The organism is Pseudomonas fluvialis, from assembly GCF_014207935.1.
Classification (GTDB): domain Bacteria; phylum Pseudomonadota; class Gammaproteobacteria; order Pseudomonadales; family Pseudomonadaceae; genus Aquipseudomonas; species Aquipseudomonas fluvialis_A.
Map to the genome: position 1 here is coordinate 1 of NZ_JACHLL010000006.1, position 111,870 is coordinate 111,870.

The following is a 111,870-nucleotide window of genomic DNA, read 5'->3' on the forward strand; positions in this document are numbered from 1 at the left end:
GACACACTAGGAGCCCCTAGGGCCTCTGGGCGCAGCTAAAACACCCCAATATCCAGCTATCCATCACCCGCTGCGTTTTTACACGGTCTGGGCCAAGAACGGACTAATTAGCATCATGTTCAACGAGCGTAACTCGCAAAATGCGCCCCTATTGATCATTCCCACAAATTTGCAGGATCAAATCTCTTAGCCACCGATGAGCAGGGTCCGCACTGAATCGTGGATGCCAAAGCAAAGAAACGGTGAACTCTGGCATATCGAAAGGAAGCGGAAAGCTATACATGCCCTCGCGCAAACTAGTGGTATGTCGCTCTGGTACGGTTGCGATGAGGTCTGATCGCTGGGCCAATCCTAACGCGGTAGAAAAGCCACCGACTATCGTGACTATTCTTCGCTGGAGCCCGAGTAAAAGTAGTGCGTCGTCCAATGGGCCCTTTTCTAATCCTTCTCGTGAAACGGAGATATGCATGCCAGCCGCATACTCTTCTGAAGTGACTGGATTGAGGCTGATTGGATGATTGGCTCTTACTACGCCAACGTAATTATCCCTGAACAAAGCCTTGCCTCTTAGCTCAGGGGCAGAGGCTAGGTCTATGACGCCAGTCTCTAGATCGACGACTCCATCGCGTAACGGCTTACTGTTTTTGTCAGGCTTCTGCATAAAGAACAGCTTTACCCCAGGAGCCATTTGCGCAAGATGAGCGATAAGTGCCGGGCCAAAATTCTCAGCAAAGCCCTCACTGGTCCTGATCGCGAAGGTCCGCTCAAGTTTTTCGAGATCAAGAAGGTCAGCTGGACGCAAAACTTCCTGCGCATCACGTACAAGCTGAGCAACGTGCTCACGCAGTTCGATCGCCCTGGGTGTTGGCACGAGCTCTCGCCCCGCCCGGACTAGAAGAGGATCTCCAGTGGTTTCTCTAAGCCGAGCAAGTGCCCGGCTCATTGCTGAGGGGCTGAGTCGTAGGCGTTTGGCTGCGCGCGTGACACTGCCCTCAGCAAGAACTGCGTCGAGGGTCATGAGCAGATTAAGGTCTGGATTGGACATGGCTTAATTTTAGCCCAATCCGCCCTTCATATAGCGTCTAACGCAAATATAAAGTGCAATCCTTGCGTCTTCCGCCATATGTGTGTGCTGCATACAGTTCTCTCCATCGGCACAACCGTTCCGAACTGAATGAGGAGAGATTCTATGAACTCGTTGAACAGATTTGTTGAGCGTGTCCAATCAATCTGGGGGCCGCTTAGCTCTGAAGTGGTTGCAGGCTGTAAGCAGCAGTTGGATGAGCTCATGGCGACGCCTGCAGCCGAGCCTTGGCTGTCTGAGTTGCACCAGAGCGCGCCGACTCAACAAGAGATGCACCGCGATCCGCATAACGGATTTGTACTGCTTGCACACACCGAGCCAGAAGGCCTCTTCCGGCCGCCTCATGATCACGGCCGTAGCTGGGTCATTTACGCAGTGCAGCAGGGTGAAATTGAGATGGGCACCTATGCCAGGGTTCAGGACTCGGATGGCAAGGTGAAACTGGTGAAGCGCGGATCCACTACGGTGAGCGCCGGTCAAACGCTGGCTTTCCTGCCAGGTGACATCCACGACACTAAGTGCATTAGCGGGCCTGCATTGCTCTTTCGCTTCACCGAGCGAGACCTCAAGAAGGAAGACCAAGAGGCACGCAAGCTCACCCGGTACGTCGAGCAAGATGGTGATTGGGTTCCGAAAATGCATTGTTCCATTGAGCGGTTGGAATCATGAACCATCCAGCTCCCGAAACCGGCTTCCAAAGCGCTCAAACGGAGCATGCTGGCGTAGCGGAGAATGCTTTGGATGCCTCCTTACAGCCTTCTACGCGTCGGCTAGCTGCCATTGCCTCAGTGCTGGCAGCTTTGGCACTAGTGGTACTAAACACCTCAATTACTAATACGGCTCTGCCAACAATTGCCCAATCGTTGGAAGTGACTCCAGCATTATCAATCTGGGTCCTCACAGCAAACCAAGCGGCCCTTTTGATCGCGCTGCTACCTTGTGCTGCGCTGGGGGAAAGCTTTGGTTTTCGCAAGGTTTTTCGATGGGGCGTTGGTGCTTTCCTGGCCGGCACTCTGATGTGCGTGTTGGCCCCAACGCTGAACTGGTTGATTGCTGCGCGGTTGCTTCAGGGGCTGGGCGGTGCAGTAGTTATGGCGCTTGCCGTTGCGCTGCTACGACAAGTTGTGCCGAGTCACCAGCTGGGTGCGGCGATAGGTTGGAATGCACTTGTTGTTGCTCTGGCATCAGCAGCAGGGCCCGCTTTGGGGGCAGCCATTCTTGCCGTAGCAGAATGGCCATGGTTGTTTTCTGTTTTGCTCCCTTTCGGGCTATTGGTGATCCTTGCGTCTGGCGCGATTCCTGTTGTAGAGGGCACAAATCGAAAAGCTGACCTGTTGAGCATGGCATTGAATGCAGGGGTATTGGGATCGCTGGTCATAGCCGCTGGTGTCATCACTGATCGTCCAGCACTCACTGCAGCATTACTGACCATTTCCGCTATCCAACTGGTGCTATTGGTTAAGCGTGAAAGGCAGAAGGAAGCGCCACTGATTCCGTTGGATTTACTTAGATCCAATTCATTCAGGATCTCGGTGATTGCATCGGTGCTCTCGTTTACCGGACAGACTGCAGGTTTAGTTGCGCTACCGTTCTACCTTCATCACAACCTCGGGCAAGGGATCCTGGAAACAGGCCTCTTAATGCTTCCCTGGCCCTTGACTGTTGCTCTGTTCGCTCGGGTGATGGGCCATCTATCAGGCCGGTGCTCGACTGCTTTGCTCTGTTGTGTGGGGGGAGTTTGTCTTGCCACAGGATTAACGGGGGCTGCGCTTTGGCCTCTGCAAGCAAACCTATTGATGCTCGTGCCGCTGACCATGCTTTGTGGTCTCGGGTTCAGCCTCTTTAACGTAGCCAATAACCGCAACATGTTCCTTGCCGCACCGATTAGCCGCAGCGGTGCAGCTGGTGGCATGCAGGGTACCGCTCGTCTGCTCGGGCAAACAGCCGGTGCAGTGATTATGACGTTGCTTTTCAAAGTACTCCCAGCCGGATCGGCTCCCCAGTTTGCACTCTGCGTTGGCGCATCATTGAATTTGTTCGCTGCCTTAGTAAGCGCTCAGCAACCTATGACTAAAGCAATCAGTTGAAAGCTAAATAGGGCGACGTCTCCTCAGGTAAAAAAATCCCCACGGTCAGGAGCTGAGCCGTGGGGATAGCAATGGTCGACAAGGAGGGGATCGACCGAGGAGTAATTGGTTCAGTGCAGGTTGGTGTAGCCCGTTGTTATAAAAACATGGGTTACACCTACCCTGTGCCTCAGGCTTGTGGTTGCCACCCGCCGCCCAAGGCCTTGTAGATGGCGACAATGCCGCGGTACAGCTCGACTTCGGCCTGGGCCTGGGCATCTTCGGCGGCCAGGCGCTCGCGTTCGGCATCCAGCAGCACGAGGAAGTCCACGGTGCCTTCGCGGTAGCGCACCCCGGCTTGTTCGGCGGCAGCGCGACTGGCTTCCGACTGGCGCACCAGGGAAACCAGGCGTTGCTGACGCTTGGCGTAGTCGCTGAAGGCGTTTTCCGACTCTTCCAGGGCCAGCAGCACCTGCTGCTCGTAGCTGGCCAGGGCGCCGTCGGCCTCTGCTTCGGCGCCGCGCAGGCGAGCGCGCACGCTGCCGAGGTCGAAGGCCGCCCAACTGATGGTCGGCGCCACACCCCAGGCCCGCGCGTCGGCGGCGCCGAGCTGCGAGCCACGCCCGGCGGTGAAGCCGAGGAAGCCGGAAAGACTGACCCGCGGGAACAGATCGGCGGTGGCCACCCCGACATTGGCCGTGGCGGCCGCCAGCTGACGTTCGGCGGCGCGGATATCCGGGCGGCGGCGCAGCAGCTCGGCCGGATCGCCGATCGGCAGGGCCTTGGCGATCACCGGCAGCGGCTTGGCCGACAGGTCGACAGTCAGCTGTTCCGGCCGCTGGCCGAGCAGGGTGGCGATGCGATTGCGTGCGCGTACTTCCTCGGCCTGCTGTTGCGGCAGGCTGGCTTCGGTGGCGGCCAGGCGGGCGTCGCTGCGCAGCACGTCCAGCTCGCTGCCGACGCCGGCATCGCGCAGTTGTTCGGTCAGGCCACGAGACTCCTGCTGGTTCTTCAGGTTGTCGCGGGCGATACGTTCACGCAGCTGGGCGCCGCGCATATTGCCGTAGGCATCCACCAGTTCGGCGATCAGGCTGACCTGCAGCTGGTACAGCTCGGCCTCGGCAACATCCTGCTGGGCCTCGCTGGCCTCGATGCTGCGCTGGATACGGCCGAACAGGTCGAGTTCCCAGGCCATGTCCAGGCCGAGGTCGTAGCGTTCCTGGCGGATGCGCTGCTCGCTGCTTGGCGGTTGCTGGGCCTTGCCGAACTCGCCGCTGGCGCGGCTGGTGACCACCGGCAACTGGTCGTTGCCGACGTCATCACGGATGGCTCGGGCCGCGCGCAGGCGGGCGAAGGCCACGCGCAGCTCGCGGTTTTCCTGTAGCGACTGTTGTACCAGCTGGTTCAGGGTCGGGTCGTCGAATTGCTGCCACCAGACCGACTCGAACCGGGTGCGGTCATAGTCGCCGGCTTCCAGGCTGCTCAGCCTGGCCGGTTCGGTGGCCGGCGCCTGGTAGTCGGGGCCGACGGCGCAGGCGGCCAACATAAAAGCGGGCGCCAGGGCGAGCAGGGTAGGCATCAACCGTTTCATGCGTGCACCTCCAGCAGGCGGGCGGCTTTCTTCGCTTCGCCGCGCTCCACGAAACCACGGATCAGCACATAGAACACCGGGGTCAGCAGCAGGCCGAAGAAGGTCACCCCGAGCATGCCGCTGAACACAGCCACGCCCATGGCATGGCGCATTTCCGCGCCGGCCCCGGTGGATGTCACCAGCGGTACCACGCCCATGATGAAGGCGATGGAGGTCATCAGGATCGGGCGCAGACGCAGGCGGCAGGCTTCCAGCACGGCGCTGACGCGATCCAGGCCTTCTTCCTGCTTTTCCTTGGCAAACTCGACGATGAGGATGGCGTTCTTGCACGCCAGGCCCACCAGCACGATCAGGCCGATCTGGGTGAAGATGTTGTTGTCGCCGCCGGACAGGATCACCCCGACGATGGCCGAGAACAGCACGGTCGGCACGATCAGGATCACCGCCAGCGGCAGGCTCCAGCTCTCGTACTGGGCGGCCAGTACCAGGAAGGCCAGCAGCACGCAGAGCGGGAAGACGAAGATCGCGCTGTTGCCGGCGAGGATCTGCTGGTAGGTCAGGTCGGTCCACTCGAAGGTCATGCCGTTGGGCAGTTCCTCCTCAAGCAGCTTGCTGATCGCCGCCTCGGCCTGGCCGGAGCTGTAGCCGGGCGCCGCCGCACCGTTGATCTCGGCGGTGATGAAGCCGTTGTAGTGCATCACCCGATCCGGGCCGGAACTGTCCTCGACCTTGACGAAGGTCGACAGTGGCACCATCTCGCCACGGTTGTTGCGCACCTTGAGCTGGCCGATCTGCTCCGGTTCCAGGCGGAATTGCTGCTCGGCCTGCACGTTGACCTGGTAGGTGCGGCCGAAACGGTTGAAGTCGTTGGCGTACAGCGAGCCCAGGTACACCTGCATGGTGTCGAAGATGTCGCTGATGGCCACGCCGTGGGTCTTGGCCTTCTCGCGGTCGATGGCGGCCTCCACCTGTGGCACGTTGACCTGGTAGCTGGTGAACAGCGACATCGGGTTCAACTCAGGCAGCGTGCGCGCCTTGGCCAGGACGTTCTGGGTCTGCTTGTACAGCTCGTCATAGCCCAGGTTGCCACGATCCTCGACCTGCAGGCGGAAGCCACCGATGGTGCCCAGGCCGCGTACCGGTGGCGGCGGGAAGATGGCGATATAGGCATCCTGGATATCGGCGAACTGCGCGTTCAGCTCGGCGGCGATGGCGGCGGCGCTCATGCTCGGGTCGCGGCGTTCCTCGAAGGGACGCAACGGGGTGAACACGATGCCGCTGTTCGGGCTGTTGGTGAAGCCGTTGATCGACAGGCCGGGGAAGGCCACGGTGTTTTCCACTCCAGGGTGCTTGCTGGCGATCTCCGACATGCGCTTGATCACTGCCTCGGTGCGGTCGAGGGTGGCGGCATCCGGTAGCTGAGCGAAGGCCACCAGGTATTGCTTGTCCTGCGGCGGCACAAAACCGGTGGGGGTGTTGGCAAAGCCCAGGTAACCGCCGAACAACAGGCCGGCATAGACGAATAAGGCGATGCCGCTGCCGCGCAGTACGCGTTTGACGGTGCCGACATAGCCGTGCCCGGCGCGGTCGAACAGACGGTTGAATGGCTTGAACAGCCAGCCGCCGAACAGCAGGTCGAGCAGGCGCGAGAAGCGATCCTTGGGCGCGTGGTGATCCTTGAGCAGCACGGCGGCCAGGGCTGGCGACAGGGTCAGCGAGTTGAACGCGGAGATCACCGTGGAGATGGCAATGGTCAGCGCGAACTGCTGGTAGAACTGCCCGGACAGGCCGGAGATGAAGGCGGTCGGCACGAACACGGCGCACAGCACCAAGGCCGTGGCGACGATCGGCCCGGTCACTTCCTTCATCGCCTGCTTGGTGGCTTCGACCGGCGACTTGCCCAGGCCGATGTTGCGTTCGACGTTTTCCACCACGACGATGGCGTCGTCCACCACGATGCCGATCGCCAGCACTAGGCCGAACAGCGACAGGGCGTTGAGCGAGAAGCCCAATAGGTGCATCACCGCGAAGGTGCCGATCAGCGATACCGGCACGGCGGCCAGCGGGATGATCGAGGCGCGCCAGGTCTGCAGGAACAGGATCACCACCAGTACCACCAGCACGATGGCTTCGAGCAGGGTGTGCACCACCGCCTCGATGGAACCACGCACGAAGATGGTCGGGTCGTAGACGATCTCGTAGTCCATGCCCTGGGGGAAGTTCTTCTTCAGTTCGGCCATGCGCGCACGCACCGCATCGGAGATGTCGATGGCGTTGGAGCCGGGGCGCTGGAACACCGGAATGGCCACCGCCGGCTTGTTATTGAGCAGCGAGCGCAGGGCATACTGGCTGGAGCCCAGCTCGACGCGGGCGATGTCCTTGAGGCGGGTGATTTCGCCATCGTCACCGGCACGGATGATGATGTTCTCGAACTCTTCCTCGCTGACCAGGCGGCCCTGGGTGTTGATCGACAGCTGGAAGCTGTTGCCGGCGTTCGAGGGCGGCGCACCGAGTGAGCCAGCGGCCACCTGGCGGTTCTGCTCGCGAATGGCCGCGACCACATCGCTGGCGGTGAGGTTGCGGGAGGCCACCTTGTTCGGGTCGAGCCAGACGCGCAGCGAGTAGTTACCCATGCCGAACAGCTGCACATCACCCACGCCGTCCAGCCGCGCCAGCTCGTCCTTGATGTTGAGCGAGGCATAGTTGGACAGGTAGAGCATGTCGTAGCGGTTATCCGGCGAGGTCAGGTGCACCACCATGGTCAGGTCGGGCGACGACTTGTCGACGGTCACGCCGAGCCGCTGCACTTCGGTGGGCAGGGTTGGCATGGTGCGGGTCACGCGGTTCTGCACCTGTACCTGGGCTGTATCGAGGTCGGTGCCCAGGGCGAAGGTGATGGTCAGGCTGAGCTTGCCGTCGTTGGTCGACTGCGAAGACATATAGAGCATGCCTTCCACGCCGACGATGGCCTGCTCCAGGGGCGAGGCCACGGTTTCACCGATCACCTTGGGGTTGGCGCCGGGGAAGTTGGCACGTACGACCACAGTGGGCGGAACCACTTCCGGGTATTCGCTGATGGGCAGCTGGAACAGCGAGATGGCGCCGCCGATCAGGACCAGCAAGGAGAGCACGGCGGCAAAGATCGGCCGCTGGATGAAAAACTGGGAAAAATTCATGTCCTGCTACCTCAACCGCGCGGTGCGTTGCTGGGCTGTAGGGTTTTGCCGGCGACACGTGGTGCATCGTGGCCATCCACGGACTCACGCAGACGGGCGAGGGCAGCCAGGGTCTTGTCGTCGGCCATCGGCACCGGTTGCGGGTCGACGGCGGCGCCCGGCATGGCGCGCTGCAGGCCGTTCACCACGATCTGTTCGCCCTTGGCCAGGCCGTTGCGCACGATGCGCAGGCCCTCGACCTTCGGTCCCAGCTCGATGGCGCGGTATTGCACGGTGTTGTCCTTGGCCAGGACCAGAACGAACTTCTTGCCCAGGTCGGTGCCGACCGCTTCGTCCTTGATCAGCGCCGCCGGGTAGGTGCTGCTGCCGACCAGTTTCAAGCGGGCGTAGAGACCGGGGGTGAACTGGCCATCACGGTTGTCGAACACCGCGCGGCCACGGATGGTGCCGGTCTTCGGGTTGACCTGGTTGTCGAGAAAATCCAGCTGGCCGAGGTGCGGGTTGCCGTCCTCGCTGGATAGGCCCAGGTACACGGGGCTGGCGTCACGGGTCTGCACGCCGGCCTGGCGGGCCAGCTCGACGTACTTGAGGAACACGCGCTCGTCGGCGTCGAAGTAGGCGTAGACCTTGTCGGTGGACACCAGGGTGGTCAGCAGCGACTGGCCGGCGCCGACCAGGTTGCCTTCGGTGATCTCGGCACGACTGACGCGGCCATCGATGGGCGCGGTGATGCGGGTAAAACTGAGGTTGAGGCGGGCGTTATCCAGTTCGGCCTGGGCGGCAGCAACGGCGGCCTGGGCTTCCAGTGCGGTGCTGGCGCGGGCATCAGCCAGCTCGGCGGAGATCGCATTGCTCTGGCGCAGGCGCTCACCGCGGCGTGCTTCGTTGGTGGCGCGGGTCTGGCTGGCGCGGGCTTGCTGTACTTGCGCCTGCAGGCGCTTGACCTCGGCCTCGAACGGGCGCGGGTCGATCTGGAACAGCAGATCGCCTTTCTTCACCAGACTGCCTTCGTGGAAGGCCACACGGTCGATGTAGCCGGATACGCGTGGGCGCACTTGCACGGACTCAGGAGCCTCCAGGCGACCGGTGAACTCGTCCCACTCGTTGATCGGCTGCTCAATCACTTCAGCCACGCTGACCTTGGCGGCGGGGTGTTGGGCGGCGCTGTCCGGGGCCTTGCCGCAGGCACTGAGTACCAGGGCTGCAGCGAGGGCCAGGGGATAGCGCAAGAGGGGGGTAGGAAAGCGTTCCATGTGAGAACTCCGCCAGGTTGGATTTACGAATGGGCGAAGTCTGCGACGCTGGGTTGCACTCGACGAATCAATCGATTCGAAGGTGAGTATCAGCAGAAATGATGATTGACTGACATGTATTGATAAACCGGTATATGCGAGCAGCGAGGCGGGATAGATGGGCTGGCGTCAGACCAGGCTATCCGGGTCGCCGCAGAACATCTGGATGCGTGAGCGTAGCCAGCGCTCGGCCGGGTCGTTGTCCTGGGCACCGCGCCAGACCATGTGCAGCTCGAAGCTGGGAGAGTCCAGCGGCAGATCCTCGGCACGCACTCCACCGGCGGCGGCAAGCACCGCAGCGGTGTAGTCCGGCACAGTGGCGAGGATGTCGGTGCCGCTGAGCAGGGTGCCAAGGCCATTGAACTGCGGCACGGCCAGCACCACTCGGCGCTGGCGGCCGAGCTTGTGCAGTTCCTCGTCGATGAAGCCGCTGAGGTCGCCGGCGAATGACACCAGCGCGTGCGGGCGGGCACAGAACTCGTCCAGGCCGAGCTTGCCCGGGGCGGTGTCGGCGCGCAGCAGCTTTGGTTTGCTGAGCCGCAGCACCTTGCGCTTGGCATTGGCCGGCAGCTCCTCGGTGTAGCCGACGCCCACGGAGATTTCGCCGGAGGCCAGCAACCCTGGCATCAGCAGATAGTTGGTGCGCCGAATCACCAGCGCCACGCCCGGCGCCTCGGCGCGTAGGCGCTTGATCAGCGGCGGCAGCAGGCCGAACTCGACATCGTCGGACAAGCCGATGCGAAACACCGCGTTACTGGTGGCCGGGTTGAATTCGGCAGCACGGCTGACCGCCGTGGAAATTGAATCAAGGGCCGGCGCGAGCAGGGCGAAGATCTCCAAGGCCCGCGCCGAGGGCTCCATGCTGCGACCGGTGCGCACGAACAGCGGGTCGTCGAACAGGGTGCGCAGGCGGGCGAGGGCGGCACTGATCGCCGGCTGGCCTAAGAACATTTTTTCCGCCGCGCGGGTGACGCTGCGCTCGTGCATTAGCGTCTCGAACACGATCAACAGGTTGAGGTCGACTCGGCGAAGATCGTTGCGGTTCATCCGGGGTCCATGCTGGCGTGGCTGCGTATTTGGCTACGCCACGCAGGCTAATGCCGTTGGTGACCGACAGGCAATACACTATACGAACTGGATGATGCAGTAGCAGCTCATCATCATCGGCAGCGATGGTCACTATTAGCCACCGCAGGTGGCGTTGCCGACTACGCCCGGATAAAGTCCATGGCCATAGGGGTTAACCGGCGAGGTTCGCGATGTCCCGCATCATTCGTTTCCACCAGTTCGGCGAGGCCGACGTCCTCAAGATCGAAGAACGCCAGAGCCCAGTACCTGCCGCCGGCGAAGTGTTGATTGGTGTCGAGGCGATCGGCGTCAGCTGGTACGACGTGCTCTGGCGGCAAAATCTAGCGCCCACACCGGCCCATTTACCGGCCACCCCAGGCCATGAAGTGGCCGGCGTGGTGCTGGCCCTGGGCGAGGGCGTGGATGACCTGGCTGTGGGCGACAAGGTGGCCAGCTTCCCCGGCCATAGCCTCAACCGTTACCCGGGCTATGCCGAGCAAGTGGTACTGCCGCGCTCTTCGCTGACCCTCTATCCGGAAACTCTTACGGCCCAGCAGGCTAGCGGGCATTACCAGCCATCGCTGGTTGGCTGGTTCGGTTTTGTCGAGCTGGCCAAGCTCAAGTCCGGAGAAACCGTGCTGGTCACAGCCGCCAGCCAGTGCTGGGGGCCGTATATTGTGCAAATCGGCAAGGCCCTGGGGGCCAGGGTGATCGCCGCCACCGAATATGCCGACGACGCTGACTACCTGCGCGAACTGGGCGCGGACGCGGTGATTCTCACCGAGGAGCAGGATCTAGTCAGCCGCGTGGTCAAGCTGACCGATGGGCGCGGTGTCGATATCGTCATGGACGCCCTGGGTGGCCCGCAGATGTGCCTGCTCGGTGACGTGCTGGCACCACGTGGACGCTTGATCCTGTTTGGCCTGCAGGGTGGTAACGAAACGCCGTTCCCGGCCTGCGCCGCGTTCCAGAAGAACATCCAGTTCTTCGTCCATTGCCTCGGCAACTTCACCGGCAAGGAAGAGCTTGGCATCCCGCAAGACAAGGACGCCGTGGCCAAGGCCCTGCAAGGGGTAAACCAGCTGACCCGCGATGGTCTACTGCGCACCCAGATCGAGCGGGTCTTCGCCTTCGATCAGGTGGTGGCCGCTCACCGCCTAATGGAAACCTGCCCGCGTCGCGGCCGGGTGATCCTGCAGGTCTGATCCGGCGCGGCCAAACCGGTAGCGGCGTTCTTGTCCCCGTGCGGCCTGACCAAACTGGGCTAGTGCGCGGCCTTCACCTGAGTTGAGTCCCGCGTCAGATAACGCTCGATCGCTGTATTGACGTCAATCTGCATGCGCTCCTGGCCAAGTGTCTGGTCGAGCCCGGCGCGTCGCACCATCTCGAGTACGCTGGGATTCAACCCCGCCAACCAGAGACTGACGCCCAATTCGCCCAGGTGCTTCTCGCCTTCGATCAGCGCCTGTAATGCCGAGTATTCGATATCGTTCACTGCGCTCATGTCCCAGACAACCACATGTGGCCGGTACTGCGTCTCCAGTGCAATAACTTGTTCCTTTATATAGTCCGCGTTGAGGAAATAGATGCGTCCTGCTGGCCGTACGATCAGTAGCCCCTCGAACGTTTCATCATTCGGGTGTTCCTCCGACAAGGGGCGCAGCACCTTGGTACCCGGCTTGCGACCCAGGACGTACACGTGTGGACGGGCAGTCTGGTAGGCCAGGCTGATCAACGACACGATGATCGCTATGGCGATGCCTTGTAACGTGCCAAACAGCAGCACGCCGAGAGCGGCCACGAGCGCCCAGTGAAACTCCATTGGGCGTACCTTGCGGATAGCCAGAAACTCTCGTGGCTGGATTAGCCCGACAGAGTAGAAAATGACGATCGCGGCCAGTGTGGCATGGGGCAGAAAGCCGAGTAACTCCGCGAGCAGCAGCATAGTGGCGAGAGCCACAGCAGCGGTGACCAGCGAAGCGACCTGCGACTTCCCGCCAGTGGCGCGTACCACTGCTGTTTGCGAGGTGCCACCGCCAGCAGGCATTGAACCGAGCAGAGCGCCACCGAGGTTGCCCAGTCCGGTGGCGATCAACTCGCGGTTCGCGTCGATAGCGGGATCGTCTTGGCGGACAAATGCTCGCCCCGCCGCAATCGTTTCGGTAAAGCTCATCAGCGCAATACCGAGCGCGCCCGGCAACAACTGCTTGGCCAGGTCCATGTCAGGCAGTGTGAGTGTTGGTAATCCCTGCGGAATAACGCCCACCGTCGATGCGCCGAGTGCTTGTAAACCTACGTACCACGACACAGCGATGCTGCCACCAACGACCAGCAACGGTGCTGGTGAGTGTGCCCACAGTCGCCCCATGCCGATGAGTATCAGAAATGCAGCGGCGGCTACTGCGAGCGTGATCAGAGAGCTTTCCGGCACGTGACTGACAATGCTGAGAAGATCGCTAAAGAAATCCTGCTTGGTGATGTGGATACCAAGAAGTTTCGGCACTTGGTCCAGCACAATCACCAGGCCGACCCCGGCTTTGAAACCCGTCAACACTGGGGAAGAAATGAAATTTGCGAGAAAGCCCAGACGCAGCACTCGCGCCAGGAGCAGCAGCGCGCCAACCAAAGCAGTCAGCGTTGCGGTTGCCGTAATCAATCGTCCAGGGTCGTCATCCGGTACAGCCAACGCGATTTGCGTACCCGCCAGTATCGCCAGCGTGGCGGAGGTGCTGACACTCAGGACTCGCGAGGTTCCCAGGAGTGCGTAGACCAACATCGGGATGAAGGCGGTATACAGGCCCACAGCCACTGGGAGGCCAGCCACAGTGGCGTAGGCCATGGCTTTTGGCAGTACCACTGCGGCGGCGGTTAGGCCTGAGACAAGGTCTGGGCGCAGAGATACAAGGGTAGAATGAGAAACCTGCGGGTTGCTCTGATGTGGTTTCACACTGCAGCTCCTGGTTGATTCCTGCATTTAACACGCCGTGTGAGGCCATGTCAGCTAAACGCTTGAGCGCATTCTTCGCGTTCGACTATTCACTGCTTTCGATTTGGCTCTGGCGGAGTTTCCCCAATCTTATGCCGAGCAGACCGCGCGGGATTATGCGATCCCTGGCTGAGGCTGTGGACTCTGGCCGGATACACGTGCGGATTGAGGAGTAGCTGCTGGAATAACAGCGCGGAACAAGTGCTGCTGCGATATCGTATGTCTGCCTACTAGAACTTCAGGAATACCAATGCATTTAATCATCTTGGCGTGGGGCTTGGTCGCCAGTACCGTGATAGTGCATGCAATTGGGATAGCCATGTTGCTGAAAGCCCTTATCCGATGGGCAGGTACGCCTCCGCAGCGCCTATGGCCAATCACCGGCAGGTTGGTATGGGTGGCCTGCTGGCTGATCATGCTGCATGTAATAGAGATTGCGATCTGGGGTGCTTTCTATCTCTGGCAGGGATTTCTAGCCGATGCCGAATCAGCCTTCTACTTTTCCGGGGCTACCTACACGACGATTGGCTACGGTGACCTGGTCCTGGCGAAGCCGTGGCGAATTTTCGGCCCCATCGAAGGCTTGATCGGTATTCTGATGTGCGGTTTGTCAGCAGGTTTCTTCTTCGCTGAAGTCAGTCATATCCACCAAGCGTTTCGTACGAATGCCGAAAAAGGCCTCGGTAAATAGGCTCTAGTTTTTCGATTGCCCGCTTATGGCCGCTTTCTGCCCGCGCCTGCCGAGCTAAAAACGCAATGTGCTACCCGTGCAGATCGGAAAAGTAGTCTTCAGCACTTCGCGCCTTCTTGAGCAAGCAGTTCACTGATCCAGCTGACCTGTTGTGTGAGCGCTTGCACCTTCTCTTCGGGCACAGTCTGCCGTGCCTGGGTGAGGTGGCTCAGGGTTCGCTGCTTGAGGCGCAACCGGCGCTGCCACTTGGCCAGAAAGGCTGAGCTGCGCGCCTGCAATAGCAGGGGGCCGAAGTACAGCTCCTGATCGGTATAGGGCACCGGCTCGCGGCGTTCGGCGACGATGATTTCGTAGTCGAAGCGGTTTTCCCGCAGTACCTCTTCGGCAAGGATGCGGTAGCCGTTGTCCATTAGCCACTGGCGCAGTGGTTGCTCGCCGCCGTTGGGCTGCAGGATCAGGCGTTCGCTGCCGCTGAGGCGTGCCTTGTCGCGGGCGAGGATGTCGCGGATCGTCTCGCCGCCCATGCCGCAGAGGCTGATTGCGGTGATGCCGTCCTCCTGCTCGATCGCGGCCAGCCCATTGGCCAGGCGTACGCTGATGCGCTCGCTCAGGCCATTCTCGCGCACGGTGCGTTGCGCCGCGTGAAACGGCGTCACAGCCACTTCGCCGGCTACGCCCGCCGTGATGAGGCCGCGTGTCATCAAGGCGACGAGCAGGTAGCCGTGATCCGAGCCGATATCGGCCAGCCGCGCAGCGGCCGGCACATGCGCGGCCACGCGCTTCAGGCGCTCGGACAATCGCTGTTCGTTCAATGGCTGCCCCTTTCCAGCATGGCCATCCGGCTCTCAGAGCCGAATTGGCGCGCGATTGTGTCGGGCCGCGGCGTGCATGGCAAATCCCGTTGACCAGTGTGGTGGACAGGCTTTCGCCTATGGCTCAGGCGGGAAGCTCCAGAATGAAGCGTGTCCAGCCATTGGCTGACTCACAGCGGATCTCTCCGCCATGGGCTCGGACGATGGAGCGGGTGATGGCCAGGCCGAGGCCGGCGTGCTCGGCATTGCCTTCGCGGCGGGCCGGGTCGGCGCGATAGAAGCGGTCGAACAGGCGTTGGCACTGCTCAGCGGCAATAGTCGCCCCCTGATTGGCCACTTCCAAGTGGCACAGTCCCTCCCGGCTCGATGCCGTCAGGCGCAGCTCACCACCGGGCGGGGTGAAGCGCAGGGCGTTGTCGATCAGGTTGCTCAGGGCCCGCCGCAGCAGCCCCCGGTCGGCGCTGGCTGTTGCTTCACCCAGTACGCTCAGGTGTACCTGACGATCTTCGGCCAGCGGCGTGTAGTACTCGGCCAGCAGGTTCAGCTCCTGGCCCAGTTGCAGGGGCTCGCAGCGTGTCGGCAGCAGACCGTGCTCGGCCTTGGCCAGAAACAGCATGTCGTTGACCATCTGGCTGAGCTGTTGCAGCTCTTCCAGGTTGTCGTGCAGTGCCTCGAAATACACCTCGCTGCTACGTGGCTGACTGAGGGTGACCTGAGTCTGGGTGATCAGGTTGGACAGCGGCGTGCGCAGCTCGTGGGCAATGTCGGCGGAAAAGCCCGAGAGTCTGGCAAAGGCATCTTCCAGGCGCGCCAGCATGGCGTTGAAGGCCTCCAGCATCGGGCGCATCTCACTGGGCACGCTTGCACTGTCCAGGCGCTGGTCGAGCGAACCGGCGGAAATCCGCTGGCTTAGCTGGGTCAGCTGTTGCAGAGGCTGCAGGCCCTGACGGGCCAGCCAGCCACCGAGCAGGGCGGTGGCCAGTGCGGCCAGCCCCATGGTCAGCCAGATCAGACGCTGCATCTGAGCCAGGAAGTGCTGGTGGTGGCGGATATCCAGGCTCAGGCGCAGTTGCGGTCCGTTTGGCCGGTCAGGGTCAAGGGGAGCCTGCAGGGTGCGCAGCTGCGCCATCTCATGTTCATGGCCGGCAGGCTGCGCCTGGCTGTTGAACCACGGCAGACCCTCGGCGCCGAGGATCTGCAGCTGCAGCTCCGGGTGGCGGCGCAGTTCTTCTTGCAAAGCCGGCAGGCGGCTATTGAGGTTTTCTGCGCTGAGTTCAGGGCCAAGCAACTGGCGATGCACCTCCAGTTTGCTGGCCAGCAGTTGTTCATCCAGCTCGCGGAAGTGCCGCTCACTGGCCTGGTTGAACAACAGGCCGGCGACCAGCGAGACCAGCGCGGTGCTGGCGGCGAACAGCAGAGCCAGGCGCCGCGTGAGCGAAATACGCTCCAGTGACAGGACCAGCATCAGTGGCGCAGCTCCAGGACGTAGCCCATGCCGCGCACGGTATGGATCAGCGGCACGGCGAAGGCGTCATCGACCTTGCTGCGCAGGCGGCGGATGGCCACCTCGATAACATTGGTGTCGCTGTCGAAATTCATGTCCCACACCTGCGAGGCAATCAGCGACTTGGGCAGCACCTCGCCCTGGCGCCGCAGCAGCAGTTCAAGCAGGGCGAATTCCTTGGCGGTCAGTTCGATGCGCTGGCCGCCACGTTCGGCACGGCGGCGCAGTAGGTCCAGGCGCAGGTCAGCCAGGCTCAGTTCGGTGTCCAGCGCCAGACCTTGACCACGTCGCAGCAGGGTGCGGATACGCGCCAGCAGCTCGGCAAAGGCAAAGGGCTTGATCAGGTAATCGTCGGCGCCCAGCTCAAGACCATGCACGCGGTCTTCAACACTGTCTCGGGCGGTGAGAAACAGCACCGGCATGCGCAGGCCGGCCTGGCGCAAATGGGCCAGTAGCTGCCAGCCGTTCTGCCCAGGCAGCATCACATCGAGCACCAGCAGGTCATAGTCGTTTTGCAGCGCCAACTGTTCGCCGCTCAGGCCGTCGCTGGCCAGATCGACGACAAAACCGGCTTCACTGAGGCCCTGTTGCAGGTACTGGCCGGTTTTTGGCTCGTCTTCGACGATCAGCAGTTTCATTGCAGCTCCGTAGCGCAGCAGGCTCAAGTCTGCGCCGTTATACCAGTTGCGCCGGCGGGCGCCGCCAAGCTGACAACTTTGTAATCTTTCTGACAGCTTGCCGCCAGAGGAGAACCAGCATGATCAATCCATCAATCGTGATGCCAATCGTTATGGAGAACCAATCATGCGCCGTCATCTCTTTGCCCTGTCCCTGGTGTGCAGTTTGCCGTTTGCCGCCCAGGCGGCCAGTCCTTCCTATGATTTCGGCCAGCCCGGAGAGGCGGCCAAGGCTGACCGCACCGTCGAGATCAAGTTGGGCGACATGTTCTTCGAACCTGAGTCGCTGGAGGTCAAGGCCGGTGAGACCGTGCGTTTCGTGGTGAAGAACGAGGGCAGCCTGCTGCACGAGTTCAACCTGGGTCGCGCCGCGATGCACGCGGAGCATCAGAAACACATGCAGCAGATGATGGACAGCGGTGCTATGAGCAGCACTGGCATGAGTCATGACATGCAGGGCATGGACCACAGCAAGATGGGGCATGCCGGTATGAATCATGGCGACATGATGAAGATGCATCACGATGGCAACAGCGTGCTGGTCGAACCGGGCAAGACGGCCGAGCTGACCTGGACCTTCGGCGCCGCCACCGAGCTGGAGTTTGCCTGCAACATGCCGGGGCACTATCAGTCCGGCATGGTCGGCAAGATGAAGGTGGCGCCCTGATGCGGGCGCTAATCGCGATTGCGCTGCTGGGCCTGAGCCTGGCGGCGCACGCCGGTCGTTACGAGCTGGTGATCGACGAGGGGCAGGTGAACTTCAGTGATGGTTCGCGCGCGGCGCTGACCATCAATGGCCAGAGTCCGGCGCCCGAGCTGCGCTTCAAGGAAGGCGAAACCGTCGAGATCGCCGTGACCAACAGGCTCGAGCGCATGACGGCTCTGCACTGGCACGGCATCATCCTGCCCTACACGCAGGATGGTGTGCCGGGCGTCAGCTTTCCCGGCATCAAGCCGGGCGAAACCTTCACCTACCGCTTTACCCTGAACCAGTCCGGCACCTACTGGTATCACGCCCATGCCGACTTTCAGGAGCAGGAAGGCCTGTACGGGCCGCTGATCATCGAGCCCAAGAACCGCGAGCCGTACCGCTACGACCGCGAGTACACGGTGCTGCTGTTCGACTGGCAGGATGAGAAGCCCGAGCGCACCCTGGCCAATCTGAAGAAGCAGGCCGACTACTACAACGACCAGCAACAGACCCTCGGCGACTTTTTCTCCGAGGTTGGCCGCAATGGTCTGGCGGCGACCGTCAAGGATCGCTGGGACTGGGGCAGCATGCGCATGATGAAAACGGATATCGCCGATGTCAGCGGCTTCCGTTTTCTGGTCAACGGCCGCGATACCGAACAGAACTGGACCGCGTTGTTCAAGCCGGGCGAGCGAGTACGCCTGCGCATCATCAATGGCTCGGGCATGAGCTACTTCGACCTGCGCATTCCGGGACTGCCGATGACGGTGGTGCAGGCCGACGGCAATGATGTGCAGCCGGTGGTGGTTGATCAGGTGCGCCTGGCTGTGGCGGAAAGCTACGACGTGATCGTCCAGCCCAAGGAAGATAAGGCCTACACCCTGTTTGCAGAATCCATGGACCGGCGCGGCTATGCACGGGGCACCCTGGCGCCGAGAGTCGGCATGCAGGCAGAGGTGCCGGCGCTTCGCGCGCCGCGTCTGCTGAGTATGTCTGATATGGGCATGGCCCACGCCGGGCATGATATGGCCGGCATGGATCACTCAGAAATGGCGGGCATGGATCAGTCGGCCATGAGCGGCATGGATCATTCGCAAATGGCTGGTATGGATCATGGCGCGATGAATCACGCGGCCATGAGTCCCAAGGGCAATCCGGACTATGCGCCGGGCAGCGGCATTGCCCCTGAGCCGGTAGACGGCGGGCGGGTGCTGGTCTATGGCGATCTCAAGGCCATGCGCCCGGCCGTCGGTTACCGGCCACCGGACCGCACCATCGAGCTGAAGCTGACCGGCAACATGGAGCGCTACTTCTGGTCCTTCGACGGGGTGAAGTACTCCGAGGCCGAGCCGATCCGCCTGAAATACGGCGAGCGGGTGCGCTTTCGCTTCGTCAACCAGACCATGATGAACCACCCCATGCACCTGCACGGTATGTGGATGCAGCTGGACAAGGGCAATGGCCGCTTCAATCCACTCAAACACGTGGTCAACGTGGCGCCGGGCCAGACTCTGGAGGTGGATGTGCCGGTCGATGCCCGGGGCGAGTGGGTGTTCCACTGCCACCTGATCTACCACATGGCCAGCGGCATGTTCCGCAAGATCGTGATCGAGGACGAGACGGGCAATACCCAGCCCTTCTACCGCGAAGAGAAGGCCAAGGAGAGTGAACATGCGCAGCATCACTAAGCTGGCACTTGGCCTGGTAGTCGTCACACCAGTGCAGGCGATGGAGCAGCATATGGATGCCATGCCGGTGGCCAAACTGGCCGTCGACCATCTGGAACAGCGCTTCGATGGCGACGATCAGGTGCTGAGCTGGGAGCTGGAAGGCACCTATGGCAACGATCTGCACAAGGCGGTTCTGAAGAGCAGCGGTGAGCGCGCCGATGGCGGGCCGACCGAGTCCAGCGAGACCCAGTTGCTGTACCGGCGCATGGTCAGCGAGTTCTTCGACTGGCAGGCGGGCGTTCGTCACGACGACCAGCCGGGACCGTCGCGCAGCTATGCCGTGCTCGGTCTCAAGGGGTTGGCGCCGCAGTGGATCGAGCTTGATACGAATCTGTTCGTCAGCGAGCGCGGTGATGCCTCGCTGCGCGTTGAGGCCGAGTACGAGCTGCTGCTGACCCGGCGCTGGGTGCTGGAGCCCAAGCTGGAGTACGACCTGGCGCTGGACGATGACCGTGACCTGGGTGTCGGCGCTGGTGGCAGTACGCTGGAAGCCGGGCTGCGCCTGAATTACCGGGTCAACCCGCAGTTCTCGCCCTATGTCGGCTACGTCTGGGAGAAGACCTACGGACGTTCGGCTGACTGGTTGCGTGCCGACGGCGAACATGACGAGGAGGGCGCCTGGGTGCTGGGACTGCGCTTCTGGCTCTGAGGCCATGTAAGCCCGGATTGCATCCGGGCCAGGGTTGACGAGAGGGCGGCGGGCATGGGGTACAATGCCCGCCGTTTCTCGATTTTCAGGCCCGTTGCCATGCATCATCCCGCCGAACATTCGCCGCTGGGCAAGTCCAGCCAGTACGTCAGTCAGTACGCGCCCGAGCTGCTGTTCCCCATTCCCCGTGCCGCCAAGTGGGCGGAGCTGGGGCTGGTGGCCGGTCAGCTGCCTTATCAGGGCGTGGATATCTGGACCTGCTTCGAACTTTCCTGGCTGCTGCCCTCGGGCAAGCCAGTGGTCGCCATTGGCGAGTTCCGTATTCCTGCCGACTCGCCGAACATCATCGAGTCGAAGTCGTTCAAGCTGTACCTCAACTCGCTGAACCAAACGGTGTTTGCCGATCGTGCGGCGCTGCAGGCGGTGCTGGTCAGGGACCTGTCGGCCTGTGCTGGGGCGCCGGTGGTGGTGCAGGTGCACAGCCTAGCCGAGATGACCGTACAAGGCCTGGCGCCGGCCCCCGGCGCTTGCATCGATGAGCTGGAAATCAGTGTTTCCAGCTATGACCACCCCCAGCCCGAGCTGCTGCGCTGCGACCCGGCGCAGGTGGTCAGCGAGACGCTGCACAGTCACCTGCTCAAGTCCAACTGCCCGGTCACCCATCAGCCGGACTGGGGCACGGTGGTGGTCGAGTATCAGGGCGCCAGGCTCGATCACGCCAGCTTTCTGGCTTACCTGGTGAGTTTCCGACAGCACGCGGATTTTCATGAGCAGTGTGTCGAGCGTATCTTCCTCGACCTGCAGCGCCTGCTGAAACCACAGTCTCTGACGGTGTATGCGCGCTATGTGCGGCGTGGAGGTTTGGATATCAATCCGTATCGCAGCACCGGGGCGCTGGCGTCTGATAGCCGGAGACTGGTGCGCCAGTAAGCAAAAAGCCCGCTTCGGCGGGCTTTTTTGTTCTCTGATGGTGGCGGGCGATCAGATGCCCATATTGGCCAGGCTCTGCAGCACGCTGCGCAGGGTGCCGGCGAGGGTCGGATGGCTTACCTCGAAGCGCTCGATGGCCAGGTTGACGTCATCGACCAGGCTGTCCTGATCGATGGCCTGATCAAGCAGTTGCTGTTCGATGTCCTGCAGTAGGGCAAACAGTTCGGCGCGTTCCTCGGCGTCCACCGGCGGAGCCGTGTTCAGTTCGTCACGCAGGGCCTGCAGTTGTTGGTGCAAGGCGGAATTGGGCATGGTCGGCTCCCTTAACAGACAAATGGCTTGCTAGACAGATTACTGCAGCTGCGCGTGATGCGCCTGATTTGTATCAAGCCGCGCCCATGTGCGCCCGCAGTGCATCCGGAACCGGTACCGAGCGATCAGTGGCGTGATCGATCCACACCAGCTTGCAGTAGCCTTCGCCGCAGCAGATCTGCGGTTGGTCTTCCGTACTCAGACGGTGCTCGACGACCAGGCTGCTGCGCCCGACGGGGCCGGCGTACAGGTCGATGATCAGGGTGGCCGGGTACACCACAGGCTTGAGGTAGGTGTGCAGGGTCTGCAGTACCACCGGACCTTCGGGTACATGGTCCATGGCGATGCCAAGGCTGGCGAACCAGGCGACGCGGGCCTCCTGGATGTATTCCAGGTAGGTGGTGTTGTTCACGTGGCTGTAGCTGTCCATGTCGCCCCAGCGCACGGCCAGGCGGTGGCGAAACAGCAAGATCTTGTCGTTCATCTGCACTCCCTGGCAGCTGTCAAAGCGGCGAGCGGGCTTTATACTGCCGCGCAGTGCTCGCGGCTAGTGTCCGCTGATCGAAGAGGAGTGTTGCAATGCCCATGGAGCAAACCAGGAAGGTTCTGCCGTCTCGTCTGCTGGCCTGCGCCGTGCTGGCGGCTCTGCCGATGCTGACCCATGCTGCCGAGGACGATCCCTGGGAGGGTGTCAACCGCAGCATCTTCACTTTCAACGATACTCTGGACACCTATGCGCTGAAGCCGGCCGCGCAAGGCTACCAGTACGTCACGCCTCAGTTTCTTGAAGACGGCATCCACAATGTGTTCAACAACATTGGCGATGTCAGCAACCTGACCAACAACCTGCTGCAGGCCAAGTTCGAGGATGCCGGCGTCGACACCAGTCGGCTGATCTTCAATACCAGTTTCGGCCTGCTCGGTTTCTTCGACGTGGCCACGCGCATGGGCCTGCAGCGCAATGACGAGGATTTCGGTCAGACCCTCGGCGCCTGGGGCGTCAACAGTGGGCCTTATGTGGTGCTGCCGCTGCTCGGTCCGAGCACCGTGCGTGATACCGCGGCGATTCTGCCGCAGAGTTACCTGCAGCCCTACGGCTACATGGATCACGTACCGACCCGTAATGTCACCCGTGGCGTCGATGTCATCGATACCCGGGCCAGCCTGCTGTCTGCCGAGAAGCTGATCAGTGGTGACAAGTACAGCTTCATCCGCAACGCCTATCTGCAGAACCGCGAGTTCAAGGTCAAGGATGGCGAGGTCGAAGACGACTTCTGATGCTTGCTGGAATATGAAAAGGCGGCCAGTGGCCGCCTTTTTGGTATTTGCGCTGCGCGTCAGCGCATAGACAGGATGGCCAGGCCAAGCATCTGTCGGCCGTCGCCCAGATCGCTGACCCTGACCACCTCGGCTTCGGCATCAAGGCCTCGCAGCTCGTTGTGGTCGGAGGGGATATGCACTGTCACCCGGGCGCCGTGCGCCAGCTGTGCCTGAATTTCTACCTGCATGCCGGTGCTAGACAGGTCCAGGCAGGTAGCGGGTGTTTGCTGGCCATCATGGTGCACCACCACCGACGTTTCCACGCGCATGCGGATGAAGTCACGCTTCTCGCTGTAGGCTCGATCGCTCAGGCTCATAGACGAATTCTCTCTTGTAGTGATGGAGGCTCCCCGCGTTCTTATACCCCTGCCTGTTTTGGGGTGTAAAGCGGCCCGGCGACGACCGGTTACTCGCTTGAATCGAGTCGCGGATGGGAGTACCGTCTGCGCCGTGTCGACACCTGAAACCGCGCCCCGGAAGGCTCGGGGCTCAGCCAGCATGGACCCTTGCGCGGACTGCCAATGCAATCAAACAGCGCCACTTTGCTGATCATCGATGACGACGATGTCGTCCGAGCCAGTATTGCAGCCTATCTGGAAGACAGTGGTTTCAAGGTTCTGCAGGCCAACAATGGGGTGCAGGGGCTGGAGTTGTTCGACCGTGAGCAGCCTGACCTGCTCGTCTGCGATCTGCGCATGCCGCAGATCGACGGCCTTGAGCTGATCCGCCGGATCAATGGCAAGGCCAGCGAGATCCCTGTCATCGTTCTTTCCGGTGCTGGCGTCATGAGCGATGCCGTCGAGGCCTTGCGCCTGGGCGCCGCGGATTATCTGATCAAGCCGCTGGAAGATCTGGCCGTTCTGGAACACTCGGTGCGCCGTGCTCTGGATCGCGCCAACCTGCGCTTCGAGAATCGCCGTTACCGCGAGAAGCTGGAAACTGCCAACCGCGAGCTAAAGGCCTCTCTCAGCCTGCTGCAGGAAGACCAGAACGCCGGGCGCCAGGTGCAGATGAACATGCTGCCGGATACGCCCTGGCAGGAAGGCGATTTCTCCTTTGCGCACCTGATCATCCCGTCGCTGTTTCTCTCCGGCGACTTTGTTGATTACTTCCGTGTCGATGAGCGGCGAATTGCCTTTTACCTGGCCGATGTCTCCGGGCATGGCGCTTCGTCTGCATTCGTCACCGTGCTGCTCAAGTTCATGACCACCCGGCTGCTGTTCGAAGCCAAGCGCAACGATGCCTTGCCCGAGTTCAAACCGTCCGACGTGCTCTCGCACATCAATCGCGGCCTGATCAACTGCAAGCTGGGCAAGCATGTGACCATGCTCGGTGGTGTGATTGATGAACAGACCAGTGAGCTGACCTACTGTGTCGGCGGACATCTGCCGCTGCCCGTGCTGTACAGCGAAGGTCAGGCGCAGTATCTGGGCGGGCGCGGGCTGCCGGTCGGCCTGTTTGCCGAGGCGACCTACACCGATCATCAGCTCAAACTACCGCAGCGTTTCAGCCTGTCATTGTTCTCTGACGGCATCCTTGAGGTGCTGCCGGGCGACAGTCTCAAGCAGCGCGAGGCTGTGCTGCCTCAACTGATCGAACAGGCCAATGGCAACCTGGGCGAGTTGCGACAGATTCTCGGGCTGGCCAAGAAGGGCGATATGCCGGATGATATTGCAATGCTGGTGTTAAGCAGGAACCTTGCATGAATCCTGGGAATAGTCCCGGTAAGATCCAGTTCGCCGAGCAGTCGGGCACTTTCGTTCTCAAGTTTGTTGGCGAGGTGCGCCTGACTCTGTGTTCGGCGCTGGATGCCACCATCGAGAAAATCTTTGCCGCGCTGAACTTTACGGCGATCATCATTGATCTGACGGAAGCTCACAGCGTCGATAGCACCACGCTGGGCCTGATGGCCAAACTGTCCATTCTGTCGCGGCAGAAGGTTGGCCTGTTGCCCACCGTGGTCACCACCAACCCGGATATTACCCGGGTGCTGCAGTCCATGGGTTTCGATCAGGTGTTCAATATCGTTGATACTCCGGTGCCGTGTCCGGACTGTCTGGCCGATTTGCCGTCACAGGATCAGACCGAGGAAGTGGTTAAGGCCAAGGTGCTGGAGGCACACCGCATTCTCATGGGGCTGAACGACTCCAATCGCGAGGCCTTCCACGATCTGGTCAGCGCTCTTGAGCGCGGCTAGGGTAATTTTCTGAATTAACTGCTGGCTGGTATTTGCTGTTGCGGCGCCTGATGGGCGCCGCAGTTGTTTTCAGCCCAAGTCGGCGAGCAGGCGCTCAAGCTTTTCCTGATCGCGGGCGAACAGGCGAATACCCTCGGCCAGTTTCTCGGTGGCCATGGCGTCCTCGTTATGCTTCCAGCGGAACTGCGCTTCGCTCAGCGTCTCGCGGGCATCGTCGCAGTTGCTGCCGCTCAGCCTGCTCGCCAGGTTGCCTTGATCCTGCCCCAGTTGATCCAGCAGGTCGGGGCTGATGGTCAGGCGGTCGCAACCGGCCAGGGCTTCGATCTGGCCAACATTGCGGAAACTTGCTCCCATCACCACGGTGTTGAAGGCATGGCTCTTGTAGTAGCGGTAGATGCGCGCCACCGACTGCACGCCGGGGTCGTCGCTGCCGGTGAAGTCGCGCCCTTCGGCCTTCTTGTACCAGTCATAGATGCGGCCAACGAACGGCGAAATCAGGAACACCCCGGCGTCGGCGCAGGCCTGGGCCTGGGCGAAGGAAAACAGCAGGGTCAGGTTGGTCTGAATGCCTTGGCGCTCCAGCTCGCGGGCGGCGCTGATGCCTTCCCAGGTCGCGGCAATCTTGATCAGTACGCGTTCGCGGCCGACGCCGGCTTCTTCGTACAGCCCGATCAGGCGCTGAGCGCGCTGCAGGGTAGCGTTGCGATCGAAGGACTGGCGCGCATCAACTTCGGTGGAGATGCGCCCGGGAATCACCCCGAGGATTTCCTTGCCGACACTCACGGCAAAACGGTCACAGGCCAGATTGAGATCACCAGCGCCGATCATGGCCTGGCGCAGCAGGGCCTGATAACGGGGCAGGCCGGCGGCCTTGAGCAGCAGCGAGGGGTTGGTGGTGGCATCCACCGGCTGCAGGCGGGCAATGGCATCCAGGTCGCCGGTGTCGGCGACCACGGTGGTGAGTTTTTTTAGTTGGTCCAGTTTGGAAGTCATGACGAAACCCTGTCTATTCAATGACTTCGACCATACCCGAGGTGCTGGCGCGGCTCAATGCCCTACCAGCATGGCAATCGCCTGATCGAGTAGGGCCAGTGGATCATCGGTCTTGTGCACATCCACCGAGAGCAGTTGGCGGAAGCGGCGCGCACCTGGGAAGCCCTGGGCTAGGCCGAGTACATGGCGAGTGATGTGATGCATCACTCCGCCTTCGGTCAGGTGCTGCTCGATATAGGGGCGCATTCGGCTCAGGGCTTCGGCGCGGCTGATCACAGGATCGGTGCTGTTGAACAGACGCTGATCGACCTGAGCGAGCAGATAGGGGTTGTGGTAAGCCTCGCGGCCAAGCATCACGCCGTCAAAGGTCTGCAGATGCTGCTGGCACTCATCGAGTGTCTTGATGCCGCCGTTGAGGATGAATTCCAGGTCGGGAAAGTCCTGCTTCAGTTGCGCGGCCACCTCGTAGCGCAGCGGCGGCACTTCGCGGTTTTCCTTGGGCGACAGGCCTTCGAGAATGGCGATGCGCGCATGCACGGTGAAGCTCTGGCAACCTGCCGCAGCGACAGTGCCGATGAAGTCACATAGCTCGGAGTAGCTGTCGCGGCCATTGATGCCGATGCGGTGTTTGACCGTCACTGGAATGCTCACTGCATCCTGCATGGCCTTGACGCAGTCGGCCACCAGCTGGGGGTGGCCCATCAGGCAGGCGCCGATCATGTTGTTCTGCACCCGGTCGCTGGGGCAGCCGACGTTGAGGTTCACCTCGTCGTAAGCGGCTTCCTCGGCCATCCGGGCACAGGAAGCCAGCTCCGCTGGATTGCTGCCGCCCAGTTGCAGTGCCAGAGGGTGCTCGCAGTCGCTGTAGCGCAGAAAACGCTGGCGATCGCCGTGCAGCAACGCACCAGTGGTGACCATTTCGGTGTAGAGCAGGGCATGCTGGGAAAGCTGGCGCAGGAAAAAGCGGCAGTGCCGGTCAGTCCAGTCCATCATCGGGGCGACGGAGAAACGGCGGGAGAGCGAAGGCGTCATGTCTTGTTTTGATACTGGTTTTGAACGAGGTGCAAAGAAACTTTAGTCTATCAGGATGTTCAGCCTTTTGGCTCTTGGCTTTGCATGGCGTCTACAAGAGACTGGGTGGGGTTTTTAATATTCTGAAATGGTTTTTTGAGTATGCTATTTGGACTTGGTGGGTTCTTGTTAAATTTAATACAGAACACCAGCTTCTGGTTGGGTGGGTGATAACATGATTTCTAGGGATGATGTATTTTCTGGATATAGACTTATTCTCGGGCGAGAACCGGAAAATGAAGGGGTTGTTGATTATCACTGTCTTAGTGAGGATGTCTTGACCTTTCGCAAGGTATTGATTGAGTCCGAGGAGTTTTCAGAGTTGTACGCAATGATGGCGAAGCAGTCATTGGATATCCCATTTTACGAGTGGGGTAGTCACGATGCTGTTCGTGTTGTATTTATGCATGGGCCCAAAACAGGTGGCACTACCTTGCATAATCTTCTAATTCAATTATTTCCAAAAGAGTTGATTTTCTCGGAGCGGTTCAATGGGATAAAAAATCATGTAGTTGGAACGCTTGCTAGATTTAGTTATTTCTCTGGTCACTTTGATTTGATTTCATGTCAGCTTATCCCTGGGGAGAAGAAGATTGTAACCTTTCTGAGGGAGCCAGTATCCCGGCTTATATCGTTGTATAATTTTTTGAAAGCGCATCGTCATGATGTGGTTGCGCGTAATAACTGGGGGCTTGCTCGTCTGGCATCCAGTCTTAGTGTCGAGGATTTTTTTCGGTCTCCAGTGGTAAGAAGTCATCCTTATATTGAAAATGGTATGACTCGAGCTTTGGTTGATTTCTTTCCAATTGAAATATGGCCGGTCATTGATGAAAAGGCTTGTAGGCCAAGTTTGTCTGGGGCGGGGGAAGAGGCGCTTGAGCGATTGTCATCATTGACCGCATTTGGTGTGCTGGAGCATTATGAGGCATCCGTTAATCTGATATTTGATAGCCTTTCATTTCCTAGGCCCGCATCAATCGATAGAAAAATGGTGTTGTCCGATTTGATGGCGGATGCTGGAAATTATCGGAAAGTCGAGGTTGCTAAGGAAAATCCTAGGCTGAGATCAATTATTAAGGATTTGGTTTCGGCAGACCTCGTGTTGTACGAAGGTGCCATGGACTTGTTCCGGCAACGTGTGTCGCTTTCTTGAGTTTTAGGTCGCGAACGTGGCATCTAAACCATATGATTATATTGGTTGAGTGTAGTTGTGTGCTGGATTAGTTGTCGTTTTTGAGTGTAGCTACTGATCGTAACCAAAAATTTTCAATTCGTTGGAGAGCTTTTCATTGCAGTAGTCAATAAGCTCTTTTGGCATTTCGCTCTTCCATCGAGCAATAGATTTTTCGGGGCTTTCCGAAGTCTTGTGCTTGGACTCACCGGGAGATTTTAATATTTTCTCTATGATCGAATTGATCAGCGCTGTGGAGCTGTCAATCTCTAGGTATTCAAAAATTCTCTTGATCTGGGTTTTTGGTGTTAGTATCAAGTCTTCGTAGCGTACATGAATTGCAGAGTCTTTTCGGTCACTCCATGCTTCAGCGACTCTTTTTGCCCCTGTGCTAAAAACTCTATGTATCCAGTCAAAGTCGTCTGATGCTCGCTCTCTTCCGAAGGCTTGGTTGTTTCTCTTTTCATTGAACGACTGTGCTGAACAGATCATGTCACGGAAATCGCGAGTAAGGATTATTTCCTTTGGATTCGTGAATGTGTCGTTGAACATTGACTGTAGGTGCGTTGGCAAGAACTTCTCTGCGAAATAAATTGCACCTTGCTTCTGTTCACCCTCGGCGATTATTTCATAGAACTCATTTATGCGAGCTATGGCGAAATTGGCTAGCTCACGAGGTAGCTTTTTATTGTAGTAATCGTAGAGGCGGCTGGGCTCTTTGAATTGACGCATTGACTCTAGATGGGTGTAGGGATTATGGCCAATAAAGCCAAGATCCCTCTCAAATTTGTCGGGGTGTGATGAGTTTTCGAAGTCAGCTGGATCATTGAGAATTTTGAAAAGATGCATCCAGTATGCAGATTGCTTGACTTCGTAGGGGTAAAAGTTTGATGTGAGTATTTTGTGATGCTCACCAAATATTTGCATGGCAAGCGTCGTGCCGCTTCTTCCTATCGCTGTGAGCATAAGCGGCTGATACTTGCTTTGAGTCAGAAAATTATTTTTTTTTGCTCCATGAATTGATGCGATTCTCTTTTTTACTCGACTCTGATTTCGCGGGTCATAGATATTTAAGATGATGTCAATTCTAGTGCTTTTATGTAGGCCTAGTGTGCCAATGAAGCCATGGAAGCCGAACTTGTTGTCAGTCGCTGACGTTTTCTTAAGATGCACTGCGACGTCTGGTCGTGGCACCTGAACGGGTATGCGCTTCAGAAGCGTCTCACCGTTCATTATGTCTATAGATGGCACCAAATAGGGCGAGAGTCCAGATACCCAGCCTGCAATCGGCAGGCTGGAACCGTGATGCTGAATGTTGGCACTTGGTGCGTCAAGACTGAATCCTTCAACTTCCTCAGGGGCGCTAAGCAGTTCAATACTTACAATATCAAAGGATAGGGGGCTATTAATCATTATTTTCTTGTTTTTCAGTAAGATTGATTTTTGCTATTCGATCTCTGATCAATTCAGCAGTATTGCTCGGGCTAAATTTATCGCGAATTGTTTCGCTTGCCGACTTCCCAAGCTTGTCCGTAAGCTCTTTGTTCGCGATGATGTGGAGCATTTTTTTGGCTGCATCGTGAATGTCTGGCTCAGCCCAAAATTGTCCTTTTTTATAGGGGCCAATATCCCTTTCGATTTCTACTACTGTGTAGTGAACAGGCAGCGAATTTTCTTCATTCATGAGGTCAACGTTGCCAGACCAGTATGTTGCAATCACTGGCTTTCCCAGATACATGGCTTCTGCAATCGGTAGTCCGAAGCCCTCTGCGCGGTGAAGACTTACGTAGCTGTCGCAGGCATTTATCAGGTTGTTGAGAGTGTTCCGATCAAGATAGCCATCAATTAGCTGTATCCGTGGATCCTGCTCCATTGCTCCATAGACTTTTTCTGCCAGTTCTGGGTGACACTCAAGGTTGGATAATTTGATGACCAGCTTTACGTTCAGTTCAGGCCTGTCGCTGAAAGCCTTCTGGAAGGCCTGGATCACTCCGAGGGGATTTTTGCGTTCAGGCATGCTAAGCGTGTCGGACATGTGCAGGAATATGAAGGCCTTATCGTCGAGGTGTAGCTCGCTGCGCGTGAGAGGCTTCTCTATGTTAACTTCGATAGCCGGCGGAATGAGTATCACCGGCTTGTGAGTGAACTGAGCAATCGCGGCGCGGTTGTATTCGGTTGAGACCCAGATTTCATCCACCTGGTCATAGGCGAAGTGCAGAAAGTCAGGAAAAACTGGCATCTCCCAGTACCAGTAGCCAATGGTGTAGCGATCCCGAAACAACTCGTCGCCAAGATGGTCGCGAGCGATTTTGCTCTGGTCCGCATTTACATGAACGAGATTGATTGGATAGCGGGCTTGATCCCCATTGCCATGGACCGTTTCGTCCATTCTGGAAATATTTCCTAGACGATAATCGACCAATGAAAATGGTAGTTCGGACTTGCGGAGGGCACGTAAAGATGCGCGTGCAGCTTCGCCTACGCCACTTTCTGCATGGAGATACCCTATGAGATTAATCCCCAACTCCCCACTACGTTCAGGGATAGGAAGCAATTCCGGGCGAGGGTACGCGCGCCGAAGTGCCCAGCCTGCATAGGGGGCCAGGGCAATTCGCATTTTCAATGGGACACGGCGGCGCTGCTGCCAGACGAGGCGGAATAACTTACTCATCACTGTACTGCTGATGGCTTGAGGCTGGGGAGCAATGGCGGTTCGTGCACGTTCTAGCTGCTCGCGAATTGGTTTTAGGTAGAGTTCGCAGAATGCGGCTTCACGAGGCGCTGTATCGAGGAGCCATTCGGCAAACCTGATGCTGTCAACGCTTTCGACGGCAGGAAATGCTTCTCGCAGGTCGGAACGAGACTCCCATAGTGCAAGTGCCAGAGCAGTCAGGCTGATACCGCCCTTTTTGGAGTGGACTAGACGGTTAAGCACCTCATGAATATGTGGGCATTGCTGCTTGTCGAAAAAATCGACCCCGCCTAGGACGTCACTTGTGCGAATCAGGCGGCGAGCGCTGTCGGGTACTTTCGTGCCATCTGCGAAGTTGCCGAAAGCATATGGAAGGCTCTTGAAACGCTCAATCCCATTGCGAGTCAATGCTTCTTCATAGCGGGTGCATAGTGCCCTTAAGGGGGTGTTACGCGGCCCCTTGTCGAAGCGGTTCTGGTGCTTGCTGAGGGTGCTGGCCTCAATGGAAAACCCCGAAAAGTGAAAAAAGGTCAGCGGTTTGCCATCGACATTGAAATTATCGCCCCTTCGTTGTTCTAGCTTGCGATGATTAAGATTCCAGTACGCAACGTTCCAGCCGGGATCGCGATTGATGTATACGCCATCGAACATGGAAGGCACGAGATCCATCCATTTCTGGTCGACGAATAGATTGCGTGGAAGATCAACAATGCACTCCTTGTACAACTTTTCTTGCCACCACTTCACCAGTTTGCGAGTTTCCTCGCAGCTTCGCAGAGCGATGTAGCCGAGGTTGTAGGAGCCTGCCTGAAGAATGCTTAGCTCAGTTGGCCACTTGCCATCGTCCAGCAGGTCGGTCAGATGTGGAGTCAGTAGTACATTATGCACGTCCAGCAGCCCGAGCATCGGGTCGAGAGAATCGAAAATTCGTATATCGGGATCGAAGTATATAACCTTCTTGTATCCACGATTCATCAGCAGCTCGGCTATGTAGGGCTTAATGGCTGTGTTCAGCTCAAGAATCGAGTACTGGTAGATAAATGTGCCGAGCTGCGGAATGCTCAATTCGGTAATTTCGATAATTCCTGCTGCCGGGCAGTCGGTTTCAGGAATTCTTTTGTCGCAGAGTCCCAAGACGAGATCAGCTTGTGGGCAATGCTCACGCAAACTCTCGAAAAGCGTGTTTGCATAGTGTAGATAGTTGTTCGAAACGATTGTGAAAATACAGACATCGTTATTGATGGGCTGGTTCATATGGCGCTCGTTCAAAACGGTGGCAGGTGCTTATTGATTATGTGGTTGCTCAGGTTTGGTGATGCTCTCATGGAGTTCTCTCAGCTCTCTGACTTTCCTATCGAACTCTTCCTTGAGGATCAGATAAGCCTCCGCGGCATCTGCTAGTGCATGGTCCTTTTGCTGGATCTGATTGATCAGGGACTCACAATAAGACATGACCTTGCCCAGCTCATCTTGGGTTTCTTTCTGGGTTATCCGAGCCTTTAGCGCGTCTATCTGTAGGTTCAACTCTTTCTGGAGTGATTGGTAGGCGGCTGTTGCATCTTGTAGCGCAGCATCTTTCGTACCAAGAGTGTCAAGAGCTTTGAGGAGATCCTCCTCTTTCTTGGCATAGGCTTTTTGTAGTAACTCGTATGCATGCTGTGAGTCTGCGAATTCTGCTTGGCTGTGGAGAATAGACGTGCTCGCCAGTTCAAGCTGTTGATGCAGGTTGCGATTTTCTGTTTGCAGGTCAGCATATGCATTGCTGGCATCGTTTAGTGCTTCATCCTTGTTTGCCAGTTGCTCAAGGCCCGCTTGAACCTGCTTCTTCATTTCTTGGTTCTCGCTATCCAGGCTCTCATTGGCCTGTTCCAGCATTACCTGCGAATAGGTCTTGAAACGATCAAAAAGATTTGGTGGCGCCAGCAGGGTGCCATCCCCAGCTGGGGCACCTTTTCGTGAATAGAATCGATTCAGTCCGTCAAAGTAAATAAATTCATAGTATTCAAGAATCAGGTATTCCCACTGTTCGTGACAGGGATGCTGGGAGTTCGGGAGGGTGGCTTCTATAACCAGAATAGAGGGGGCTACGACGGAAAAGTCTGCACCGGAGAGCACCTCCTTCTCAAACCCCTCCACATCGATCTTCATGAAGTCGACCCGCCGATGCCCTATATGCTCAGACCAGATCTGATTCAATGTGATGAGCTCTACCGTAATCTCCTGAGCAATATTTTGCTGCTTGCGATAGTTCTCGGCGATTGTCTGGTTTAGCGTTGAAGTCCCTACGTCGTGAGTTATGTAGAGCGTCTGACTTCCTATGGCTGCGCCTACACAAGCTTGGAGGTTTGTGTCCCGTTTGCGGATTTCCTTGAGTTTGGAATATAGCTTTGGTTGAGGCTCAACATTAATGCCATTCCAGCCTTTCAGATAAAAATGGTACGTCACAGAGTCATAGATTGGATGGCATGCCCCCACATCTACGTAAAATCCAGAATCTATGTTCTTGAATATGCGTTCAAGAATTACGTCTTCGAAGTTCTGTGCGTAACTAATCATCATGCGCTAGATACAGCCCATTTCCAATGTCGCAGGAGAGATAATGCCCTCCTCGAAGGTCATAACGGAGTCAGTCCATTTCTTAAGTTTTATCGGAGAGTGAGAAACCAGAACCATGGCGCATCCTTGATTGACGGCATGCATTACCGCTTTCTCCGACTTCTCTTGGAAGTCCTGATCGCCAACCGATAGCACCTCATCAATCAGCAGTAGGTCTGCCTCCATTGCCAAGGCCACGGCAAAGCCGAGTCGTGCTCGCATCCCCGACGAATAGGTGCCAAGAACGTCATTCATCTGGTCACCCAACTCACAAAACTCATGTATGCCTTTGAGGCGTTGTCTCGCTTCCTTGGTGCTCATGCCCATTAGCACGCCACTCAACAGGGCGTTGTCCCAGCCATTCAGGCGGGGATCGAAACCTGCTTGCAGTGACAGAAGTGAGACGCGGGCTCCGTGGTTGATCACACTACCTCTGTCGGGTGCATAGATCCCAGCCATGAGTCTTAGTAGCGTTGATTTTCCTGCACCATTGTGGCCCATGATGCCCAGACGCTGGCCTTGATGAACGTTCAGACTTACTCCGTTGATAACAGGGTGGTAAACGCTGCGGAGAAGCGACTTGCGTAGACGATAGGTTAGATGCACATCGTGCATTTCGAGTAACAGGCGACTCATGCTTACTCCTGGATGATCCGAGCGTATTGCCTATTGCAACGGCTATACAGCGCGATTACGAGAATGTTGAACGCTAGGAGTGCAGCTAGGAGGCTTGCCAGCATGTGCCAGTCGGGTTGCTCGTGCCTGATAAGGATATCCCTGTATGCCTCCAGCAAGAGAAATACGGGGTTCAGGTTCAGTAGCCAGTGGAAGCTTTCAGGCACGAGGTCGCTTGAGAAGAAAACACCAGAGAGGAACATCGCCAGTTGCAGGCAGGCTGGAACTATCACTCGAAGGTCCGGTATGAACGGCATGAGCGCAGCAACCAGACCGCCGCAAGGAAGTGTCAGGAGAATTTGTAGCAGAAAAATGACGGGGTAGATGAGCCAGTACGTCGTTGGAAGATACCCCATGCTACTGAGTATCAGCATCAGGATTGCCACGACAATGACCTGCTTTATTAGATCTCGAAGTATCTCCGATAGTGGGAATATTCCGGTATGCAGCGGAAGCTGAAGTATCAAACCTCTCCCCACTAGGATTGCTTGGCTGGCGTTCATGATGCTTTTGGAAAACCAGAGCCAGTGCACGATGCCGATCAGGAGAAACGCTACATAGTCGTCACCACCGTGTTTCAACAATACGCCAAAGGCCAAGTAATAGACTGCTAGATGCATGGCTGGCTCAACTATCCACCAGAGGTAGCCAAGGCGGGTGCCTCGAGATTCTGACTTCAGCCCCATTATTGCTCGTAACCAGGCAACCTGGATTAGTCGGGAAATGGCTCCTGAATCAGTCATTTTCGTATGCATGAACGCTCAAATTATGGATGGCTAGGTGTGGTCGTAATGGTCTTTGGGGTGAATCATGTCATGTTTAGAGTTTAACCAGCGTAGTTTGCGCGCGGTGCAGGGCGTTTTTCTGAGGAAGGTTTCCTGCCTGCTCCGCGCGTGCTGGCGGTATTTCAAGTACTACTAGGTGGTGAATCCGGGAGCGCTGGCGGGTATGCTGGCTTGCCGTTTCGCAATGCTAAGGTGCCCGAATGCAAAACCAGCTCGTTGAACTGCTCAGCATGGTCAGCTCTGGCTGCATGACTGACGAGGATGTCCAGCGAGTTGCTGCCGAGGCTACCGCAGCCTATGCCGATCCGCAGGCTTTCTTGCAGACTAACCCGGATATCAATTACGACGATACCTACCCGATTCCGCTTGGGGAGTGGGTTGTGGTCGGCAGCCTACCTGATACCGTGCTGTTTCAAGCCGACAGCTACCAGGAGCTGTTTCAGCAGATCGTCGATTCCTTTGGCCCCAGCGTCAGCTTCGTGCTCAAGCCTAAACAGTTGGCCAAGACCGAACCTCTGAGTGCGCTCAAGCGTATTCAGACGCAGCTCTCGGCCTTGTATCCGGAGAAGAAAGGCTATGTGCTGGTGGAGTTCAGCGAGCCGCTCGACGATGAGTTGCAGGCGGTGCTGGTCTACAGCTGCGACGTCCCGCGAGTGATGGCGCTGGCGGTGGAGGTCGGTATCTATGCCGCGCCGGCTTACGAGAGTCTGCTGGCGGCTCGCGAGGCGGCAGGGGACTGAGGGTTGCGCAGGGGATCAAGCAGCGGCTTGAGGCCGTTGTGATCGATTTCCTGCATCAGCATCAGCAGACGCCCAATTTCTCCCTTGGGGAAACCTGTGCGGGCAAACCAGTTGAGGTAGTGGCCCGGCAGGTCGGCAATCAGGCGGCCTTCGTATTTGCCAAAGGGCATGCGCCGGCTTACCAGCAGGAGAAGATCTTCGGGATTCATCAGCAGGAAAACTGTCCGGGCGGTGGGCTGCCAGTCTGGCACGCCCGGACAGTTTTTTGAATGCAGCCTGCGCGAGCGGCAGGCTGGCGATTTCAGACTCAGATGCCCAGTTTGTCACACAGGCTGTAGTACCAGGCACCCATGGCGGTGAAGGGTACGCGGAACAGGCGGCCGCCCGGGAAGGGGTAGTGCGGCAGGCTGCCGAAGGCGTCGAAACGCTCTGCCTGACCACGCAGTGCTTCAGCAAGGATTTTGCCGGCCAGGTGGGTGTAGGTGACGCCGTGGCCGCTGCAGCCCTGGGAGTAGTAGATGTTGTCGCCGATGCGGCCGACCTGAGGCAGGCGCGACAGCGTCAGCAGGAAGTTGCCGGTCCAGGCAAAATCAATCTTCACATCTTTGAGCTGTGGGAAGGTCTTGAGCATCATCGGGCGAATCATGGCCTCGATGTTGGCCGGGTCCTTGGCGCCGTAGACCACGCCACCACCGTAGATCAGGCGACGGTCACCGGTCAGGCGGAAGTAGTCCAGCAGATAATTGCAGTCTTCCACGCAGTAGTCATTGGGCAGCAGGCTCTTGGCGACTTCTTCGCTCAGCGGCTCGGTGGCCACTACCTGGCTGCCGCAAGGCATGGTCTTGGCCGCCAGTTCCGGCACCAAGTTACCCAGGTAGGCGTTGCCGGCGACCACGATGAACTTGGCCTTCACGCGACCCTGTGGGGTGTGCACAACCGGATTCGCGCCGCGGTCGATGCGTATCGCCGGGCTCTGTTCGTAAATGATGCCGCCCAGGCTCTCCACGGCCGCAGCCTCGCCGAGGGCCAGGTTCAGGGGATGGATGTGACCGCCGCTCATGTCGAGCATGCCGCCGATGTAGTTCTCGGTCTTGACCACCTCACGGATTCGCTTGGCGTCCATGATTTCCAGCTGGGTGTGGCCGTAGCGCTCCCACAGTCGCTTCTGCGCTTCGAGGTGTTTCATCTGCTTGGAGGTAAAGGCGGCGAAGACGCCGCCATCCTTCAGGTCGCACTTGATGTCGTACTTGGCGATACGCTCGCGGATGATGCGGCCGCCTTCGAAGGCCATCTGACCCATCAGTTGGGCTTGTTTCGGGCCGACAGTGCGCTCGATCACGTCGATGTCGCGGCTATAACTGTTGACGATCTGGCCGCCGTTGCGGCCCGATGCGCCGAAACCGACTTTGGCGGCTTCGACGATGGAAACCTTGAAGCCGTTCTCCAGCAGGAAGAGTGCGGTGGAGAGTCCGGTATAACCGGCGCCAATCACGCAGACATCGGTTTCGACTTCACCGGCCAAAGCCGGGCGCTCTGGCACCGGATTAGCGGAGAAAGCGTAATAAGAGCTGGGATAAGGAGTGTGCGCCATTTTGCAACCTCTGTTTGTTATTCTGAACGAATGTCGCCATGCTACTTCACGGCAAGGCGACTAGCTAGCCCCTGTGCAAAATTATTAACGCCTGGATATGCGGCAAAATCTCACGTTATTCAGAAACTTATGAGTTTCAGGTGTTGACAGGCGGTCGTTAATCCGTAGAATGCGCCTCCATTGCAGGCACGTAGCTCAGTTGGTTAGAGCACCACCTTGACATGGTGGGGGTCGTTGGTTCGAGTCCAATCGTGCCTACCAAATATGGTAGAAAAGGGTCGCTCATGCGGCCCTTTTTTATTGGGGCGCTTGTTTGGCCTTTGGCTTTCTGAAAGCATCCCTGCTTATTCCCAGTGATCCTGGTTCGTGTCGGTTGGCCTTGTGCTCCTGCCATTGTTGGGTGGGTGTGCCCGCGGATCGTGCTCCTGGCTCATCCCAACCCATGTGGCCTTTGGTAGGGGTCACCACTAGGAGAGGAGGCGCCATGCCCATCATTACTCTTCCCGACGGCAGTCAGCGTTCGTTCGATCATCCCGTATCCGTGCTTGAGGTCGCCCAGTCCATTGGTGCTGGCCTGGCCAAGGCAACCCTGGCTGGCAAGGTCAATGGCAAGCAAGTAGATGCCTGTGATGTGATCGACAGCGATGCCACCCTGCAGATCATTACGCCGAAAGACGAAGAGGGGTTGGAGATCATTCGCCACTCTTGTGCACACCTGGTGGGGCATGCGGTCAAGCAGCTATACCCGGACGCCAAGATGGTGATCGGGCCGGTCATTGAGGAGGGCTTCTATTACGACATCGCCATCGGTCGGCCTTTCACGCCGGAAGACATGGCGGCCATCGAGAAGCGCATGGCTGAGCTGATCGACAAAGACTACGACGTCATCAAGAGGATGACGCCGCGTGCCGAAGTCATTGAGCTGTTCCGTGCGCGTGGCGAAGACTACAAGCTGCGCCTGATCGACGACATGCCGAATGAGCAGGCCATGGGTCTGTACTTTCATGAGGAATACGTCGACATGTGCCGTGGTCCGCATGTGCCGAATACCCGTTTCCTCAAGTCCTTCAAGTTGACCAAGATCTCTGGTGCCTACTGGCGCGGCGACTCGAAGAACGAGCAGCTGCAGCGTGTCTATGGCACGGCTTGGGCAGATAAGAAGCAGCTGGCGGCCTACATCCAGCGTATCGAGGAGGCCGAGAAGCGCGACCATCGCCGTATTGGCAAGCAGCTGGATCTGTTCCATCTGCAGGAAGAAGCGCCGGGCATGGTGTTCTGGCATCCCAATGGTTGGACTGTTTACCAGGTGCTAGAGCAGTACATGCGCCAGGTGCAGCGCGAGCATGGCTATGTTGAGGTGCGCACGCCGCAGGTGGTTGATCGCATTCTCTGGGAGCGTTCGGGGCACTGGTCCAACTATGCCGAGAACATGTTCACCACCAATTCGGAAAACCGCGACTATGCGGTCAAGCCGATGAACTGTCCGTGCCATGTGCAGATTTTCAATCAGGGTCTGAAGTCTTACCGTGATCTGCCGCTGCGTTTGGCTGAGTTTGGTGCCTGCCACCGCAACGAGCCGTCCGGTGCGCTGCACGGCATCATGCGTGTGCGCGGCTTTACCCAGGACGACGCCCATATCTTCTGTACCGAAGATCAGGTGAAAAAAGAGGCGGCTGACTTCATTAAGTTGACCCTGCAGGTCTACTCGGATTTCGGCTTCTCCGATATCTCGATGAAGCTCTCGACCCGTCCAGTCAAGCGCGTGGGTTCCGAAGAGCTTTGGGATCGCGCCGAAACGGCGCTGGCCGAAGCACTGAATGAGTCCGGGCTTGAATGGGAATACCAGCCGGGCGAGGGTGCCTTCTACGGTCCGAAGATCGAGTTCACTCTCAAGGATTGCCTGGGTCGTAACTGGCAGTGCGGCACCCTGCAGTATGATCCGAACCTGCCCGAGCGCCTGGATGCCAGCTATATCGCGGAAGATAACAACCGTAAGCGCCCAGTGATGTTGCATCGTGCGATCCTGGGTTCCTTCGAGCGCTTCATTGGCATGCTGATCGAGCACTATGCGGGCGTCTTCCCAGCTTGGCTCTCGCCAACCCAGGCTGTGGTGATGAATATCACCGACAAGCAGGCCGATTTTGCCCTGGAAGTCGAGAAAACCCTCAATCAAAGCGGTTTTCGTGCCAAGTCCGACTTGAGAAACGAGAAGATCGGCTTTAAAATCCGCGAGCATACTTTGCTCAAGGTTCCCTATCTTCTGGTTATTGGGGATCGTGAGGTAGAAACACAGACCGTTGCGGTCCGTACTCGTGAAGGTGTCGATCTTGGCTCCATGCCGGTCACCCAGTTTACCGAGTACCTGGTCCAGGCGGTGTCCCGGCGTGGTCGCCAAGATTCGGAGTAAAGATTATTAAGCGTGAAATGAGACAGGATAAGCGGGCTGCTCCCAAGCCACCGATCAACGAGAACATCAGCGCTCGTGAGGTCCGTTTGATCGGTGCCGATGGCGAGCAGGTTGGTATCGTTTCGATTGAAGAAGCGCTGCGTGTGGCCGAAGAGGCCAAGCTGGATCTGGTAGAGATCTCGGCTGATGCCGTGCCGCCAGTTTGCCGTATCATGGATTACGGCAAACACCTGTTCGAAAAGAAAAAGCAGGCTGCGATTGCCAAGAAGAATCAGCACCAGCAGCAGATTAAAGAGATCAAGTTTCGTCCAGGGACGGAAGAAGGGGATTACCAGGTAAAACTACGCAACCTGGTACGTTTCCTACAAGATGGGGACAAGGCCAAGGTATCCTTGCGATTCCGTGGTCGTGAGATGGCCCACCAGGAGCTGGGGATGGAACTGTTGAAGCGGGTCGAAGCTGACCTCGCCGAACTCGGTACCGTCGAACAGCATCCTAAGCTGGAAGGACGCCAGCTGATGATGGTCATCGCTCCCAAGAAGCGTAAATAACCTCCCGGGCACTGGCAGGCCTGATGGTTATCAGTTGTTAATGAATGCGGAGTACTAAACATGCCAAAAATGAAAACCAAAAGCGGTGCGGCCAAGCGTTTTCTGAAAACTGCTTCCGGCTACAAGCACAAACACGCTTTCAAGAGCCACATCCTGACCAAGATGTCTACCAAGCGTAAGCGTCAACTGCGCGGAAGCGAGCTGATGCATCCGTCGGACAAGGCAAAAGTCGAGCGCATGCTGCGCGTTCGTTAATCGGTCAAGATTTTAGAGGAAGTTACTCATGGCTCGTGTTAAGCGTGGCGTTATCGCTCGTGCTCGTCACAAAAAAATTCTGAAACTCGCTAAAGGCTACTACGGCGCTCGTTCGCGCGTGTTCCGTGTTGCCAAGCAGGCGGTGATCAAGGCCGGCCAATATGCCTACCGTGACCGTCGTCAGCGCAAGCGTCAGTTCCGCGCTCTGTGGATCGCCCGTATCAACGCCGGTGCTCGTATCAACGGTCTGTCCTACAGCCGCCTGATCGCTGGTCTGAAGAAAGCGACCATCGAGATCGATCGCAAGGTTCTGGCCGATCTGGCAGTGAACGAAAAAGCGGCGTTTGCTGCGATTGTCGAAAAGGCTAAAGCCGCTCTGGCTTGATCCCCCGACAATCACCGGGCTAGCCCGGTGCAAAACGTCACCGATAGGGGAAGAGCCTTGTGCTCTTCCCCTATTTCGTATCTGGAGTCCGTAGATGGAAAACCTGGATGCGCTGGTCTCGCAAGCGCTTGAGGCCGTGCAAAATACCGCAGACGTAAATGCCCTGGAGCAGCTTCGGGTTAACTACCTGGGCAAGAAGGGTGAGCTGACCGTTCTTATGCAGACGCTGGGCAAGCTGTCGGCTGAAGAGCGACCAAAAGCGGGCGCCCTGATCAATGCTGCCAAGAACCAGGTTCAGGACGCATTGAATACCCGCAAGGATTCCCTCGAACAGGCTGCGCTGAGTGCCAAGCTGGCCGCCGAGAAGATCGACGTCACCCTGTCGGGTCGCGGTCAGGCCTCAGGTGGCCTGCATCCGGTGACCCGGACGCTGGAGCGCGTCGAGCAGTTCTTTACCCATATCGGCTACAGCGTGGCCGAGGGTCCGGAAGTCGAAGACGACTACCACAACTTCGAGGCGCTCAACATTCCCGGCCACCACCCGGCGCGTGCGATGCATGACACCTTCTATTTCAATGCGAACATGTTGCTGCGTACCCATACCTCGCCGGTCCAGGTGCGCACCATGGAATCGCAGCAGCCACCGATCCGCATCGTCTGCCCAGGCCGTGTGTATCGTTGCGACTCCGATATCACCCACTCGCCGATGTTCCATCAGGTTGAAGGCTTGCTGATCGACGAGGGCATCAGCTTCGCTGACCTCAAGGGCACCATTGAGGAGTTTCTCCGGGTGTTCTTCGAGAAGCCGCTGGGCGTGCGTTTCCGTCCTTCTTTCTTCCCCTTCACCGAGCCGTCGGCCGAGGTCGACATGCAGTGCGTGATGTGCAGCGGCAATGGCTGTCGCGTGTGCAAGCAGACTGGCTGGCTGGAGGTAATGGGATGCGGCATGGTTCATCCGAACGTGCTGCGCATGTCCGGCATCGATCCGGAGAAGTACCAGGGCTTTGCTTTCGGTATGGGGGTGGAGCGTCTGGCGATGTTGCGCTACGGCGTAAATGACCTGCGCCTGTTCTTCGACAACGACCTGCGGTTCCTGGCGCAATTTCGCTAGTGCCGCCCGCTCGTTACCGAACAGTTCAGGAGAACAGACCAAATGAAATTCAGTGAACAATGGCTGCGTAGCTGGGTAAATCCGCCTGTCTCCAGCGACGATCTTGTGGCTCGCCTGTCCATGGCCGGCCTCGAGGTTGACAGTGTGACGCCGGCCGCCGGCCAGTTCAGCGGCGTGGTGGTGGGTGAGATTCTCACGGCCGAGCAGCATCCGGATGCCGACAAGCTGCGGGTTTGTCAGGTCAGTAATGGCAGCGAGAGCTTTCAGGTCGTCTGCGGCGCGCCGAATGCACGTCCAGGGATCAAGATTCCCTTTGCCATGATCGGCGCCGAGCTGCCAGGCGACTTCAATATCAAGAAGGCCAAACTGCGGGGTGTCGAGTCCAACGGCATGCTTTGCTCGGCCTCGGAGCTGCAGATCAGTGATGACAACAGTGGTCTGATGGAGCTGGCTGCCGATGCACCGGTTGGCCAGAGCATTCGTGACTATCTGAGCCTGGATGATGTGAGCATTGAGGTCGATCTGACCCCTAACCGTGGCGACTGCCTGTCGCTGGCCGGTCTGGCCCGTGAAGTGGGCGCCCTGTATGCGGCGCCGGTGCAGCGTCCACAGGTGCCTGCCGTGGCGGCCGCGCATGATGAAGTGCGCCCGGTTGAAGTGCTGGCGCCCAAGGCCTGTCCGCGCTATCTGGGGCGTGTGATCCGTGGTGGCGACCTGAGTCGTGCGACCCCGCTGTGGATGGTCGAGCGCCTGCGTCGTGCCGATGTGCGCAGCATTGATGCCGCGGTCGACGTCACCAATTACGTGATGCTTGAACTCGGTCAGCCAATGCACGCTTTCGATCTCGCCGAAATCAACGGCGGCATTCGTGTGCGCATGGCCGAGGAGGGTGAGAAGCTGGTCCTGCTGGATGGCCAGGAAGTCACCTTGCGTGCAGATACCTTGGTCATTGCCGATTATGCCCGTCCGCTGGCCATCGCCGGTGTGATGGGCGGCGAGCACAGCGGCGTGAGCAGCAAGACTCGTGATCTGTTCCTGGAAAGTGCCTTCTTCGACACAATCGCGCTGGCCGGTAAGGCTCGTTCCTATGGTCTGCACACGGATTCCTCGCACCGTTTCGAGCGCGGTGTGGATTCGCAACTGGCTCGTGAAGCGATGGAGCGCGCTACTGCGCTGCTGCTGGAAATCGTCGGCGGCGACGCCGGGCCGATCATCGAGGTGGCCAGCGCCGCCGACCTGCCGAATGTGGCGCCTATCACCCTGCGTGCTGAGCGTGTCAGCCAGATGCTTGGCATGGACATGGACGGCGCTGAGATCGAGCGCCTGCTCACCGCGCTGGGTCTGACCGTCACGGCGCAGGGTGATGGCGTCTGGCAGATTGCTGTGCCGAGCCATCGCTTCGACATCAGTCTGGAAGTGGATCTGATCGAAGAGCTGGGTCGTCTGTATGGCTATAACCGCTTGCCGGTTCGCTACCCGCAGGCGCGTCTGGCACCACAGGCTCGCGCCGAGGCTCGCTCCGAGCTGCCTGCACTGCGCCGTCTGCTGGTAGCGCGTGGTTATCAGGAAGCCATTACCTACAGCTTCATCGATCCGAAAATGTTCGAGCTGTTCAGTCCGGGTGTGCAGCCGCTGCAGTTGGCTAATCCGATCTCCGCGGATATGGCTGCCATGCGTGTTTCGCTGTGGCCGGGCCTGATCAAGGTGGTGCAGCACAACCTCAACCGCCAGCAGAATCGTGTCCGCCTGTTTGAAAGCGGTTTGCGTTTTGTCGGTCAGCTTGAGGGCCTCAAGCAAGAGATGATGCTGGCAGGTGTCATCACTGGAAGCCGCCTGCCGGAAGGCTGGGCACATGGCAAGGAGTCGGTGGACTTCTACGACGCCAAGGCTGATGTCGAGGCGCTGCTGGCCAGCGCCGGTGCCGCCGATGCCTTCCGCTTCGTGCCGGGTGAGCACACTGCGCTGCATCCGGGCCAGACCGCACGCATTGAGCGTGAAGGTTGCCTGGTGGGTTATCTGGGCGCCCTGCATCCTGAGCTGGCCAAGGCGCTGGACATCACTCAGCCAACCTTCCTCTTCGAGCTGGTGCTGAGCGAAGTAGCTGCCGGGCGCATGCCCAAGTTCAGTGAGCTGTCGCGCTTCCCCGAGGTACGCCGCGATCTCGCGCTCTTGGTCGATAAGGACACGCCAGCAGAGAGCGTGTTGGGCTGTATCCGTGAAGCATCAGGCGAATACCTGACAGACCTCAGACTGTTTGACGTCTATCACGGTAAAGGTATTGATCCGCTTAAGAAAAGCCTGGCAGTCGGCTTGACCTGGCAGCATCCATCGCGCACTCTTAATGACGATGAGGTGAACACCACAACGCAGAATATCGTCACCTCGCTGGAGCAAAGGTTCAACGCCACGTTAAGGAAGTAGCGTATGGGGGCTCTGACGAAAGCTGAGATGGCCGAGCGACTCTTTGAGGAGCTTGGTTTGAATAAACGGGAAGCCAAGGAACTGGTAGAGCTGTTTTTCGAGGAAATTCGTCAAGCGCTTGAGCACAATGAGCAGGTGAAGTTGTCGGGCTTCGGCAACTTCGATCTGCGTGACAAGCGTCAGCGTCCGGGGCGAAACCCGAAGACCGGCGAGGAAATCCCGATTACAGCCCGACGCGTTGTCACCTTTCGTCCAGGGCAGAAACTGAAAGCCAGGGTTGAGGCTTATGCTGGAACCAAGTCATAACGACGAGCTGCCCCCCATCCCGGGCAAACGCTATTTCACCATTGGTGAAGTCAGCGAGCTGTGCGCAGTAAAACCGCACGTGCTTCGGTACTGGGAGCAGGAGTTTCCGCAACTCAATCCGGTCAAGCGGCGCGGCAATCGCCGTTATTATCAGCGCCAGGATGTGCTGATGATCCGGCAGATCCGCTCGCTGCTCTACGATCAGGGTTTCACCATTGGCGGCGCGCGCCAGCGCATGTCGGGTGACGAAGCCAAAGAAGATACCACCCAGTATCGTCAGCTGATTCGTCAGATGATTGCCGAACTGGAAGAAGTTCTGCTTGTACTGCGCAAATGAATCTGGAAAACCTTCCATAATTCAGGTGGTTAGTATATAGTTCGAGCCGCTTCGGGAAACCGGGGCATGTGTCGGGGCGTAGCGCAGCCCGGTAGCGCACTTGCATGGGGTGCAAGGGGTCGAGTGTTCGAATCACTCCGTCCCGACCAAATAATCCCAACATCAAAGCCTGGTCAGAAATGACCGGGCTTTTTTGTGGGCGAAAATCAGCAGCGGGCACTTATTCCGCGAGAGCTTGCCGAATGGCTGTTGCCAGCCTGATCCAGGTCAGTTCCTTGGTAGAAGACCGAGCGGGCATGATTTTGATCATTTCCGGTGGGTGATCAGCCCTCACAATTCAATCTCATTTCGCGCTTGGAGCAGGCTGTGCATCCTGTAGCCGCATTGGGAGATTGTTCGGCACTGATACTCTGCGGAGGGCAGGGCAGTCGTATGGGCGGGCGTGACAAGGGGCTGATCGAATGGCAGGGGCGGCCGATGGTGGGCTGGCTGAATCGACTGCTGCGGCCATTGACTGACGAGCTGCTGATTTCCTGCAATCGCAACACTGAGCGTTATGCGCCCTTTGCCGATCGTCTGTTGCGCGATGAGCATGCCGGTTTTTCCGGGCCGCTGGCCGGAATCCGCGAAGGCCTCAGGGCCATGCGCCATGACTGGTTGCTGGTGGTGCCCTGCGATCTGCCGAATCTGGACCGCGCGCTGCTTGAGGTGCTCTGGCAGAAGGCGCAGGTCAGTTCGGGCCGGCCGGTTATGCTGCGCCAGGGTCGGCACTGGCAACCGCTGGTGAGTCTGTTGCCGCGCACGGCCTTGCCACTGCTTGAGCAGGCCTGGAGCGATGGCGAGCGCAGCCCGCGCAAGCTGCTGTTAAGGTTGCACGCGGTGGCGCTGGACTGTGCGGACGATGACACGCGTCTGCTGAATATCAATACCCCGCACTTGCTGCATCAATCGCCGGTTGCGCTGCCCAGCCCGGGTAGGCGGCTGCCGGTCAGGGAGCTGACATGCTGATCGTCGACAAGCGCACTGCGCTGGCCATTCCCCCCTTGCTGCGCCTGGGCTTTCGCCCGTTCTTCCTGCTCGGCAGCCTGCTCGCGGTGCTGGCGATTCCCCTGTGGATTGTTGCCTGGCTGGGTGGCTGGCACAGCCTGCAGCCCGAGGGCGGCTGGCTGGCCTGGCACCGTCACGAGATGGCGTTCGGCTTTGCCGGCGCGATCATCGCCGGTTTCCTGCTTACGGCCGTGCAGAACTGGACCGGTCGCCCCGGCCTCAGCGGCAGGCCGCTGGGTGCTCTGGTCGCGCTTTGGCTGCTGGCACGGGCCGCCTGGTGGCAACCCTGGACACCGCTGTTGCTATTCAGCAACCTGGCGTTCTTTGCTGCGGTGGCGGCGGTCATGGCCCGTCAGCTGTGGGCGGTGAAGCAGACGCGGAATTACCCGATCGTTGGCGTGCTGTTGCTGCTGGGCTTGGTCGATGGCCTGAGCCTGGTCGGCGTGCAGATGCAGGATGATGGCCTGCAGCGCCAGGGCGTGCTGGCGGCGGTGTGGCTGGTGGCGGCGATGATGGGGCTGATCGGCGGGCGGGTGATTCCGTTCTTCACCCAGCGCGGCCTTGGCCGGGTACAGCAGGTGCCGGCCTGGGAGTGGCTGGATCAGAGCCTGTTGCTCGGCAGTGTGCTGATTGCCCTGCTGCATGCGGCAGGCCTGGCGCTGCGCCCCGGCCTGCTGCTGGCAGCACTGTTTGCCCTGCTGGCGCTGGGCCACGGCATTCGTCTTGCGCGCTGGTTCGACAAAGACCTGCTGCGCGTGCCGCTGCTGTGGTCGCTGCACCTGGCCTATGCCTGGCTGGTGCTGGCCTGTGCCGGCATGGCGCTGTGGCACCTGGGCCTGCTCGACACGCCGAGCCCGGCACTGCATGGGCTGACCATCGGCGCCATGGGCGGGTTGATTCTCGGCATGCTGGCGCGGGTGTCGCTTGGCCATACCGGGCGGCCGCTGGAGCTGCCGCAAGGCTTTGCCCTGGCTTTCGTCCTGCTCAACCTGGGCGCGATGCTGCGCGTGTTCGGCATTGGCATTCACTACTCGTTGGCCCTGGGGCTGGCTGCGGCTCTGTGGACGGGCGCCTTCGCCCTCTATCTGTACCGCTACGGACCGATGCTGTGCCGCACCCGTGCCGACGGCCATCCAGGTTGATGGCACGGACGGCGGGGTGTGTAGCCCTGCCTTGATGGCGGTCAAGTTGCGCGGCGGTTGATGGGCGCGCATCAGCGCCGCGCAACATGCTTCTAGCCCCGGCTTTGGGGGCATAGCCTGATCCCATCCCAACCGAGAGGAGCCGATCATGGACTTTGCCTACAGCCCGCGCGTGGAAGCCTTGCGTCAACAGCTCAACGATTTCATGGAACGCTACATCGTGCCGCGCATCGGCCAGTGGCACCGGGAGGTGCAGGCCGGCCAATATCCGGTGTCGTTCATGGACGACCTCAAGGCACTGGCGCGCAGCGAGGGGCTATGGAACCTGTTCCTCCCGGCACTGGGCGAGGATGAGCCGGGCACGCGCCTGAGCAACCTGGAATACGCCCCGCTGGCGGAGATCATGGGCCGCGTGGGGTGGGCTTCCGAGGTGTTCAACTGCAACGCGCCGGACACCGGCAACATGGAGCTGCTGCACCTGTTCGCCACCGAACAGCAGCGCGAGCAATGGCTGGTGCCGCTGCTGGCTGGGGAGATCCGTTCGGCCTTTGCCATGACCGAACCGGATGTGCCGTCCTCCGATGCCAGCAATATCCAGACGCTGATTCAGCACGACGGCGATCACTATGTGCTGAACGGGCGCAAGTGGTTCATCACCAATGCCTCGCACCCCAACTGCAAGCTGTTGATCGTCATGGGCAAGAGCGACCCGCAGGGCGAGGCGCACCGTCAGCAGAGCATGATCCTGGTGCCGTTCGACACGCCGGGCGTAGAGCTGCTGCGCAATATCCCGGTGCTCAACCATGTCTCGCCCGAGGGTCACAGCGAGTTGCTGCTGTGCAATGTGCGGGTGCCGGTAAGCAACCTGCTGGGGCGCGAAGGCGATGGTTTCATGATGGCCCAGGCGCGTCTGGGGCCGGGACGCATCCATCACTGCATGCGCGCCATCGGCATGGCCGAACTGGCGCTGCAGCTGATGCTGGAGCGTTGCCAGGAGCGCAAGGTGTTCGGCCGTTACCTCAGCCAGTACGCCAACCTCGGCGACCGCATAGCCGAGTCGCGGATTGCCATCGAGCAGGCGCGCCTGCTGGTACTCAAGACGGCCTGGATGATCGATACGGTGGGAGCCAAGGCCGCCGCGCGGGAAATCGCCATGATCAAGGCGCTGGTACCGCGCATGCAGGCCGAGGTGGTCGACCGGGCCATGCAGGCCTTTGGCGCCATGGGCCTGACCCCGGACACGCCGCTGGCCGACCTGTATACCGTGGCGCGTGCACTGCGCTTTGCCGATGGCCCGGACGAGGTGCATCTGCGTAGCGTGGCGCGTCTGGAGCTGGCGGCAAGCCAGGAGCGTCGTGGGGCGACGGCGGCCTGGCTGACTCCGCCGCACTGAGAACTTGTTCACCGTCTGCTGCGCGTCGGAAAAACCGCGTTGCAACGACGCGCAGCGGAGTAACAGCCGAAGGCTGGCCCGCAGGGCGAGCGGAGCGAGTCAAGTGGTTTCGGAAGCCGCTTGCGGCTAACGCCCCTTGGGGCGGCCCCGAAGGGGCGAGCGGAGCGAGTCATGCTCATTTACCACTCGTAAACTCGGCTCGGGCTCCTGCTTCGCTCTAACGCCTGCATCCCTGCAGGCGTCCGCTTCCTCAGCCACTTTCGCCTTGTTTTTCTCTAGCTCGCGAGACTTTGAACAGGTTCTGAAGCGATTGCCGCGCGGGATGGCCTGGCAACATTGGCCACCCCATTGTCGCGGCGGCGGGATTACTGGCGTAGGAAGAGGATGTTGTTTTCCAGGTGAATGTGCTGCATGAGGTCGTCATGCAGTTCCTCCAGCCCCCGGTACAGTGCACGCCAGGTGTTGCAGGCATGCTCCGGCAGCTGCAGGCCGTGGCTTAGTTCCAGCAGGCGCTCCAGGGCATCGCCATGCTGATCGTGCTCGTAGCGCATCACCGAGATCGGCCCGTCGGCCATGGCGCCGTAGCCCTGTTCGAGCATGGGGAACAGCACCTGTTCCTCCTTCTGCATATGGTTGTCCAGCTCCTCGCCGAGCACCGCGAGAAAATCACCCAGGCCTCGCGGGCAGGCCGGGTTGGCGCCATGCACCTGTTCCACGCGGTCGGCCAGACGTGTCAGTTCTTCCAGCTGCTGGCGGTGACGGGCGTGATAGCGGGTGAGGATATGGGCGATCAGCGCAGCAGTCGGTTGCTGGTTCCAGTCGGTGTCCTGGCTTGGCTGCTGGCTGATTTCGGCCAGGCGCTCGGCCAGTTGCTCGGCATCCAGGCCGCGCACATTGGCGGCGTGGCGCAGGCTCTGATCGCCGCCGCAGCAGAAATCCAGACGATGATCGCGGAACAGGCGCGTGGCGCCGGGAATCTGGCTGGCCAGTTGGCCCAGGGTTTGTTCGACAAGTGGCGTGGTCATGCGGCAGTCCTCGGTAGTAAAGGCTTGCCCACCATCCTAGGCAGCGCTGCCCGGCGCTCCTTGATGGCAATCAAGGGCGTGGGGGCGGGCTGCGTTTAATCTGCCGGACAACGAGCGTCACGAAGGCGCCGCTTCTTTTAACCCGGAGCAGAGCATGCTGACTCATCTGGACAGCCAGGGCCGCGCGGCCATGGTCGATGTCACCGACAAACCGCTGACCAGTCGCGAGGCCGTGGCCGAGGCGCGCGTGCGCATGTTGCCGGCGACCCTGCGCCTGATCGTCGAGGGCGGCCACGCCAAGGGCGATGTGTTCGCCGTGGCGCGCATTGCCGGCATTCAGGCAGCCAAACAGACCCACACGCTGATCCCCCTGTGCCATCCGCTGCTGCTCAGCCGAGTGGCGGTGGAACTCGTGGCCGAAGGCGAGGACAGCGTGCGCATCCGCGCCACCTGCCGGGTCAGCGGCCCGACGGGGGTTGAGATGGAGGCACTGACGGCCGCCAGCGTCGCGGCCCTGACCATTTATGACATGTGCAAGGCGGTCGATCGCGGCATGTGCATCGAGAGTGTGCGCCTGCTGGAAAAGTCGGGCGGCGCCTCCGGGCACTATGTGGCCCCGTAGCGAGTGCTGAGCCATGAGAAGAGGAATGAGCCGATGATCCGTATCAGTTATTTCGCCCGCTACCGCGAGCACCTGGGCCAGAGTGGCGAGCAGCTGGAGTGGCAGCCGTCCCTGATCAGCATCGAGACGCTGCGCCAGCAGTTGCTGCAACGGGGCGGCGCCTGGCAGGTGCTGGCCGAGAGCAACCTGATGTGCGCGCGTAATCAGGAGCTGGTCAGCCCGGCCGAGCCGCTGGCCGACGGCGACGAGATCGCCTTCTTCCCGCCCGTGACCGGAGGCTGAGATGGCGGTGCAGGTGCAAACCGCAGGCTTCGATCCGGGGCAGTGTCTCAACGCGCTGCATCAGGCCGACGCGAGTGTCGGCGCGGTGGTCAGCTTCGTCGGCTACATGCGCGACTTCAACGACGGCCAGGCGGTGGCGCGGATGTTCCTCGAACACTATCCGGGCATGACCGAGAAAGCCCTGCTGGCCATCGAGGCGCAGGCGCGCGAGCGCTGGCCGCTGCTGCACGTGCACATCCTGCACCGGGTCGGTGACCTGGCGCCGGGCGAGCCAATCGTCTTCGTCGGGGTCAGCAGCGCCCATCGCCAGGCGGCGTTCAGCGCCTGCGACTTCATCATGGACTACCTCAAGACCCGCGCGCCGCTGTGGAAGAAAGAGCAGGGCGCCGGCGGTGCGCACTGGGTCGATGGGCGCGACAGCGACCAGCAGGCGGCGGCGCGCTGGTAGCCGCCGCCGGCGGAGATACCTCCAACGGGGAATGGGCGCCGGCGCCGCCTGGGTGCAGGCTGCAGGCAATTATTCTGTGGAGATTGCCGTCATGGCCCACCTTGCTTCCAGCCAGTTCCAGGCACTGCGCATCGCCGTGCTGACCATCAGCGATACCCGCACGCTGGAAACCGACACCTCCGGCCAGGTGCTGATCGATGGCCTCACCGCCGCCGGCCACCAGCTGCATGAGCGGGCCATCGTCATCGACGACATCTGGCAGATCCGTGCCCGCGTCTGCCAGTGGATCGCCGATTCGAACGTTCAAGTGGTGCTGCTCACCGGCGGCACCGGCTTCACCGCGCGGGACAACACGCCGCAGGCGGTCGCGCCGCTACTGGACAAGCAGGTCGATGGCTTTGGCGAGCTGTTCCGCCAGGTTTCGGTGGCCGAGATCGGCACCTCCAGTCTGCAGTCGCGGGCGCTGGCCGGCATCAGCAACGGCACCCTGGTGTGTTGCATGCCCGGCTCGCCAAATGCCTGCCGCACGGCCTGGAGCAAGATCCTCCTGGAGCAGCTCGACAGCCGCACCAAACCCTGCAACTTCGTGCCGCACCTCAAGCGCCTCGATGCCGAGGCCGCCGTCTGCTGCGGTAGCCGCTCATGAGTGCCGCCTGCGGGTGTGACAGCCACGGCCTGCGCCCGGTCGACGAGGCTATCGGCGAGCTGCTCAGCCAGCTGCCGCCGACTCTACCGGTCGAGGCCGTGCTGCTGGCCGAGGCCCTCGGGCGGGTACTGGCCGAGCCGATCAGCAGCCCCTTTGCTGTGCCGCAGTGGGACAACAGTGCGATGGATGGCTACACCCTACGCGCTGCCGACCTGCCGGCGGAGGGCGGCTGGTTGCCGCTGGGCGGGCGGATTGCTGCTGGCGATGCGGCGCAGGAAAGGCTCGCCGCCGGCCAGGCACTGCGCATTTTTACCGGCGCGCCACTGCCGCCAGGCGCCGACACGGTGGTGGCCCAGGAGGATTGCCGGGTGGCTGACGGCCAGGTGTGGCTGCCACCGGTGCGGGGCGGTGAGCACGTGCGCCGCCAGGGCGAGGAACTGGCCGCCGGCACCGAGGTGCTGGCCGCCGGCAAGCGCCTGCGTGCCCAGGAACTGGGGCTGCTGGCCAGCCTCGGCGTGGCCAGTGTGGTCGTCTACCGGTGTCTGCGCGTCGGCCTGCTGAGCAGCGGCGACGAGCTGCGCGAGCCAGGCGAGGCGCTGCAGCCGGGGCAGATCTACAACGCCAACCGCTACAGCCTGCTCGGCGTGCTGCACGGCCTGGGCCTGGAGGTACATGACTACGCCACGGTGGCCGATGACCTGGCCGCCACGCGCGACCTGCTCAGCCAGGCGGCGAGTGAGTGCGACGTGCTGCTGAGTTCCGGCGGCGTATCGGTGGGCGAGGAAGATCACCTCAAGCAGGCGATCAGCGAACTCGGCGCGCTGCAGCTCTGGCGCCTGGCCATCCAGCCGGGCAAGCCGCTGGCCTTTGGCCGGGTGGGCGACACGCCCTGGCTCGGCCTGCCGGGCAATCCGGCGGCGGCGCTGATCACCGCCCTGGTGGTGGCGCGACCCTACCTGCTGCGGGCCCAGGGCTGCGTCGATGTGCTGCCGCAGGCCCTGCGTTTGCCGGCCGGGTTCAGCTGGAGCAAGGCCAACGGCCGTCGCCAGTACCTGCGTGCGCGCCTGCAGTACCAGGGCGGCGAGCTGCGCGTCTGCCTGCATCCACGGCAGGGTTCGGCCATGCTCACCTCGGCCTGCTGGGCCGATGGCCTGGCGCTGGTCGAGTGCGGGCAGACCCTGGCCGAAGGCGCGGCGGTCGATTATCTGCCGTTCAGTCAGTTGCTCTGTTGAGAACCTGTTCAAAGTCTGCTGCGCGTCGGAAAAACTGCGTTGCAACGACGCGCAGCGGAGTAACAGCCGAAGGCTGGCCCGCAGGGCGAGCGGAGCGAGTCATGCTCATTTACCACTCGTAAACTCGGCTCGGGCTCCTGCTTCGCTCTAACGCCTGCATCCCTGCAGGCGTCCGCTTCCTCAGTCACTTTCGCCTTGTTTTTCTCAAGCTCGCGAGACTTTGAACAGGTTCTGAGGCGCGAGGGCGGGCAACCTTGATTGCCATCATGGCCGTCGCCGGGCCAGTGCCTAAAGTGGCCGACACCGATCAGCGGGGGAGCAAAACCCATGCAACTGGTATGTCCGGCAGGCAGCCTGCCTGCGCTCAAGGCCGCCGTACGCGAGGGTGCCGACGCCATCTACGTCGGCTTTCGCGATGACACCAATGCCCGGCATTTCGCCGGCCTCAACCTCGACGAGCAGCAGCTCGACAGCGGCCTGCAGCTGATCCGTCAGCACGGGCGCAAGCTCTATGTGGCGGTCAATACCTACGCCCAGCCGGGTGGCTGGCAGCGCTGGCAGCGGGCGGTGGACCGCGCCGCCGACCTCGGCGTGGATGCGCTGATCGCCGCCGACCCCGGCGTGCTGGCTTACGCCAGCCAGCGCCATCCGGACCTCAACCTGCACCTCTCGGTACAGGGCTCGGCGACCAACGCCGCGGCGCTGAGCTTCTACCAGCAGCGCTACAACATCCGCCGCGCGGTGCTGCCGCGGGTGCTGTCGCTGGCCCAGGTGCGCGTGCTGGCGGAAAAGACCACGGTGGCGCTGGAGGTCTTCGCCTTCGGCAGCCTGTGTATCATGGCCGAAGGCCGCTGCCACCTGTCGTCCTACCTCACCGGCGAGTCGCCCAATCTCTGCGGCGTGTGCTCGCCGGCCAAGGCGGTGCGCTGGCAGGAAGAGGCCGATGGCCTGAGCGCGCGCCTCAACGGTGTGCTGATCGACCGTTACGGCCTGACGGAATCGGCCGGTTATCCGACCCTGTGCAAGGGCCGCTTCCTGGTCAATGGCCAGCGCTTCCATGCCCTGGAGGAGCCGACCAGCCTGAACACCCTCGACCTGATCCCGCAGCTGGCCGAAATCGGCATCCGCGCGGTGAAGATCGAGGGTCGCCAGCGCAGCCCGGCCTATGTCGAACAGGTCACCCGTGTCTGGCGCGCCGCCCTCGACAGCCATGCCCGCGCGCCGCAGCAGTTTGTCGTGCGGCCGGACTGGAATGCCGCGCTGCAGAGCGTGTCTGAAGGCAGCCAGACCACCCTGGGCGCCTATCACCGGGCCTGGCAATGAACGCGAGGAAAAACCAATGAAACTGTCCCTGGGGCCTGTGCTGTTCTACTGGCCGCGTGACCAACTGCTGGACTTCTACGCCGAGATGGCCGCCCAGCCACTGGATGTCATTTACTTGGGCGAAACCGTGTGCTCCAAGCGCCGCGGCATGCGCCTTACCGACTGGCTGGGGCTGGCCCGCGAGCTGCGTGAGTGCACCCGCGCCGAGCTGGTGCTGTCGAGCCTGGCGCTGGTGGAGGCGAGCAGTGAGCTGTCCAGCCTCACGCGCCTGTGCGACAACGGCGAGCTGCTGGTCGAGGCCAGCGACATGGGCGCGGTGCAATTGTTGAGCGAGCGCGGTTTGCCCTTTGTCGCCGGGCCGGCGCTGAACCTGTACAACGGCCACGCCCTGGCCGAGCTGCAGCGCTGTGGTCTGCAGCGCTGGGTGCCGCCGGTGGAATGTTCCGGCGCGCTGCTGCGCGACTGCCTGGCGCAGCTCGACAGCCTCGGCCAGACACGCCCCGAAATCGAGCTGTTCGCCTACGGCCACCTGCCGCTGGCCTATTCGGCGCGCTGCTTCACTGCGCGGGCGGAAAACCGGCCGAAGGACGATTGCCAGTTCTGCTGCATCAATTACCCCGAGGGCATTGCCCTGCACAGCCAGGAGGGCGAGGCGCTGTTCACCCTCAACGGCATCCAGACCCTCTCGGCCAAGGTCAGCAACCTGCTGGGTGATTACCCCGAGCTGCAACGCAGTGGCATCGACCTGCTGCGCCTGAGCCCGCGCGCGCAGGGCATGAGCGAGGTGATCGCGGCCTATCGCGCGGTCATCGATGGCGCGTTGCCGCCGCTTGCCGTGGATGGCTGCAACGGCTACTGGCACGGTCGCCCAGGCATGCTCAGCGCAGAGGAGGCGGGACTATGCTGACCTTGAGCCAGGCGCTGCTGCGCCTCAGTGAACCTTTGCTGCCACGCGCCCGGCATGTGCCGTTCGCCGTGCAGCAGCAGTTGTTGCAGTACCTGACCGCGCGTCTGTTTGCGGCGCCCTTGGCCAATGGATCTTTCGACCTGTTGTGCGGACGTTGGCTACGCTTGCAGATCAGCGACCTGGACCTGAGCTGGTGCCTGACCCGATCCGGCAGCGGCCTCAAGGTGGCGCGCGAGGCGCCGATAGACGTGACTATCCGTGGCAACTGGCGCGAGTTCCTGTTGCTGGCCAGTCGCCTGGAAGACCCGGACACCTTGTTCTTTCGCCGCCGACTGGTGATCGAGGGGGATACCGAGCTGGGGCTGGCGCTGAAGAACCTGATCGACAGCCTCGATCCGGACGATCTGCCGCCACGTCTGTGGCAGCTGCTCGGCGGGCTGGGGGCGCAGGTCAAGGCCGAGCAGGCGGGGGCCTGCTGAGTCGTTGGGCTGCTAGCAGTGACAGAAAAGACGAAGCGCTGGCAAAGACCGGCGACCAGGGTGATGACCGTGAGTGGGCTGGGGCTACACAACAAATGGAGACTTGACCATGTTCGACGCCATCACCGACCTGATTCAGCGCAGCCTGCGCCTGCTCGGTTTGCGCAGCATCAATTCGCAGTTCTTCTTTTCCTACCTGTTGATCTTCTGCTGCGCGGCGCTGACCGCGGCGGTGCTGTTCCTCTCGGTGCGTGATGCCACCCAGCTGGACATGGCCGGGGCGCAGCGCATGCTCAGCCAGAAGATGGCCAAGGAGAGCATCCTGGTGGCGCAGAAGGTGCTGCCCATGAGCCAGCTGGAGCAGACCATGCAGCGCTTCGAGAGCAGCCATCGTCTGCTGCTCAAGGGCGATACCGCGCAGAACATCAAGCCGCTGAAACTGGCCAGCGCGCGTCAGCAGCTGGAAGTCGTCGACCGCGAGTGGGTGCAGTACCGTCAGCGGGTCATGGCGGTGGCCGCCGGTGGGACCACGGAGGCGGAGCTGCGTGGCCTGGCTGCGGACTCCGAGCAGATTCTCAAGGACATGAACGAGGTGGTCGGCCTGATGTCGGCCGATGCCAACAGCACCGCCGCCAGCCAGCGCTGGCTGGCCATGACGTCGACACTGATCATCCTGCTGCTGGTGGTGCTTGGCCGCCTGGCCGGGATGAACTGGCTGATGCACCGCATCGGCGCGCTGCGCCACCGCCTGGAGCTGGTTGGCGCGGGGGATTTCTCCCAGCCGCTGGAGGCGCGCTTTGCCGATGACGAGATCGGCCGCATTACCCATGCCTACAACCAGTTGCTGATCCAAGTCGGTCAGATGATCCGTGCCGTGCGCGAGTCGGCCCAGGCGGCGGATGAAAGCTGCGCGCGCATGGCCAGCATGGCCTCGGTCAACTCCAGCAATGTGCGCGAACAACAGGCCGAGATCGATCAGGTGGCCACGGCCATGAACCAGATGCTGGCGACTTCCCAGGAAGTGGCGCGCAGCACGGTGGAGGCGGCCAGTGCCGCCGACACCGCCGAGCGCGAAACCAGCAGCGGCCATGCGGTGATGCAGGTGTCGGTGGATGCCATCCGCGACCTCTCTCGGCATGTCGAAGGCCTGTCCGAGGTGATGCAGCAACTGCTGGCCGACAGCGAGGAAATCGGCCGGGTGCTGGAGGTGATCAGCAGCATCGCCGCACAGACCAACCTGCTGGCGCTGAACGCCGCCATCGAGGCGGCGCGGGCCGGCGAGCAAGGCCGTGGCTTTGCCGTTGTGGCCGACGAGGTGCGCAACCTGGCGGCGCGTACGCAGACCTCGGCCGGCGAAATCAGCGGCCTGATCTCCCGTTTGCAGGCCCAGGCCGGACGCGCCAGCGCCGCCATGGGTGAGTCGCGTCAGGGCAGTGAGCTGACCCTGCAGCAGATCGAGGCGGCGCAGCATGCCTTCGAGCATATCGTCGGGGCGGTTCAGACCATCCGCGGCATGGCCAACCAGATCGCCACGGCGGCGGAGGAACAGTCGCATGTGGCCGAGGAAATGAACCGCTCGCTCAATCGCATCGGTGAGGTGGCCGAGCAGTCGGCGCATTCCAGCATCGAGACCGAGAGCACCAGCCAGAGCATCAACCGCAGCATGGATGGCCTGCGCGACCTGACCCTGCGTTTCCGCCTGTGATGGCAACCTGGAGACGGTAGGCCGGGTCGAGTCGCCGGGCGACGAAGCCCAGCGTCATACGGTCCAGGCTTACTTAACCGCCTGCAGCGGCACGCGTCGTTGCAGGCGGTCGCTGGCAATCAGCTGGCTGACCTCGGCAAACAGCTGCTCGGCATCCTCGCTGGAACAGTCCTCGCCGTAGCGTTTCTTCAAACCGTATTGGCTGAGGATCAGGTGCAGGTCAGCCTTCACGTCGTGCTGCGCCAGGCAGCCCTTCACGCACTGCAGGTTGCAGCCGTCGATGGCGAGGATGGGGCGCCCGGAGTTGGCCTTGTTGACCAGCGAGGCGACGCGCCCGCCGACGCCGGCAATGCACGACATCTCGGCCAGGCCTGCGCGGTCCAGGCGCACCGCCAGGGTGTTGGCCAGTTGCGCCACGTTGGAGCAACCGGAGCAGGAGTAGACCAGGGGCAGGGTGCTGTCGGACATGGCGTCGGCTCCGTAGGGGCCGGCCCGGACGCCGGCCGGGAATGATTCAGTCGCAGTAGTTGACCAGGCTCGGGGTATCGAGGATGCGGATATTGCGCCGCTCCATGGCGATCACCCCGGCGTCGATCATGCGGTGCAGGATGCGCGAGAAGGTTTCCGGCTGGATGCCCAGCTGCGAGGCGATCAGGCGCTTGGGCACATTGAGCTGGATCGGCCCGTTGCACGCCTCCTGTTCCTGGCAGAGAAAGCGCACCACGCGGCGACTGGCGTTGGCCAGGGTCAGGGTATCGATCTCGTTGAGGCGCTGGTGCAGGCGGATGCTGAAGGTGGCCAGCAGGTCCAGGCAGATCTTCGGTTGTTCTTCGAGGATGCGCCGGTAGTGCGAGCCGTCGATGCTGACCAGGCTGCTGCCCTTGAGCGCGCTGGCCGATACCGGGTAGTTGGGCGCTCCGCTGAACAGCAGGGCTTCGGCGAAGCTCTGGCCGGCGTGGATCACCTCGACCAGCTTTTCGTGGCCCTCTGGCAGTACGCGGGTCAGCTTCATCTGGCCGTCGAGCAGCAGGTAGAAACGATCGGCGACATCACCTTGGTGGAACAGGATGTCGCCGCCATCCAGACGGCGGAAGATGGCCAGGCCACAAACCTCGTGGAAGGCCGCTGCCGGCAGTTTGCCAAACAGGTGGTGTTGGCGAAGCGCGGTGAGCGTGTTGCTATCAGTCAGCATGGTGCACCTCCATTTGCGGCCATCTTAGGCGCGCAATCCGGGTGCTCCCATTCCTCTGCGGCACTACCTCCAAAGAGGCATGGGGCCGAGCGTCGCGGGTCTACCCCTGGGCCAGGCGCTCGGCATAGTGGCGGGTCAACTGGTCGAGCAGATTCAGCAAGCTGTCGCAGGTGGTGCTGATGACGGTGGGCACGTAGCGGGCATCAGCGGACAGGCGAAAGCCGCTTTGCGAGTAACGCCACTGGGCATCGACCTTGGCCAGCAGGGCACGGCTCTGGGCGTCGTTGTGGGGACTGGCGTTGAGTGTGCGCAGTGCACTGTCGAATTCTTCGACGCTGTGCGCCAGGCGGCTGTGCAGGGTCGCGGCATCGACTTTCCAGCTGCTGGCCAGGTAGAGCAGGGCGATGCGCTGGCTGAGCATGCGCTGGCGTCCGCTGAGATTGACCAGGCCGACACTGCTCTGGCCGCTGTGTTGCTCGATGGCCTGCACCAGCGCTTCGCTGGCTGCCAGCAGGCGCTCGCTCTGCTCCAGCACCTGCAGGGCGGTTTGTCGTTGCGGTGCCTGCAGTACCAGCAGGCGGTAGTCCTGCCAGAGCTGCTGCACCTGGCCCAGCGGTTGTTGCAGGGCTGGTGCGCCGGCATAGCCGTCGAGTGCCTGCAGGTTGCTGTCGAACTGCGCCAGGCTGTCATCCAGCTGGCGGTTGGCCTGCTCGACACGCACCTCGCTGGCGATCATCAGGTAGTCCTTGGCGATGCGCTGACTGAGCATGCGCTGCATGCCGGCGATGTTCACCGCCGTGGCGGCATCGATGGGCGCCACGTTGGTGGCAAACAGTGGGCCGCTCCAGCCCAGGCAGGCGAGCAGGCAGACAAGCAGACGGAGCCGCATGGCAACATCCTTGTGCAGAGGGAAGGGGGAGGGCAGGCCCCGGTTTGGTAACCGGGGCCTGTGGCTGACTCAGTAGGTGTACTGCAGCTGCAGCCAGAACTTGTCGGTATCGACGGTCAGGGCATCGTCATCCGAGCTGTAGGTGGCGTACTTGGCCAGGGCGCCCAGGCCTTTCACCCCGGGGATGGGATGACCATAGGAAAGGTCGATCTCGTCACCGTAGCTGTCGCTGCCCTGTTCGGCGTCGAAGTCGTGGTACCAGGCCTGCAGTTGACCGCCCCACAGCGGCGCGGTAACGCCGACATAAGCATCCTCGATGCCATCCTTGGGCGTGGTCAGGAACACATCGGCCCAGCCCTGGAAGGCATGCTTGGTCGCCAGCGGGGTCTGGAAGGCGCGGTTGCCGGCGCCGTCATCTCCGCCGAGCACTTCATAACCGCCCTTGAACAGCACACCCTGCCAGGTATATCCGATCTCCGCGAGGCGGTAGTCGCTGTCCAGCTCCAGCGGGTTGTCGGCGTAGTCCTTCTGCTGGGCGTATTCGGCGGCGTAGCTGAAGGCGCCGAGAGTGCCGTTGGCGCGCAGGCCGTTGGTCTGGCTGGCCAGACTGCCGAGCGGCGAGGCGGCGCTGGCGGCGATGTTGTCCAGGCCCAGCAGGTAGCTGTAGGCGGTGAGGGTCAGCTCGGGCATGACCACGTACTGGGCGTTGATCAGGTGGCTGTGACCTTCGATGTTGGCCGGGTTGGTCTTGTTGTCGAAGCGGTTGTCGTCCGGACCGAAGATGGTGTTGATGTTGTCGATGTAGGCGTAGGTCAGGGTCATGCCGGCCAACGGTTTGATCTGGGCCAGGGCGCCGTCATAGGTCTGCTCGTTCTGGCGCCAGGCCACGCCGCCGACGAAGCGCTGGTTGTCCAAATTGATGCGCTGGCGGCCGAACACGACGTTGCCGTACTGGTGGTCGTAGCGCAGCAGGGCCTGGTTGATCTCGCTACCGTCGGGGTCGGCGACCACCGAATAGTCGCCCTGACCGTTGCGGGTGCTGTTGTAGGAGGCATCGCCGATGCGGCTGACGTTATCGGCTTCGACCAGACCGGAAAGGCCGTACCACTTGCCGCTCTGCAGGCCGATGCGCGTACGCAGGGTCTGGGCGTCGGCATTGTTGAGGGCGTTGTCCTGATCGACGTTCTCGTAGCGGTAGCGCGCATCGACGCTGACCTTGCCCTGGTTGACCAGATTGGCCAGGTCCTCGGCGGCGAACGCGGGAGCGCTGAGGCTCAGCAGCGCCAGGGCGATGGGTGTGAGTGTGGCTCTAGGCATGGCAACTCATCCTTTTAGTGTTTGGCTGAGGCCGACAATAGAGCGCAGGCGGAATCCGCCCTTGATGGTTATCAAGAATGACCGGGCGATGGCAGATTTATGACGTGTGCGAGGCGGACACCATCTCTGTAAGACGCGCGGCGAACGGACGTTCTTGATTGCCGACAATTTCACGGGAGCGCTGGCGTGTTTAGGTGACAGTGACCAAACGAGTGCCACAGAGGAGGCCGCATGGACGTCCAGCAACTGCTGAGCAACAACCGCTTCTGGGCCGAGTCACTGCGCGCCCGTGATCCGGACTTCTTCGCCCGCCTGGCCCGCCAGCAGCGCCCGGAATTCCTCTGGATCGGCTGTTCAGACAGCCGCGTGCCAGCCAACGAAGTGGTCGGGCTGATGCCCGGCGAGCTGTTCGTGCACCGCAACGTGGCCAACATGGTGGTGGCCACCGACATGAACTTTCTCTCGGTACTGCAGTTCGCTGTGGATGTGTTGCAGGTCAAGCAGGTCATCGTCTGCGGGCACTACGGCTGCGGCGGCGTGCGCGCGGCTCTGGGGCACGAGGAACTGGGCCTGATCGACAACTGGCTGCGGGCCCTCAAGGCGCTGTACCACCAGCATCGCGAACAGTTTGTCGGGCTGGACGATGAGGCGCGGGTCAACCTGCTCTGCGAACTCAACGTGCAGCGTCAGGTGCGCAATGTCTGCCACACCACCATCGTGCAGAACGCCTGGAAGCGCCAGCAGCCTCTGGAAGTACACGGCTGGATCTATGGCCTCAGCGACGGCCTACTCAAGGACCTGGGCGTGACCATCAACTCCGCCGACCTGCTAGACGACACCTTCCTCTACCAGCTCTGACTGGCCTGCCGAAGCACCGGCCGTTGTGCCCAAACGCCGCCTCGCGCTAGTCTCGCCCAAACGCCGGCAGCGCCGGCAAAAGGACTTGCCCGGCTGTTGCAGCGTTTCCCGCCTCAGCGTATCCGCCGCACGATATTCATAGCCAGTTAGTGGGCAAGAGATTGTTATCCACCAAATGGTGCGTTTAAACACACCATTTGGTGTCTACTTATAGTTAGCCAACACGCACCGAGACCCAGTGCAGAAATGAGGAAATGGACTACCTCATGTGTCCGTCAAAGCGCTCACAAAAGTCGGAAATTGCAGAATTTTCTGTTGCGTTTTCGCATGCTACCGTGAGGCCGCTTCGCGCACGCACAAGCCGGCTTGGTGCGGACACGAAGCGGCCTCACGGCAAAGCGGCAACCGCCAATTCGCGTCCACCTTCTGGTGACCGTCTGCACCTCTGCTCGGGCCTGTCAGATCACGCTAAATCATCAGCTGCGCTAGCGCGTCGGCTAACTAGTCATTCAAGCGGACGCGGCAAACGCTTCGCGTCTGCCGTTCCCTTCGCTGGCGCTCAGGCGCCGCTTAATTTCAATAGTTAGGCACACCATGAATCCAACCAAAATAACGCCAGAAGAATATCTCTCTGCAGTCAAGCTAGGGCAGAACCTAACCAACAAGCAACGCCTAAAATTTGCAGCTCTTTTTGTAGTTACCGCCATAGCAAGCATTACATCCTGGAAGCTAGGGAACATCACGGTAGCTGGCGGGCTTTTCGGTGGCGCGGTAGGTTGCTTTATCGGCCACTGGATACAACGACTGTACATACTCAAATTCAAAGCAAAGAAAATTTACAAGCAACAGAAATTTTTACATGAATCATTTTCCTACGACTGGAGTCCCGACGGTCTGCTAGTTACATCTGATACCTCATCTTGCCTCACTCCGTGGTCACACTTTGTACGGTGGCGCGAAAACAAAGATGTCGTACTCCTTTATCATTCAGACTGCTTGTTCCAAATTTTGCCAAAAAGTATTTTTACCTCACAAGAATCCGAGCAAAAGCTGAGGAGCTACATTGAGCCAGTGCAAAACGCCTAACAAACGGTTCAAGGTCGTTCGCTTCGCTCACTCCGGACGTCCGCAAGCTACGCTTGCGTCCGCCCCTTAACCTGTCCGTTAGGCGTCAGTAACTTTTGGACTTGGTGCAAAACATGGAAGTTGGGTTAGTCACCGCACATTCTGTATTTATTCCGCAACCGTCGTGCGGCATACAAACTCGCCGTGTCGCGCGTGCTGGCTCTCGCCCGGTTGCCGCCCAGGCTAGCGCACATGCGCCGTGCACAAGTGCTTACCTGCCACTTAGTACGCGCTTGCAGGTTCGCGGCGGCTCAGCCATCGTGCCGCAATCGGCCATGTGTTGGCCCGAACATCTCCGCCTAACAACTGGTTCAAGTCGTTCGCTTCGCTCACTTCGGACGTCCAAAAGCTACGCTTTTGGCCGCCCCTTAACCAAACGTTATGTGATTTGTGGGTATTCGAGTGGCGATTGAAAGATTAGAAGACTTTTTCGAAATGTTTGACACTACCGATGATCAAGGTTGGTGTGATATTGGTTATGAAATATCTGAAAAAATAGTTAAATTGTATAATGATGAAGATTGGCGTGTATTTATTCGTTCGATTGAACGTTTAAATCGAGATGTTTACCTTGGCGTTCTGCAAATATTTCCTCTAATTCCCTCTCGGTTTCATTTGGAGATCCTTGAGATTCTTTTGCATCACGCAAGGGGAGAGGCATGGTTAGATGCATTTACAGAGCTTTCAAAGGTTTACGAAGTTGAGCCAACTCCTGTTATGGGCATCCTGCATCGCACAAACGCCTTAGAAAAATTTGAGCAAGAATTTTCAAATTGGGTAAATTTCGAATTTAACGAACATGACAATTTTGATTGTTATTATCGTCGGTACAGACACTTAATACGTTCTGAAACTCAAAAATTCTACGAGACATTGCAAAAAATCACATAACAAGTCGTTCAAGCCGACGGCGCTACGCGCCGCGGCTTAACTCCAGCGTTATAAGCCAATCATGACCAAAACTATCGCCGCCACTTTACTCATTTTAATCAGCGCCACTGCAAATGCATTTCAGTGCCCCAAAGATCACGAGCCAGAATTGGAATACGCAGAGGCCGAATCTGTCTATGTCGCCCGAATAAATAGCGTTGAGTTCTATCAGGACATTAATGACGGAAAGGACGCCAAACTATTGCTTGCAAAATTCAGCATTCAAGAGACCCTAAAGGGCGAGTCCAAAGAGCACGGCGAAGTAACAGATCTCGTTGGAATTGGTACTGGTTTTGTAAATTTCATCCCCGGATTGACGTATATTCTCGCAATCCGTAAAAAACCAGCAGATTATGAGAAAGATCACATTGATCTCTGCAACATCCTCGGCATGGCATTTGACGTTAATGATAAAGAACTTCAAGAAACAATTAAAAAACTAAAATCCAGTGGAAGTGGCTTATAACAATGCGCTCAACTGCCGCTCACTTCGTTCGCTGGACAGTCAAAAGCTTCGCTTTTGCCTGCCCGTTAGCTTAATCGTTATGTGTCAGAGGCTGCAAAGTGAATATTGATACCTGGAAATCTCTCTCTGAAGAAGATCAAAAATTCAAGGCTAAGCATTTGAATCCATATGAAGAATGGGACTTATTCAAATCCGTTGAAAATGAATTCATACAATTCATTGGTAACGAGTTAGGCATATCGAAAGTATTTTGCGGGATTGGCGGCACTGTAGGTGGTGTAAACTCTATATCAGTTCACATAAAGCGTGGCGGCACCAAAAAGAGACTACCAAAATACTTCCTTGGTTTTCCAGTAATTAAAGCATATGAGTCACAATCATAAAATGCCACATAACAAGTTGCTCAACCGGACTGCCTTGCAGCAGCACATTGCTTCGCAATTTTATGTGCTGCTTCCAGGTTCACTCAACTTCGCTGCGCTGCGTTTCGTCAGCCGGTTAGCAAGGCGTTAGAGTAAATCATGGCAGCCACTGCATCGTTTCTCACAACCTCAGTAACTAAGCTAGAGCTGCTGTGCAATGGTAACTCTCTAGGCACTGCGACTGGATTCTTTTATAAGCACCAATCAAATTGGTACTTAGTTACAAATTGGCATGTTCTTTCTGGAAGATACCCAAAAAATGGCCAGCCGAGACACGAAAGCGGAGCAGTTCCAGATGAATGTCGATTCTTTTATTGTCATTTAAAATCTGAGCAACTGGCTTGGGCAGAGGCCACCTATAAACTTGAACATCCCGACCAGGGCAACACTCTCTGGCTTCAGCATCCGAGTGAAGGCCAGCAAGTAGATATTGCAGTATTACCAATCGAAGCCTCTCATATAGGTCTAGCCAAAGATTTTTTTGATCCGAGTGGATGCGATCCCGACATGCTTGTGGACCTTGGGGGCGAAGTTTTCTTACCCGGATATCCTCTTGGGCTATCAGCCAGCGGCCTGATGCCAATATGGAAGCGAGCCAGCCTGGCATCTTCATTAGAGTTTGGAGAGGGTATTAATAAATTTTTCTATGTCGATACTGCTACACGAGAGGGCATGTCTGGAGCTCCCTGCATAGCGATTTCTAACTGGAAGCACTATGCCCTTGATCGCGCAACGAATAAAGTTAGGGTTGTCGAACGCCCTCTCTCTTGGAGGCTGCTCGGCGTCTATTCGGGCCGCTTGAATCCAAGCGACAATTTCGAGGCCCAGATCGGGTTAGTTTGGAGAGAAACACTCATCGAAGAGATTATTGGTGGTGGAGTTAATGGAGATTTTCATCTTGAGAGCCATCTGTAATGTTGTTTACTCTAACTAATAGCTCAACCACGCTCGCTCCGCTCACTGGACTCGCAAAAGCTGCGCTTTTGCTCGCCGGTTAGCAAAACGTTAGGCCTTCTATCGAAAGTCTTCAACACTTGCTATGGACAAAGCACTACATGAAAAAAATACTATTCACCATTGCATTATTGACTCAAGTCGGATGCACATCCATTAGTCACTACCCTCCCGAAGGAAATGTAAGCGCAGAAAGCTATCAGCACGTTAGTGGTGTATATAATCGTAGAAATGCATCTACTGAAACAGCTATATTAGTAGGCTCGGCGACTGTGTCAGCTGCAACAGGCGGCACCCAAGCTCCTGGTAACCCGGCTATGCGCACCTATACCGTATTAGTACCAAACCCTGCTTATAAATTACCAGAAGGGTGCGAAATACTAGATGGGAGCAACCCATGAAACCATCACTCAAACAAATTTGGCCGCTCGTCGCTACTGTCTTATTATTGTTACTTCAAGGCTGCACCATTGCATCACATGAAGCAAAAAATAAATTTTGGTCAATGCAGTCTGACATACAAAGACTCCCATCGATTAGCGTAGTTGCTGAGCCGGGATATATCTCATACCCTTTATTGTTTGCGAGAAAACAATTATTCGAAAACGTGGCCACATGCACCGGTACGTACCCTGTAGAAATCGAAGTTAAAGTAACAGTAAAACCCGCTGAAAATATCTTCGCCGCATTATCTTGGCTGGTTGTCTCCGGTTCTTCTGGCTTTCTCATTCCATACAGAGCGGCTAACCCGAGACAAGCTGAATTCACTGTAAAAGTGCACGGCGAGGAAATTAAAAAATTCAAGTACGATGATAATAAATACGTCTGGATCGCCTCCTTGGGGGTATTTTCTGGCGCGCTATCCCAAAAGAACGACGAGTATTACGTAGAAGAGCTAATAGCTGATCAGTTCGTGAACTCTTTCATCATTGATCTTCATAAAGATAAAAGCTTGCACGACAAGCTATTAAGCGCCAAATAAAACAATGAAACATCCAAGTAATTACTTGAATTTGTAGATTTCTGCACCTTAGTCATATTTTCGCTGACTTCATTTACAAGCAAAAAATTGTGTAAACCTAACAATCGGTTCAAGCCGTTCGCTTTGCTCACTCGGGACCGGCTAAAGCCGGCCCCTTAACCAAACGTTATCTAGCCCCCCATGCTTATCACCCTTGAATCCCCGAACCAGCCAGGTGTGATCGCGCTGATTGCCGAGCTGGATATCTATCGGGACAGCCTGTATCCGCCCTATGCACCGATGGCCAGCGGTAAATCCCTTTGTTGAGCGAGTCATTGAATCCATGAGCAATCCCTATCAATCGCCCCAGTCCGCAGTGGTGTCTTCCGTTCAATCCGGCAGTGGCGCGGGTGCTGTCATTCAACTGGTGGTGGGGCTGCTGTGCGCGATCATCGCGGCGCTATTGCCGATGCTGGCGATCCCGGCCTTCCATGAGGTGTTCATCAGCTTCGGTGCACAGCTGCCGCTGCTCACAAAGGTGGCGGTGTCGTATCACCTGTGGCTCTGGCTGATGCCGCTGCTGGTGGTCGCGGCGCGGCTGTTTTGGCCTGCGAAGCGTCGCCGCGCGAAGGCTTCGTGCTGGATTGGCGTGGCGGGATTGATCATCACGGTTGTTGTCACGACCCTGGCGATGTACATGCCGATCCTCCGATTGGACGCGCTGATCTGATCGGGAGGCGGGCGCATGAAGTTGCTGAAACTGTTCTGCCGCAAAGACAGGCCCGAGCCTGTGACGGAATCCTCTGCTGCCGAGCCGTTACTGGCGGCTGCGCTGGCCGTACTGGAGGCTGGCGCTATCGCGCCTCAGGCCGTACGCCGTTATGCCTGTTCGGCCGATGGGCGTTTTTGTGCGCTGACGCTGGATGATTACCGCTCCTATGGAGTTGATCTGCAGCGCCAGCGTTATGTGTCTTTCCCCGCTGCCGGTGTCTGCGGTTTCAGCGATGAGGGCCTGCTGCTTTCGCCGGATGAGGAACGCTTTTCCCTGGAGCCTTCCGGGTTCGATTCCTTCACTGTCGATCTTGCGCGTGATGAGCTGGACTGGTGCTATCCGCAGCCGCACACCCATGACTGAGGATGTCACTCCGGGGTGTGTCGAGTTGTTCCGAAGGGCGCGGCCTTCGGAACAACTGCTTAAGTGGGGAACTCGGGGTGCTGCTTTAATGCCGCCGACTGTTCCCGACGCTAACGCATATGCTCCATGGCCCACACGGCGGCCTCGACCCGTGAGCGCAGGCCGAGCTTGTGCAGCAGGTTCTTTACATGGACCTTCACCGTGCCTTCGGTGATGCCGAGCTTGTTGCCGATGACCTTGTTGCTGCTGCCGGCAGCGATCATCTTGAGCACCTGACGCTCGCGGTCGGTGAGGTCCAGCTGGCTGGCGCTCGGCGGGTTGCGCAGGGCCTGGGCCAGCACGCGGGTAAGGGCCAGGCTGATCACCAGGGCGCCGCCCAGCGCGGCGCGGATCTGCTGGATCAGCTGCTCGGGCTCCATGTCCTTGAGCAGGTAGCCATCGGCGCCCAGGCGCATGGCATCGCGCACGTCGTCCTCGTCGTCGGAGACGGTGAACAGCAGCACCTTGCCGGGGAAGTTCTGTTCACGTAGGCGCTTGAGGGTTTCCACGCCATTCATCTCGGGCATGTTGTTGTCCAGCAGGACCAGCTCGGGCTGCAGGCTGGCGACCATCTGCAGGGCCTCGACGCCGTTGTTGGCTTCGCCGATCACCACCAGGTCGTCTTCCAGTTCGAGCAGCTGGCGCATGCCGCGGCGCATCATCGGGTGGTCGTCGACCAGCAGCAGGGTGTGGGCTACAGGGCTGTTCATGAAATTTCCTTGTGGCTGTGTTGGCCGAGAAACTCGGGGCGGAACCTGAGCAGCAGGCGCGTGCCCTGGGGCGAACGCGGGCTGAGCTGGAGGCTGCCGTGCAGGCTGCGGGCGCGCTCCTGCATGATGGTCAGACCATGGTGCTGGCGTTGGTCGAAGCCGGGCGTGACGCCGCAGCCGTCGTCCTCGATCAGCAGTTCGACTTCCTCGCCGATCTGCTTGAGGTGAACCCAGGCCTGGCTGGCCTGGGCATGGCGGGCGCAGTTGGAGAGGGCCTCACGGGCGATCTGCAGCAGGTGGATCTGTTCAGTGGCGCTGAGGGTGTAGGCCAGCGGCTCGCTGTGCAGCAGCACGCGGAAGTTACCGCGCGCGGCGAACTCGCGGGCGGTATCGTCCAGGGCCTGGTCGAGGCCGCCGTCCTGGATCTGCAGGCGGAAGGTGGTGAGCAGTTCGCGCAGCTGGCGATAAGCGTTGTTGAGGCCCTCGCGCAGCTCCTCGCTGACCTGTTCCAGCTGCTCGGGGCGCTCGCCGCGGCGGATCAGGGTCTGCAGGCGGCTGACCTGCAGCTTCATGTACGACAGCGCCTGGGCCAGCGAGTCGTGCAGCTCGCGGGCGATGGTGGTGCGCTCGTCGAGCAGCAGCAGGCGGTTGTCCTGTTCGCGCTGGCGTTCCAGCGACAGCGAGGTACCGATCAGGTTGGTCAGCGCCTCGATCAGTTCGCCTTCCCAGGCTTTCGGGCTATGGCCGTCGAGGTAGCGCGCGCGTAGCTCGCCCAGGCTGTTGCCCTGGCTGGTGATCTGGTAGGTCTGCTGGCTGGGCAGGTGGTGACGCTCGCAGGTGGCACAGTCGTTGCGCGAGCAGATCTCGCGGGATTCGCTGCCGTGCAGGGCGATCAGGTGTTCGGCCGGCTCGCTGGGGTTGCCGTGCAGGCACAGGGTCAGGCGCAGGCCGGGCAGTCGCTGCTGGAAGCTGTCGATCAGCTCGTCGAGCTGTTCGGCGTTGGCCGGGCTGCTGGCGATGTGGCGGCTGCTCTGGTAGAGCAGTTCCAGCGCGGCGTTACTCTGCGCCAGGCTCAGGGTCTTCTCGGCGACCCGGCTTTCCAGGGTGCGGTGGGATTCCTCGATGGCATCGGCCATGGCGTTGAAGCTTTCCGCCATCTGCCCCAGTTCGTCATCTGAGCGGTATTCGATGCGCGCATCCAGGTCGCCGTTGCGGAAGCGTTCGGTGGTGCTGACCAGTTCCTGCAGCGGATTGATCACGCTGTTCTGCAGCTCGAACATGCCTACCAGCAGGATGATCACGGTGATGATCAGCGCTGCGCCCTGGATGCTCTGCTGCAGACCCTGGCGCTTCTCGCTCTGCTTCTGCAGCAGCAGGACGAAGGTCTCCAGCTGGCCGACGAAGACCTCGGCCTGTTGCTCGAAGGCCTCTTTGTCACCGCGCGTCAGGGCCGGGCCGAGCTGTGCCTGCCAGAGGTTGTGCAGGCGGTCGTAGGTCAGGCGTAGCGGGTCGCTGGCGTCGTCGCCGAGCAGGTGGGTGAGGGCGGGGCTGTTCAGGCGCCGTTCCAGATCGTTCTGCAGATCGGCGATATGCGCCGGGCTGGCCTTGGCCTCCAGTTGCCAGCTCAGGCGGTAAGTGGCCATGCGTAGCGAACCGGCGGTATTGATCGCCGCGGCATCGTCCTCGCTGATCCAGGCCAGCAGGCCGGCGCTGATGGCGCTGGACAGCGCCAGCACCGCAATCAGGATCACCGCCAGGCCGGCGCGGGCGGGTAACGAGCTCTTCAGCCATTGCAGCATGGCGTTCTACCCCCAAAGAGTTCCGGCCTTTGCCAAGGCTTCGGCGGCACTCTGCTTTGTGTATATAAGTGGCTGAAAATAATGGGTTTATCGGCCCGTTTTGGAACTACCTCTTTGGAGGTAGAGGGGGCTCGCGGTACCCCTGTGGCGCACTGGAGGTCTTGATATGGATCAAGTTTGAGCGCCGCTTAAGCCCTAGCCTGCAGCCATGACAACCGCATAAGGAGTCTGTCATGGCAGGCCACAAACTACAGCAAGGCCTCGTTTTGGGCATGAGCACCTTCGCTTTCACCATGTGTTTCATGGTGTGGATGATGTTCGCCGTGCTCGGGGTGCCGATCAAGGAACTGCTGCAACTTAACGAAACCCAGTTCGGTCTGTTGGCGGCCACGCCCGTGCTGACCGGTTCGCTGATCCGTCTGCCGCTGGGCATGCTGACCGACCGTTTCGGCGGCCGCATCGTCTTCTTCATCCTGATGCTGGTGTGCGTGCTGCCGATCTACATGATCAGCATGGCCACCGAGTTCTGGCACTTCCTGGTGCTGGGCCTGTTCGTCGGCCTGGCCGGCGGTTCCTTCTCGGTGGGTATCGCCTACGTCGCCAAATGGTTCGACAAGAGTAACCAGGGCACGGCGATGGGCATCTTCGGTGCCGGCAACGCCGGTGCCGCGGTGACCAAGTTTGTCGCCCCGGCGATCATCGCCGCCGCCAGCTGGCAGATGGTGCCCAAGGTCTACTCGGCGGTGATGTTCATCACCGCGCTGTTGTTCTGGTTTCTCACCTACGAGAAGAAGGAGCACCGGGTGCCGAGCAGCATCTCGCTGGGCGAGCAGCTCAAGACCCTGAAAGACCCGCGCGTGTGGCGCTACTGCCAGTACTACTCGATCGTCTTCGGCGGTTATGTGGCCCTGGCCCTGTGGATGACCAAGTACTACGTGCAGGAATACGAGTTGACCCTGCAGAGCGCCGCCTTGCTGGCCGCCTGCTTCTCCCTGCCGGGCGGCGTGCTGCGCGCCATCGGTGGCTGGATGTCGGACAAGTGGGGCGCCCATAGCGTGACCTGGTGGGTGATGTGGGTGAGCTGGATCTGCCTGTTCATCCTGTCCTACCCGCAGACCGACTTCACCGTGCACACCGTCAACGGCCCGCAGACGTTCCACATCGGCCTCAATGTGTACGTCTTCACCGCTCTGATGTTCGCCATGGGCATGGCCTGGGCGTTCGGCAAGGCCTCGGTGTTCAAGTACATCTCCGACGAGTTCCCCACCAACATGGGTGCGGTGTCCGGCATCGTCGGCCTGGCCGGCGGCCTGGGAGGCTTCGTCCTGCCGATCATGTTCGGCGCCCTGGTGGACCTCACCGGCGTGCGCTCCTCCTGTTTCATGCTGATGTACGGCGTGGTCTGGGTCTCCCTGATCTGGATGTATGTCAGTGAAGTTCGCAAAACCCCGGTCATGGGCCATGGCTCTGCCAGCCCGATGAACGCCAGTTCCGATGCCTGAAGGAGTCTGACCATGTCTGCAACCAAGAATGCCCAGGCAGCCCCGCTGCCCAACAGTGGGCCAGTGATCCACGACTGGCGTCCGGAGGACCCGCATTTCTGGGGTTCCACCGGCAAGGCGATTGCCACCCGCAACCTGTGGATCTCGATCCCGGCGCTGCTCCTGGCGTTTGCCGTATGGATGGTGTGGAGCGCGGTGACCGTGCGCCTGCCGGCCATCGGCTTTGCCTTCACCACCGACCAGCTGTTCTGGCTGGCGGCGCTGCCGGGGCTGTCCGGTGCCACCTTCCGCATCTTCTACTCGTTCATGGTGCCGATCTTCGGTGGCCGGCGCTGGACCGCGCTGAGCACCGCCTCCCTGCTGGCGCCGGCGATCTGGATTGGCTTTGCCGTGCAGGACCCGACCACGCCCTACAGCGTGTTCGTGATCATCGCGCTGCTGTGCGGCTTCGGTGGCGGCAACTTCGCCTCCAGCATGTCCAACATCAGCTTCTTCTTTCCCAAGGCCCAGCAGGGCACCGCACTGGGTCTGAACGCCGGTCTGGGTAACCTCGGCGTATCGGTGATGCAGTTCGGTGTACCCCTGGTGATCGGTGCCGGTCTGTTCGGTGCGGTAGGTGGCAGTGCGCAGAACCTGGCCGACGGTGGCCAGCTGTGGCTGCAGAACGCCGGTTTCATCTGGGTGCCGTTCATCATCGTGGTGACCCTGGCCGCCTGGTTCGGCATGAATGACCTGAGCTCGGCCAAGGCCTCGTTCCGCGAGCAGGCGGTGATCTTCAGCCGCAAGCACAACTGGCTGATGTGCTGGCTGTACCTGGCCACCTTCGGCTCCTTCATCGGCTTTGCCGCCGGCTTCCCGATGCTGATCAAGACCCAGTTTCCGGGTGTCGATCCGCTCAAGTTCGCCTTCCTCGGCCCGCTGGTCGGTGCGCTGATCCGTCCGGTCGGCGGCTGGCTGGCCGACAAGCTCGGCGGCGCGCGCGTCACCCTGTGGAACTTCGTGGTGATGATCGCGGCGGTGTTCGGTGTGCTGCAGTTCCTCCCGCAGAACGGTAGCGAAGGCAACTTCTACGGCTTCCTGGCCATGTTCATGCTGCTGTTCGTCACCACCGGTGTGGGCAACGGCTCCACCTTCCGCATGATCCCGGTGATCTTCCGCACCCTGCACGAGCGCTGGAGCGCCGGCAAAGGCGCGGCGGCACAGGAGCAGGCCGTCAAAGACGCCGGCAAGGAAGCGGCCGCGGTGCTGGGTTTCAGCTCCGCCATTGCTGCCTACGGTGCCTTCTTCATCCCCAAATCCTTCGGCACCTCGATGGCGCTGACCGGCGGCCCGCAAACCGCGCTGTATGTGTTTGTCGGCTACTACGTCAGCTGCATCCTGGTGACCTGGTGGTGGTACTCGCGCAAGGGCGCAGAGACTCCCTGCTAAGACCGGCGCACGCCTAATCGAATGATGACGAGCGCCGGGTTAACCGCCGGCGCTCAGCCTGAGAGGAAAAGAAAATGAGCCACATACTCGACCAGCTGCGTTTCTTCAACCGCAAGCAGGGGGAGTTCGCCGACGGTCATGGCGAGACCCGCAAGGAATCTCGTGACTGGGAGAACGTCTACCGCTCGCGCTGGCAGTACGACAAGATCGTACGCTCCACCCACGGGGTGAACTGCACTGGATCGTGCTCCTGGAAGATCTACGTGAAGAACGGCCTGATCACCTGGGAAACCCAGCAGACCGACTACCCGCGTACCCGCAACGACCTGCCCAACCACGAGCCGCGCGGCTGCCCGCGTGGCGCCAGCTACAGCTGGTACATCTACAGCGCCAACCGCCTGAAATACCCCAAGGTGCGCAAGCCGCTGCTGAAACTCTGGCGTGAGGCGCGCATCAACAAGAGCCCGGTGGAAGCCTGGGCCAGCATCGTCGACGACCCGGTCAAGGCGCAGAGCTACAAGAGCAAGCGCGGCATGGGCGGCTTCATCCGTTCGAGCTGGAACGAGGTCAACGAGATCATCGCCGCGGCCAACGTCTACACCGTCAAGCAGTACGGCCCGGACCGCGTGGTCGGCTTCTCGCCGATCCCGGCCATGTCCATGGTCAGCTATGCCGCGGGCAGCCGTTACCTGTCGCTGATCGGCGGCGTCTGTCTGAGCTTCTACGACTGGTACTGCGACCTGCCGCCGGCCTCGCCGCAAGTCTGGGGCGAGCAGACCGACGTGCCGGAGTCGGCCGACTGGTACAACTCCAACTACATCATTGCCTGGGGTTCCAACGTTCCGCAGACCCGTACCCCGGACGCCCACTTCTTCACCGAGGTGCGCTACAAGGGCACCAAGACGGTGTCGATCACCCCGGACTATTCCGAGGTGGCCAAGCTCACCGACCTCTGGCTCAACCCCAAGCAGGGTACCGACGCCGCGCTGGCACAGGCCTTCGCCCACGTCATCTTCAAGGAATTCCACCTGGAGAAGCCGAGCGAATACTTCCGCGACTACGCCAAGCGCTACACCGACCTGCCGGTACTGGTGCTGCTCAACGAGAAGGACGGCAGCCAGCGCGCCGAGCGCTTCCTGCGTGCCTCGGACCTGGCCGGCAACCTCGGCCAGGAGAACAACCCGGAATGGAAAACCATCGCCGTCGATGCCAATGGCGAACTGGTGTCGCCGCAGGGTTCGATCGGCTATCGCTGGGGCGAGAAGGGCAAGTGGAACATCGAGGCCCGTGAAGGCGGCGCCGGTCGTGAAATTGACCTGAAGCTCAGCCTGATCGACTCCGGCGAAACCGCCGAGGTAGCCTTCCCGTACTTCGGTGGTCAGGTGCACGAGCACTTCACCCACGTAGAAGGCGAGGAAATCCAGCTGCGCCGCGTGCCGGTGCGTTCGATCACCCTGGCCGACGGCAGCACCGCCAAGGTCGCCAGCGTATTCGACCTGATGGCGGCCAACCTCGGTATCGACCGTGGCCTGGGCGGCAGCAACGTGGCGCGCAGCTACGACGACGCCAGCGTGCCGGGCACTCCGGCCTGGCAGGAAAAGATCACCGGTGTCAGCCGCGAGAAGGCGATCCAGATCGCCCGCGAATTCGCCGACAACGCCGACAAGACCCATGGCCGTTCCATGATCATCGTCGGTGCGGCGATGAACCACTGGTACCACATGGACATGAACTACCGTGGCCTGATCAACATGCTGATGTTGTGCGGCTGCGTGGGTCAGACCGGTGGTGGCTGGGCCCACTATGTCGGTCAGGAGAAGCTGCGTCCGCAGTGCGGCTGGCTGCCGCTGGCCTTCGGCCTGGACTGGAGCCGTCCGCCGCGTCAGATGAACGGCACCAGCTTCTTCTACAACCACAGCTCGCAGTGGCGCCACGAGAAGATGAGCATTCACGAGGTGCTCTCGCCGCTGGCCGACAAGTCGCAGTTCCCCGAGCACATGCTCGACTACAACATCCGCGCCGAGCGCGCCGGCTGGCTGCCGAGCGCACCGCAGCTCAACCGCAACCCGCTGCAGATCTGCCGTGACGCCAAGGCCGCCGGCCTGTCGCCGGTGGACTACGTGACCAAGTCGTTGCAGGACGGTTCGCTGCGTTTCTCCTGCGAACAGCCGGACAACCCGGTCAACTTCCCGCGCAACATGTTCATCTGGCGCTCCAACCTGCTGGGCAGCTCGGGCAAGGGCCACGAGTACATGCTCAAGTACCTGCTGGGCACCAAGAACGGCGTGATGAACGAGGACCTCGGCAAGCGCGGTGGCTTCAAGCCGCAGGACGCCGAGTGGCAGGACGAGGGCGCCATCGGCAAGCTCGACCTGGTCACCACCCTCGACTTCCGCATGTCCTCGACCTGCGTGTATTCCGACATCGTTCTGCCGACCGCGACCTGGTACGAGAAGGACGACATGAACACCTCGGACATGCACCCCTTCATCCACCCGCTGTCGGCCGCCATCGACCCGGCCTGGGAAGCGCGTTCGGACTGGGAAATCTACAAGGGCATCGCCAAGAACTTCTCGGAAATGGCCAAGGGGCACCTGGGCGTCGAGCAGGACCTGGTCACCGTGCCGCTGCTGCACGACAGCCCCGGCGAGCTGGCTCAACCGTTCGGCGGTACCGACTGGAAAACCGCTGGCGTCGCGCCGCAGCCGGGCAAGAACTGCCCGAACATGACCGTGGTCGAGCGCGACTACCCCAACACCTACAAGAAGTTCACCTCCCTCGGCCCGCTGCTGGACAAACTCGGCAACGGCGGCAAGGGCATCAACTGGAACACCGAGCATGAGGTCGAGTTCCTCGGCGAACTGAACTACACCGTGCGCGAGGAGGGCGTCAGCCAGGGTCGGCCGAAGATCGAGTCGGCCATCGATGCGGCCGAAGTCATCCTCTCGCTGGCCCCGGAAACCAACGGCCACGTGGCGGTCAAGGCCTGGGCGGCGCTGTCGGAATTCACCGGCCGCGACCACAGCCACCTGGCTCTGCCCAAGGAGCACGAGGCGATCCGCTTCCGTGACATCCAGGCGCAGCCGCGCAAGATCATCTCCAGTCCGACCTGGTCGGGCCTGGAAGACGAGCATGTGAGCTACAACGCCGGCTACACCAACGTTCACGAGTACATCCCGTGGCGCACCATCACCGGTCGCCAGCAGTTCTATCAGGATCACCCGTGGATGCAGGCCTTCGGCGAGCAGCTGCAGAGCTATCGGCCGCCGATCAACACGCGCACCGTCGACTACGTGAAGGGCAAGAAGTCCAACGGCAATCCGGAGATCGCCCTGAACTGGATCACTCCGCACCAGAAGTGGGGTATCCACAGCACCTATACCGACAACCTGATCATGCTCACCCTGAGCCGCGGTGGTCCGATCGTCTGGCTGAGCGAAATCGACGCCAAGAAGGTCGGCATCGAGGACAACGACTGGATCGAGTGCTTCAACGCCAACGGCGCGCTGACCGCCCGTGCGGTGGTCAGCCAGCGTGTCAAGGAAGGCATGGTGATGATGTACCACGCCCAGGAACGCATCGTGAACGTGCCGGGTGCCGAGAGCACCAAGACCCGTGGCGGGCACCACAACTCGGTGACCCGCGTGGTGCTCAAGCCCACCCATATGATCGGTGGCTACGCCCAGCAGGCCTACGGCTTCAACTACTACGGCACCGTGGGCTGTAACCGTGACGAGTTCGTGGTGGTGAGAAAAATGAACAAGGTCGACTGGCTCGACGGCACCGATGTGGGAGGCCTGGGTGGCGACGCCCTGCCGCAACCGCTGCCGACCGAGATCGAGTGAGGAGAACAGACATGAAAATTCGTTCCCAAGTGGGCATGGTCCTGAACCTGGACAAGTGTATCGGTTGCCACACCTGCTCGATCACCTGCAAAAACGTCTGGACCAGCCGTGAAGGCATGGAATACGCCTGGTTCAACAACGTCGAGACCAAGCCCGGCATCGGCTACCCGAAAGAGTGGGAGAACCAGGACAAGTGGAAGGGCGGCTGGGTCCGCAACAAGGACGGCTCGATCAATCCGAAGATTGGCGGCAAGTTCCGCGTGTTGGCGAATATCTTCTCCAACCCGGATCTGCCCTCGATCGACGACTACTACGAGCCGTTCGATTTTGACTACCAGAACCTGCACACCGCGCCGCTGGGTGACCACCAGCCGGTGGCCCGGCCGCGCTCGGTGATCTCCGGCAAGCGCATGGAGAAGATCGAGTGGGGGCCGAACTGGGAGGAGATTCTCGGTACCGAGTTCGCTAAGCGCCGCAAGGACAAGAACTTCGACAAGGTGCAGGCCGATATCTACGGCGAGTATGAAAACACCTTCATGATGTACCTGCCGCGCCTGTGCGAGCACTGCCTCAACCCGGCGTGCGCGGCCTCCTGCCCGAGCGGTGCGATCTACAAGCGCGAAGAAGACGGCATCGTCCTCATCGACCAGGAGAAGTGCCGCGGCTGGCGCATGTGCATCAGCGGCTGCCCGTACAAGAAGATCTACTTCAACTGGAAGAGCGGCAAATCCGAGAAGTGCATCTTCTGCTACCCGCGCATCGAAGCCGGCATGCCGACCGTGTGCTCGGAAACCTGCGTGGGCCGCATCCGCTACCTCGGCGTGCTGCTGTATGACGCCGACCGCATCCATGAAGTGGCCAGCACGCCGAACGAGCAGGACCTGTACCAGAAGCAGCTGGACATCTTCCTCGATCCGTTCGACCCGGCCGTGATCGCCCAGGCGCTGAAGGACGGCGTTCCGCAATCGGTGCTGGACGCCGCGCAGAAATCGCCGGTGTACAAGATGGCGGTGGACTGGAAGCTGGCCCTGCCGCTGCACCCGGAATACCGCACGCTGCCGATGGTCTGGTACGTGCCGCCGCTGTCGCCGATCCAGAACGCCGCCACTGCCGGCAGCGTGAGCATGGACGGCGTGCTGCCGGACGTGGACAGCCTGCGCATTCCGCTGCGCTACCTGGCCAACCTGCTCACCGCCGGCGACGAGAAGCCGGTCAAGCTGGCCCTCAAACGTCTGCTGGCCATGCGTGCCTACAAGCGTGCCGAGCAGGTCGACGGCGTGCAGGACCTCAAGGTGCTGGAGTCGGTGGACCTCTCCGTGGCGCAGGTGGAAGACATGTACCGCTACCTGGCGATTGCCAACTACGAAGACCGCTACGTGGTGCCTTCGGCCCACCGTGAAGAGGCCATGAGCGACGCCTTCGCCGAGCGCTCGGGCTGTGGCTTCAGCTTCGGCAGCGGCTGCAGCGGCTCGTCGGACACCAACATGTTCGGCGCCAAGAAGGCCAACAAGCGCGACGTGCTGAAAACCGTCCAGCTGTGGGAGGAATGAGCATGCAAATCCTCAAGGTGATTTCCCTGTTGCTGGATTACCCGACCGAGGCGCTGCAAGGCGCCCGCGACGAGCTCAGCGAAGCCATCGGCCGCGCCCGCGAGATCAGCCCCGAGCAGCGCACCGCGCTGATCGCGCTGCTCGACGAGCTGGCCGGCGGTGACGTGATGGACGTGCAGGAACGCTACAGCGAGCTGTTCGACAAGGGCCGCTCCCTGTCGCTGCTGTTGTTCGAACACGTGCATGGCGAGTCGCGCGACCGTGGCCAGGCCATGGTCGACCTGATGGGTCAGTACCAGGACGCCGGGTTCGCCATCGACGTGCGCGAACTGCCCGATTACATCCCGTTGTACCTCGAGTACCTGGCTACCCGCGAGGATCTCGAGGCCCGCGAGGGCCTGGCCGATGTATCCCATCTGCTGGCGCTCCTCGCGGCCCGACTGGTCGAGCGTGACAGTCCCTATGCCGCCTGTTTCCAGGCCCTGCTGCAGATTGCCGGCGTGCAGCCGCAGCAGGCCGTGGCCGAGGTACGTGAGCAGGTCGCCGCCGAAGTGCGCGACGACTCGCTCGAAGCCCTCGACAAGATCTGGGAAGAAGAGGCCGTGGACTTCATGCAGGCCGAGCAGCAGGACCGCTGCCCGAGCCAGACCACGCTGCCGGGCAAGGCGCGTGAAGAAGTGCCGGTGCCGCTGCACTGGGTGGATTTTAAGCTAGAAGGACAGGCCGCCGCGCCTGCCCAGGAGGTGCGCAATGTCTAACCTGAACCTGCTGGCCTTCGGCCTGTATCCCTACATCGCCCTGGCCATCTGCCTGATCGGCAGCTGGGCACGCTTTGACCTGTCGCAGTACAGCTGGAAGGCTGGCTCCAGCCAGATTTTCAATCGCACCCCGGCCGAGCAGCGTTATATGCGCGCGGCCAGCAACCTGTTCCACGTCGGCGTGCTGTTCGTGCTGGCGGGTCACTTCGTCGGTCTGCTGACGCCGGCCTCGGTCTATCACCATGTGATCAGCACCGAGAACAAGCAGCTGCTGGCGATGGTCTCCGGTGGCCTGTTCGGCGGCCTGTGCCTGATCGGTCTGCTGATGCTGCTCAAGCGTCGCCTGTGCGATGACCGCGTGCGCGCCAGTTCCAGCTTCTCCGACACCATGATTCTGGTCGTGTTGCTGGCGCAGTTGCTGCTCGGTCTGGGCACCATCTACGCCTCGACCCACCACATGGATGGCTCGGTGATGGTGATGCTGGCCGACTGGGCCCAGTACACCGTCACCCTGCAGCCGGTGAAGGCCGCCGCGAGCATTGCCCCGGTCAGCCTGGTGTACAAGCTGCACGTGTTCCTCGGCCTGACCCTGTTCGTGCTGTTCCCCTTCACCCGCCTGGTGCACATCGTCAGTGCCCCGGTGTGGTACCTGGGCCGGCGCTATCAGATCGTGCGTCAGAAAGGTTGAGCTTTGTTTGGATCGGCTGCGCCTCGGCCAGCCGATCCACCTGACCCGCTACGAGGATGGAGAGCGCCGTGTGTAGCGTCTCCATCGCCAAACGAATGTGTGGAGGTGTGAAATGGGTTGTGGATGCGGTGGTAACGGAAGTGGTGGTGGCTGCGCCGGTGGCGCAGCCAAGGAAGTGCCGCTGGATGTGCAGCAGGCGGGTGTACAGGCCTTCGAGCCGGTCGTCAGTGAAGCCAGCGAGACCGAGCAGGAGCAGGAAGACGAGCCCGCCTCAGGGCCGGAGCTGATCGTCACCAGCGAGCAGGAATGGCCGCGGATCAAGGTCAATGGCGTGGCGCTGGCTCAGGAGGCGATTGCCCAGGAGCTGCAGTACCACCCGGCCAGCACCCGCCAGGAGGCGATTTTCCTCGCCAGTCAGGCGCTGGTGCTGCGCGAGCTGATCCAGCAGCGCATCGCCGAGCTGGACCTTAAGGTAGACGTGGCGGCCGGCGAGAGCGAAGAAGAGGCACTGACGCGCACTCTTCTGGAGCGTGAAGTCCCGCTGCCGCATGCCGATGAAGCGGTTTGCCGGCAGTATTTCGAACGCAACCGCCAGCGCTATGCCAGCGCGCCATTGCTGGCCGCCCGGCATATCCTGCTGGCCTGTGCGGCGGATGACGCCGAACAGCGCAGCGAGCTGCGCGACCAGGCCGAGGCCTTGCTGGCCCAGCTGCGGGTCGATGGCACGCGCTTTGCTGAACTGGCGCTCGCCCATTCGTCCTGCCCCTCGAAAGAGCAGGGCGGTGCACTGGGCCAGATCAGCCAGGGGCAGACGGTGCCAGAGTTCGAGCGTCAGCTGTTCCGCCTGCCGCTGGGCCTGGCCGGCCAGCCGCTGGAAAGCCGCTATGGTTTCCACGTGGTGTGGGTCGATCAGCGCATCGAAGGCCAGTTGTTGCCGTTCGAGCTGGTGCAGGGATCCATCCGAGCCGAGCTGGATCAGCGCGTCTGGCAGGTGGCGGTGGCGCAGTACCTGAAGAACCTGGTCAGCATGGCCGACATTCAGGGAATTGTTTTGGATGGCGCCGAATCGCCATTGATGCAATAAAGACTCATGTAATAGAGAAAGACAGCGCCAGCGCGGCTGGCGCCTGATTCGTAGCCGGCGGGCAAAACGTGGCGGGGAGCGAGGCATGATGGACAGACAACTGCAGGATGGCTTTGGCCGCAGCATCGAGTACCTGCGCCTGTCGGTGACCGACCGTTGCGATTTCCGCTGCGTCTACTGCATGGCCGAGGACATGACCTTCCTGCCGCGCCAGCAGGTCCTCAGTCTGGAGGAAATCGAGCGGGTGGCGGCACTGTTCGTCGCCAACGGGGTGAAGAAGATTCGCCTGACGGGTGGCGAGCCGCTGGTACGCCAGGGCATCGTCGGCCTGTGCGAAAGGATCGCCGCGCTGCCGGGCCTGCGCGAACTGGTGATGACCAGCAACGGTTCGCAGCTGGGCAAACTGGCGCGGCCGCTGGCCGAGGCCGGGGTCAAACGCATGAACATCAGCCTGGATAGCCTGGATGCCGACAAGTTTCGCGCTATCACCCGCACCGGCGACCTGGCCCAGGTGCTGGCCGGAATCGAGGCCGCCAGCAGCGCCGGCTTTGCCCGGGTCAAACTCAACGCGGTGGTGATGCAGGGCCGCAATGCCGACGAGGTGGTCGATCTGGTCGACTTTGCCGTCAATCGCGGCCTGGACATCAGCTTTATCGAAGAGATGCCGCTAGGCGAGGTGGGCCGCTCGCGTGGCGAGAGTTTCTGTTCCAGCGACTGGGTGCGCGAACGTATCGCCGAGCGCTACAGTCTGGTCGACAGCGCCGAGCAGAGCGGCGGGCCGGCACGCTACGTGCGCCTGAAAGACTTCCCCGACAGCCGCATCGGCTTCATTTCGCCCCATAGCCACAATTTCTGTAGTACCTGCAACCGCGTGCGTCTGACCGCCGAAGGGCGCCTGTTGCTGTGCCTGGGGCACGAAAACTCCATCGACATGCGCGCTTTGTTGCGCCGCTACCCGGAAACCGACCAGCCCCTGCTCGACGCCCTGCAGGCGGCCCTGGCCCGCAAGCCGCTACGCCACGAGTTCAGCGTGGGCGGCGAGGTGCAGGTGCTGCGCTTCATGAATGCCAGCGGCGGCTGAAAGGCTGTCGCGCGATTTCATACCCTCCCTTTGGGGCGCTTTGGCGCCCCATTTTTTTGCGGCAGTCGCGCTTTCTGGTGATTTTTGGTCGGCGTTTATCCGGGCTTGACTGCAATCAAGTTGGCCACTTTGATTACTCGTAGATTACCCATCATCTAGTGTCTGTTACTAAATCCACCAACAGCATATGGTGTTTTAGGGGGTGTCTATGCGTGACCTGTCCGAGGCTGGACTGCCAGCATTGCTGTACAAGCGCGATGGCAGTGAGGTGTGTTTCGATGCCGAGAAAATCGCCCGCGCGATTGCCGCTGCCGGGCAGGCCACCGGTGAGTTCGCGGCGGAGGAAACCGAGGCGCTGACCGTCGCGGTGCTGCAGCGGCTCAAGGGTATCCGCGCCCTGGATGTCGAGCAGGTGCAGGACCGCGTCGAGCGGGTGCTGATGGACGCCGGCTTCTACGCCACCGCGCGGGCCTACATCGTCTACCGCGAGCGCCACGGCCGCCTGCGCCGCGAGCGCAAGACACTGGTGGATGTGGCGTCCTCGATGAACGAGTACCTCAAACGTGAAGACTGGCGCGTGCAGGCCAATGCCAATCAGGGCTATTCCCTGGGCGGACTGATTCTCAACGTGGCGGGAAAGGTCACCGCCAACTACTGGCTCGACGAGGTCTACAGCCCGGAGATCGGCTGGGCCCACCGCGAGGCCGACTTGCATATCCATGATCTCGACATGCTCGCCGGCTACTGCGCCGGCTGGTCACTGCGCACCCTGTTGCACGAGGGTCTCAATGGTGTGCCGGGGCGGGTCGAGGCGGGTCCGCCCAAGCACCTGTCCAGCGCCTTGGGGCAGATGGTCAACTTCCTCGGTACCCTGCAGAACGAGTGGGCCGGGGCCCAGGCGTTCAGCTCCTTCGATACCTATCTCGCGCCCTATGTGCGCAAGGACAGCCTGAGCTTCGAGCAGGTGCGCCAGTCGCTGCAGGAGTTCATCTACAACCTCAATGTGCCGTCGCGCTGGGGCACCCAGACGCCCTTCACCAACCTGACCTTCGACTGGGTCTGCCCGGAAGACCTGCGCGAGCAGGTGCCGGTGATCGGCGGGCAGGAGATGCCGTTCTGCTACGGCGAACTGCAGGCCGAGATGGAGCTGATCAACCGCGCCTACATCGAGGTGATGATGGCCGGCGATGCCAAGGGCCGGGTGTTCACCTTTCCGATTCCGACCTACAACATCACTCATGATTTCCCGTGGGACAGCGAAAACGCCACGCGCCTGTTCGAGATGACGGCGCGCTATGGCCTGCCGTACTTCCAGAACTTCCTCAACTCGGACATGCAGCCCAACCAGGTGCGCTCGATGTGCTGCCGCCTGCAGCTGGACGTGCGCGAGCTGCTCAAGCGGGGCAACGGCCTGTTCGGCTCGGCCGAGCAGACCGGCTCGCTGGGCGTTGTGACGATCAACTGCGCGCGCCTGGGCTATCTGTATCGGCTGGACTGGGAAGGGCTGATCCTGCGCCTGGACGAGCTGCTGCAGCTGGCCTACGAGAGCCTGGAGGTCAAGCGCAAGGTCATCCAGCATCACATGGACGCCGGGCTGTACCCGTACACCAAGCGTTACCTCGGCACGCTGCGCAATCACTTCTCCACCATCGGGGTGAACGGCCTGCACGAGATGCTGCGCAACTTCACCTGCGATCAGGAAGGCCTGCACACCGACGCCGGCCGCGAGCTTGCGATCCGTCTGCTCGACCATGTGCGTGGGCGGCTGGTGCAGTTCCAGGAGGACAGCGGCCACCTGTACAACCTCGAAGCCACCCCGGCCGAAGGCACCACCTATCGCTTCGCCAAGGAAGATAAAAAGCGCTTCCCCGACATTCTTCAGGCCGGATCGAACGAGGCACCGTACTACACCAACTCCTCGCAGTTGCCGGTGGGCTTTACCAGCGATCCGTTCGAGGCGCTGGAACTGCAGGATGCCCTGCAGTGCAAGTACACCGGCGGCACGGTGCTGCACCTGTACATGGCCGAGCGGATTTCCTCGGCGCAGGCCTGCAAGCAGCTGGTGCGCACGGCACTGGGGCGTTTCCGCCTGCCGTACCTGACCATTACCCCGACTTTCTCGATCTGCCCGGTGCACGGCTACCTGGCCGGCGAGCACGAGTTCTGTCCGAAATGCGATGAAGTGCTGCTGCAGCGCCAGCAGGCCTGTAGCACCTGCGCCTGATACCGACATTCACCCACAGCAAGGAGCAACACCATGAGCCAAGCCATGCAACTGCCAGAAGCCCAACGCCAGCGCTGCGAAGTCTGGACCCGCGTGATGGGCTACCACCGCCCCGTGGCGGCCTTCAATCCGGGCAAGCAGTCCGAGCACCGCGAGCGCCAGCACTTCTGCGAACCCAAATAGGCAGCCAGCGTCGCCATCCAGCCAGGCCCGTGCATTGCTATGCGCGGGCCTTGTTTTTGGTGGGCAATGGTTCGTATGGCATACCGGAGAGTCAGATCTGCGCGCTGGAAACCTGACTTTTCGATAACGTCGCAAGGGCTCAAGCACGCCTCATGCGTCGGAATAAGGGAGTAGTCCGCATATTTAATAGCGATCAATAAATAATACTTGAGTGAACGACAGCCTCAGCGCTAGCATCAGCCCTGACCGTTGCAGTGTTACGGCAAGTTGAACATATCCCCCGTACAGGGTGTGAATGCCAGACAGGGAAGCCCGAGACTCATGAGCAGGATGTTCCATTCGCGTAGCGATCTACTCAAACTCCTTGAACTCGCCCAGTTCTGCATCAAGGCCAGCAGTGACCCATCCGAGGTGGAACAGGTGGTCGAGTTGGCCAGGGGCGTGATTCCGTTCAGCTCCATGGTCATCTGCCTGGACAACGCGGCCACGCTGGAGCTCAAGGCTACCCAGCAATTACTGAATTACGGCTACAGCCCCGAGTGGGTCGAGTTGTATTTCCGCCATTCGTACCAGTTGCAAGATCCGATCCTGCATCAGGCTCAGCGCACTGCGGGGGCCTTTTCCTGGGCGCAGGGGTATCAGCAGTGCAGTGCAGCCAGTGATGAGTTTCTGCGCGTTTCCCACGAATTCGTCGGCAGTAACGGCTTGGCCTGCTCGGTTGTGGGGCGCGCCGACCGCAGCACGACCTTGATTTCGATGTCGTTGCCGGAGAGCGAGGGTGCCGATGAGTATGTGGACGCCCTGGCATATCTGGCGCCGCACGTTCACGAAATCTTCAATCGGCGTGGCGCGCTGAATCGCAGTAGCCTGATGGCACCGGATATTTCAGCGCGCGAGCAGGAGGTGCTGCATTGGGCCAAGGAAGGCAAAAGCACCTGGGATATTTCCAACATCCTCAGTATTTCCGAACGAACGGTGAAGTTTCACTTCGGCAATATCTTTCGCAAACTTGACGTGCTGAATCGCTCCCAGGCGATTGCCAAGGCTATTCATTACGGGGTGATCGCGGTTTAGATGGCTTTGCGTGTGCGATGCTCTGGCTGATTCTGGGGGAGCAGGTCAGCACTGTAAAAGGGCGCTGCCGTTTGCATGAAAACTTGCAGATCAATGCGTACCGCCAGCGTCTGGACGCCATCCGGCATCTGCACTATTGGGCCGAGGCGTTCACACGGCAAACCTTTTTTCTGCAGCAGGCGATAGATCGGCTCGGCGACAACCACGAACCAGTAGCGACAGTGTGTGCGCATCGACTGCTCGATGATGCCCTTGATCAGTTGGTCGAACACACCATAGCGACCATGGATAGTGCGCCCACGATGTTTGCGCTCGACGGCCAGACGGGAGACTTCAAGGCTGTCCTGGGGAATATCGGCCGCAGCCCCGGACTCGAGCAGGAAGCTGAAGCATTCGCTAAGCATCCACGGCTGGCCATAGGGTGTAATACGCAGATAGCCGGCTACCTGCCATTGATGAATGACTGCGACATGCACGCTGCCCTCATCGAATCCATCGCGTTCCTGTCCGTCGGCGCTGCACTTTACCCACTGCAGTTCATGGGCGAAAACGCGCTCGCGCAACTCGCGACAGGCCTGGATCTGCTGTAGCTCCGGACTGACGAGCAACTGATAAGTCTGTGCATGAACCTGTTGCGTAAGCATGTGTCTGCTCCCTGGCCAGTGACGTGGAGTCGGACTGTAGGAGCGCGCAGAGCGGCCTGGCAGCTGTCTGTTCGGGCAGTTGCCAGGACTCTCAGGTGGATGCAGGAGCGGTCAGGGCTTGCTGATTGGGAAGCTGGGGTAGGGGGTCTTGAACTGGATGTTCGGGCTCAGTTCCGTGAGTAGCGGGTTGACCTTAAGCAGAGTAATGCGCCATTTCCCTGGTGCGATCGATTTCAAACCAAGGGTGTTGTTGCTAATGAACAGCTGCGGCCCAGGCGTGGGGTCGAACGGTTGTGGCTCACCCGATACGGCCGTGATGTCCTGGTGCACCAGAACGTTGAAGTTCAGCTCGATGGTACCGGTTCCGGCCAGTCGCCCAGCTTGGTACTTGCTGATGTAAGGGGCGCTCAGGGAGAACGATGCATTCTGGCGAATGCTGGCCAGTCCTTGGGTGGCAATGCTGAGCGCGGAGGCCCGTCCACTGGAGAGCTTTCCGCCGATATCGATGAAGATGCTGTCATCGACTGTTTCGTCAAAGCAGGCCTTGACGTTGTCCAGCGTGCCCGGCTGCAGCTTCTGGTTGGAGGCTTCGGGGATGCAGAGGAAAAAGCGCCGGACGATCTGGTTAGCTTCAAAGTAGGCGGACTGCTTGGCCAGGCTTTCACTGATAAAGGTCAGATTGGCCAACTGCTCGATCATATTGTTCGGAACGCCCGGGCGAGCCGGTTCGGCCTGGGCGATACCGCTACCGCTGAAGCCAATGGCCATCAGCAGTACAGTGGTCTTCAAACTCCGATGCATGCATAACTCCTTGTAGGGCAATGGGTGGGGTGCTTTAACGCGTAGACACAGCGCTCGTTGCTGCATGAGCATTGAGCCGCGTCCAACCTCGTACGTCGTATTCGAGGGAGGAATCTTTGAAAATGGTGAAGTTCGGACAGGCGAAACGAATGCAGCCGACCCGGGTCAGGACCGGCTTGAAGGTCGGCAGGTCGGCACTGGCCAGCGCGCAGCTGATTTGCTTGATGGCGCGGAAAATCTTCACATTCAGTTGGGTATCACTGTCACCGATCATCTTGTGCAGACATTCGCGCTCAATCCAGCCGAGGCTGAGCGGGTCGTAGCTGCTGTTACCGTTGAGCCAACGCTGCTCTTGTTGCTGGCAGAACTCTCGGGCGAGCAAGAGCAGCACGTAGTGATGTACCCGTTCACCGAGATCCAGCCGCTGTGCTCCCTGTTCGATCTGCAGGCGCACATGCCAGTCGTCCGCACTGACGTGGAAGATGAAACGCGGCTGTTCGTGATGTTCCGGCAGTGGGTTGTTCAGTAGTGAGTTGCTCAGCAGTGGGTCGGACAGCAGGGGGACACCGCTACTGGCTGGCACGCTGCTGGTCAGGCGAGTGGGACTGAGTCCGGGACCGTCGGGTGGCAAACCGGTCAGTTGGCTGATCGCTTCGGCATAACGGCAAATGTCCTGCTGATCAGGTGTGGCGTAGTTCTGCAGCAGCTGGCTGAGCCCTAGGGTGTTGGTCCCGGCGACAATGCTGCCGTGTATGAAGTGCGCGCCATTGGCTATGGCGGACATGCTGTTGACGATGGCCAGGCCGTGTCGATTACCGGCCATGAACCCCAGACTCAGCTTGCTGTCGGCGAAACTGTTCAGTTGCTTTCCCAGGTGGCTGAACAGATTGCCGGTGCCCAGTGGCGTGAGCCGTGCCTGCTCGTCGCAAAGGGTGATGCGGGTAAAGCGAAATTGCCTGGCAAGCTCTATGCAGGTTTGTAGCTGCGAGGTTGAGGCGCCCGGAGCATCACGCAACAGCAGGCACAAGGGCGGGGGCTGGTCAGGCAGTTGTTCGAGCAGGCTGAGTAGGCGCTCCAGCTGCTGACTGCTGCTCTGGCAGTCTTCACGATCTACCAGCAGATGCAACTGCAGGCCAAAGCGGGCGGGGCTGTCAGTTAAACGTCTGAGCGTGTCGATCTCGCACAGGCGTGGATTTTCCAGCCAGGGCATGACATCCGGCGCCGAGTGGTTGAGAGCCTCCAGCAATGCCAGTACATGATTGCCGGCCGATAGTTCGCCGAGCACCATGTCGGTGAAGGGAGTTTTCAGCAGGTTGTCGATGCAGTGCTGCAGCCCTTGCCCGTTGCCTGTGTGGTTAATCAGAGCAGGCGTGTGGTCGACGCAGCCGCGAAACTGTTCCGGCAGGGCGAAGCGGTTCCACTCACTGGCCTGACAGAACTGCTGCAGTACGGTCATATCCTGCTGGCTCATGGCGCCTCCTCGGCGATAGCCGCTTGGCGCGTTGAGCCGGTTATACGTGGCGAGTACAGGGTATTGCTTAGCAGTAGTCCGAGCAGCGCGCACCAGATCAGGACGAATCCTGTCAGCTTGAGCGTGCTGAATCGCTCGTCGAAGAGGGTGACGGCCAGAACGAACATCAGCGTGGGATTGAGGTACTGGAGAAAGCCGATCGTGGTTAGCGAGAGTGCTTTCACCGAGGCGATATACAGCCACATCGGCACGGTCGTTATCAGACCCAGAAGCAATAGCCACAGCCAATCCACAGGACGCAGGCTGGTGCTCACCGAGGCTCCCCAGTGGTTTAGCAGCAACAGTGCCGTGGCAGGAATGGCAGCCAGCGCGGTTTCGACGCCTAGACCAATCAGTGCCGGAGTTTCGGCGCGCTTTTTGACAGCGCTGTAAAGCGCGAACGTGCTGGCGATGATCAGGCCGGTCCAGGGAATCTGCAGGTTCTGTTCCCCTGTGACGACAAGCATGACGCCGCCCAGGCACAGGGCACTGGTGAGTTGCTCGCGGCGGCTCCAGCGTTCCCCGAACAGCAGGTGGGCGAGTGCCACACTGAGCAAGGGCGAAAGGTAGTAACCCAGGCTGGCATCCAGCAGACGGTTCTGTGCCACAGCCCAGATCACCAGGAACCAGTTGCTGGCGATCAGCGCACTGCTGAGCAGCAATCGCCAGCGCTCACCGCCCGAGCGCAGTGTTCGCCAGGTCACGGCCAGGCTGCCGCCCAGCCACAGCAGGAGTGCACACCAGACCAGTGAGCCCAGCACCCGGTAGGCAAAGACGTCCCAAACCGGGACATGCTCAAGCGCCTTGAATACCAGTGTGGCGGAGGCCCAGAGCACAAACGCCGAGATATTCAGGAGCAAGGCACTGCGCGGACAGGTGACGGTAGTCAGCGAGAACATGCTGGGCATGGCGTGTCTCTCTCAGCCCCGGGTAAGGCTGATCTTGCCCACGGCCTGGCCGCTTTCGGCATAGGCATGGGCGGCGGCGATCCGGGGAAAATCGAATGACTGCGGATCAAGCAATGGTCGCAGCCTGCCGCTCTCTGCCAGATGGGCAATTTGCCCGAGAATGAATCCATGCTGCTGCATGCCTATGCCGGTGGCCATTGGCCAGGACATGTTCACGCAGTGAATACTCTGTTTGCGCGCCCAGGCCAGTGTCAGGTCGAGCTTGCCGAGTGCCAGCACGCTGATGATGGTGCCGCCCACCCGCGCCGCCAGCAGGCTTTGCTCGAAGGTTGCACCGCCGACGGTATCGACCACGACGTCGAAGCCACGGCCGCCTGTGTACTGCTCGACGTACTGCTCAACCGTCATGCTGCGGTAGTTGATGGTGATATCGGCGCCATATTCACGTGACAGGGCGGCTTTTTCCGGCGAGCTGACCGTGGTGAAGACTTTCGCGCCTTTCCACTTGGCCAGTTGCGCAGCGATATGGCCCACACCGCCTGTTCCGGCATGCACCAGTACCCGATCACCTGGTTGGATATCTGCCTGGTCGATCAGCCCTTCCCAGGCGGTAATGGCCACCAATGGCAGCACTGCCGCTTCTGCCATCGACAGGTTGGCGGGTTTGTGGGCGACCAGTGCGGCATCGACCTGCATGAAATCGGCAAGCGCGCCCTGGCGGCCACGCACGCCACCGGCACAGCCGTAGACCTGATCACCGACGGCAAAGCCAGTGACGTCTTCACCCACGGCACTTACCGTCCCGGCAAAGTCGCCGTGCAGGATGGCGGGAAAGTCGTGGGTGAAGCCGGGGAAATCGCCGCGACGGATCTTGTAATCCAGCGGGTTGATACTGCTGGCGGCAATGGCGACCAGCAGTTGGCCTTTGCCGGCCTTGGGGGTCGGTAGCTCGACCTGTTCGAAAATATCAGTGGGGCCGAACTGGTTGATCACAAAAGCTTGCATGGCGAGTTCTCGTAGAGGGCACTGATGAAGTTGTGCATCAGGTCATTGCACAGATGCGGGATTTCGCTGTGCGGGCAATGCCCGCAGTCACTGAGCTGGACGACCTGCACTGGCGCAGGAGAAAACACCTGCGGTGTGCACGAGCTGGCATTGATGAAGGCATCGTTCTGGCCCTGCAGCAGCAGGGTGGGTACCCCACTGGTGGCAAGCAGCGCTACTTCATCGGCAAAGGCTCCAGTGGCCAGACTGGCGCCCAGGGCTGAGCGCACGTTCGGGTCGGTAGCGCGGATAAAGTGGGCGAGGGTGGCCAACAGGTGTTCCGTCGAGTTGCCCTGGCTGATGAACGCTTTGGCCAGTCGTGTCACTTGCGGGTTGTCCAGGGCGGCCTGAAATACCAGACCACCGGTAGGTTCAGGGTGAAACAGTTGTGCTGCCAGCTGGCTGTTGAACGGCGGGGCGCCTAGCAGGATCAGTCCACGCGCGCCCGTTAGCCGAGGTAGTGCTTCGATAGCGGCATGACCGCCGAGGCTGTGGCCTACCAGCGCAAAGTCGTGCAGCTGCATCTGCCGGACAAAGGCGACGAGCACGTCGGCGTATCCCGAGAAGCTGTAGTCAGCCGGTGGCAAGGCATCTGACTGACCATGGCCAGGCCAGTCAACGGCGAGCAGACGATAGTGTTCGCCGAGTTCGGCAAACTGTTCAGTGAAGGCGGCTGCGGCTGAGGAATTACCGTGCAGCAGGATGACTACAGGACCGCTGCGGCGGTTGTCGAGGTAGTGCAATCGTCCCTGTGGTAACTGGATGAATAAAGACTTCATGGCGTTGTCTCTGTCGCTGGGTGAAGAGTCAGCAGGGTTTGCTGTAGCTTGCGCTGGAGCAAATGGATGCGGGCTTCACTCATCAGCGGTTTGGCAAAGGTGAAACACAGCGACAGGGCGCCCTGGAAGCGTGTTAGGTGCAAAGCCACGGCAAAGTTGCCGGCAACGCGTGACGCGACATTCGCGTAGTCGTGGATCTGCAGATGCCGACGGGGCGAAAAATGGATGCTGCCGTGGTTGGTCAGGGCAATGCCCTGACTGAAGTGCTGCTGCTGACGCAGGAGCTCAATGGCGCTGCGACGGGCTACCAGGCCGATGTCTGGCTGACGCAGAGCCTGCATGGGCAGACTGGTGCGCAGTTGCTGCTGATAGTCTCTGGCCACATCGAGCAATGGACGATTGGCCACGGCCAGGCATTGGTGGGCTACGCCGATAAAACAGCCGATGCTGCTACTTGCGATCGTGCGTGCGGCGCGTTGACGGAGCGATACGGCGGTGCCGATGCGGATCTGCGTGCCGAGGCCAATATCCTGTGCGGACTTGAGCAAGGCGCCAGCCAGTAACGAGTTCAGGCTCAATTGCTGCTGGCCGGCGAGGTTTTGCAGGTGACTGCTCAGCCCCTTGGGCAGCAGAAGTCGGCTGACTCCCGTGGTTCGCTGCTCAAGCGCCAGTGTCTGCAGGAAAGGCATGGGCGGCGGTGTCGTACACGCGTGAGCTGGCGTGGTGGCGGCCGTCAGATGCTCCTCCAGCGCCTCTGGCAGCAGTTCGGCAGTGCGTTGTAACGCCAGACCGCCATACAGGCGCTCGCAGTCTTCCAGCAGTTCATCCAGCAACTGCACGAGGCTGGCAGCATCGACAATGGCATGATGACAGGTCAGCAGCAGGTGGTGCCGATCTGCTTGCGAATTGCTGAGTACCAGCAGGCGCCAGAGCTGGCGGCTGGGGTCGAGCACCTGACCGAGCTGTTGCTGAAGCAACTCATTGGGTTGCAAATTCTCTGGGCTTGCCACGCACTGCACATCAATCTGCGCAAAGGGCACGTCCGTACAGAAGTGCAGGGCGTTTGAGTGCTCCACGATGCGGCTGTGCAACAGCGGATGGCGTGCATGCAGGGCGGCAGCCGCGCGTTGTATCACTTCGGCGGACAAGGCACCGCTCAGGCTCAACAGACTGGTGGTTTGCGTCGTGCCGTTGAGCTGGTGCATCAAGGCCATGCTGGTCTCGATTTGCCCGAGAGGGCGACCGGTGACGGTTGTCATGCGTGCTCTCCTTAGCCGGCAAGTCGTGCGTGTGGCTGCAGCTCAGGCACGTAGTGGTACGTCAGGTGCTGACGGAGTGCGTCGAGATCATCCAGGTGACCGCGTTGCTCGATGAACAGATCAGGGCGCACCAACAGGTATTCGCCATCCTCCAGCTGCCAGGCCTTGCGCAAGCAATGGTGGGGGTCTGGCAGTATCTGACCGAAGGCAAGCGAGCCCTCTGCCGCACTGATGACCTGGATTTGCACGTTTGCCTGCAAGGGTGCCAGCGCATCGTGCAGGTTCTGCAGCACAGTCGCCGATGGCAGCACATGACTGGCCAGGAGCAAGGTGTGATGCGCCTGGCCAACGGCCTGCAGGCTGTCTGGTAGCCCTGCGCTGTTGCAGGCGTAAGGCAGCATGCAGCCGCTGTCCAGTGAACCTTTGGGCGCGCCGTAACGCAGAGTCAGGCCGGCCGTTTCGAGCGGAAACTGACGAATGAATGGGCGGTTTCGCAGCAGTGGCAGGTAGTGCTGCTCGTCGGCAGGCAAGTGGCGATCCAGGCGGGCGATCAGCGATGTCGACTTGTCGGTTTTGGCCAGCAGGGTATGGGTGTTTTGCTCCCGCTCGATGGCATAAGACTGCAGGAGGGCATCGCTGCCTATGCCGTTGATGGCATAACCCAGCTTCCAGCCAAGGTTGAAGGCGTCGGCAATGCCGGAGTTCATGCCAAATCCGCCGATGGGGCTGAACATGTGGGCGGCATCGCCGGCGAGAAATACACGTTCCTGGCGGATGGTGGATGCCGAGCGGTTATAGAAGGGGGCGCTGGAGAGCCATATCGGGTCGCTGACCTGCAGACCGGGTATCTCGTAGCGGGCAATGTAGTCGCGGATCTCTTGCAGGCTGGGCTTGTAGCCAGGTGGGCACTGCTCCGCCACCTTGATTACGATGCGGTGATAGCCATTCTTGAGTGGCAAGAGAATCAGGAAGCCATCATCACGGATGAAGTAGAAGCCTTGTTGATGTTCGCCGTCCCAGTGGATACACAGGTCGGCGAGGATGAAGTGCATGTTGTAGTCATAACCGGTAAAGCCGAGACCCAATGCATTGCGTACCTTGCTTAAACCTCCATCGCAGCCAACCACGTAGGCATAGCGTTGTCGACGGGTCTGGTTACCTTCGCGCAGTTCGACCTCAACCTGTTCGTCATGGGTCTGCAGCCCGAGCAGTTCGCAGTCGCGCTCGATGTAATGGCCCAGATCGTTGAGCCGTTGTTCCAGAACGGCCTCGGTGTCAGGCTGCGGCAGCATGAGAAAGTACGGGTACTTGCTCGGTAACCTGGAGAAGCGTGCACGGGTCAGAGGCTGATTGTGATAGAGCAGATTGATGACTTCGGTCTTGTGTCCCTTGGCGACCAGTTCAGTCGCCAATCCGAGGTCATTGAGCAGGGTCAGTGAGGCAGGATTGACACTCAATGCTTTTGAACCGGAAGGTTCTTTCGGACGCTTTTCAATCAAGCGAAAAGCAATGCCGAAGCGTTGCAGCTGCAATGCCAGGGTCATGCCTGTCGGTCCGCCGCCGACAATCAATACTTGCGCGTTCATCTGCTCGACTCCTTCATGGCCGGTGGTTGGCCGGCAGCTCGGTGGAGCCGCCGGCAGCATGCGACTCAGATGTTGGTGCCTTTGAGGATGGCGTCTGGGTAGCGTTTACCGGCGATGGCCTGGGGCGCGAAGATCCTGCCAAGCATGGCGCAGGCGGCGGCGTCGAGCTTGACCTGCTGGGCTGCAAAGTTCCCTTCCAGGTATTTGATGCGCTTGGTGCCGGGGATCACATGCAGGTTCTCGTATTGCTCCAGCAGCCAGGCCAGGGCCAGTTGCGCCGGGGTGCAGTTGAGTTCCTGACTGAGTTCTTCCAGCGCGCGAACCAGTTGCAGGTTGCTATCGAGGTTCTCACCCTGGAAGCGCGGCAGCTTGGCGCGGAAGTCGTTCTCGGCGCTGGCCTGCTCGATGTGCTGCTTGGTGATGGCGCCGGTGAGGAAGCCGCGACCCAATGGGCTATAGGCCACCAGGGCGATGTTCAGGTTTTGCAGGATGGGCAGAATGCTGTCTTCCAGGTCGCGAGACCACAGCGAGTACTCGCTTTGCAGGGCGGCGATAGGATGTACCGCATGGGCCTTGCGCAGGGTGTCGGCGGAAACTTCCGAGAGGCCGATGGCTTTGATCTTGCCTTCCTGAACCAGCTCGGCCATGGCACTGACGGTTTCTTCGATTGGCGTATTGGGATCGCGGCGGTGTACGTAGTACAGATCGATGCACTCGGTGTTGAGGCGTTTAAGCGAGGCTTCACAGGCCTTTTTCACGTAATCGCGCGAACCATCGATCAGCAGGTTGTACTTGTCGTTCGGGTCGCGATAGATGCCGAACTTGGTTGCCAGGAGGATGTCGTCGCGGCGTGAACCGAGTTGTTTGACAAACTTGCCGAGCAGCTCTTCGTTGTGTCCGCGGCCATACATGTCCGAGGTATCGAAGTGGCGATAGCCTTGCTCCAGCGCCGCGTGCAATGTTTCCAGGGACTGGGCATCGTCAGTCTCGCCATAAAACTCACTCATACCCATGCAGCCAAGACCAACCGCGGGGACGGATTTGTTTGCCAGAAGTCTGTTCATGTCGATCTCCATAAATATTTTCAACCGGGTCAGGTTGTTGACCAGGAACTGCTCGTACGTTACGTAGCCTGCTTGTGTGGCATCACTGTTCGAACGGACAGGTAGGTGATAGGCAGTTCACACCTGCAATGGGCTACTGCTCGGCAGCCCATCCGTATGTGCAGGCAGGGCTATCCTCAGGCGGCTTCGATGATGTTCCAGTTGCGCTGCTGGCAGATGCCACGCACCTGTGCATCCGGGTTGACCATGCAGGGATGACCGACACTCTCCAGCATCGGTATGTCGGAGAGATCATCGCCGTAGGCGTAGCAATGCCCAGGTTGCAGGTGATGCTGGCGGGTGAAGGCCCGTACGCCGTCGGCCTTGCCCTGGCCTATAGTCGGCAACCCCGTAAGCTGACCGGTATAGAGGCCATCGCGGGTTTCCAGCGGGGCGGCAATCACGTCACTGATGCCGAGCTCTTCGGCCAACGGCGCCAGCAGGGCTTCAAAGGACCCGGAGACCAGCACGGTGCTGGCGCCCTGCTGCTGGTGCCAGCGGATCTCATCCAGCATTCGCTGGAAGAACAGGCCGCCGCGCAGGCGAACCTCGGCGTACCAGTCGCGCCCCAGTTGCTGTACCCAAGCCACATCAAGGCCCGCATAGATGCTGTAGTAAAAGCGGTTGATTGCCTCACGAGGCTGCTCATCGGCGATCATCCGCTGCAGCGTCTGGCGATAGGTGTGCAGCCGTGCCGTGGCACTGCTAGGCAAGTGTTCGACGAGGTAATCGAGGAAACTGAACATGCTCTTGATGCTGATCAGGGTGCCGTCGACATCGAAGAACGCTGACCAGCGCTGTGGGGTATCAGGCAAACTGCTCATGGCGGATCTCCACATTCAGTTCGCTGTCGATGGCCCCCTTGGCCAGGAGTCCCTCTTTTTCGCTGATTACGGCATCAGGGTAGGTGGAGAACTTGGTCTTGATGACACAGCAGGTTTTCTGGCCCTGGATGACCGACATGCTGACGTCGAAACGGTGGGAGCCACGCCGAGGGTTGATGCTGTGCTCAAGCACTTCGTAGTGAATGCTCATGGGTAGCGGAAAGACAAAGTGCAGGTATTGCACATCCATGTTGTTGATGACGAAGTAGCTGCTGTCGTTCTGATCTGCCAGGTAGAACTCTTCACTGACCGCGAGAAAGGTTTGCCGTGCTGCCTCGGTAAGCACCATGCCTTGAATGTGCTGGCCGGTGACGTGGTCGCTCATTTCGGCGCAGCGTTCATCCAGCAACACGTCAACTTCGTAGGTGCTGCGGGTCAGCCGGCGCGGCAGGCTGATCATGGAGTTTTGCATCTGATGCTTGTGCACATGCTGGCGGCTGGCTTTTTGAGGCTTGGCGAAGTCGGCAAGCCAGGGTTTCTTGATGCGAACGGTCTTCTCCAGCAAACGGTTGATCTGCTCTTCCGAGACCCCCTGACCCAGTTGAAAGCGAAGATTGCGTTCATGCAGCAGGTCGCCGTCGAGGATGGCTTCCAGTTCACTGGCAAGCATGACGTTACTGTTCTCGGCGAACAGTTTGAACTTGTCGCCCACGATGAAAATTCGTTCGATAGACATAGCGGATTCCCTTTAGCTAATGGCTTTGCAAAGCAGTCGTGCCGTTTTTTTCGGGCAGTCAGTCAAAGGTCCGCGCGCGCAGATGCACTTCTAGGCGAGTGCTGCTTAATCGCGCACGACACTGGCAAAGAAGAGAACTGTTCTCTTTCGCTAGTGATCGCTAAAGTAATTGCCAAGGGAAGTGGCTGGGTATTTCAAAGCATTACAGTGCATATCGACAGCCGCTAAGACGTCGCGGCTGTGAGCGGCGTCAGTGATAAGGCCAGCAGGTCATGGCGAGCCTGATCATGGCTTGCAGCTCTTGTGGGCTGGCACCATCACGGGCCTGAATCGACATACCCTGAATGATGGCGCCGAAGAAGCGGGCCATGCCTGCACAGTCGCTGTCGGTGGGCAATTCGCCGTGGTCGCATGCGTCCTTCAAGCGCAGGCCGATGGCATTCAGTGTCGCGCTGCGCAGATCGCGCATGCTTTGCGCTACCTTGTGATGCAGGGCGCCGCTGGCAACCAGACCGGTGGAGACGATGCAGCCAGGCGGATGGCTGTGGGTGGTGAACTCTGTTGCAGCATTGAGGAGCATTAGCTGAATGAAGTCGCGGGCCGTGCTGGTCTGCTCCAGTGCATGCTTGATAAAGCTACCGGGGCCCTGCAGGTACAGCTCGATTGCCTCAAGGTACAGTTGTTCCTTGGAGCCAAAGGCGCTGTACAGACTAGGTGGGGCAATGCCCATGGCACTGACAAGATCGGCGATGGAGGTGCCTTCGTAGCCCTGAGCCCAGAACAGTTGCAGCGCAGTGTGCAGGGCGGCTTGCCGATTGAAACTGAGGGGACGACCACGTTTGGCTTTATCGGGTTTCTTTTCCATAGTGGTCATTATTGAAATCCAGCGTCTGGCACGTCAATACCAGATCTGGACCAGATCACGATTACCCCAGCAGTTGCCGGCTGCCGCCACACATTGCTCGGCCTGCATCAGAGAATTTCGTCGATCTGAATGATGGGCTGCAGGTTGGTGTAGTTGGGAATGTCGCCAAGTACTCGCTCGCTGTTTGCGGCCATGACGCTGGCGAAGTGCTCAGGTGAGCGAATCTGTGTGTTGAGCAGGCAGAGATAGGGCGCGGGTGAACCATCCACGGCTTGCATGCCGCGCCGCAGCTGAAGGCTGACGACATTGTCGCCGAGCAGCGCCAGCATCATGGGCAGATGCCGGTCGCGGTAATAGGTGAAGTCAAAGTGGCCATCGGCCTGGTTTGGGTAGAGCACAGTCACGCAGTACATGGCGATCTCCTTGTGTGGTGTTGCCAGTATGGAAATGCCACAGACTGGCGGCCAGTGTCCAAACGGACAGGCCCTCCCGACTGTGACGTCGCCTCATTTGACAGAGTTGACGGTTATCAATTGCAGGATGGCGGAGCCTGGATACATTGCCCCAACTGCTTTCTCGATCACGGGACGGGTGTGTTTCGTGGTGCCGCTCGGCTGCCGTAGCGCGGCCAATGCCTGCCTGACCGGGAACTCAGTCCGTGGCGTGTTATGCGCTGTGCCGGCAGTTTTTCTGTTGTCAGGAGTCGCTCATGAACAGTCCTTGCCAGTCCTTTGGTCCCAGTGGCCCGCTGGAGGCTCCGCTGCGGGTGGGTGGATTGCTGCCGCTGACCACCCTCGACTATCCCGATCATCTGGCCTGCGTGCTGTTCTGCCAGGGTTGCGCCTGGCGCTGCCGTTACTGCCACAACCCGGAACTGATACGTGCCAAGGTGCCCACTCCGATCAGTTGGGACGAAGTGCTGCGTTTCCTGCGCAAGCGCCGCGGTCTGCTCGACGCGGTGGTGTTCAGTGGCGGCGAAGCGACCCTGCAAAAGGCGTTGCCAACCGCCATGCGCAAGGTGCGCGAACTGGGTTTCAAGGTCGGCCTGCACAGCGCCGGGATCAAACCGGCCTCATTCAAGCGGGTGCTGCCGCTGTGCGACTGGGTCGGCTTCGACGTCAAGGCGCTGGAGGAAGAGGCCGAGCTGATCACCGGCATCAGCGGCAGTGGCCAGGCCAACTGGAACAGCCTGGAGGCCCTGCTGGAAAGTGGCGTGGACTACGAATGCCGCACCACGGTGCACTGGCAGTTGTTCGACTGCCAGCGCCTGCAACGCCTGGCTGAACGCCTGGCGGCGCTCGGCGTGCAGCGCTTCGTGGTGCAGCTGGCCCGCCCGCAACAGATGCTTGATCCTGAACTCGGCGCCGCGCCGATGCCGGCCGAAGCCGCCCAGCTCTGGCCATATCTCGAGCAGCTGTTTCCCCGTTTCGAACTGCGCGAGGCCTGAACCGGTTTTACCAACCCCAGAACTGCAGCCACCAGGCCGTGGCGATCAGCAGATTGGCCAGCAGCAGGGCGCCCAGGATCGGCAGGCGTTGTGCGGGTCTCAGGGCGTGGCAGACCTGCCAGCCCAGGTGCAGGCTCCAGAGCAGGGCGGCGGCCAGCAGCGTGGCGCGCACGCTCGGCACCCAGAGCAGGGCCAGGCCCTCGTAGCGCAGCAGCTTGACCGTGGTGGCGGAGAGGCCGAGAAACAGCCCGGCCGCGCCGGTTGGCAGCAGGCACAGCGCGATCTGGCGGGCGAACGCCGGGCCTTGCTCGGCCAGCTTCGCGGCCCCGCCGAGCAACAGCTGTAGGCCGCCGCCGAGCAGCAGGCTGCTGGCACCCAGGTACAGGCAGATGCTCAGGCCATCGAGCCAGGTGAAGGCATCGTTGAGCTGCGGATAATGGGTCAGCAGCCACCAGGGCGCGTCGGCTTCCAGCGGCCAGAGGATGTCGCGCCGCACCAGCCATTCGGCCAGGGTCTGTTTGAGGCTGATGAACCAGGGGCTGACCGTCCACTGGAAGGCGCCGATGGCCAGGCCGATCACCCCGTAGAGCAGCAGGCGCACCTCCCAGGTGGTGTCGCCGTCGGCGCCGTAGCGGACGATTTCCTCGTTGCCGGAGCGGGCGATCAGGCGCACCGCATCGCGCTGGCCGCTGCAGCGGCCGCAGGCGTGGCAGGCCGAGGCGCCGCGCAGGCGGCGGATATCCAGCAGCGGCGCGCAGTTGGGTGGCGGCAGGTGCGGTGCGGCGTTGGCCTGCCAGCGCGCCTCGTCGACCTGGAAATGCACGGGGGCGAGCTTGGCCAGCAGGGCGAACACCCCGCTGACCGGGCACAGGTAGCGGCACCACACGCGCTTGCCACGGCCGTACAGGTAGCCCACCAGCATGGCCGCCAGGGTCGAGCCGCCGAGGATCAGCAGGGCGGCCTGGGCGTAGTCGTAAACGCTGATCAGCTGGCCGTACAGGGTGGTCAGCAGGAAGCCCAGGGTCGGCCAGCCACCCCAGCGCATCCAGCGCGGGGTGCCGCGGCCCTGGCCGTGTCGGCTGGCCCATTCGCTGAGCGAGCCTTCCGGGCACAGCACGCCGCACCACAGGCGGCCGAACAGGACGATCGACAGCAGCACGAACGGCCACCACAGGCCCCAGAACACGAACTGGGCCAGCAGCGTCAGGTTGTCCAGCAGGCCTGCCGAGCCTGGCGGCAGGGGCAGCAGGGCGGGGATCACCAGCAGAGCGGCGTAGACCAGCACCACCAGCCACTGCAGCCGGCGGATCAGTCCGGCGTGGCGGCGCATGGCGTGGCCCAGGCGGGTGAGCCGGCGGTTGAGCGCGGCGTTCATGCCGCGCGGCTCTGCAGAACCCTCCGCGGCGGCCGCAGCAGGCTCCAGGCGAGCAGCCAGTAGTAGCCCAGCAGGCCCACGTGCAGGGCCGAGGGCATGGCCCGGTAGCCGCTCAGGCTGGCCAGCAGCGCGCCCGGCTTGCTGCCGTCGTCGAGCAGCGCCGAGCTGTCCCACATCGGCTCGCTGAGCAGGGCGTAGATGTGTTCGGGCAGGTCCAGGGCCATCCACTGGCCGCTGGCGCGGTCCACCGCGCTCATCAGCAGGGCGCCGCCGAGCAGCAACAGCAGCACTTCGCTGACCAGGAAGAACTGGCGCCAGGCGATGAAGCGGCTGCCGGCCTGCAGCAGGGCGAAGCACAGCAGGCCCAGCAGCAGGCCCAGGCCCGCGCCCAGCGCCAGGCTGGCGGGGTTGGCCGAGGCGCCGGCGCCGTAGAGGAAGATCACCGTCTCGCTGCCTTCGCGCGCCACCGCCAGGGCCACCAGCAGCGCCAGGCTGGCCAGGCGGCCGTGCTGCAGGGCGCTGTCGGCCTGTTGCTGCAGCTGCTGGCGCAGTTGCCCGCCGTTGCGAGCCATCCAGTGCACCATCTGCAGGATCAGCACGCAGGCGAGCAGGCTGAGGCCGGCCTGGAACCATTCCCCACCCGGGCCGCTCATCCAGTTGCCGGCCAGGGCCATTAGCGCGGCCAGCAGCCCGGCAAGCAGCAGGCCGGCGCCGACCCCGGCCCATAGGTGCAGCAGGGCACGCTGCTGGCTGGGCTGGCGGCGCAGCCAGGCATACAGGATGCCGATCACCAGCAGGGCCTCGACGCTCTCGCGCCAGACGATCAACAGGGCTTGTTCCATAGGATTTGCTCCATTGCGGGTACCTCGAAGAATGCGGATCAACGAGCCTCGATCACGCCTTGCGGCAGCTCGGGGTGGAACTCGTCGAAGAACAGGTAGCGCCCGGGTTTGAGCGGATGGATCACGACGAAGGAGCTGACGCCGGGGCTGAGTACCTTCTCCACGCGCAGCGGCGTGCTTTCGAACTCGATAGGCCCCTGGCCGACGTTGTGCACGACGATCTTGAAGCGTTGCCCGGCGGCCACCTGCAGGCTGGCCGGGGTGAAGTGACCGTCACGGATGCTCAGCTCGTAGCTCGGCAGCGGCGCGGCCAGCAGGCCGCCGGGCAGGGCGGCGAGCAGCAGGTAGAGGGCTGGATGGTGCATGGGGCGCTCTCCGGGGAGGGCGGCGCGCGCGGGCGCGCCGCGGGGGGTCAGTAGCCGCCTTTCTTGCCGATGCCGGCGAAGGTGAAGCTGTAGTGCAGCTCGCAGGTGGCGAACCAGGGCGCCACGCCGGTCTCCTTGTCGCTATGCCGGCCGAAGTGCTGGCCATGGCCGCCGGGGGCCGCTACCCAGTAGGTCAGCTGGTACTGGCCGGGGCCCATCAGCTTGAGGTTGTCGCCGTAGTGCGGGCCGTCGTTGGCCACCATGGCGTGGAAGTTACCCTCCAGCACCTGGGCGCTGCCGACCTTGCTCAGGCGGTAGTTGACGTTCAGGTAGGGCACGAAGCTGCCTTCCTGGAAGCCGTGGGCGTTGTTCTCCAGGGCGCTGATATCGGCCTCCATGTGCACGTCGGAATTCACCGCCGGGCGCATCATGCCCGGTGGGTCCATCTCGATCGGTTGCAGGTACACGGCGCCGACCTCCATGCCGGCACAAACCTGGGGTTCCCCGATGGGGTATTCCTTGGCGCTGAGGAGTGGGGTAGCGAGCAGGGCACAGAGCGATACGAGGGTAGGACGCAGCATGACGAACTCCAGGGAGTGACGGATGTCGTCATGCTAGGTGGGATGAATCTATATAAGAATGATTATCGTCAAGTTTTGGTCGCGGGGCAGACGATGCCTCAGCGCTGTGCTTGAGAATGTTGCTGCAGAACGCCGCTGATCAGTTGCTCGAAATCCTCCACCGGCAACGGACGGCTGAACAGGTAGCCCTGGTAGGCGGCGCAGCCGGCCGCGGCGAGAAAATGCCGCTGGGCGCTGGACTCCACGCCTTCGGCGATCACCGCCAGGCCCATGCTCTGACCGAGAGTGATCACGGTGCGCGCAATGGCGGCATCGTTGGGGTCTTCGAGCAGGTCGCGGACAAAGGTCTGGTCGATCTTCAGCTGGTCCAGCGGCAGGCGCTTGAGGTAGCTGAGCGAGGAGTAACCGGTACCGAAGTCGTCCAGGGCGAAACCAACGCCGTGAGCTTTGAGCAGCGCCATCTTGGCGATGACCTCGTCGGTATTGTCCAGCAGCAGGCTTTCGGTCAGCTCCAGCTTCAGGCGTGCGGGATTGGCGCCGGTGTGTGCCAGCAGAGCCAGCACTTCCTCCACGAAAGTGGGCAGGGCGAACTGCCTGGGGCTGACATTGACAGCAAGGGTCAGGCCGGCCAGGCGGATATCGTCTGCCCACTGCGCCAGACGCGTACAGGCCGTGTGCAGGACCCAGTGGCCGAGCGGCAGAATCAGCCCGGTTTCCTCGGCCAGAGGGATGAAGTCGGCGGGTGATACCAGGCCGCGTTCCGGGTGACGCCAGCGCAGCAGCACCTCGGCGCCCAGGGCCTGGTCGTTGCTGTCGACCTGGACCTGGTAGAACAGCTCGAACTGCTGCTCCAGCACGGCGCGGCGCAGGTCGTTTTCCAGGCTGGCCAGCTGGCTGACGGCTTCCTGCATCTTAAGGTCGAAGAAACGCAGGGCGTTGCGTCCGCTTTTCTTGGCCTGGTACATGGCGGTGTCGGCCCGCTTGAGCAGTTCGTCGGCACTGAGGTCATGGCCATGGAACAGGGTGATGCCGATGCTCAGCGAACAGTGGTGCTGGTGCAGGCCGGGGCTGCCATCGGCCTGTTCGACCTTTAGCTCATAGGGCTGGCCAAGGGCCTTGCCGATCTTGCTGGCCAGGCGCTCGGCCTGGCGCGCCGCCTGCTCGGCATTGCCGAGGTTGTTGAGGATCACCACGAATTCATCGCCGCCCAGGCGCGCCACGGTATCGCCTTCGCGCAGGCAGGCCTTGAAGCGATTGGCCGCCTCGATCAGCAACTGATCGCCGACATCGTGTCCCTGGGTGTCGTTGAGGCTCTTGAAATTGTCCAGATCGCTGAGCAGCAGGGCGCAGTAGTGCTCGCCGCGGGCACTGTTCATCCGGGCCTGGTTGAGGCGATCGAGCAGCAGGCGACGATTGGGCAACTGGGTCAGGGCGTCGAAGAACGCCAGGTTCTTGATTTCCTCGCTGGCGCGCTTGCTGGCGCTGATATCACGGGCGATGAAGATGAAGCGCGGCTCGTCGCCCTGCTCGTCGGCCAGGGTCGCCACCGAGGCTTCGAACCAGAGGGTGCCCTGCGGCAGTTCAAGGGAATACTCCATGCCCTGAGACGTGCCGCTGCGTCGAGCTTCGTCGATGGCCTGCAGGCAGATTTGCGCGGTGGCCGCTGGCAGCAGATCACTAAAGCTCTTGCCGATGCAGTGTTCGGGCTGCACCGCCAGCAGGCTGCGGTTGGGTACATGGAGGCTGTAGATGGTGCCCTTGTCATCGACTTCGAAAAGCAGGTCGGGCAGGGCGGTGAGGGTGGCCTGCAGGTGTTGCTGGGCGGCAATGATCTCTGCCTCGGCACTTTTCTGCCTGCTGATATCGACCATTATCCCGCGTAGCCAGCGTGGCTGGTCGTTTTCACAGACCACGGTGACCACATCATGCAGCCAGACCATTCGTCCATCCTGACAGATGAAGCGGTATTCGAAATCGTGGGCCTCCTTGCGGGCCGTGTGGCTGGCGCAGTAATTCGCCGCCCACTCGCGATCCTCTGGGTGTATATGTGCCATCCAGAAGCCGGGTTGCAGCCATTCCCGGCAGGCATAGCCGAGCAGGCGCTCGGCCTGTTCACTGATGAAGGTGATCTGGAAGGTACGCGCGTCGGCTTCCCAGACGATGCCGTCCATGGTGTTGAGCAGATCACGAAAGCGCTGTTCGGAGGCCCTGATAGTGGCTTCGACCGCCTGGCGCAGGGCGACTTCGTTCTTCAGCTGGGCAACCATGTCCAGGGCCAGAGCATCGAAGGCCCGTGACAGCTCGCCCAGCTCATCGTCGCCATCCAGTTGGCTGCGCGTATCCAGTTCACCACTGTTGGCGCTGGCCACCACCTGAGTCAGGTGCGCCAGTGGGCGCAGCAGGCGACGCCAGATCAGCCAGGAACAGATGCCCAGCAGTACCAGCAGCGTCAGCGGAACGGCAACGGACAGCAGGGCCAGGCGCTGCTGGGTGCGCGCATGGTTGGCGTTGACCAACTGGTTCCACTGATCGATGGCCTGGGACAGCTCGCGGGCATTGGCCAGCAGCTGTTGCTGCATCAGATCGCGGCGCCGCTGCAGCAGCACGTTGCCAGAGGGTTGCGGCAGATCGCGCAGATCGGCAAACAGGCGGACCATGGCGCTCAGATGTTGCTGGGCCTGCAGCGGGGGGGCTTCCAGCTGGTCACCGAGATTGTGCAGGCGATCGATGATGTTTTGCTGCTGCTTTTGCCACTGGTAGTCGACCCGGGGGGAGGCGTGCAGGACATATTCGTGGGTCAGCACCACCAGCTCGGCGACGTCGCGGCTGGTCTGGCTGAGCAGCGCCTGGGTCTGCAGCAGTTCGCTCTGGCTACGTGACAGCTGCTGGCTGGCCAGGGTCAGGGTGAGGATGCCGACAACCCCGATCACACCACAGCTGAGCAGCAGACGGTGGATGCGCATGCTCTACTCGATCAGCGAGACGGCGCTGCTGCGCACCGCCCGCAACGGCTGGGAGTCGATGAAGTGCAGGTAATTGGGCATCTGCGCCAGGTTCGCCAAGCCATTCTCCATGCTCCAGCGCGCCTGGCTTTCGAGAGAGCTGATCAGGGCCTGATCGAGTCCCAGTTGGTAGTGATAGCGTGGCCAGATCCAGTCGATGAAGGCCCAGTCGACCTCCAGGGTGTCCCGCAGGATGGCCTGGGCGCGCTGTGGGTGTTGGCGGATGAAACTCTCGGCCTGATCGATGGCCCGCAGCAACGCCTGCATGTCGAGCACGCGGGTGCTGGCCGTTTCACGGCGACTGAGCAGATGAAAGGTCAGGGTATGCAGGCCGGCGCTGGGCAACACCCTGCTGTCGGTAACCTGCTGGAGGATGGTGAAGGCTGTCGGCTCCCAGATCGATACGGCCGCGACCTTGTGTTGAGCCAGCGCCGCCGGCATGGCATCCGGCTGCATATCGACGAACTCGACGCTCTGCGGGTCGATGCCGTTGAGCAGCAGCCAGGAATGCATCAGGTACTCGCTGCTGGCGCCTTTGACCACGCCCACGGCCTTGCCGCGCCAGTCTTCGGGATTCTGGTTGGTGCTACTGCTGCTGGCGAGGATTGCGAGGTCCGAGGGACTGCTGACGAAATAGCCCAGGCTGACGAAGTCGTCGCGTTTGAGGCTGTTGAACATCAATACAGAGTCCGAAGCGGTGCCCACGTCGGCCTGGCCGGCCAGTACCGCTTCGAGGGCGCGATGACCGCCACTGACTTCGCGCAGTTGCACATCCAGGCCTTCGGCGCGGAAGTAACCCTGATCGGCGGCGACAAAGATCGGCAGTGACAGCGGTGTGCGGGCCACGGCTAACGACAATTTGGCGGCCGGCGTTGGGGTGGCGAGCAGCAGCAACAGCAGCACTGGCGCTCCACGTGTCAGCCAATGGCAGAAAGCTGCAGACATCAATGTGCACTCCTTGCTCGCCGGTTGCGCAGCCGTCGTCGCATCCACGCTCTGAGAATGGTTCAAAGCCCGGCAACCGGCAAGGCGACGTCCCGGCCAATTGCCAGACGGTCGTTTCCAGGGGGGCGCCCTGCAGGCTGGCGAGCGACTTGCCAGGTCAGGCAAATCCTGAGAAAAAGCGCGCCGGCCGCCGCGACTGGCGATGCAGCACACAGAGGCAATGATGAACGACGAACTTCGTATCGAGGATATCCAGCTGGGTGAGGGCAAGGCCGCCGTCAAGGGGGCGCTGATCACTACCCAGTACCGCGGCTTTCTCGAGGATGGCAGCAGCTTCGACTCTTCCTACGAACGCGGCAAACCCTTCCAGTGCGTGATTGGCACGGGACGCGTGATCAAGGGCTGGGATCAGGGGCTGATGGGCATGCGTGTGGGTGGCAAGCGCAAGCTGTGGGTGCCGGCGGCGCTGGCCTACGGTGAGCGTGGCATGGGGTCGCGGGTACCGGCCGATGCCAATCTGATCTTCGAGATCGAGCTGCTGGAAGTACTGACCCGCGATGACTGATCCAACAGCAGTTATCTGTAGGTTGGGTTGAGCGCAGCGAAGCCCAACTATTACGCCAGCATCGTTGGGCTTCGTCGCCTCGCTCCTCAACCCAAACTACACATGGATTTCCTGGGCAGTCCCGTTCAATACATAACGGGTACAGATCCTTAGAAAAACTCGGCCAACTGAGCGGCGACCAGTCGGTTTCGCCCTTGCTGCTTGGCTTGGTACAGCGCCTGGTCGGCCAGTTTCAGCACCTGCGTCTGGTTGTGCTTGCCGGCGCTGGCATAGGCCACGCCCAGGGAGATGGTGACCGGATCGCCGACCGGGCTGGGGCTGTTGGCCATGCGCTCGCGCAGGCGTTCGCCGAGCGCACTGGCACTGTCCAGATCCATGTCCGGCAGGAGGATGACGAACTCTTCGCCGCCACTGCGACAGATCAGGTCGTCGCTACGGGTGCAGGCGCGCATCTGCGCGGCTAGGTGCAGCAGCACCTGATCGCCGAGATCATGGCCGTATTGATCGTTGACCTGTTTGAAATGGTCGATGTCCAGGGTGATCACACTGAACGGGCGTTGCCGAGCTTGCAACTGTTCCAGGGCCAGGCGCAGACCGCGGCGGTTGTCCAGGCCGGTGAGGGGATCGGTGAGGCTTTCCCGGCTGAGCTTGCCGAGTTGCTGCTGGATCAGCATCAGCCCTTCGATGATCGATTGCTTGAGCTGCTCGGCCTCGAAGTAGCGTGCCCGCACTTCGCCGAGCTGCTCCAGGGCATGCGGTGCGCTCCAGTGCTTGACGATATTGGCCAGGTGCCAGAGTGGCTGGGCTATCCGCCGCGACAGCCACCAGACTGCCAGCAGGGTCAGCAACAGCAGCGGGACGGTGTATGTCAGGGTTTGCAGCATCAGGCCGTTGAGGGCCCCCAGCGGAACGGCCGTTGGTGTCTGCGCCACGATGCCCCAGCCGGTGGTTTTGAGCGGCGAGTAGCCGGCCAGCATGTCGACGCCCTTGAGATTGATCAGGCGTTGGCTGCCTTCGGCTCCCGCCACCACGGCGCGCACCGCCGAGTTGCCAAGCACCTGCTCGCCAACCCGCGAGGCGTCTGGGTGATAGATCAGCTTGCCCTGGCGATCCACTACATACAGGTATGAGCCGTCGCTGCCGTAGCCGCTGCCGAGCAGGCTTGCGAGCATGTTCTTCTGCTGCAGGTAGATCGAACCGGCGATATGCCCCAGGTAGCGCCCATCGCTGGCGAAGATCGGTGCGCCAATCACCACCAGCAGGTTGCCGGTGCTGCCCACATAGGGATCACTGATCATGGCTTTGCGCGCGTCGCGCAGTGCCTTGGCGCCGATGCTGGTGAGGGTTTTGCCAGTGAGTCCGAGGGTGCTTGGGGCAGTGGCCAGCACCTGGCTTCGTGCATCGATGATGAAGACCGAGTTGAAGCTGTTGCTCTGCTCCTTCAGCCGCGTTACTTCGCCCTGCAGGTAGGCGGGCTGATCGAGCCTGTCCGCCAGCAGGCGTGCGCTATAGGCCAGTTGGTCCTGGGTGGAACGCAGGAAGTTGTCCGTGCTGTACGCCTGCCGGGTGGCGTAGGTCAGGTTGGCCTGCAGAGTCTGTTGCATCAGCAGGTCACGCTGGGTGCGGTAGCTGGCCTGGAAACTGTTGGCAAAGGTGATCAGCGCCGCGGCCACGGTGAGCAGGAGAATCAGGCGGCGTAGATCGAGAGCGGGCATGTGAACCTTGGCAATCCCAACTGCTGGTACGGCATGGCGTGGCCGGAACGTGGCAAATTGCCATGCAATATAGGGTTATTGTAGTGCAGGTGGGATTAAGCCGGTATTAGACCTTGTGCAGGGTCTGCAGGTACTGACTGGGTGGCAGGCCCTTCCAGCGCTTGAAGGCATGGATGAAATTGCTGCTCTCGCCATAGCCCAGGCGGCTGGCTATGTCTTCGAGGCTAAGGCCGCCGGTGGCCAGCAGTTCTTCGGCCAGGGCCTGACGGACCTCTTCGAGCAGTTGACGAAAGCTTGTCTGCTCGCCGTGCAGCTGGCGGCGCAGGCTGCGTTCGCTGAGATTGAGCTGGCTGGCCACGCGGGGCATGTTTGGCAGCTTGCCGGGCTGGCACAGCAGCAGATGGCGGACTTGCACGGCGATGCCGGCGCGCACCTGGCGACGGGCCAGCAGCGCACGGCACTGGGCGTCGCAGAGCTCGACAGTGGCCGGATTGGCGCGCGGCAGTGGCTGGTCGAGCAGGGCGCGGGCAAAGCTGATGCGGTTATCAGCAGCGCCAAACTGCGGGGCAAAGCCAAGCAGCTGGCGATAGGGGTTCTCGTCTGCCGGCTGTGGCAGGCGCAGCGTCAGCCCCTGCAGCGGCATGGATTGCTGACCGAGCAGCTCGCGCTGGATCACCAGTACGGCAAATGTGTCGCGCTGGGTGATAAAGGCTCGTACGTCATCTTCCACCTGGCTGGCATCCACGTGGATATGCGCCTGCTGGTCGTCCTCGTGCAGGCTGATCTGGGCAAAGGCGAACGTCAGGTCGAGATAGCGCAGGCCCAGTTCGGCCGCGCTGCGGATGGTTGGGCTGCTGAGCAGGGCATAGCCCCAGATGCCGTAAGTGGTCAGTTGGTAGCGCTGCGCGGCCTGGAGGCCCAGGGTCGGCTCATCGGGCAGGGCAGCCAGCAGGTTGCGGATCAGCTGTAGTTCAGCCGCTGGCTCCACTTCCAGGGTGGTATCGGCCAGTTGCAGGGCGGCCAGTCCGGTGCCAGCCAGGCACTGCTCCACGCTCAGGCCATGTTCGATACCCAGCTGCGTGAGCAGTTGCAGGCTGGTGATGCTGCGCTTGAACGGGCGGCGGGCAGAGCCGGGCATGACTGGGCTGGATATGGGCTGGCTAGAGATGGCGTTGCTGAACGGGGTATTGCTGGACATGACACTGTATTGGCCGAAATTCACAATTCGATGGCCGACTATGCCATAAAACCGCGGCGCTACTGCGGTTAGCATCAGCGCACTGACTGTCATGATGAGAACAACAATGCATAACGACAGCTCCACGACGGCACCCTTGCGTGTGCTGATCATCGGCGCCGGCTTTGGCGGCATCGGTCTGGCGATCCAGCTGCAAAAGGCCGGACAGGACGACTTCCTGATTCTGGAAAAGGCCGCCGAGGTCGGTGGCACCTGGCGCGACAACCATTATCCGGGCGCGGCCTGCGATGTGCCTTCGCACCTGTATTCCTATTCCTTCGAACCCAAGGCCGACTGGTCGCGCAAGTACGCGCCGCAGGTGGAAATCCACGGCTATATCCGCCACTGCGTCGACAAGTACGGTCTGGCCAAGCGTATCCGCTGCAATACCGAAGTCAGCCATGCCGAGTTCGACGAGGCAAAAGGCCTGTGGCAGGTGCACACCCGCTGTGGCCAGACCTTGCACGCGCGCAGCCTGGTGACGGCCTGCGGCCAGCTCAGCCGTCCGGCCTATCCGCGCATTGACGGGCTGGAGCAGTTCGCCGGCCCGGCGTTTCACTCCGCGCACTGGCGACATGACGTTGAACTCAAGGGCAAGCGCATTGCGGTCATCGGCACCGGGGCTTCGGCCATCCAGTTCGTGCCGCAGATTCAGCCGCTGGCCAGTCAGTTGAGCCTGTTCCAGCGCAGCGCTGCCTATGTGATACCCAAGCCCGACCGGCCCTACCGGGCCTGGGAGCTGGCGCTGTTTCGTCGTCTGCCGTTTTTGCAACGCCTGGACCGCTGGCGCCTGTACCTGCAGCACGAAGCGCGTGCAGTGGCCTTTACCCGGGTGCCGGCGTTGCTGCAGCTCTTTCGTGGCAGTTTCCAGCGCCACCTGCGCCGTGGCGTCACTGACCCGGACAAGCGCGCACAGCTGCAGCCGGATTACCCGCTGGGCTGCAAGCGCATCCTCATCAGCAACGATTACTTCCCGGCACTGAACCAGGCCTATGTGGATATCGTCGGCACGCCCATCACCGCGATTGAGGCCAACGGGGTGCGTACCGCCGATGGCCGGCTGCACGAGGCGGATGTGCTGATCTATGGCACCGGCTTTGCCGCCACCGATTTCCTTGCGCCGATGCAGATCAGGGGGCTGGGCGGCACTGAACTGAATGCTGCCTGGCGAACCGGTGCCGAGGCGTACAAGGGGATCAGTGTCAGCGGCTTTCCCAATCTGTTCATCCTCTACGGGCCGAACACCAATCTCGGGCACAACTCGATCATCTACATGCTGGAGAGCCAGTTCCGCTATGTGCTGGCGTGCCTGCGGGTGCTCGATGAGCAGGGCTTGCGCTATCTGGACGTCAAGGCGCCGGTACAGACTCGCTACAACCAAGCGTTGCAGGCCGCCGAGGAACACACCATCTGGGCCCAGGGCTGTACCAGCTGGTACCTCAATGCCGCGGGCAAGAACACCGTCAACTGGCCTGGCTTTACCTTCACCTACCGTTACCTGACCCGCGCTCCGGAGCTGTCCGACTATGTCCTTACCCGCTGAAACCGCTGCTTCCGAGCTGATTGCGGCGCCACAGGAGCAGCCCGTGTTGCGGGCCATCCTGCGCGGGGCGCTGACCCTGCTGTTTCGTGGACTGGTGCGCCCGCCGATGCCGGTGGCCGGCCAACGCCTGGTGATTCGTTTGCTGACGGCCGCACCAGTGCCGAACAAGGGCATCACCCGCACCGCCGAGCAGATTGGTGGTCGCCCCTGTGAGTGGCACCGCCCGGCCTTATCCGGTGGTGCCGTGCTGCTGTACCTGCATGGTGGCGCCTACCTGATCGGTGCGCCTTCGACCCATCGCGGTATCTGCGGCGCTCTGGCGCGGCGCGCCGGCCTCGCAGTGTGTGCCCTGGATTACCGGCTGGCGCCCGAGCATGCCTTCCCGGCGCCGCTGGAGGATGCCGTGGCGGCCTACCGTGAACTGCTGGCGCGCGGCTACAAGCGCATCTTCGTTGGCGGCGACTCGGCCGGCGGCAACCTGACCCTTGTCACCGCCCTGCGCCTGCGTGAGTTGGGCCTGCCGGCCCCGGCCGGGCTGGTGTGTTATTCGCCGGTTGTCGATTTCACCGGCGAGCAGATGCACACACCGCCGGCTGGCGATCCGCTGATCCACCGCAAGTGGATCGAGCAGGCCGTCGAACTCTACTGCCCGGCCGGCATCGACCGGGCGCAGCCGCTGGTGTCGCCGATCAATGCCGACCTCAGTGGCCTGCCGCCGCTGATCATCCAGGTGGGCGAGGACGAGGTACTGCGCAACGACAGCCTGCGTCTGGCGGATAAAGCCCGTGCGGCAGGCGTGACCGTCACGCTGGAACGCTATGCTGGACTCTGGCATGTGTTCCAGGCCCATGTGGGCATGCTGCGTGC

The 111,870-nt window shown here is 60.7% G+C and carries 104 protein-coding genes, 2 tRNA genes and 3 pseudogenes (1 of these 109 only partly in view); 60 read left to right on the forward strand and 49 right to left on the reverse strand.

Translation table 11 applies throughout. The features are described from left to right. Positions 1–148: 148 nt before the first annotated feature. Entirely contained in the window at positions 149–1,045 is an 897-nt protein-coding gene (locus HNP49_RS15175; RefSeq protein WP_184684655.1) for a LysR family transcriptional regulator, read from the reverse strand. 144 nt (positions 1,046–1,189) lie between these two features. Between HNP49_RS15175 and HNP49_RS15180 the strand changes: the two genes are divergently transcribed. Continuing rightward, entirely contained in the window at positions 1,190–1,753 is a 564-nt protein-coding gene (locus HNP49_RS15180; protein WP_184684657.1) for a hypothetical protein, read from the forward strand. Beyond that, positions 1,750–3,171, forward strand: a complete 1,422-nt coding sequence (locus HNP49_RS15185; RefSeq protein ID WP_184684659.1) for an MFS transporter — start codon at positions 1,750–1,752, stop codon at positions 3,169–3,171. Before HNP49_RS15180 ends, HNP49_RS15185 begins: the two co-directional genes overlap by 4 nt. Positions 3,172–3,340: 169 nt before the next feature. On the opposite strand, the gene HNP49_RS15190 is transcribed toward HNP49_RS15185, so the two are convergent. From HNP49_RS15190 to HNP49_RS15205, 4 genes are all read right to left on the reverse strand, one after another. Then, positions 3,341–4,741 (reverse strand): efflux transporter outer membrane subunit, encoded by a 1,401-nt coding sequence (locus tag HNP49_RS15190; protein ID WP_184684661.1) that lies wholly within the window; start codon positions 4,739–4,741, stop codon positions 3,341–3,343. Next, positions 4,738–7,917: an efflux RND transporter permease subunit gene (locus HNP49_RS15195; RefSeq protein ID WP_184684663.1), complete on the reverse strand. Its 3,180-nt coding sequence runs from the start codon at positions 7,915–7,917 to the stop codon at positions 4,738–4,740. The genes HNP49_RS15190 and HNP49_RS15195 overlap by 4 nt, the downstream gene beginning before the upstream one ends. Before the next feature lie 11 nt (positions 7,918–7,928). Then, positions 7,929–9,170, reverse strand: a complete 1,242-nt coding sequence (gene mexE, locus HNP49_RS15200) for a multidrug efflux RND transporter periplasmic adaptor subunit MexE (RefSeq protein WP_184684665.1) — start codon at positions 9,168–9,170, stop codon at positions 7,929–7,931. 168 nt (positions 9,171–9,338) lie between these two features. Next, positions 9,339–10,256, reverse strand: coding sequence for a LysR family transcriptional regulator (locus HNP49_RS15205; RefSeq protein WP_260407214.1), 918 nt, complete (start codon positions 10,254–10,256; stop codon positions 9,339–9,341). A 212-nt stretch (positions 10,257–10,468) separates the two neighbouring features. On the opposite strand from HNP49_RS15205, the gene HNP49_RS15210 reads away from it, so the two are divergent. Further along, positions 10,469–11,482 carry a zinc-dependent alcohol dehydrogenase family protein gene (locus HNP49_RS15210; protein ID WP_184684667.1) on the forward strand — a complete coding sequence of 338 codons (1,014 nt, stop codon included), beginning with the start codon at positions 10,469–10,471 and terminating at the stop codon, positions 11,480–11,482. Positions 11,483–11,541: 59 nt separating this feature from the next. Here the strand turns inward: HNP49_RS15210 and HNP49_RS15215 are convergent, their stop codons facing one another. Beyond that, positions 11,542–13,251 carry a SulP family inorganic anion transporter gene (locus tag HNP49_RS15215; RefSeq protein WP_184684669.1) on the reverse strand — a complete coding sequence of 570 codons (1,710 nt, stop codon included), beginning with the start codon at positions 13,249–13,251 and terminating at the stop codon, positions 11,542–11,544. Between the two features lie 262 nt (positions 13,252–13,513). Between HNP49_RS15215 and HNP49_RS15220 the strand changes: the two genes are divergently transcribed. Continuing rightward, complete coding sequence (locus HNP49_RS15220) at positions 13,514–13,954, forward strand: potassium channel family protein (protein WP_184684671.1); 441 nt, start codon at positions 13,514–13,516, stop codon at positions 13,952–13,954. Positions 13,955–14,052: 98 nt separating this feature from the next. Here the strand turns inward: HNP49_RS15220 and HNP49_RS15225 are convergent, their stop codons facing one another. From HNP49_RS15225 to HNP49_RS15235, 3 genes are all read right to left on the reverse strand, one after another. Then, positions 14,053–14,766 (reverse strand): tRNA (adenine(22)-N(1))-methyltransferase TrmK, encoded by a 714-nt coding sequence (locus HNP49_RS15225; protein ID WP_184684673.1) that lies wholly within the window; start codon positions 14,764–14,766, stop codon positions 14,053–14,055. Between the two features lie 124 nt (positions 14,767–14,890). Then, positions 14,891–16,216 (reverse strand): heavy metal sensor histidine kinase, encoded by a 1,326-nt coding sequence (locus tag HNP49_RS15230; RefSeq protein ID WP_184685175.1) that lies wholly within the window; start codon positions 16,214–16,216, stop codon positions 14,891–14,893. A 14-nt stretch (positions 16,217–16,230) separates the two neighbouring features. Then, complete coding sequence (locus HNP49_RS15235) at positions 16,231–16,908, reverse strand: heavy metal response regulator transcription factor (RefSeq protein ID WP_184684675.1); 678 nt, start codon at positions 16,906–16,908, stop codon at positions 16,231–16,233. A gap of 166 nt (positions 16,909–17,074) precedes the next feature. Between HNP49_RS15235 and HNP49_RS15240 the strand changes: the two genes are divergently transcribed. From HNP49_RS15240 to queF, 4 genes are all read left to right on the forward strand, one after another. Further along, entirely contained in the window at positions 17,075–17,614 is a 540-nt protein-coding gene (locus HNP49_RS15240; RefSeq protein WP_184684677.1) for a plastocyanin/azurin family copper-binding protein, read from the forward strand. Continuing rightward, the gene (locus tag HNP49_RS15245; RefSeq protein ID WP_184684679.1) at positions 17,614–19,326 is read left to right on the forward strand and encodes a copper resistance system multicopper oxidase; all 1,713 of its coding nucleotides are present in this window, start codon (positions 17,614–17,616) and stop codon (positions 19,324–19,326) included. The genes HNP49_RS15240 and HNP49_RS15245 overlap by 1 nt, the downstream gene beginning before the upstream one ends. Further along, positions 19,310–20,017 (forward strand): copper resistance protein B, encoded by a 708-nt coding sequence (locus HNP49_RS15250; RefSeq protein WP_184684680.1) that lies wholly within the window; start codon positions 19,310–19,312, stop codon positions 20,015–20,017. Before HNP49_RS15245 ends, HNP49_RS15250 begins: the two co-directional genes overlap by 17 nt. A gap of 99 nt (positions 20,018–20,116) precedes the next feature. Continuing rightward, positions 20,117–20,947 (forward strand): NADPH-dependent 7-cyano-7-deazaguanine reductase QueF, encoded by an 831-nt coding sequence (gene queF / locus HNP49_RS15255; RefSeq protein WP_184684681.1) that lies wholly within the window; start codon positions 20,117–20,119, stop codon positions 20,945–20,947. Positions 20,948–20,998: 51 nt separating this feature from the next. Here queF and HNP49_RS15260 read toward each other — a convergent pair whose 3' ends face one another. Then, positions 20,999–21,259 carry a DUF4404 family protein gene (locus HNP49_RS15260; protein ID WP_184684682.1) on the reverse strand — a complete coding sequence of 87 codons (261 nt, stop codon included), beginning with the start codon at positions 21,257–21,259 and terminating at the stop codon, positions 20,999–21,001. Positions 21,260–21,332: 73 nt separating this feature from the next. Then, positions 21,333–21,743, reverse strand: coding sequence for a thioesterase family protein (locus tag HNP49_RS15265; RefSeq protein WP_184684683.1), 411 nt, complete (start codon positions 21,741–21,743; stop codon positions 21,333–21,335). A gap of 101 nt (positions 21,744–21,844) precedes the next feature. Here HNP49_RS15265 and HNP49_RS15270 point away from each other — a divergent pair, with 101 nt between their 5' ends. After that, positions 21,845–22,537 (forward strand): VacJ family lipoprotein, encoded by a 693-nt coding sequence (locus tag HNP49_RS15270; protein WP_260407215.1) that lies wholly within the window; start codon positions 21,845–21,847, stop codon positions 22,535–22,537. 59 nt (positions 22,538–22,596) lie between these two features. Here HNP49_RS15270 and HNP49_RS15275 read toward each other — a convergent pair whose 3' ends face one another. Beyond that, positions 22,597–22,896 (reverse strand): PilZ domain-containing protein, encoded by a 300-nt coding sequence (locus HNP49_RS15275; RefSeq protein ID WP_184684685.1) that lies wholly within the window; start codon positions 22,894–22,896, stop codon positions 22,597–22,599. 204 nt (positions 22,897–23,100) lie between these two features. On the opposite strand from HNP49_RS15275, the gene rssB reads away from it, so the two are divergent. Both rssB and rssC read left to right on the forward strand, forming a co-directional pair. After that, on the forward strand, positions 23,101–24,285 hold the full coding sequence (gene rssB / locus HNP49_RS15280) for a two-component system response regulator RssB (RefSeq protein ID WP_184684686.1): 1,185 nt from the start codon (positions 23,101–23,103) through the stop codon (positions 24,283–24,285). Continuing rightward, complete coding sequence (gene rssC, locus HNP49_RS15285; RefSeq protein WP_184684688.1) at positions 24,282–24,776, forward strand: anti-sigma factor antagonist RssC; 495 nt, start codon at positions 24,282–24,284, stop codon at positions 24,774–24,776. The genes rssB and rssC overlap by 4 nt, the downstream gene beginning before the upstream one ends. A gap of 69 nt (positions 24,777–24,845) precedes the next feature. On the opposite strand, the gene tal is transcribed toward rssC, so the two are convergent. Beyond that, complete coding sequence (gene tal / locus HNP49_RS15290; RefSeq protein WP_184684690.1) at positions 24,846–25,769, reverse strand: transaldolase; 924 nt, start codon at positions 25,767–25,769, stop codon at positions 24,846–24,848. Positions 25,770–25,823: 54 nt separating this feature from the next. Next, positions 25,824–26,801 (reverse strand): tRNA dihydrouridine(20/20a) synthase DusA, encoded by a 978-nt coding sequence (dusA, locus tag HNP49_RS15295; RefSeq protein ID WP_184684692.1) that lies wholly within the window; start codon positions 26,799–26,801, stop codon positions 25,824–25,826. A 214-nt stretch (positions 26,802–27,015) separates the two neighbouring features. Between dusA and HNP49_RS15300 the strand changes: the two genes are divergently transcribed. Continuing rightward, complete coding sequence (locus HNP49_RS15300) at positions 27,016–27,993, forward strand: sulfotransferase family 2 domain-containing protein (RefSeq protein WP_184684694.1); 978 nt, start codon at positions 27,016–27,018, stop codon at positions 27,991–27,993. A 90-nt stretch (positions 27,994–28,083) separates the two neighbouring features. Here HNP49_RS15300 and HNP49_RS15305 read toward each other — a convergent pair whose 3' ends face one another. From HNP49_RS15305 to HNP49_RS15325, 5 genes are read right to left on the reverse strand one after another with little or no spacing between them, the layout of a single operon-like run. Then, positions 28,084–29,424, reverse strand: coding sequence for a sulfotransferase (locus tag HNP49_RS15305; RefSeq protein ID WP_184684696.1), 1,341 nt, complete (start codon positions 29,422–29,424; stop codon positions 28,084–28,086). Continuing rightward, entirely contained in the window at positions 29,417–31,957 is a 2,541-nt protein-coding gene (locus HNP49_RS15310) for a glycosyltransferase family 4 protein (RefSeq protein ID WP_184684698.1), read from the reverse strand. The genes HNP49_RS15305 and HNP49_RS15310 overlap by 8 nt, the downstream gene beginning before the upstream one ends. 30 nt (positions 31,958–31,987) lie before the next feature. Further along, complete coding sequence (locus HNP49_RS15315; RefSeq protein ID WP_184684700.1) at positions 31,988–33,262, reverse strand: FkbM family methyltransferase; 1,275 nt, start codon at positions 33,260–33,262, stop codon at positions 31,988–31,990. A gap of 3 nt (positions 33,263–33,265) precedes the next feature. Then, positions 33,266–33,934, reverse strand: a complete 669-nt coding sequence (locus HNP49_RS15320; protein WP_184684702.1) for an ABC transporter ATP-binding protein — start codon at positions 33,932–33,934, stop codon at positions 33,266–33,268. Positions 33,935–33,936: 2 nt separating this feature from the next. Continuing rightward, complete coding sequence (locus tag HNP49_RS15325) at positions 33,937–34,728, reverse strand: ABC transporter permease (RefSeq protein WP_311772128.1); 792 nt, start codon at positions 34,726–34,728, stop codon at positions 33,937–33,939. A 230-nt stretch (positions 34,729–34,958) separates the two neighbouring features. Between HNP49_RS15325 and HNP49_RS15330 the strand changes: the two genes are divergently transcribed. Further along, positions 34,959–35,498: a hypothetical protein gene (locus tag HNP49_RS15330; protein WP_184684706.1), complete on the forward strand. Its 540-nt coding sequence runs from the start codon at positions 34,959–34,961 to the stop codon at positions 35,496–35,498. On the opposite strand, the gene HNP49_RS15335 is transcribed toward HNP49_RS15330, so the two are convergent. Further along, positions 35,456–35,707, reverse strand: a complete 252-nt coding sequence (locus HNP49_RS15335) for a DUF3820 family protein (RefSeq protein ID WP_184684708.1) — start codon at positions 35,705–35,707, stop codon at positions 35,456–35,458. The genes HNP49_RS15330 and HNP49_RS15335 overlap by 43 nt on opposite strands. Positions 35,708–35,805: 98 nt before the next feature. Next, positions 35,806–37,089, reverse strand: a complete 1,284-nt coding sequence (locus HNP49_RS15340; RefSeq protein WP_184684710.1) for an FAD-binding oxidoreductase — start codon at positions 37,087–37,089, stop codon at positions 35,806–35,808. Between the two features lie 184 nt (positions 37,090–37,273). Here HNP49_RS15340 and HNP49_RS15345 point away from each other — a divergent pair. The 13 genes from HNP49_RS15345 (at position 37,274) to HNP49_RS15405 (ending at position 48,444) form a co-directional block, all read left to right on the forward strand. Next, positions 37,274–37,350 (forward strand) — tRNA-Val (locus HNP49_RS15345). A 223-nt stretch (positions 37,351–37,573) separates the two neighbouring features. Further along, complete coding sequence (gene thrS / locus HNP49_RS15350; protein WP_184684712.1) at positions 37,574–39,496, forward strand: threonine--tRNA ligase; 1,923 nt, start codon at positions 37,574–37,576, stop codon at positions 39,494–39,496. 17 nt (positions 39,497–39,513) lie between these two features. Further along, on the forward strand, positions 39,514–40,047 hold the full coding sequence (infC, locus tag HNP49_RS15355; protein ID WP_184684714.1) for a translation initiation factor IF-3: 534 nt from the start codon (positions 39,514–39,516) through the stop codon (positions 40,045–40,047). Positions 40,048–40,107: 60 nt separating this feature from the next. Further along, complete coding sequence (rpmI, locus tag HNP49_RS15360) at positions 40,108–40,302, forward strand: 50S ribosomal protein L35 (RefSeq protein ID WP_044401775.1); 195 nt, start codon at positions 40,108–40,110, stop codon at positions 40,300–40,302. A gap of 28 nt (positions 40,303–40,330) precedes the next feature. Next, positions 40,331–40,687 carry a 50S ribosomal protein L20 gene (rplT, locus tag HNP49_RS15365; RefSeq protein WP_095939011.1) on the forward strand — a complete coding sequence of 119 codons (357 nt, stop codon included), beginning with the start codon at positions 40,331–40,333 and terminating at the stop codon, positions 40,685–40,687. Between the two features lie 94 nt (positions 40,688–40,781). Continuing rightward, a complete protein-coding gene (gene pheS / locus HNP49_RS15370) occupies positions 40,782–41,798 on the forward strand; it encodes a phenylalanine--tRNA ligase subunit alpha (protein ID WP_184684716.1) in 1,017 nt (338 codons plus the stop codon). A gap of 42 nt (positions 41,799–41,840) precedes the next feature. Further along, positions 41,841–44,219 carry a phenylalanine--tRNA ligase subunit beta gene (gene pheT / locus HNP49_RS15375; protein ID WP_184684718.1) on the forward strand — a complete coding sequence of 793 codons (2,379 nt, stop codon included), beginning with the start codon at positions 41,841–41,843 and terminating at the stop codon, positions 44,217–44,219. Positions 44,220–44,222: 3 nt separating this feature from the next. Then, complete coding sequence (ihfA, locus tag HNP49_RS15380) at positions 44,223–44,525, forward strand: integration host factor subunit alpha (protein WP_045426292.1); 303 nt, start codon at positions 44,223–44,225, stop codon at positions 44,523–44,525. After that, positions 44,506–44,862, forward strand: coding sequence for a MerR family transcriptional regulator (locus tag HNP49_RS15385; RefSeq protein WP_095939014.1), 357 nt, complete (start codon positions 44,506–44,508; stop codon positions 44,860–44,862). Before ihfA ends, HNP49_RS15385 begins: the two co-directional genes overlap by 20 nt. A gap of 72 nt (positions 44,863–44,934) precedes the next feature. Next, positions 44,935–45,011 (forward strand) — tRNA-Pro (locus tag HNP49_RS15390). A 217-nt stretch (positions 45,012–45,228) separates the two neighbouring features. After that, complete coding sequence (gene mobA / locus HNP49_RS15395; RefSeq protein ID WP_184684720.1) at positions 45,229–45,870, forward strand: molybdenum cofactor guanylyltransferase MobA; 642 nt, start codon at positions 45,229–45,231, stop codon at positions 45,868–45,870. Further along, positions 45,864–47,051 (forward strand): NnrS family protein, encoded by a 1,188-nt coding sequence (locus tag HNP49_RS15400; protein ID WP_184684722.1) that lies wholly within the window; start codon positions 45,864–45,866, stop codon positions 47,049–47,051. Before mobA ends, HNP49_RS15400 begins: the two co-directional genes overlap by 7 nt. Positions 47,052–47,199: 148 nt before the next feature. Then, entirely contained in the window at positions 47,200–48,444 is a 1,245-nt protein-coding gene (locus HNP49_RS15405) for an acyl-CoA dehydrogenase family protein (protein ID WP_184684724.1), read from the forward strand. Between the two features lie 365 nt (positions 48,445–48,809). On the opposite strand, the gene ytfE is transcribed toward HNP49_RS15405, so the two are convergent. Next, on the reverse strand, positions 48,810–49,469 hold the full coding sequence (gene ytfE / locus HNP49_RS15410) for an iron-sulfur cluster repair protein YtfE (RefSeq protein ID WP_184684726.1): 660 nt from the start codon (positions 49,467–49,469) through the stop codon (positions 48,810–48,812). Between the two features lie 154 nt (positions 49,470–49,623). On the opposite strand from ytfE, the gene moaC reads away from it, so the two are divergent. The 10 genes and pseudogenes from moaC to HNP49_RS19075 form a co-directional block, all read left to right on the forward strand. Then, positions 49,624–50,091, forward strand: coding sequence for a cyclic pyranopterin monophosphate synthase MoaC (gene moaC / locus HNP49_RS15415; protein WP_184684728.1), 468 nt, complete (start codon positions 49,624–49,626; stop codon positions 50,089–50,091). Between the two features lie 33 nt (positions 50,092–50,124). Further along, positions 50,125–50,373, forward strand: coding sequence for a molybdopterin converting factor subunit 1 (gene moaD / locus HNP49_RS15420; RefSeq protein ID WP_184684730.1), 249 nt, complete (start codon positions 50,125–50,127; stop codon positions 50,371–50,373). A 1-nt stretch (position 50,374) separates the two neighbouring features. Beyond that, complete coding sequence (moaE, locus tag HNP49_RS15425; protein WP_184684732.1) at positions 50,375–50,821, forward strand: molybdopterin synthase catalytic subunit MoaE; 447 nt, start codon at positions 50,375–50,377, stop codon at positions 50,819–50,821. 91 nt (positions 50,822–50,912) lie between these two features. Next, positions 50,913–51,467 carry a molybdenum cofactor biosynthesis protein B gene (gene moaB, locus HNP49_RS15430; protein WP_184684734.1) on the forward strand — a complete coding sequence of 185 codons (555 nt, stop codon included), beginning with the start codon at positions 50,913–50,915 and terminating at the stop codon, positions 51,465–51,467. Continuing rightward, positions 51,464–52,699 carry a gephyrin-like molybdotransferase Glp gene (glp, locus tag HNP49_RS15435; protein ID WP_184684736.1) on the forward strand — a complete coding sequence of 412 codons (1,236 nt, stop codon included), beginning with the start codon at positions 51,464–51,466 and terminating at the stop codon, positions 52,697–52,699. Before moaB ends, glp begins: the two co-directional genes overlap by 4 nt. Positions 52,700–53,026: 327 nt before the next feature. Then, positions 53,027–54,022 carry a peptidase U32 family protein gene (locus HNP49_RS15440; RefSeq protein ID WP_184684738.1) on the forward strand — a complete coding sequence of 332 codons (996 nt, stop codon included), beginning with the start codon at positions 53,027–53,029 and terminating at the stop codon, positions 54,020–54,022. A gap of 16 nt (positions 54,023–54,038) precedes the next feature. Further along, positions 54,039–54,929 (forward strand): U32 family peptidase, encoded by an 891-nt coding sequence (locus tag HNP49_RS15445; RefSeq protein ID WP_184684740.1) that lies wholly within the window; start codon positions 54,039–54,041, stop codon positions 54,927–54,929. After that, on the forward strand, positions 54,923–55,408 hold the full coding sequence (locus HNP49_RS15450; RefSeq protein WP_184684742.1) for an SCP2 domain-containing protein: 486 nt from the start codon (positions 54,923–54,925) through the stop codon (positions 55,406–55,408). Before HNP49_RS15445 ends, HNP49_RS15450 begins: the two co-directional genes overlap by 7 nt. A 109-nt stretch (positions 55,409–55,517) precedes the next feature. Continuing rightward, a pseudogene (locus HNP49_RS19070) lies at positions 55,518–56,243 on the forward strand (type IV pili methyl-accepting chemotaxis transducer N-terminal domain-containing protein); the annotation flags it as partial. Positions 56,244–56,519: 276 nt separating this feature from the next. Next, a pseudogene (locus HNP49_RS19075) lies at positions 56,520–57,113 on the forward strand (methyl-accepting chemotaxis protein); the annotation flags it as partial. A gap of 69 nt (positions 57,114–57,182) precedes the next feature. Here HNP49_RS19075 and HNP49_RS15460 read toward each other — a convergent pair. The 4 genes from HNP49_RS15460 to HNP49_RS15475 form a co-directional block, all read right to left on the reverse strand. After that, on the reverse strand, positions 57,183–57,581 hold the full coding sequence (locus tag HNP49_RS15460) for a putative zinc-binding protein (protein WP_184684746.1): 399 nt from the start codon (positions 57,579–57,581) through the stop codon (positions 57,183–57,185). A gap of 46 nt (positions 57,582–57,627) precedes the next feature. Then, a complete protein-coding gene (locus HNP49_RS15465; RefSeq protein WP_184684748.1) occupies positions 57,628–58,305 on the reverse strand; it encodes a Crp/Fnr family transcriptional regulator in 678 nt (225 codons plus the stop codon). Positions 58,306–58,405: 100 nt separating this feature from the next. Beyond that, on the reverse strand, positions 58,406–59,194 hold the full coding sequence (locus tag HNP49_RS15470) for a type IV pili methyl-accepting chemotaxis transducer N-terminal domain-containing protein (protein WP_184684749.1): 789 nt from the start codon (positions 59,192–59,194) through the stop codon (positions 58,406–58,408). Between the two features lie 69 nt (positions 59,195–59,263). After that, positions 59,264–60,511, reverse strand: a complete 1,248-nt coding sequence (locus HNP49_RS15475; protein WP_184684750.1) for an alginate export family protein — start codon at positions 60,509–60,511, stop codon at positions 59,264–59,266. Between the two features lie 231 nt (positions 60,512–60,742). Between HNP49_RS15475 and can the strand changes: the two genes are divergently transcribed. From can to HNP49_RS15525, 10 genes are all read left to right on the forward strand, one after another. Then, the gene (gene can / locus HNP49_RS15480) at positions 60,743–61,369 is read left to right on the forward strand and encodes a carbonate dehydratase (RefSeq protein WP_184684751.1); all 627 of its coding nucleotides are present in this window, start codon (positions 60,743–60,745) and stop codon (positions 61,367–61,369) included. 594 nt (positions 61,370–61,963) lie between these two features. After that, a complete protein-coding gene (locus HNP49_RS15485; RefSeq protein ID WP_184684752.1) occupies positions 61,964–62,455 on the forward strand; it encodes a YcxB family protein in 492 nt (163 codons plus the stop codon). Positions 62,456–62,884: 429 nt separating this feature from the next. Then, on the forward strand, positions 62,885–63,385 hold the full coding sequence (locus tag HNP49_RS15490; RefSeq protein ID WP_184684753.1) for a hypothetical protein: 501 nt from the start codon (positions 62,885–62,887) through the stop codon (positions 63,383–63,385). Positions 63,386–63,446: 61 nt separating this feature from the next. After that, positions 63,447–63,890: a hypothetical protein gene (locus HNP49_RS15495; protein WP_184684754.1), complete on the forward strand. Its 444-nt coding sequence runs from the start codon at positions 63,447–63,449 to the stop codon at positions 63,888–63,890. Between the two features lie 98 nt (positions 63,891–63,988). Continuing rightward, on the forward strand, positions 63,989–64,273 hold the full coding sequence (locus HNP49_RS15500) for a hypothetical protein (protein ID WP_184684755.1): 285 nt from the start codon (positions 63,989–63,991) through the stop codon (positions 64,271–64,273). A gap of 138 nt (positions 64,274–64,411) precedes the next feature. Beyond that, entirely contained in the window at positions 64,412–65,227 is an 816-nt protein-coding gene (locus HNP49_RS15505) for a serine protease (protein ID WP_184684757.1), read from the forward strand. Between the two features lie 436 nt (positions 65,228–65,663). Next, positions 65,664–66,248, forward strand: coding sequence for a hypothetical protein (locus HNP49_RS15510; protein ID WP_184684759.1), 585 nt, complete (start codon positions 65,664–65,666; stop codon positions 66,246–66,248). Between the two features lie 180 nt (positions 66,249–66,428). Beyond that, the gene (locus HNP49_RS15515) at positions 66,429–66,554 is read left to right on the forward strand and encodes a hypothetical protein (RefSeq protein ID WP_260407217.1); all 126 of its coding nucleotides are present in this window, start codon (positions 66,429–66,431) and stop codon (positions 66,552–66,554) included. A gap of 16 nt (positions 66,555–66,570) precedes the next feature. Then, complete coding sequence (locus HNP49_RS15520; protein WP_184684761.1) at positions 66,571–66,957, forward strand: hypothetical protein; 387 nt, start codon at positions 66,571–66,573, stop codon at positions 66,955–66,957. Positions 66,958–66,972: 15 nt separating this feature from the next. After that, positions 66,973–67,362, forward strand: coding sequence for a hypothetical protein (locus tag HNP49_RS15525; RefSeq protein ID WP_184684763.1), 390 nt, complete (start codon positions 66,973–66,975; stop codon positions 67,360–67,362). Positions 67,363–67,472: 110 nt separating this feature from the next. Here HNP49_RS15525 and narL read toward each other — a convergent pair whose 3' ends face one another. Next, a complete protein-coding gene (gene narL / locus HNP49_RS15530; RefSeq protein WP_184684765.1) occupies positions 67,473–68,111 on the reverse strand; it encodes a two-component system response regulator NarL in 639 nt (212 codons plus the stop codon). Next, positions 68,108–69,910 carry a HAMP domain-containing protein gene (locus HNP49_RS15535; RefSeq protein ID WP_184684767.1) on the reverse strand — a complete coding sequence of 601 codons (1,803 nt, stop codon included), beginning with the start codon at positions 69,908–69,910 and terminating at the stop codon, positions 68,108–68,110. Before HNP49_RS15535 ends, narL begins: the two co-directional genes overlap by 4 nt. 233 nt (positions 69,911–70,143) lie before the next feature. Between HNP49_RS15535 and HNP49_RS15540 the strand changes: the two genes are divergently transcribed. The 10 genes and pseudogenes from HNP49_RS15540 to HNP49_RS15590 all read left to right on the forward strand — a co-directional run bounded on the left by HNP49_RS15540 (position 70,144) and on the right by HNP49_RS15590 (position 85,327). Further along, positions 70,144–71,412: a nitrate/nitrite transporter gene (locus HNP49_RS15540; protein ID WP_184684768.1), complete on the forward strand. Its 1,269-nt coding sequence runs from the start codon at positions 70,144–70,146 to the stop codon at positions 71,410–71,412. Between the two features lie 12 nt (positions 71,413–71,424). Further along, positions 71,425–72,840, forward strand: a complete 1,416-nt coding sequence (locus HNP49_RS15545; RefSeq protein ID WP_184684770.1) for a NarK family nitrate/nitrite MFS transporter — start codon at positions 71,425–71,427, stop codon at positions 72,838–72,840. A gap of 74 nt (positions 72,841–72,914) precedes the next feature. Further along, complete coding sequence (locus tag HNP49_RS15550; RefSeq protein WP_184684772.1) at positions 72,915–76,685, forward strand: nitrate reductase subunit alpha; 3,771 nt, start codon at positions 72,915–72,917, stop codon at positions 76,683–76,685. A gap of 11 nt (positions 76,686–76,696) precedes the next feature. Beyond that, positions 76,697–78,235: a nitrate reductase subunit beta gene (narH, locus tag HNP49_RS15555; RefSeq protein WP_184684774.1), complete on the forward strand. Its 1,539-nt coding sequence runs from the start codon at positions 76,697–76,699 to the stop codon at positions 78,233–78,235. A gap of 2 nt (positions 78,236–78,237) precedes the next feature. Beyond that, positions 78,238–78,993, forward strand: coding sequence for a nitrate reductase molybdenum cofactor assembly chaperone (gene narJ, locus HNP49_RS15560; protein WP_184684776.1), 756 nt, complete (start codon positions 78,238–78,240; stop codon positions 78,991–78,993). Beyond that, complete coding sequence (gene narI, locus HNP49_RS15565; RefSeq protein WP_184684777.1) at positions 78,986–79,681, forward strand: respiratory nitrate reductase subunit gamma; 696 nt, start codon at positions 78,986–78,988, stop codon at positions 79,679–79,681. The genes narJ and narI overlap by 8 nt, the downstream gene beginning before the upstream one ends. 112 nt (positions 79,682–79,793) lie before the next feature. After that, a complete protein-coding gene (locus HNP49_RS15570) occupies positions 79,794–80,765 on the forward strand; it encodes a peptidylprolyl isomerase (RefSeq protein ID WP_184684779.1) in 972 nt (323 codons plus the stop codon). A gap of 88 nt (positions 80,766–80,853) precedes the next feature. Next, positions 80,854–81,846, forward strand: coding sequence for a GTP 3',8-cyclase MoaA (gene moaA, locus HNP49_RS15575; protein ID WP_184685177.1), 993 nt, complete (start codon positions 80,854–80,856; stop codon positions 81,844–81,846). Positions 81,847–82,054: 208 nt separating this feature from the next. Then, positions 82,055–84,244: pseudogene (locus HNP49_RS15580) on the forward strand (ribonucleoside triphosphate reductase); the annotation flags it as partial. A gap of 330 nt (positions 84,245–84,574) precedes the next feature. Next, complete coding sequence (locus HNP49_RS15590; RefSeq protein WP_184684785.1) at positions 84,575–85,327, forward strand: LuxR family transcriptional regulator; 753 nt, start codon at positions 84,575–84,577, stop codon at positions 85,325–85,327. On the opposite strand, the gene HNP49_RS15595 is transcribed toward HNP49_RS15590, so the two are convergent. From HNP49_RS15595 to HNP49_RS15655, 13 genes are all read right to left on the reverse strand, one after another. After that, positions 85,324–85,971, reverse strand: coding sequence for an acyl-homoserine-lactone synthase (locus HNP49_RS15595; RefSeq protein ID WP_184684787.1), 648 nt, complete (start codon positions 85,969–85,971; stop codon positions 85,324–85,326). The genes HNP49_RS15590 and HNP49_RS15595 overlap by 4 nt on opposite strands. Before the next feature lie 111 nt (positions 85,972–86,082). After that, positions 86,083–86,772, reverse strand: a complete 690-nt coding sequence (locus tag HNP49_RS15600) for a hypothetical protein (protein ID WP_184684789.1) — start codon at positions 86,770–86,772, stop codon at positions 86,083–86,085. Between the two features lie 34 nt (positions 86,773–86,806). Beyond that, positions 86,807–88,243, reverse strand: coding sequence for a hypothetical protein (locus HNP49_RS15605; protein ID WP_184684791.1), 1,437 nt, complete (start codon positions 88,241–88,243; stop codon positions 86,807–86,809). Further along, positions 88,240–89,190, reverse strand: coding sequence for an EamA family transporter RarD (rarD, locus tag HNP49_RS15610; protein ID WP_184684793.1), 951 nt, complete (start codon positions 89,188–89,190; stop codon positions 88,240–88,242). Before rarD ends, HNP49_RS15605 begins: the two co-directional genes overlap by 4 nt. Before the next feature lie 12 nt (positions 89,191–89,202). Then, a complete protein-coding gene (locus HNP49_RS15615; RefSeq protein ID WP_184684795.1) occupies positions 89,203–90,195 on the reverse strand; it encodes a zinc-dependent alcohol dehydrogenase family protein in 993 nt (330 codons plus the stop codon). Then, on the reverse strand, positions 90,180–91,013 hold the full coding sequence (locus HNP49_RS15620) for an alpha/beta fold hydrolase (protein WP_184684797.1): 834 nt from the start codon (positions 91,011–91,013) through the stop codon (positions 90,180–90,182). Before HNP49_RS15620 ends, HNP49_RS15615 begins: the two co-directional genes overlap by 16 nt. Then, a complete protein-coding gene (locus HNP49_RS15625) occupies positions 91,010–92,272 on the reverse strand; it encodes a condensation domain-containing protein (protein ID WP_184684799.1) in 1,263 nt (420 codons plus the stop codon). The genes HNP49_RS15620 and HNP49_RS15625 overlap by 4 nt, the downstream gene beginning before the upstream one ends. A gap of 11 nt (positions 92,273–92,283) precedes the next feature. After that, positions 92,284–93,858 carry an NAD(P)/FAD-dependent oxidoreductase gene (locus HNP49_RS15630; protein ID WP_184684801.1) on the reverse strand — a complete coding sequence of 525 codons (1,575 nt, stop codon included), beginning with the start codon at positions 93,856–93,858 and terminating at the stop codon, positions 92,284–92,286. A gap of 65 nt (positions 93,859–93,923) precedes the next feature. Then, positions 93,924–94,922, reverse strand: coding sequence for an aldo/keto reductase (locus tag HNP49_RS15635; RefSeq protein ID WP_184684802.1), 999 nt, complete (start codon positions 94,920–94,922; stop codon positions 93,924–93,926). Positions 94,923–95,098: 176 nt separating this feature from the next. After that, positions 95,099–95,785, reverse strand: coding sequence for an HAD family phosphatase (locus HNP49_RS15640; protein WP_184684804.1), 687 nt, complete (start codon positions 95,783–95,785; stop codon positions 95,099–95,101). Beyond that, entirely contained in the window at positions 95,769–96,521 is a 753-nt protein-coding gene (locus HNP49_RS15645; RefSeq protein WP_184684806.1) for an AfsA-related hotdog domain-containing protein, read from the reverse strand. Before HNP49_RS15645 ends, HNP49_RS15640 begins: the two co-directional genes overlap by 17 nt. A 250-nt stretch (positions 96,522–96,771) precedes the next feature. Further along, positions 96,772–97,395, reverse strand: a complete 624-nt coding sequence (locus tag HNP49_RS15650; RefSeq protein ID WP_184684808.1) for a TetR/AcrR family transcriptional regulator — start codon at positions 97,393–97,395, stop codon at positions 96,772–96,774. A gap of 98 nt (positions 97,396–97,493) precedes the next feature. Continuing rightward, positions 97,494–97,799 (reverse strand): EthD family reductase, encoded by a 306-nt coding sequence (locus tag HNP49_RS15655; protein ID WP_184684810.1) that lies wholly within the window; start codon positions 97,797–97,799, stop codon positions 97,494–97,496. Positions 97,800–98,134: 335 nt separating this feature from the next. Here HNP49_RS15655 and HNP49_RS15660 point away from each other — a divergent pair, with 335 nt between their 5' ends. Further along, positions 98,135–98,833 (forward strand): anaerobic ribonucleoside-triphosphate reductase activating protein, encoded by a 699-nt coding sequence (locus tag HNP49_RS15660; RefSeq protein ID WP_184685179.1) that lies wholly within the window; start codon positions 98,135–98,137, stop codon positions 98,831–98,833. Positions 98,834–98,840: 7 nt separating this feature from the next. Here the strand turns inward: HNP49_RS15660 and HNP49_RS15665 are convergent, their stop codons facing one another. The 6 genes from HNP49_RS15665 to HNP49_RS15690 all read right to left on the reverse strand — a co-directional run bounded on the left by HNP49_RS15665 (position 98,841) and on the right by HNP49_RS15690 (position 105,943). Continuing rightward, positions 98,841–100,208, reverse strand: coding sequence for a 4Fe-4S binding protein (locus HNP49_RS15665; protein ID WP_184684812.1), 1,368 nt, complete (start codon positions 100,206–100,208; stop codon positions 98,841–98,843). Next, complete coding sequence (locus HNP49_RS15670) at positions 100,205–101,050, reverse strand: FTR1 family protein (protein WP_184684814.1); 846 nt, start codon at positions 101,048–101,050, stop codon at positions 100,205–100,207. Before HNP49_RS15670 ends, HNP49_RS15665 begins: the two co-directional genes overlap by 4 nt. A gap of 38 nt (positions 101,051–101,088) precedes the next feature. Continuing rightward, a complete protein-coding gene (locus HNP49_RS15675) occupies positions 101,089–101,415 on the reverse strand; it encodes a cupredoxin domain-containing protein (protein WP_184684816.1) in 327 nt (108 codons plus the stop codon). Between the two features lie 47 nt (positions 101,416–101,462). Further along, positions 101,463–101,996, reverse strand: a complete 534-nt coding sequence (locus HNP49_RS15680; protein WP_184684818.1) for an iron transporter — start codon at positions 101,994–101,996, stop codon at positions 101,463–101,465. Positions 101,997–102,094: 98 nt separating this feature from the next. Next, positions 102,095–104,959, reverse strand: a complete 2,865-nt coding sequence (locus HNP49_RS15685) for an EAL domain-containing protein (RefSeq protein ID WP_184684820.1) — start codon at positions 104,957–104,959, stop codon at positions 102,095–102,097. 3 nt (positions 104,960–104,962) lie between these two features. After that, on the reverse strand, positions 104,963–105,943 hold the full coding sequence (locus tag HNP49_RS15690) for an ABC transporter substrate-binding protein (protein ID WP_184684822.1): 981 nt from the start codon (positions 105,941–105,943) through the stop codon (positions 104,963–104,965). Positions 105,944–106,166: 223 nt separating this feature from the next. Between HNP49_RS15690 and HNP49_RS15695 the strand changes: the two genes are divergently transcribed. Beyond that, positions 106,167–106,508: an FKBP-type peptidyl-prolyl cis-trans isomerase gene (locus tag HNP49_RS15695; RefSeq protein WP_184684824.1), complete on the forward strand. Its 342-nt coding sequence runs from the start codon at positions 106,167–106,169 to the stop codon at positions 106,506–106,508. 149 nt (positions 106,509–106,657) lie between these two features. Here HNP49_RS15695 and HNP49_RS15700 read toward each other — a convergent pair whose 3' ends face one another. Next, a complete protein-coding gene (locus HNP49_RS15700) occupies positions 106,658–108,223 on the reverse strand; it encodes a diguanylate cyclase domain-containing protein (RefSeq protein ID WP_184684825.1) in 1,566 nt (521 codons plus the stop codon). A gap of 106 nt (positions 108,224–108,329) precedes the next feature. Then, on the reverse strand, positions 108,330–109,361 hold the full coding sequence (locus tag HNP49_RS15705; protein ID WP_184685181.1) for an AraC family transcriptional regulator: 1,032 nt from the start codon (positions 109,359–109,361) through the stop codon (positions 108,330–108,332). 166 nt (positions 109,362–109,527) lie between these two features. Here HNP49_RS15705 and HNP49_RS15710 point away from each other — a divergent pair, with 166 nt between their 5' ends. Then, positions 109,528–111,003 carry an NAD(P)/FAD-dependent oxidoreductase gene (locus tag HNP49_RS15710; RefSeq protein WP_184684828.1) on the forward strand — a complete coding sequence of 492 codons (1,476 nt, stop codon included), beginning with the start codon at positions 109,528–109,530 and terminating at the stop codon, positions 111,001–111,003. Then, positions 110,987–111,870, forward strand: the 5' portion of a protein-coding gene (locus HNP49_RS15715) for an alpha/beta hydrolase (protein WP_184684830.1). Its footprint extends 55 nt past the window's final position; the window shows 884 of its 939 coding nt (coding positions 1–884); its start codon is at positions 110,987–110,989; its stop codon lies off the right edge, out of view. The genes HNP49_RS15710 and HNP49_RS15715 overlap by 17 nt, the downstream gene beginning before the upstream one ends.

What these genes read in the sequence shown, in the direction of transcription:
- HNP49_RS15180 (WP_184684657.1), top strand. Translation starts at nt 1,190, where the DNA reads ATGAACTCGTTGAACAGATTTGTTGAGCGTGTCCAATCAATCTGGGGG.
- HNP49_RS15550 (WP_184684772.1), top strand. Translation starts at nt 72,915, where the DNA reads ATGAGCCACATACTCGACCAGCTGCGTTTCTTCAACCGCAAGCAGGGG.
- tal (WP_184684690.1), bottom strand. Translation starts at nt 25,769, where the DNA reads ATGACTTCCAAACTGGACCAACTAAAAAAACTCACCACCGTGGTCGCC.
- ytfE (WP_184684726.1), bottom strand. Translation starts at nt 49,469, where the DNA reads ATGACCACGCCACTTGTCGAACAAACCCTGGGCCAACTGGCCAGCCAG.
- dusA (WP_184684692.1), bottom strand. Translation starts at nt 26,801, where the DNA reads ATGACGCCTTCGCTCTCCCGCCGTTTCTCCGTCGCCCCGATGATGGAC.
- HNP49_RS15335 (WP_184684708.1), bottom strand. Translation starts at nt 35,707, where the DNA reads ATGAATCCCGAAGATCTTCTCCTGCTGGTAAGCCGGCGCATGCCCTTT.
- HNP49_RS15265 (WP_184684683.1), bottom strand. Translation starts at nt 21,743, where the DNA reads ATGAACGACAAGATCTTGCTGTTTCGCCACCGCCTGGCCGTGCGCTGG.
- HNP49_RS15205 (WP_260407214.1), bottom strand. Translation starts at nt 10,256, where the DNA reads ATGAACCGCAACGATCTTCGCCGAGTCGACCTCAACCTGTTGATCGTG.
- rssC (WP_184684688.1), top strand. Translation starts at nt 24,282, where the DNA reads ATGAATCCTGGGAATAGTCCCGGTAAGATCCAGTTCGCCGAGCAGTCG.
- HNP49_RS15520 (WP_184684761.1), top strand. Translation starts at nt 66,571, where the DNA reads ATGAGCAATCCCTATCAATCGCCCCAGTCCGCAGTGGTGTCTTCCGTT.
- HNP49_RS15700 (WP_184684825.1), bottom strand. Translation starts at nt 108,223, where the DNA reads ATGCCCGCTCTCGATCTACGCCGCCTGATTCTCCTGCTCACCGTGGCC.
- HNP49_RS15675 (WP_184684816.1), bottom strand. Translation starts at nt 101,415, where the DNA reads ATGCACCATCCAGCCCTCTACCTGCTGCTCGCCGCCCTGCCCGGCGGC.
- HNP49_RS15325 (WP_311772128.1), bottom strand. Translation starts at nt 34,728, where the DNA reads ATGCATACGAAAATGACTGATTCAGGAGCCATTTCCCGACTAATCCAG.
- HNP49_RS15305 (WP_184684696.1), bottom strand. Translation starts at nt 29,424, where the DNA reads ATGATTAATAGCCCCCTATCCTTTGATATTGTAAGTATTGAACTGCTT.
- moaD (WP_184684730.1), top strand. Translation starts at nt 50,125, where the DNA reads ATGATCCGTATCAGTTATTTCGCCCGCTACCGCGAGCACCTGGGCCAG.
- HNP49_RS15615 (WP_184684795.1), bottom strand. Translation starts at nt 90,195, where the DNA reads ATGCAAGCTTTTGTGATCAACCAGTTCGGCCCCACTGATATTTTCGAA.
- queF (WP_184684681.1), top strand. Translation starts at nt 20,117, where the DNA reads ATGCATCATCCCGCCGAACATTCGCCGCTGGGCAAGTCCAGCCAGTAC.
- HNP49_RS15270 (WP_260407215.1), top strand. Translation starts at nt 21,845, where the DNA reads ATGGAGCAAACCAGGAAGGTTCTGCCGTCTCGTCTGCTGGCCTGCGCC.
- mexE (WP_184684665.1), bottom strand. Translation starts at nt 9,170, where the DNA reads ATGGAACGCTTTCCTACCCCCCTCTTGCGCTATCCCCTGGCCCTCGCT.
- HNP49_RS15195 (WP_184684663.1), bottom strand. Translation starts at nt 7,917, where the DNA reads ATGAATTTTTCCCAGTTTTTCATCCAGCGGCCGATCTTTGCCGCCGTG.
- HNP49_RS15460 (WP_184684746.1), bottom strand. Translation starts at nt 57,581, where the DNA reads ATGTCCGACAGCACCCTGCCCCTGGTCTACTCCTGCTCCGGTTGCTCC.
- HNP49_RS15245 (WP_184684679.1), top strand. Translation starts at nt 17,614, where the DNA reads ATGCGGGCGCTAATCGCGATTGCGCTGCTGGGCCTGAGCCTGGCGGCG.
- HNP49_RS15655 (WP_184684810.1), bottom strand. Translation starts at nt 97,799, where the DNA reads ATGTACTGCGTGACTGTGCTCTACCCAAACCAGGCCGATGGCCACTTT.
- HNP49_RS15590 (WP_184684785.1), top strand. Translation starts at nt 84,575, where the DNA reads ATGAGCAGGATGTTCCATTCGCGTAGCGATCTACTCAAACTCCTTGAA.
- can (WP_184684751.1), top strand. Translation starts at nt 60,743, where the DNA reads ATGGACGTCCAGCAACTGCTGAGCAACAACCGCTTCTGGGCCGAGTCA.
- HNP49_RS15220 (WP_184684671.1), top strand. Translation starts at nt 13,514, where the DNA reads ATGCATTTAATCATCTTGGCGTGGGGCTTGGTCGCCAGTACCGTGATA.
- rarD (WP_184684793.1), bottom strand. Translation starts at nt 89,190, where the DNA reads ATGCCCAGCATGTTCTCGCTGACTACCGTCACCTGTCCGCGCAGTGCC.
- pheT (WP_184684718.1), top strand. Translation starts at nt 41,841, where the DNA reads ATGAAATTCAGTGAACAATGGCTGCGTAGCTGGGTAAATCCGCCTGTC.
- HNP49_RS15515 (WP_260407217.1), top strand. Translation starts at nt 66,429, where the DNA reads ATGCTTATCACCCTTGAATCCCCGAACCAGCCAGGTGTGATCGCGCTG.
- HNP49_RS15645 (WP_184684806.1), bottom strand. Translation starts at nt 96,521, where the DNA reads ATGTCTATCGAACGAATTTTCATCGTGGGCGACAAGTTCAAACTGTTC.
- HNP49_RS15340 (WP_184684710.1), bottom strand. Translation starts at nt 37,089, where the DNA reads ATGGCGCACACTCCTTATCCCAGCTCTTATTACGCTTTCTCCGCTAAT.
- HNP49_RS15250 (WP_184684680.1), top strand. Translation starts at nt 19,310, where the DNA reads ATGCGCAGCATCACTAAGCTGGCACTTGGCCTGGTAGTCGTCACACCA.
- HNP49_RS15215 (WP_184684669.1), bottom strand. Translation starts at nt 13,251, where the DNA reads ATGCAGGAATCAACCAGGAGCTGCAGTGTGAAACCACATCAGAGCAAC.
- infC (WP_184684714.1), top strand. Translation starts at nt 39,514, where the DNA reads ATGAGACAGGATAAGCGGGCTGCTCCCAAGCCACCGATCAACGAGAAC.
- HNP49_RS15650 (WP_184684808.1), bottom strand. Translation starts at nt 97,395, where the DNA reads ATGACCACTATGGAAAAGAAACCCGATAAAGCCAAACGTGGTCGTCCC.
- rssB (WP_184684686.1), top strand. Translation starts at nt 23,101, where the DNA reads ATGCAATCAAACAGCGCCACTTTGCTGATCATCGATGACGACGATGTC.
- HNP49_RS15695 (WP_184684824.1), top strand. Translation starts at nt 106,167, where the DNA reads ATGAACGACGAACTTCGTATCGAGGATATCCAGCTGGGTGAGGGCAAG.
- moaC (WP_184684728.1), top strand. Translation starts at nt 49,624, where the DNA reads ATGCTGACTCATCTGGACAGCCAGGGCCGCGCGGCCATGGTCGATGTC.
- HNP49_RS15540 (WP_184684768.1), top strand. Translation starts at nt 70,144, where the DNA reads ATGGCAGGCCACAAACTACAGCAAGGCCTCGTTTTGGGCATGAGCACC.
- HNP49_RS15630 (WP_184684801.1), bottom strand. Translation starts at nt 93,858, where the DNA reads ATGAACGCGCAAGTATTGATTGTCGGCGGCGGACCGACAGGCATGACC.
- moaE (WP_184684732.1), top strand. Translation starts at nt 50,375, where the DNA reads ATGGCGGTGCAGGTGCAAACCGCAGGCTTCGATCCGGGGCAGTGTCTC.
- HNP49_RS15450 (WP_184684742.1), top strand. Translation starts at nt 54,923, where the DNA reads ATGCTGACCTTGAGCCAGGCGCTGCTGCGCCTCAGTGAACCTTTGCTG.
- HNP49_RS15670 (WP_184684814.1), bottom strand. Translation starts at nt 101,050, where the DNA reads ATGGAACAAGCCCTGTTGATCGTCTGGCGCGAGAGCGTCGAGGCCCTG.
- HNP49_RS15485 (WP_184684752.1), top strand. Translation starts at nt 61,964, where the DNA reads ATGAATCCAACCAAAATAACGCCAGAAGAATATCTCTCTGCAGTCAAG.
- HNP49_RS15385 (WP_095939014.1), top strand. Translation starts at nt 44,506, where the DNA reads ATGCTGGAACCAAGTCATAACGACGAGCTGCCCCCCATCCCGGGCAAA.
- HNP49_RS15525 (WP_184684763.1), top strand. Translation starts at nt 66,973, where the DNA reads ATGAAGTTGCTGAAACTGTTCTGCCGCAAAGACAGGCCCGAGCCTGTG.
- HNP49_RS15260 (WP_184684682.1), bottom strand. Translation starts at nt 21,259, where the DNA reads ATGCCCAATTCCGCCTTGCACCAACAACTGCAGGCCCTGCGTGACGAA.
- HNP49_RS15235 (WP_184684675.1), bottom strand. Translation starts at nt 16,908, where the DNA reads ATGAAACTGCTGATCGTCGAAGACGAGCCAAAAACCGGCCAGTACCTG.
- HNP49_RS15600 (WP_184684789.1), bottom strand. Translation starts at nt 86,772, where the DNA reads ATGCATCGGAGTTTGAAGACCACTGTACTGCTGATGGCCATTGGCTTC.
- HNP49_RS15315 (WP_184684700.1), bottom strand. Translation starts at nt 33,262, where the DNA reads ATGATGATTAGTTACGCACAGAACTTCGAAGACGTAATTCTTGAACGC.
- narJ (WP_184684776.1), top strand. Translation starts at nt 78,238, where the DNA reads ATGCAAATCCTCAAGGTGATTTCCCTGTTGCTGGATTACCCGACCGAG.
- HNP49_RS15470 (WP_184684749.1), bottom strand. Translation starts at nt 59,194, where the DNA reads ATGCGGCTCCGTCTGCTTGTCTGCCTGCTCGCCTGCCTGGGCTGGAGC.
- HNP49_RS15710 (WP_184684828.1), top strand. Translation starts at nt 109,528, where the DNA reads ATGCATAACGACAGCTCCACGACGGCACCCTTGCGTGTGCTGATCATC.
- HNP49_RS15545 (WP_184684770.1), top strand. Translation starts at nt 71,425, where the DNA reads ATGTCTGCAACCAAGAATGCCCAGGCAGCCCCGCTGCCCAACAGTGGG.
- HNP49_RS15495 (WP_184684754.1), top strand. Translation starts at nt 63,447, where the DNA reads ATGACCAAAACTATCGCCGCCACTTTACTCATTTTAATCAGCGCCACT.
- HNP49_RS15685 (WP_184684820.1), bottom strand. Translation starts at nt 104,959, where the DNA reads ATGCGCATCCACCGTCTGCTGCTCAGCTGTGGTGTGATCGGGGTTGTC.
- HNP49_RS15175 (WP_184684655.1), bottom strand. Translation starts at nt 1,045, where the DNA reads ATGTCCAATCCAGACCTTAATCTGCTCATGACCCTCGACGCAGTTCTT.
- rpmI (WP_044401775.1), top strand. Translation starts at nt 40,108, where the DNA reads ATGCCAAAAATGAAAACCAAAAGCGGTGCGGCCAAGCGTTTTCTGAAA.
- HNP49_RS15440 (WP_184684738.1), top strand. Translation starts at nt 53,027, where the DNA reads ATGCAACTGGTATGTCCGGCAGGCAGCCTGCCTGCGCTCAAGGCCGCC.
- HNP49_RS15640 (WP_184684804.1), bottom strand. Translation starts at nt 95,785, where the DNA reads ATGAGCAGTTTGCCTGATACCCCACAGCGCTGGTCAGCGTTCTTCGAT.
- HNP49_RS15570 (WP_184684779.1), top strand. Translation starts at nt 79,794, where the DNA reads ATGGGTTGTGGATGCGGTGGTAACGGAAGTGGTGGTGGCTGCGCCGGT.
- HNP49_RS15665 (WP_184684812.1), bottom strand. Translation starts at nt 100,208, where the DNA reads ATGAACGCCGCGCTCAACCGCCGGCTCACCCGCCTGGGCCACGCCATG.
- HNP49_RS15625 (WP_184684799.1), bottom strand. Translation starts at nt 92,272, where the DNA reads ATGACAACCGTCACCGGTCGCCCTCTCGGGCAAATCGAGACCAGCATG.
- HNP49_RS15275 (WP_184684685.1), bottom strand. Translation starts at nt 22,896, where the DNA reads ATGAGCCTGAGCGATCGAGCCTACAGCGAGAAGCGTGACTTCATCCGC.
- HNP49_RS15505 (WP_184684757.1), top strand. Translation starts at nt 64,412, where the DNA reads ATGGCAGCCACTGCATCGTTTCTCACAACCTCAGTAACTAAGCTAGAG.
- HNP49_RS15635 (WP_184684802.1), bottom strand. Translation starts at nt 94,922, where the DNA reads ATGAACAGACTTCTGGCAAACAAATCCGTCCCCGCGGTTGGTCTTGGC.
- HNP49_RS15535 (WP_184684767.1), bottom strand. Translation starts at nt 69,910, where the DNA reads ATGCTGCAATGGCTGAAGAGCTCGTTACCCGCCCGCGCCGGCCTGGCG.
- HNP49_RS15240 (WP_184684677.1), top strand. Translation starts at nt 17,075, where the DNA reads ATGCGCCGTCATCTCTTTGCCCTGTCCCTGGTGTGCAGTTTGCCGTTT.
- HNP49_RS15690 (WP_184684822.1), bottom strand. Translation starts at nt 105,943, where the DNA reads ATGTCTGCAGCTTTCTGCCATTGGCTGACACGTGGAGCGCCAGTGCTG.
- HNP49_RS15465 (WP_184684748.1), bottom strand. Translation starts at nt 58,305, where the DNA reads ATGCTGACTGATAGCAACACGCTCACCGCGCTTCGCCAACACCACCTG.
- HNP49_RS15680 (WP_184684818.1), bottom strand. Translation starts at nt 101,996, where the DNA reads ATGCTGCGTCCTACCCTCGTATCGCTCTGTGCCCTGCTCGCTACCCCA.
- narI (WP_184684777.1), top strand. Translation starts at nt 78,986, where the DNA reads ATGTCTAACCTGAACCTGCTGGCCTTCGGCCTGTATCCCTACATCGCC.
- moaB (WP_184684734.1), top strand. Translation starts at nt 50,913, where the DNA reads ATGGCCCACCTTGCTTCCAGCCAGTTCCAGGCACTGCGCATCGCCGTG.
- HNP49_RS15210 (WP_184684667.1), top strand. Translation starts at nt 10,469, where the DNA reads ATGTCCCGCATCATTCGTTTCCACCAGTTCGGCGAGGCCGACGTCCTC.
- ihfA (WP_045426292.1), top strand. Translation starts at nt 44,223, where the DNA reads ATGGGGGCTCTGACGAAAGCTGAGATGGCCGAGCGACTCTTTGAGGAG.
- HNP49_RS15310 (WP_184684698.1), bottom strand. Translation starts at nt 31,957, where the DNA reads ATGAACCAGCCCATCAATAACGATGTCTGTATTTTCACAATCGTTTCG.
- thrS (WP_184684712.1), top strand. Translation starts at nt 37,574, where the DNA reads ATGCCCATCATTACTCTTCCCGACGGCAGTCAGCGTTCGTTCGATCAT.
- HNP49_RS15445 (WP_184684740.1), top strand. Translation starts at nt 54,039, where the DNA reads ATGAAACTGTCCCTGGGGCCTGTGCTGTTCTACTGGCCGCGTGACCAA.
- HNP49_RS15320 (WP_184684702.1), bottom strand. Translation starts at nt 33,934, where the DNA reads ATGAGTCGCCTGTTACTCGAAATGCACGATGTGCATCTAACCTATCGT.
- HNP49_RS15705 (WP_184685181.1), bottom strand. Translation starts at nt 109,361, where the DNA reads ATGCCCGGCTCTGCCCGCCGCCCGTTCAAGCGCAGCATCACCAGCCTG.
- HNP49_RS15400 (WP_184684722.1), top strand. Translation starts at nt 45,864, where the DNA reads ATGCTGATCGTCGACAAGCGCACTGCGCTGGCCATTCCCCCCTTGCTG.
- narL (WP_184684765.1), bottom strand. Translation starts at nt 68,111, where the DNA reads ATGAACAGCCCTGTAGCCCACACCCTGCTGCTGGTCGACGACCACCCG.
- glp (WP_184684736.1), top strand. Translation starts at nt 51,464, where the DNA reads ATGAGTGCCGCCTGCGGGTGTGACAGCCACGGCCTGCGCCCGGTCGAC.
- HNP49_RS15605 (WP_184684791.1), bottom strand. Translation starts at nt 88,243, where the DNA reads ATGAGCCAGCAGGATATGACCGTACTGCAGCAGTTCTGTCAGGCCAGT.
- HNP49_RS15475 (WP_184684750.1), bottom strand. Translation starts at nt 60,511, where the DNA reads ATGCCTAGAGCCACACTCACACCCATCGCCCTGGCGCTGCTGAGCCTC.
- HNP49_RS15190 (WP_184684661.1), bottom strand. Translation starts at nt 4,741, where the DNA reads ATGAAACGGTTGATGCCTACCCTGCTCGCCCTGGCGCCCGCTTTTATG.
- narH (WP_184684774.1), top strand. Translation starts at nt 76,697, where the DNA reads ATGAAAATTCGTTCCCAAGTGGGCATGGTCCTGAACCTGGACAAGTGT.
- HNP49_RS15595 (WP_184684787.1), bottom strand. Translation starts at nt 85,971, where the DNA reads ATGCTTACGCAACAGGTTCATGCACAGACTTATCAGTTGCTCGTCAGT.
- rplT (WP_095939011.1), top strand. Translation starts at nt 40,331, where the DNA reads ATGGCTCGTGTTAAGCGTGGCGTTATCGCTCGTGCTCGTCACAAAAAA.
- pheS (WP_184684716.1), top strand. Translation starts at nt 40,782, where the DNA reads ATGGAAAACCTGGATGCGCTGGTCTCGCAAGCGCTTGAGGCCGTGCAA.
- HNP49_RS15510 (WP_184684759.1), top strand. Translation starts at nt 65,664, where the DNA reads ATGAAACCATCACTCAAACAAATTTGGCCGCTCGTCGCTACTGTCTTA.
- HNP49_RS15185 (WP_184684659.1), top strand. Translation starts at nt 1,750, where the DNA reads ATGAACCATCCAGCTCCCGAAACCGGCTTCCAAAGCGCTCAAACGGAG.
- HNP49_RS15405 (WP_184684724.1), top strand. Translation starts at nt 47,200, where the DNA reads ATGGACTTTGCCTACAGCCCGCGCGTGGAAGCCTTGCGTCAACAGCTC.
- HNP49_RS15300 (WP_184684694.1), top strand. Translation starts at nt 27,016, where the DNA reads ATGATTTCTAGGGATGATGTATTTTCTGGATATAGACTTATTCTCGGG.
- HNP49_RS15330 (WP_184684706.1), top strand. Translation starts at nt 34,959, where the DNA reads ATGCAAAACCAGCTCGTTGAACTGCTCAGCATGGTCAGCTCTGGCTGC.
- moaA (WP_184685177.1), top strand. Translation starts at nt 80,854, where the DNA reads ATGGACAGACAACTGCAGGATGGCTTTGGCCGCAGCATCGAGTACCTG.
- HNP49_RS15620 (WP_184684797.1), bottom strand. Translation starts at nt 91,013, where the DNA reads ATGAAGTCTTTATTCATCCAGTTACCACAGGGACGATTGCACTACCTC.